Genomic DNA, 115,343 nt, shown 5'->3' with positions numbered 1-115,343 from the left:
GTTCCATTATTAAAGAAAAGCTTGGAGCACGTTCTCTTGTTCATATCACCTGCAGGGACAGAAACCTGATTGGATTGCAATCCCATTTAATGGGACTCCATACACTTGGCCTAACAGATGTTCTTGCCGTAACAGGCGATCCTTCTAAAATCGGTGATTTTCCAGGTGCAACTTCCGTATATGACTTGTCTGCTTTTGATCTGATCAGCCTGATTAAACAATTTAATAAAGGCGTTTCCTATTCAGGAAAGCCTCTTGGAGAAAAAACAAATTTTTCAGTCGGGGCTGCTTTTAACCCGAATGTCCGCCATTTGGATAAGGCTGTTGAAAGACTTGATAAGAAAATTTCTTGCGGAGCCGATTACTTTATTTCGCAGCCTCTCTTTTCTATTGAACAGATTCAGGAGGTATACGAAGCGACAAGAAATCTTAATGCTCCGATTTATATAGGCATCATGCCATTAACAAGCAGCCGGAATGCCGAATTTATTCATCATGAAATTCCAGGTATGAAGCTTTCTGATTCCATCAGGGAAAAAATGCGGCTTGCGGGAAATGACAAAATCCAGGCAAACCAGGAAGGTCTGGCTATAGCCCGTTCTCTGATTGATGCTGCATTCGAGTTATTTAACGGCATTTATTTAATCACACCATTTTTGCAATACAATCTGACAGTTGAACTTAGCAACTACATTGCCGAAAAGGAAAGGCTTCGTTCGGAAAGGAAGTTTTTGAATGTCTAACATCCATGAGCAGTTAAAAAAGAAAATACTCGTTCTTGACGGAGCGATGGGCACGATGATCCAAAATGCAAACCTTACAGCAGTAGATTTTGGCGGAGAAGAATATGAGGGATGCAACGAGTACCTGAATATCACTTCTCCTGACACAATTTTGCGTATCCATGAAACCTATTTGCAGGCGAAAGCGGATATTATAGAAACCAATACCTTCGGTGCCACGAGTATTGTGCTTGATGAATATGATCTTGGTCATTTAGCTTATGAACTGAATGTAAAAGCTGCGGAACTTGCAAGAAAAGCAGCTGATGCCATTTCAACACCTGAATGGCCGCGGTTTGTTGCAGGTTCAATGGGACCGACGACTAAGACGCTTTCTGTTACAGGGGGAGCTACTTTTGATCAGCTAATTGAGTGCTATGAAGAACAAGCAAGAGGCCTCATTGACGGCGGTGCCGATCTTCTCCTTCTAGAAACGAGCCAGGACATGCTGAATGTGAAGGCCGGTTATATCGGAATCAAACAGGCTTTTGAAAATACAAGCAAAGAGCTGCCGCTAATGATTTCAGGAACGATTGAGCCAATGGGAACGACACTTGCCGGACAATCTATCGAGTCATTCTATATTTCACTAGAGCACATGAAGCCTATCTGTGTCGGACTAAACTGTGCGACAGGCCCTGAATTTATGACAGACCATATCCGTTCCTTATCCGATCTTTCCAGTACTGCTGTCAGCTGTTACCCTAACGCTGGCCTGCCCGACGAAGAAGGCAATTACCATGAATCAGCACAGTCACTTGCTTTAAAAATGAGAGGCTTTGCAGAAAAGGGATGGCTCAATGTTGTTGGCGGCTGCTGCGGTACCACACCAGCTCATATAAAGGCGCTCGCTGATGCTGTAGATGGCCTGCCTCCAAGAAAACCTGCTTCTGAACACAAGAATCACACTGTTTCCGGGATCGAACCGCTCTTATACGATGACACGATGAGACCGCTATTTGTCGGGGAAAGAACAAACGTAATCGGTTCAAGAAAGTTCAAGCGCCTGATCGCCGAGAGTAAATTTGAAGAAGCTGCCGAAATCGCCCGTCTTCAAGTAAAAAACGGAGCCCATGTCATTGATATTTGTCTTGCTGATCCCGACAGTGACGAACAGGCTAATATGGAAGCTTTTATCGTTGAAGTGGCGAAAAAGATTAAAGCACCGCTTGTTATTGATTCAACAGATGAAAAAGTAATAGAGAAAGCCTTGAAGCATTCGCAAGGAAAAGCCATTATCAATTCCATTAATCTTGAAGATGGAGAAGAACGATTTGAAGCTGTTGTGCCACTTGCTAAAAAGTACGGAGCTGCGCTTGTCGTAGGTACAATCGATGAAACCGGGATGGCTTTAACAGCGGAAAAAAAGCTCGAAATAGCGATACGTTCACACGATCTGCTTGTAAATAAACACGGCTTCGATCCCTCTGATATCATTTTTGACCCGCTTGTCTTCCCTGTGGGAACAGGCGATCAGCAATATATTGGTTCTGCAAATGAAACAATTAAAGGGATCAAACTGATTAAAAAGCGCCTTCCCCGCTGTTTAACAATTTTAGGCGTCAGCAATGTTTCATTTGGGCTCCCGCCTGTCGGAAGGGAAATTTTAAATGCTGTCTATTTGTATCACTGTACAAAAGCTGGCCTCGATTACGCCATTGTAAATACAGAAAAGCTTGAGCGCTATGCAAGTATTCCTGAGGACGAAATTACCATGGCCGACGATTTGCTTTTTAAAACGGACGATCAAACACTTGCCGATTTTACAAACTTTTACCGGGAAAAGAAAAAAGAAAATAAAATTCCAGTTCAAAATCTGACTCTTGAAGAGAGGCTTGCTCTTTATGTCGTAGAAGGAACAAAGCAAGGGCTGATCGAGGATCTTGATATTGCTTTATCCATCTATTCCGATCCCCTTGAGATAATAAACGGGCCATTAATGGAAGGCATGGCCGAGGTTGGGACCCTTTTTAATGCCAATCAGCTGATTGTGGCAGAGGTGCTTCAAAGTGCAGAAGTGATGAAAACAGCTGTATCCCATCTTGAGCCGCATATGGAAAAGAAGGATGACAGGGGCAAAGGCAAAATTCTGCTCGCTACTGTTAAGGGTGATGTCCATGACATCGGCAAGAATCTGGTCGAAATCATTCTGAGCAATAATGGCTACAATGTTGTGGACCTTGGCATCAAGGTTACACCGCAGGTGATCATCGAAGCTGTCAGACGGGAAAAACCGGATGTTATCGGATTATCTGGCCTGCTTGTCAAATCAGCACAGCAAATGGTGCTGACTGCACAGGATTTAACACAATCTGAAATATCCGTTCCGATCATGGTAGGCGGCGCTGCCCTTTCAAGGAAATTTACGGATAATAAAATTGCTCCTGAGTACAAAGGGTCTGTCCTTTATGCGAAGGATGCAATGGATGGCTTGTCACTGGCCAACCGGCTTCGCCAGGATCCTTCCCAGTTTGTCCGAAAACCTGTCAGGACAGATGAACGAATCATCACCAGCGGATCAGCTGCTGTAGCAGAACTGCTGGAAAGGCGTTCAATAATAAAAGAAGCTCCAGTTTATATACCAGAGGATTGCGATCGTCATCTTATTAAAAATATTGAACTGGATCACATTCTTCCCTATTTAAATCTGCAGATGCTTTTAGGCCATCATCTCGGGCTGAAAGGGAAAATCTACAAAATGATTGAACAAAAAGATGAGAAGGCAACTGCTCTTTATGAACTAATTTTGGAATTGATTAGGGATGGAAAAGAAAACAAATGGTTCCAGCCTGCAGCAGCTTATCAATTTTTCCCGGCCTATAGCGAAGGCGAAAAGCTGCATATTCTTTCCCCAGACAGAGAAAGTATTCTAGAAACATTTGATTTCCCGCGACAAAATAAGATGCCATTCAGATGCATATCTGATTATGTAAGAGAAAAAGGAAAGGCAATAGATCATGTAGCTCTTTTCACTGTAACAGCAGGTAAAGGCGTTCGGGAAAAAGCACAGCAGTATAAAGAAAACGGAGACTATTTAAAAAGCCATGCTATACAGGCATTGGCGCTTGAACTAGCTGAAGGCCTTGCTGAACGGACCCATCAGCTGATTCGTGATAAATGGGGATTTCCTGATTCACCTGACTTTACAATGGATCAGCGTTTCGCTGCAAAATATCAGGGGCAGCGCTATTCATTCGGCTACCCTGCATGCCCTGACCTCGAGGATCAGGCAAAGCTTTTCCGATTGCTTAATCCAGAAGCGATCGGCATCGAATTGACAGAAGGATTTATGATGGAACCTGAGGCATCTGTTTCCGCTATTGTTGTAGCCCACCCTGATGCAAAATACTTTAATGTTATGAACTGAAACGTCATGTTTCAGTTTTTTTTCTTTGGGGAAACCTTTTAACAGAGAGCAATGACATTTCTAACTAATTTTGACAGGAGCGATTACAATGACAAGCAATGATGACTACATGAAAAAACCGCCGCGTCAGCATCAGGACGTACAGCCTGGAAAGGAATCTCAAATGAATCCTAGGCCTGAGTTCAATAGGGCTTCTTATAAAGGCAGCGGAAAGCTTGAAGGAAAGGTAGCCATTGTCACAGGCGGAGACAGCGGAATTGGCCGGGCAGTATCCATTTATTTTGCAAGAGAAGGAGCAGACGTTGTCATTGTCTATTTAAATGAGCATGAAGATGCAATAGAAACAAAGCGATTGATTGAACTGGAAGGCAGACAATGCTTTTTAATGGACGGAGACCTTGGGGAAGAATCTTTTTGCAGGCAAGTCGTTTCCGAAACGATGATTAAGTTCAGTAAAGTGGATATTCTTGTGAATAACGCAGCTGAACAGCATCCTCAGGAAAATATTGAAGATATTACAAAAGAACAGCTTGAACGGACGTTCAAAACGAATATTTTCTCAATGTTTTATCTAACGAAAGCGCTCATGCCGTATTTTAAAGAAGGAGCATCTATCATTAATACAGCTTCCGTTACTGCTTATGCCGGAAACCCGATGTTAATTGATTATTCTTCTACAAAAGGAGCGATCGTTTCCTTCACCCGTTCCCTTTCCCAATCGATTGCTAAGAAAGGAATCCGTGTAAATGCCGTGGCGCCAGGACCGATCTGGACACCGCTGATTCCTTCTACTTTTGATGAGGAACAAGTTGCGAAATTCGGAAATGATACTCCGCTTGGCCGTCCCGGACAGCCGGAAGAGCTTGCTCCAAGCTATGTATACCTAGCGTGTGAGGACTCTTCTTATGTAACTGGACAAGTCCTTCATGTAAATGGCGGGAAAATTGTGAACGGCTGATTGACAGCTAAAATGGGGAGGCTTGCCTGATTTCTAGTGCTTTCAGGCAAGCCTCTTTTAAGTGATTAATCCGCTTTTACTAGTTTGGTTTTTTTGAAGCGAATGCGGTAGACAGCTATCCCCAGCAAGAATGCACCTATTAATATTCCCGCAATATAACCCCCGGTCATTTTGCCGGTTCCAGAATAAAGCTTGAGAGCAAACCAAAACACTCCAAAAATACCGATGAGCACCAGAAAAGGAACATTCCAATGCTTCCATAAAAAGAAATTTCCATTCCTTTCTGCCGGCAGTTTAAGAAAAGAGAAATATCCAACAAGAAGAAAGCAAATCACTATTGCTAAATACAACCCGATTTGGGGATAGGTAAGCTGATCATTGTAGAATAGAAACTGGTTTCCGGAGAAAATATGCCGTATTTCCCAAAGCAGGCCTTCACTAGGCAGAATTGAACCTGTGAAAATTTGAATATGACTCCATACAAGATAAAGCAGAATGGAAGGAAACATAAATATTCCCCATGATAGAAAAGCTTGAGAAAAGGAGGTTCCTGCGAAACATCCTGCTGTGAATACCACTGTAAAAACCAGGAGGAGCATGCTTCCTGTATAGAATAAAAAATGCAATAGGCTGCCATCTATCCTTGCATGAGCGTACTGAAGCAGAATCTGGCTAAGACTAAAAGATAGTAAAAGAGAAATAAGGATGCTTAAAGCGCCAATCAGCCACTTTGTCCAGAATATATGGCTTCTGGAATAGGGCAGTGATAACGTAAAATCCATTACTGAATGGCGTTTTTCCCCTCCAATCAATCGAATCGCAAGAAAAAATGGAAGCAGGACAAGAGGCCCGATAATCATTTTGTCAAACACATGGATGTTTTGTTGATCAAATAAGGCATAATGCTCCCAAATAATATAAGGGAGATGAAGCGCTAATACAGCAATAGTAATAGGAATGATTAAAATCGAGTTTCTGAGTTCCTTGTACACCAGCCCTTTTATTGCCATCTGTAATTTCCTCCCAATGTTCTATTGCATAGTCATTTCAATTCAGGTTTGTATTAAGTGTACTATTTCGTATAATACACTTTTAACAATAAAGAAATAAACTGGTTTTGTCTACTGTTTTTTGGAATTTATATACAAAAACACCTTCCAATTGGAAGGTGCTTACGCTCTTTTTTTCTCCTTACCTCGATTGTTTTCCTGGCAAGTATGCCTTTTGACCAAAGTATGGGGAATGATTACCCTTTTTATTGGTTCAGAAGGATTTTCGATCAGCTGAATCATATTTTTTGCTCCCTCATATCCAAGCTGAAAGATATGTATATCTACAGAGGTTAAAGGAGGTCTTGATAGTTCAGCCATCATCACATTATTAAACGAAACAACAGACACGTCAGCAGGAACCTGCATCCCCATTTCGTCGAGCGTATTCAGGACACCTACAGCCATCAAGTCATCTGCTACAACAAGGGCTGTCGGAGGCTCTTTCAATGAGAAAAGCTCAAGAACCGCTTCTTTTCCGCCCTCTTCCTGAAATTCCGCATGAACAATATACTCATCTCTGTATGGCAGACTGGAAAGGCTGATTGCTTTTTCATAACCGAGCAGCCGATCGATGGTGACGACGAAGTTAAGATTTCCCCCGATGAAGGCAATCCGGTCATGTCCCAGTTCAATTAAGTGCTCTGTCACTTCTTTTGAAGCTCTGTAATTGTCATTATCAATATGGGTAATTTCTTCCACATTTTTAAATGGCTTTCCTATAATGACAAATGGGAAGTCTTTTTCAAGCAAAAACTCTGTCAGCTTATCATCCACGCGCGAGTATAGAAGAATGATTCCATCAACCCTTTTTCCCTCCACCATCTGGACGACTCCTTCAAAGATCTCCTCTTCTGATTCCCCTGTCGACATATGGAGCGCATATTGCTTTTGATGTGCGCCTTTGCTGATCCCCCTTATTACTTCAGGGAAAAAAGGATTTTGAAAGGATTTGTCTGCTGAACTCGGCATAATGATTCCAATTGCCTGTGTTGTTTGATTCGCCAAGCTTCTTGCTATAAAATTCGGGTGGTAGCCTAACTCATTCATTGCTTCCCGGACCCGTTCTTTTGTCCTTTCACTAATCCTTGGATTATTAGCGATTACTCTTGATACAGTGGATGGCGCTACCTTTGCCAATTTTGCCACGTCTTTTATAGTTGCCATAATCCCACTTCCTCTCCTGCCGGCATCTACTATATGTGAACCCCTATTGTTGTCACTTTATACCATTTATTGTATCCTACAGATTAAAAACCTGCCTATGGATGACTGCCTCTCTATCATCTTCTTTTCTATCTTCAGCGTCAAGACAGCCTCAAAAGCATTTTTCTTAAGGCTCTTTTCTTAAACTTTGTTGTTTTTTCATCCATTTAAGTGAACATAGAGCAAGAATACAGTTGCAAATTTTATGAAAAGATGCCACAAGCTAATCTTTATGCGTGGTCTATGACTATACGAATAGCAACAATCTTTGCGAAAACAGCCTTTCTTAAAGAATCGGTTTTAGGATAATCCTTTGTAAACCTTTTCACAAGTAACCTTTTACAAGCAAAATAAAAGAAAAAAGGAGAAACGGATAGATCTGACTGCGTTTATAACTCCTGCTCATCTCCGCTCCTCCCATTTGATGAGGGCAGGTGATAAATGGTCTTTTTTCTGCACTCCCCTTTATTGGAGATCAAAGATTAACCTTTTGTTCCGCCTGCAGTCAATCCAGAAACGAAATAACGCTGGAATGAGAAGAACAGGATAGCGATTGGAACGGCAATTAATGTAGAACCTGCAGCAAAAGTCGTAAACTCATTACCAAACTGCTTTGCTACCATATCAAACAGACCTACAGCTAATGTATATTTCGTTTCAGTACGAAGCAGGACGCTTGCAATGATAAAGTCAGCAAGCGGTGCGATAAAGGAGAACAAAGCGACAACCGCAATAATCGGTTTTGCAAGCGGCATAACAATTTGGAAGAAAATCCTTAAATGTCCTGCCCCATCCATGCGTGCAGATTCATCAAGCTCTTTCGGAATCGTATCAAGATACCCTTTCATTAAATACGTATTCATCGGAATTTGGCCGCCCACATAGACAAGAATCAAACCAAGATGAGAATCAAGCAAATGTGTCATAAATGCCAATACATAGATGGCAATTAACGCTGCAAAGTTCGGAACCATTTGCAGAACAAGCAGTGTCATTAAACCATTTTTACGGCCGATGAAGCGGTATCGTGAAAAGGAATAAGCTGTCAAAGATACTAAAATTACAGTTATGATCATTGTAGAAATACTGATTTTCATTGAGTTCAAGTACCAGAATAAATAGTTGCTTTTTGACGTATCAAAAAGGAACTGATAATGGGCAAATGTTGCATTCTTCGGAATAATGTTTGATCCTGATAAACTTTGGCCAGGATTAAATGAGGAGCCAATGATCCACGCAACCGGATACAGGATGATCGCAAAAGCAATCAATATAATAAAATACGATAGAGTAAGGCGGACAAGTTTGTGTCTTTTAGTATTCATGTTAGATCATATCCTCTTCTTGGAATGATTTTGTACGCTTAAACTGCCATATTGCTATAATGATGATTACTAAAGAGAGCATCATGGTGATAGCAGCGGCTTTTGAATATTGTGCCCTTTTCATCGTTAAACGGTAAATCCATGAAATCAGGATGTCTGTTCCTCCGGCGCTTTGTCCCTCAATTGCAGGTCCCCCGCCGTTAAACAAGTAAATGACATTGAAGTTGTTAAAGTTAAAGGCATATTGTGTAATGATAATTGGTGCAGTAGAGAAAAGAACCAAAGGAAGAGTAATTCTTCTAAACTTTTGCCATATTGAAGCTCCATCAACTGTTGCTGCTTCATAAAGCTCATCAGGAATGGACTGCAGTACACCAGTAGTCATAGCAAAAATAAACGGGAATCCAAGCCATGATTGAATCATTAATAGAGCAATTCTTGTAAAGGTCGGGTTCGTCATCCAGTCCTGAGGAGGGATTCCGAAAGCATGAAGAATTTGCATATTGACTGCACCGAAGGATTCATTGAACATTCCAGCGAAAATCAAAATGGAAACAAAGGATGGAACCGCCCAAGGAAGAATAAATACGGTACGGATAAATGCTTTTCCTTTTAAGTCCTTCTGGTTTACAAGAATAGCAAGGAAAATCCCGATGGCAACCTGCAATGTTGTTGCACCGACTGTCCAAACAATTGTCCAGGCTAATACTCCAAAGAAAGTCTGGCGCCAAATATCAATTTTGAAAATATCCGCGAAGTTTTGAAATCCTACCCAGTCAACCAATCTTGCAGGAGGAGAATGATAAAGGTCATAGTTTGTAAAAGCTAGAGAAATAACGAATATAATCGGGAAAATAACAACAAAAATCAGTAATAAAAATCCTGGAGACATGATGAGATAAGGAAATCCATTATCTATCAGATTGCGGTATTGATCACGGACACTGCTTAAGGCAAGTCCAAGATCCCGCTTCTCTCCGTTTTTATAAGCATCTGTTATATTGAATAGATAAAATGCGATACCGAAAAGAAGTACAATGACAGAAAGAATTCCCTGAATCAGAAGGAAAATCGAATGATCCCTAGGCAATTGTGTTCCAAGGGTAACAATCCCCCATAATCCATTATCAAACATATCCCAGAAAACTCTCAGGAATGCAGCAGAGAAAATGAGAAATAGCACACCTTTTAAAATTTGACGATTGTAAAGCTGCCCCACGCCAGGAATGATGGAAAGAGCAGCAGCGATCTTTCTGTGGTTGGAATGATACTCAAATTGTTTTATTTCTTCCGGTTTAGGGTTGTAAGCAAGGTTACTCATTTCAGTATTCCCCTTTCTTTCTTGTACAGGCAGTGAAGTAATGGAACAGAAGAGCACTTGAGCTCTTATGAAAAAGCAAATCAGTTTATTCACTTTTTCATAAAAGCTCTGCTCTTTAATAAGTCTCTTTTCTTAAATTTTGTTGTTTTTTCATTCATTATTTAAGTGAAACTCAAGAAAAGATGCTACGAATTAAACCTTTTAGCGTGTTCTAACTAATACGAATAGCAGCAATCTTTGCGAAAAGTTAATTTTATAAGGCTCTTTTCTTAAACTCTGTTGTTTCTCACTCTGAAATTTCTCTTACAAGACCCATGATTTTGCAGGTACTTTAAGAAAAGATGCCCCGAAACAAGTCTGAATAGGTGATAAAGGCATTTACGAATAGCAACAATCTTTGCGAAAACAGCCTTTTATAAAGGAAGCAGTACCTCATTTGAGGTACCGCTCCGATCATTCAGCAATATCTTATTTGCTTCCTGATTGTGTAGATGCAATATCAGATTTGATACGTTTTACAGCAGCATCAAGTGCTTCTTTAGGCTGCGCTTTACCTGTTACAAGAGTTTGCAGGTTGTCAGCCATACCTTGCCATACTTGACCCATTTCAGGGATGTTAGGCATTGGAACTGCAACTGCAGATTGTGCAGCAACCGCTTTAGCTTCTGGGTTGTTTGCAATGATTGGATCTTGCATTAGAGATTTTACAGGCGGAATTTCAAATGTTTGCTTGTAGCGTTCTTTTGCTACCTTCGCGCTTGTAATGTACTCGATGAATTTTGTAGCCCATTCTTTGTTTTGAGAGAATGCACTGACGTTCCATCCTTTTACACCAGAGAAAGTTTTCATTGGAGTGCCATCTGCAAATTTAGGCAGCGGAGCAACACCGATATCAACTTTTGCATCTTTGTATGGACCAAAAGCCCATGGACCATTCATAACAAATGCAGCTTTACCTTCAGTAAATAGGCCATCTAGGGTTGAACCGCCGTTCTCGCCAATGATTCCTTTAGGGAAAAGTCCTTCTTTGTACCATTTTTGGATGAACTCTGCACCTTTAACAGCACCAGCATTGTTCAAACCAATATCGCTAGGATCCATTTTGCCGTCTTTCTCACCAAAAACATAACCTCCCATTCCGCCGATTACAGCATGAGCAAAGTAGAAGTTATCGAACAATGCAAGGAAACCGTACTGGCCGCCTTTTGTAAGTTCTTTTGCTTTTGCATAAAGATCCTCCATTGTTGCAGGAACTTCTTTAACTAGCTTTTTGTTGTAGATAAGTACTGGTGTTTCAGTAGATTTCGGAAGCCCGTAAAGCTTTCCATCATATGTTTGAGACTTAATAGAAGATTCAGTGAATGAATCAGTTACTTTTTTATCAACAGTAAGCGGAGCAAGAAGGCCTTCAACAGCCAATTGTCCGATTTGGTCATGAGGAAGAGTTACAATATCAGGACCTGAACCAGCTGGTCCGTCAAGACGAAGCTGTTCACGCTGTTTTGTCGCCATTTCAATATCTTTATACTCAATTTTGATACCGTTTTCTTTTTCAAAGTCAGCAGCTACTTGTTTCAGCCAGCCTGCTTTCTTTTGGTCTTCCCAGACAACTAATTTTTCTGGTTTGGCAGGCATGCTGCTAGCCGCAGTCCCATCTTTCTTTTCTGGTGTTGCAGTAGTAGTTTTCTCTTTAGCATCCGGACCGCAAGCAGCCAGTATGCCGATCAGAAGAAGCACCAATGCAAATAACGAAAAGGCTTTCTTCATTTTGACCCCTCCTAAAATAGTAATCTAGTTATTTAGTACTTGCACAAACGTTTGCACATTTTGTCAAAAAATTATAGCGCTTTCATTAAAGCGCTTCCATTTTGTGAAAACGATTGCACAACTTACCTTTATTATAGCGGCTATTTCACTTTTGACAACCATTTTTTGAAACTTTTTCTAAAATTATCCTTAGGGGGAAATTGACATTAATAGCGCTATCAATTAATCTTTAATTATTATAATCTAACGCAAACGTTTGCGCTGCTGTGAATTTTGAAGGAGGTCTATTATGCTAAAAGAAGCCATTTACCATCGTCCGAAAAATGAATTTGCTTACATCTATAATGATACAACATTACATATTAGGCTGCGCACGAAAAAAAATGATGCAGATCAAGTTACGCTTATTCATGGAGATCCGTATACCTGGAAAAATTCGGTGTGGGTATATGAAAAATCAGAAATGGAAAAGTCAGGATCAGATGATCTTTTTGACTACTGGTTCATCAGTATTCAGCCTCCCCATCGCCGCTTTCGCTATGGTTTTGAAATAAGTGACGGGAGCGAAACACTGATTTATACAGAAAAAGGTTTTTATTCAGACATTCCTGCTGATGATGTTGCATACTACTTTTGTTTCCCTTACCTTCATGCCTCAGACCAGTTCAAAGCACCAGAATGGGTCAAGGATACGGTATGGTATCAGATTTTCCCTGAACGGTTTGCTAACGGGGACCCGGATATCAGCCCGATTGGCGCTTTGCCTTGGGGCAGCGGCGAGCCGACTCGGCAAAATTTTTATGGCGGAGATTTTGAAGGAGTCATCAGTCACCTCGACTACTTATCACAGCTTGGCATTACAGGACTTTATTTCACTCCAATATTTAAAGCCCATTCCAATCATAAATATGACACGATTGATTATATGGAAATTGATCCGCAGTTCGGCGACAAAGAAACGTTCAGACGCCTTGTAAGGGAATGTCATAACCGCGGAATCCGCGTTATGCTTGATGCCGTTTTTAATCACAGCGGGCTTTATTTTGATAAATTTCAGGATGTTCTCGAAAAAGGCGAAAAGTCTCCTTATAAAGATTGGTTCCATCTTCATGATTTTCCGCTAGAGACGGAAGGTCTTCCAAACTATGACACTTTTGCGTTTGAAAGATCTATGCCGAAGCTTAATACCCAGAATCCTGATACGAAAGAATATCTTCTTGAAGCAGGCCGCTACTGGGTAAGAGAATTTGATATTGACGGGTGGAGGCTTGATGTTGCAAATGAGGTAGATCATCAATTCTGGAGAGATCTCCGGAAGGAAGTAAAATCTCTGAAAGAAGACGTTTATATACTGGGAGAAATTTGGCACGATTCCATGCCATGGCTTCAGGGAGACCAGTTTGACGCTGTGATGAACTACCCGTTTACAAACGGTGCGCTACGATTCTTTGCAGAAGATAAAGTAAAAGCTGAAGAGTTTTCTTCCATTATTCAGCATGTGATTCATATGTATCCCGAAAATGTAAACGAGGTGGCATTTAATCTGCTTGGAAGCCACGACACGCCAAGAATTCTAAATATCGCAGGCCACCGCAAAGAAAGAGTTAAGCTACTGTTCGCCTTTCAGCTCAGCTTTCTCGGTGCTCCTTGCATTTATTACGGAGATGAAATCGGCATGGACGGCGGAGCTGATCCGGGCTGCAGAAAGTGCATGGTTTGGGAAGAAGAACATCAGGACAGAGAACTGCATGCATTTGTCCAAAGGCTTCTTGCACTAAGAAAACAGATTCCCCTTCTTGGAAACAGCGGGAAGTTTCGATTCCTGGAAGCGAGTGACTCAACTAATCACATTATGTACAGTAAAGAAAATACGGAAGAATTGTTTGTTGCGGTTTTAAATAATTCAGAGAAGGAGCTTTCTGCAGCACTCCCTGTTTCAGAGAGCAGTAAATGGACAGATCTGCTTTCCGGAAAAGAAGCTGAATGCGGGGAAAATGGCGAAATAACCGTTGAGCCATACGGCATTCAATTTTACCTCACTAAAAAGTAATGGAGGGAAAATTGATGATTTAATCTTTCACAGTCAGGATGGTACCGTTGAACCGTGATCGAAAGGTAGCGGTGTACCTTCCTCCAAACTATAAAACTTCACATGAAAGCTATCCTGTTTTGTATATGCACGACGGGCAAAATGTTTTTAAAGGTGAAGATGCAAGATACGGAACTTCCTGGGGTGTTCCAGATTTTCTGGATCAAAGCGATATAAACCTTATTGTTGTCGGCATTGACTGCAATCATCATCGCTTTGAACGATTTAATGAGTATGGTCCATGGGTCAACAGGACAATCAGCAAGCAGGTCATTGATATAGATGAGCCTCTTGGAGGAGAAGGACCAGCCTATATCGACTATTTGGTCCATGAACTGAAGCCTTTTATTGATGAAAAGTACCGTACGATAACAAATGAAACGTCTATGATGGGCAGCTCTATGGGCGGCCTGATCTCTACTTATGCCGCCTGCAAATATCCGAACATTTTCAAAAGGGCTGCCCCTGTCTCTTCCGCCTACTGGTTTAACCAGAAAGAAATTGAAGAACTAGTTAAATTAAGCGACCTATCCGTCATAGAGAAATTCAATCTTGATATCGGCACAAAGGAAGTCAGTTCAAAGATTGATGCCAAGCAGTAGTTGCATCAAATCTTCCTATATATGATGCCTGAAAACGAAAGTCCCTTCCTGCATGTTTGAAATTGTAGAAGACGCAGAGCACAACGAAGCAGCATGGGCAAAAGAGTTCCAGCTATTTTCAACTATCTCTATAAATCCTACTAGAAAAGCTGCCCAGTGCGGGCAGCTTTTCCAGTTTAAAAGATTCCAAGACTATTTTTCTCCGAATCCCACTCTTCTTTTAATATCCCCATACGAATGGAATCATAATAGACACCATCAAATAAACGGCACTTCCTAAGGCTCCCCTCCGGCTTCATCCTCAATTTGATCAAAATGCAAAAGAACATCTAAATCAAACTATTTGGAGTTGAGAATTTAGCTTGTTAGAATAGGTGGGTACTGCATATTGTTCATAAAGGAGTGACGTTGATCATGAAAGATTATCAAAAACTATTCGAACCTGTTAAAATCGGGGCTTTCGAATTGAGAACCCGTACAGCAATGGCTCCAATGACACGAAGCTTTAGCGATAATGAAACAGGGGTCGTCACTGACGATGTGGTTGAATACTACCGGAAGCGTGCAGCAGGTGGAATTGGTTTAATCATCACGGAAGGTACAGTGATCAGCTCCAGAGCAAAAGGCAATCCTGGCGTTCCGGGAATTTATACACAAGAACAAATTGAGGGCTGGAAAAAGGTAACGGATGCGGTTCATCAAGAAGGCGGCACGATCGCAGCTCAAATATGGCACGTTGGCCGTTTAAGCCATCCTGAGCTCATTAAAGGGCAAACACCTGAAGCACCTTCTGCCATTGCAGCTGAAGGAATGGTTCCCCGTTTCCGCAAACCATATGCTGAGCCTCTTGAGCTTTCTAAAGAAGACATTAATCGCGTTGTCGGAGAATATGCACAAGCGGCAAAGAATGCCATTGAAGCAGGATTTGACGGCGTTGAAATACATGGAGCTCACGGTTATTTGATTGACCAATTTAACAGTGAAGCATCCAATAAAAGAACAGATGAATATGGAGGTGATTTGGCGCAGCGCCTTACCTTCATGAAAGAAGTTATTTCAGCTGTTATTGATGCCATTGGCGCTGACAAAACGATCATCCGTTTCTCAGCTCATAAAGTGGATGCAATGGAATACCGCTGGGAAGATGCCGATCAGGCAATCAAAACATTCACAGATGCATTCCGTGAAGTTGGGGTAAAAATCATTCACCCATCAGCACTCGATGCACAGGAAAATTTCGCACCAGGCCGGACTCTCTATGATCTTGCCCGCAAGTATTGGGACGGTCCTATTATTGGTGTCGGCGATCTGACGGCTGATCAAGCGGAAGCAGCGCTAGAAAAAGGAATTATGGACGTAGCAGCATTTGGGCGTCCGCTTATTTCAAATCCAGACTTCCTTGAAAAAGTAAAAGCTGGCCGTGGGCTAGAAACATATGAACCGAAAACACATTTGGTGACATTGAAATAATCAAGAAAGGAAGCGCCAAAGTGGTGCTTCCTTTTTATTTACCGATCTATCAGCTGCCGGTTTGCGACCTTCCTGTATTAAAGAGGTGTCATCCCTTCAAGCTTTTTAAAAAGCTTTGAAAAATAGGCGGCGTCTCCTATCAGGCATTTTTTCCGCCTTTCTCGATATATTGAGCAAAAACATGATGGGGTTTCAAAATCATCTTCTGAAATTTGAGCATCCAGCCATGGGTCATGCCCTTCCTCTTTTGTTTGAAAAGGAAAATACGTTGTAAAATGCTGCCAGTATATTTCTGTTTCCCCTGGCAACAAAGGTTTACACCCAAAATCTATGATGTTTATTTATCTGTTCAGCCTTGCTTTAAGTCAAGGCCCTTAAATCAGGTTTTTAGAAGCCCGGACAGTAGAATGGTTTGTTTGGACTGTTAGATGGCTCTTTCGGCTTGTTAAATAGAGTGATTGGCTTGTTAGATGAAGGTTTTGGACAATAGGATCCGCATTTCCGCCAATTAGCGCCTCAAAAGGATGCTGTTGAAGCCGGTTTTACTTGCTTACTAACCCTCCAGACTTCTCTTTTTACAAGATTTAATGAAAAAAGGACAGAATTTCAACAATTTCATTTGATTTCTGTCCTTTTTTAATCGTTTTCTCCAAAGACTTGTTCACGGTATAACAGACCTATAAAGCTATTTCTGATCATAATAATGAGACAGCGCCATAATTGCACTTCCCATCCGCTCAATTTCCGGAACAATGACCCGCTTGATCCCTTCTTCCTTGAGCGATTGTGCTGTTACCTTCCCTACTGCAAGAGCAACCACCTTGTCTGAAAAAGCAGTCAGAATCTTATCCTCTATCCCCTTTTCTCTTGCATATTTCATTAAAAACCGTCCTTGTGGTGTGCTCGTAAAGCTTACAGCATCCACTTTGCCCTCTATAATTTCTTCTGTAAGCTGGTTCAGAACGGCTTGATCTGGAGCAATGTGCAAATAGGGCTGGATTTCAATCGTTTCTGCATTTTTTGATGCAAACCATTCTTTAAGCTTTGGAGCCGGCTCTCCGTGAAGCTGAAGTGCAACTCTTTTACCTCGGAAATCGAAGGGTTCAAGTTCTCTGAGAAGCCCGTCGTTGCTGCCATCATCATCTCTTGCATCACTTTTGAGACCAAGCTTGTTCACCATTTGCATTGTTTTATACCCTCTGACACCGATTTTCACTGCAGATAATGCCTGCAGCCATTCCTCCTCAAAGCCGAGGTCTTTCGCTTTATTCCAGAGTGCTTCGGTCCCCATCCCAGTCGTCAGGATGAGCCAATCTACAGGATTATTGATCAGATTTCTTATTTTCTCCTCAAGTCCTTTATCATCTAAAAAAACGGTCCCTTGCGCCGGGCGCGATAAGGCAATGCCGCCTAAATTCTCTACAATTTTGCTTTGTTCTTCAATTTTCCGCTGTCCGGCAAGGACAATCCGTTTTCCTTGGAGCCTGCTCATTTGCTCTCCCCCTTTTTACTCTCACTTTACTATAGAACAGCCAGAAAATGAAGAAATCCTGATCCCGAACATATTCGCTTGTTTCAATCCGCTTTCTATCCCTATAATCAATTCGTGCGGTCAGTTCTGCTCGTGTTTGATATTCTGCCTTCTTTTCATGAATGGGCGAATGTGGTTTTCCTAATTCTCGCAGGTGTTCTCGGAGCTGTTTATTTTATAGAAAAATATTTGAGCTGGGAAAGGCATTTTACTTTCTCTTGTCATCAATTTTCTTTCGATATTCGCCGTGCATCTAGGTACTAAATACGGGATTCTTTTTAGTGATTACTACTATTACCAAGGATTTCGGAATAGCTGAACGAAAAGAAAGGGAAGATTTGGATATGGATATTACACCACAAGAAGAAAACATGATTTAGGCTCTCCGTGAGGTTGCATTGCCTCCTTTATTTGTGCTCATACGAATTAGAAATGATATTTCAAATGACATTGTAAATGTCGAAGAAAGCCGAAGAGATGACGTCGTAAAAACATTAGAAAAATACATCGGACTACTATGGGAAGATTATCATGAAAGGAAAATTTCACAATCCAAAGAAGAATGAACCGCCGCATTTGCGGTTTTTCTTTTGGACAAAAATCAACAATCAAAGATAACAGAGCCTATTAGAAAAGGAATATAAAGGAGCTATAGCGAAATGAGAATGAAAAGAAGGAGGAGGAAAGAAAATGGCACTTTATATTGCGCTGCTAAGAGGAATCAATGTTGGAGGCAAAAATAAAATCAAGATGGCAGAGCTTCGAAAAATTGTAGAGGAAGCCGGCTTATCAAGCGTACAAACGTACATTCAAAGCGGAAATGTTCTTTTCGAATCTACTGATAATGAGCAATCAGTACGGGAAAAGATGCAGCAAGCCATAGAAGCTGCCTTTGGTTTTTCGGTCACCGTCATTTTACGAACTGCAGAAGAAATCCAAAATACATTAGCAAGTTGCCCTTTTTCTGAAAAAGAGATTTTGGAAGCAGAAGCTGCCTCAGCAGCTGAAAGCCTTTATTTAGCCTTTTTGCTTGAGGAGCCTTCTGAGGAAAAAGTCGATCTGCTTACCAAAATAAAAAGCGAAGATCAATACCGCATAGAGGGAAGGGAAATCTATCTTCTCTTTCAAAATAGCATTCGCAATTCGAAGCTTGCCGCAAGTCTAAAAAAACTGAACGTCCCTGCAACAGTCCGAAATTGGAAAACGGTTACGAAACTTGCCGGGATGGCAGAAGCCATGAAGGAATAAATAGCCTAGCCTTTTTTCAGTTTTAAACAACTGTGGAAAATCGTTTTTACAATTCAATCCAGTTTTCCAACCTCTTCCCCTCTCAAGAAAAAAACGCCAGGAACCCTCCCGGCAGCCGCTTTTTAGTCTATAAGGCGCTTCTCTCCATTTGAGAAAGTTTTTTCATCCTGGGAGATGTAGTTTCTTTTAGAAAGGCTCTTTTCTTAAACTTTGTTGCTCATGACCCTATATTTAGTCCTCGAAACCAGTGGGGGAAAAAACTTTAAGAAAAGATGCCCCGATGCTAGTCTAAATGCGTGATAAAAGCATGTACGAAAAACAACAATCTCTGCCAAAACAGCCTTTAGAAAAAACCTGGAAGTTATTTTTTCGGATTTTATCCAGGATGGCCTTGTAAAAGAGCTGCATTAACCAGTTTTCGTGCATGAAGCGGATATTCGTGAATGGTATCCATTGCTTAGTTTCTGCTTCGAATGCGAGATATTCCCAAACCGAAATGAAAGAAGAAGTGAATGCAGTCTTTTAAATCCTGCTCTTGGCAGGATAAATTCTATTCTCAATCATTCCCTTACGGCAATTCAATTATAAGTAAAGCAGCCATATAGGCTGCTAGGCTTCGTTAATATTTATGCGGTAATGCTCAAACCATACATGAATTTGGCCAAGGTGCGCCAGCAGCTGAGGACCATTCATCAGCTGTCCGTACCAAGGTGCTTTAAAACCGCTTCCGTTTGTTTCTACAATATGATCCAGATTTTCTCTGTTTAAGAGGACATGCAGGATCGAATCCTTGTTTTGAAGATGGCCTTCAAGCCATTTTTTTACAGCTTCTGTATAAGCGGGATGATGCGTTTTGGGGTATGGACTTTTTTTCCGGTACAGGACGTCTTCCGGCAGCAATCCTTCTAATGCTTTTCTTAAAATTCCTTTTTCTCTGTTACCGTGCATTTTCATTTCCCACGGTATGTTCCAGACATACTCAACCAGCCTGTGATCGGCAAACGGCACCCTCACCTCAAGACTTGCCCCCATGCTCATGCGGTCTTTACGATCCAGAAGGGTCGTCATGAACCAAATCATATTCAAGTAAAATAGCTGTCTTCTTTTTGCTTCAAGTTCCGTTTCCCCTTCGAGGAGAGGTGTTTCCGTGATGGTTTCTTCATATTTTGATTTCACATATTCCTTGAGGTTCAGCTTCTTCTGCCAATCCGGTTTCAGAAGCTCAATTCTTGCTTCTGTTGATCGCATCCACGGGAAAACGTCTGAATCTCCCGGACTGTGAAACCATGGATAGCCCCCAAAGATCTCATCAGCGCATTCTCCTGAAAGACTGACTGTGAAATCCTGTTTAATTTCCCTGCAAAACCAAAGGAGAGAGCTGTCGATATCTGCCATTCCCGGCAAATCTCTTACTTCTGTGGCTTCTGTTAAATAATCGGCAAGCAGCTGCTGGGAGATAACTGATTGATGATGAGTCGTTTGAAATGTGTCAGTCATCAGCTTGATCCAATAGCCATCTGAATTTGGCTGAAAATCATTTTTCTTAAAGAATTTATCGTTTTCTTCATAGTCGATGGAATAAGTATGAAGCTGCCCTTTTCCTTCTGCTTTATAGACTTCAGCTGCAATTGCTGTAATGGCACTTGAATCAAGGCCGCCTGAGAGAAAGGTGCAAAGCGGCACATCAGATACAAGCTGTCTTGTGATCGCATCTTTTACTAGATAACGCACTTTATCCACAGTCTCATCAAAGGAATCCGAATGGACTTCACTCTTCACATTCCAATAACGCCATACTTTTAGTCCATTGCTGTTAAGCTTCAGCGCATGACCCGGCCGGAGTTCCTCTATCCCTTTGAATACACCGCTTCCTGGAGTCCGTGAAGGACCAAGCCCCATTATTTCAGACAATCCTTCTCTGTCCACAACTGCCTTTACATCAGGATGAGCCAGAATGGCTTTCATTTCCGAAGCAAAAATTAAGGAAGCATTTTTTTGCCGGTAAAAAAGCGGTTTTACCCCAAGCCGGTCTCTTCCAATAAAAAGTTCTTCTTTCTCGCTGTCCCAGACAGCAAAGGCAAAAATACCGTTCAAATGCTCCAAACAGTCTGCCTTCCACTCCATGTAAGCAGTCAGCAATACTTCTGTATCTGAATGCCCCTGGAATGTGTAGCCCCTTTTAAGAAGCTCTTTCCGGATCTCTTCTGTATTGTAGAGCTCTCCGTTATAGCAAATCGTAAATTTCTGAGCATCCTTTTTTCTTGTCATCGGCTGCTTTCCGCCTTCAAGATCGACGACTGAAAGCCGTTTGTGGCCAAATAATGCATGGCCTTCTGAAAAGAAATTGGTATCGTCAGGGCCTCTTTTTGATAAGGTTCCCGTCATTTTTTCTATTGTCCCTGTTTTCTTGGACAGGTTTCGCTGCATATCGATCCAGCCTGCAATCCCGCACATCCTCCATCATCTCCCTGTTCCAGCCTTTATCCTATCCTGGAAGGTTCATTTTGCAATCCACTATCCTAGCATATGAAAGCAGGCTTTGTCCGGATGATCTTAGATTCTGCATAAAGGCTCTTGGATTTGGGTAAAACGGAAATGTAGATGTCCAATTAGGAGTGAACAGCCACTTGAGTGAACAATTGAGAACGGAACTTTTGCGGTACCAGGACCGCTCCTTTATCATCGGCATGATTCAGATGCTTGAGGATGAATGGTTTTTCTTTGAAGAAGAAGGAGACGAAATGGTTCTGCTTGAAACAATGAATATGAATGAGCTTGAAATTTTTTTAAGCGGCGGATGGCAAAAAGGAAAATGGCTGCCAAGCGGAAAAATTAAAGGGCTTTTTGGAACTCATACAGTACATGAGGATGATTGCATTCGAATAAAAAAGCCGCTTCCTTTTGCATTTGATCAAATGCTCCATTCCATATCAGATGAAACGTTTATTGAATTTACAAAACAGCTGAACGGCATGGGATTTTCCGTATATGACTGTATATACAGCTACAATCAGCTTATGTTTATGGGAAAGAAAAAGCTGAAAAAAGGGGTTTCTTTTTTTCAATTTGATAATGAGGACAGAATATGTGCGGTTCAGCATCACTTCGAGCGCGGAAAAAATTCGAGCGACCGGTTTGAATTTACAACCAGCAAGGGAGACCGGGCTATTTTGTATCATGTATAAAAAGCGCAAGACGCCCGCTTATCGGCGGCAAGCACAAAACGAGCTGGCTAGAATGTTGTTCTTTTACCTTCTGACAGTTTGGCTTATGACCTCGAGCCGATGGCGCCTGATGCTGGATTCAGTGCATGAATTGAGTTGAGAAATGATTTAAATTCTGGCATTAAGATAAAAAATCTGCCTTCTGTTCAGGAAGGCAGATTTTTTTATGCAAATGGATGGAAACCCAAAGGCAAACGCAATCCCATGTAAATGACCAGAATTAAAGCAATCACAAAGATGATCCACAGTGTTCTTACAGGCTTTCTTTTTTTTGTTCGGACAAGGATCAATTCCATTAATACGATAATGACAAGTCCTAAAAAAAGCTTACCGAAATACTCTCCCTTGCTTAGGTTATATCCGGCTATAAACAGCTGCACTCCCGTTGCCAATATCAGAAGGTAGAATACCCTTGTAATCATATGTACAATCGTAAACGGCTTCATTTTACCTGAATTGAATAAAGATACTGCTGCAAAAAATAAAATAAGCCCTAAAAGCCAAGTGGTAATGTGCAAATGTGTTGTCAATGCATTTCCTCCTTTCTTTATTAATCAATGAATAAATTAATTTTACCATGAAAAGGATCTAAAAATGAAAGATAGAGATCAAATCTTGTCTATTGTGTTCTTTACTATCCTACGATCCTACGATATTGTATAAATAGAACCCCCAGTTAAAGCAAATGTAAGCCTTTTATTTCTGATTATTAAGGGGAGTACGGAGGGATTTTATGACGAAATCAGCAGATATTATTGAGATTACAGAAAAATACGGGGCGAACAATTATCATCCGCTGCCGATCGTTATCTCTAAGGCAGAAGGGGTATGGGTGGAGGATCCTGAAGGTAATCGCTACATGGATATGCTAAGTGCCTATTCAGCGGTCAATCAAGGTCATCGTCATCCTAAAATTATTCAGGCGCTGAAAGATCAGGCTGACAGGGTAACCCTTACATCCCGTGCATTTCACAGCGATCTGCTTGGACCATGGTATGAAAAGGTTGCAGAATTGACTGGAAAAGATATGGTACTGCCGATGAACACCGGAGCAGAAGCAGTTGAAACAGCGGTGAAGGCCTCAAGAAGATGGGCTTATGATGTAAAAGCTGTGGCATATGATAAAGCAGAAATCATTGTATGTGAGGATAACTTCCACGGAAGAACAATGACAGCTGTCTCCATGTCTTCAAGCGACGAATACAAGCGCGGCTTCGGTCCAATGCTTCCTGGAATTAAAATTATTCCTTACGGAGATCTGGAGGCTTTAAAAGAAGCCATAACACCAAACACAGCTGCCTTTATCATTGAACCGATTCAGGGCGAAGCCGGAATCAACATTCCGAAAGAAGGATTCTTAAAAGAAGCCTATGAATTCTGCAAAGAAAACCATGTTCTTTTTGTTGCTGATGAAATCCAGGCTGGTCTTGGACGCTCCGGCAAAATGTTTGCCTGTGACTGGGAAGAGATCAAACCGGATATGTATATCCTTGGCAAAGCCCTTGGAGGCGGAGTTTTCCCAATTTCCTGCATAGCAGCGGACAAAGATATTCTAGGGGTATTTAATCCTGGATCTCACGGCTCAACCTTTGGAGGGAATCCGCTTGCATGTGCGGTTTCTATCGCAGCACTGGATGTTCTGATTGATGAAAGATTAGCAGAACGCTCTCTTGAACTAGGAAACTATTTTCAGGAAAAGCTGGGCGAAATTGATAACCCAATCATAAAAGAAGTTCGCGGAAAAGGTCTTTTCATTGGCGTGGAGCTTACAGAAGACGCACGTCCATACTGTGAAAAATTAAAAACAGAAGGCCTTCTTTGCAAAGAAACACATGATACAGTTATTCGTTTTGCGCCTCCTCTTATTATTTCAAAAGAGGATCTTGACTGGGCGATTGAACGGGTTAAAAACGTGCTTTCTAAGTAAGAAAATAATGAAAGGGCTGCTTCAAAAGACTAATCTTTTGAAGCAGCCCTTTTTATTCAGATGTTTTTCTCTACTCGGTATAAATCAGAAGAATTAACGATGTTTTAAGTGAGTCAGGTACCCGTTCAGCCTCATACCAAATATAACCCCTGCTCAGAAACGAATCTGTCTGCTTCATTCTCAAACTCTTCTAAAATAATCAATATGCCTTCCTGCCCGCCCCATTCCACATGAGCCCCGATAATCTTGAAAACGAGCATTTTTGACAAATAGTCTTTCTTTTCCAAAACGAAAAAGGACCTGAGATATCAGCTTCTCATTTCTTTATTACTTTATCTTGTTTTTCAATTTTCCGACTGAAGTGATGCTGATTTCCACCTCATCACCTGATTTTAGAAACCTCGGCGGTTTAAAACCGCTTCCCACGCCTGACGGGGTTCCTGTTGCGATAATGTCTCCAGGTTCAAGAGTGGTACCTTGCGAGATAACAGAAATAATGTGTTCAATTGAAAAAATCATATCTCGCGTTTTTCCGGACTGCCGCACTTCCCCGTTTACTTTCGTTTCCACCATCAATGCGTATGGGTCCGCAATAACAGACTTGTGCACAATATAGGGTCCCATGGGACAAGAGGTATCAAGGCTTTTTCCAAGTAAAAATTGTTTATGGTTCCTTTGAAGATTTCTCGCTGTCACGTCATTTAAAACAGTATAGCCAAATACGTAATCCATTGCTTCCTCTTCAGCTATTTGCTTTCCTCTTTTTTCAATGATGACAGCAAGTTCCCCTTCGTAATCAAGCTCTTGTGTTATATGTGTGTGCGGATCAATTAATTCTTCCGGACCGATAATCGCTGTTGGCGCTTTTGAAAAAAGCATTGGGTATTCAGGAATATCCGCTTCGCTCCCCATTTCGATTGCATGATCACGATAATTTTTTCCGACACAGAAAATATTTTTCTTTGGTCTCGGTATAGGCGAGAGCAATTTCACATCTTTCAGCGGATAAATAAATGAGCCGGCTTCTTCCGATTTTTCCAGCCACTGCTGAAGCTGCCTGACATGATTTATAAGCTTTTCCCCTTTTTCTATGCAGCAGATCATATCAGCAGGAATAGTCTCCATTTCAAATAATTTTTTTTCTGCTTTTTGCAGGTCTAAAATTTGGTTTTCTTCCATGATCAATCCGATGAATGTTCTTCCGTTGAGCTGGGCGGTTGCAAAATTCATTGATCCATTCCCCCGTGACTTCGTTTTATGTTCATTTTTGCCTGTTTTACTTTTTTAAAGGCTCTTTTGCTTTTTCATCTAATTTAATGAATTCTGGTATACATCTGCGAATTTTAAGAAAAGATGCCCCGAAGCAAGACAAAATGCGTGATAAAGGCATTTGCGAATAGCAACAATCTATGCGAAAAGCCTTTTTAACAGCCAAAGAAGGAGCTGGCATTAGAAGCCGTTTGCTTCTTCACTTCTTCAAGCTGGATGGAGTAAATATTCGACAAACACTTGCAAATATCCTCCAAAAGAAAAGGGCTTGTTTTTCTGCCTTGAAACGGACCGTAATATTTCCAGGGGCTAGCTTTTTGCAAGAAAACCTCCAAGCTTTCTTCCACTTCTCTATTTCTTTGTCCAGATTAGCGGCGTCATATTGATCAAGATGGATAGGCGCATCTATCATGTTTTCTCAGAAGCCTCCTGAAAAGGGATAAAGCCTTCTTTATTTATTTTGATATTTTCAGCTGGGAACACCTTTTCAAAGTCTTTGACTACTTGATGAATATGTTTTCTGTTAAACCATTCTTCCGCCTCTGCTTCTTGGTGCAGCTCTTCCATCCCAAGCTTGATCGAACGTTTTCCGTTTGCTCCATCCCCCATAAATAAATCATCAAGACATACCCTGTTTGTTATCCCGCTCAGTTTTTTTGGAAACTCATCAGAATAAGGAAGGACTGGGGCTGCTGCAGCCTGTGTCGTTATTCCGTTTTCCGTCAGAAGTTTCAAAGCATTCATTCTTGCTTTTAATGGAGGCGCTCCCGGTGAAAACAGCTTTCTTATTTCTTCCCGATCTGTTTCAATTGTCATGCTGACGAGCAGATTGCCGTTAAATTTCTTGAAAAGATCCAGATCTCTTTTTACAAGAGGACTTCTCGTCTGGACAAATAAAAAATCAGGCTGGATCTCAGTCATTGTTTCAAGCAGCAGTCTCGTGATCTTTTCATTGCTTTCAACTCCCTGATATGGATCTGTGCTTGAGGACATGAATATTCTGACGGGCCCTTTTTCCTTTGCCTTTTTCAGTTCCTTCGCAAATGACTCTTTCGATGCCTGCTTAACATCTACCCAGGTCCCCCATTCTTCCTTCCGAAAAAGAGATACCGGCAGCTTCCTGACATAGCAGTATTTGCAGCCGAATGAACAGCCGATATAGGGATTCAGCGAATACTCATATCCTTCAAGAAATCCGCCTGTTTTGGTTAAAAAAGCTTTTGGATTTCTATAAGAAATCTCCAACTAAACACCCCCTCATCTGTTGAAAGATGTAACATTATTAGTAATTTTAGCGAAAATGAAGACAAATTCATTTTCCGTTGTATAATAGGTTTATTCATTTCCAATTACATACCAATTATCTATTGAAATGGATGGATCATATTGAAAGTTGGAGAAAGCAATGGTCAATGAAATTGAAGCTAAAAGAAAAAGTTTAATAGAAACCGCTAGGCTTTATGGTATGAATGATGCCGCCACTATTCAATGCAGCCAAGAGCTGGATGAGCTTCTTTTAGAACAAATGAAACAGCAATCCAAGCATCCTCTTCCAAAAAATAGCAGACGCATGAGATAACATTTCTAAGCACCATAAATCATCTTGCGCCATACTTTTTCAGCAGGCCCGTAAGAAAATCTCCTAAACCATAACACACTTAAGAATGCCTGCCCAACATAAACGACTATTGCAATCGCTATACTTCTTGCTGAAGAAGCCTCCCCGTATAATCGGAGTCCATAGGAATAAAACACGAAGCAAAGGACAACTGATTGTATTAAATAATTTGACAGAGATGCCCTTCCCATTTCCAGCAGAGGTTTATATGCTTTTTCATTCATTCTTCTTTGCAATAACAGAAGGATGCCGCTTGCGTAGAAAAAAGCGAGTACCGGTCCTCCAATTGAAAGCTGCAGATGCCGTGTCAAAACATTTTCTCCTGTCACATACGGGCATATTTTCAACGGCAGCCCAATTGCCCATGACAAGAAGAAAAGGAGTTTCAGCTCTTTTCTCACATCCGGTTCAAGCTTATTTTGAAACCAGCCGCGCTTTGCCGCATAAGCTCCGAGCATAAAAAGCGGCAGCAGTGAAAGAATCAATAACGGTGCATTATATAGATTGTTTGTATAATACCAGTCTGCCAATCTTCGGCCAAATATTGCAACCCAGGAGCCTTGACTATAGGTTTGCAGTGAGTGCTGAATCTGTTCTTGCCGGCCTGCCAAGATGAGATTTTGAGGCCTTTCTGCCCCTGCAATTGCATATAATAATCCTAAAAGAATATTCGGTATAAACAGAAGGCAAATTCCACATTGCAGCAGAAAGGCTCTGGACATCTTTATCAATGGCATAAAAATGAAGCCGGTAACCGCATAGGTCATTAAAATATCTCCATGCCAAATAAAAAAAGCATGAATGACCCCAAACAAGAAAAGGGCAGCAAGCCTCTTTCCATAAAATTTGCTGAACGATTGATCTCTTTGCCTGAGCCTTTCATAAAAAAGCCACGTCCCAGCTCCAAACAGCAAAGAAAAGAGAGGATAAAAGCTTGCCTGAGCAAATATTGAAACCATTATTTCAATCGTTCTGTCTGTAAAATCATTGCTCTCAACCATTGATTTTTGGTAAAGAAGCGGTCTTGAAAAATCAAAAATATTCACAAGCACAATTCCAAACAATGCAAAACCTCTTAATATATCAAGTGAATAAAGCCTTTCTGCTTTTTCTACAGGAGTGAATTTCTCCATAGCAGCTGCCCTCATTTCTCCGCTAATATCACAACTTTTTATCTATATCATAAACTGCATGTAACAAAGCCCTGTTGTTTTTAATTTCTTCAGAAAGGGTTCATACCCTTTTAAAAGTAAGGCTCTTTTCTTAAACTTTGGCGAAAACAGCCAAAAGTAAAGGATGTTTTTTATGCCTGCTATCGTAGGGATCTTCAAAGTAAACAGTATTGGAACGTCGAGTATTCTCCATATAGGGGATGTCCTGAACATTTCTCCCGTAAGTGAAGTCAAAACCTTTTCCGGAGCCGGCTCCTTTGTTACCGGAGATGATTTAACAATCTACAACCAGAACAGTGTGACAAATACGTATGACAACAATGCTGTCGACCAGCCAATTGTCGGCAATCTCTAGGGGTGAAGATTGTGAACTTTTACATTACCCAATCCATTCATATTAACTATATAAAAATAGGGGGGATCAACAACTCATCCGTTTTTCAGATTGGGAGTGCAGGTTATATTAAACCGCTTTCCAATCTTTATAATACAGGAGGCTTCTTTGAGCCAGCCCCTCCTGCAAGAAGACGCGGCAGTACCATGGCGCAGCCGGCTGTCCCGCTTGCCGCTTTTGGCCGGTAATAGAATTGTCCCAAACAGGCTTAACTGCCTCCTTTTGAGCATATAATGGAGTTATCCATCAGTTTGCGTGCAAAAAGTGAGGTGTTGCGGCATGTATTACGGTTATGACTGGACTAATTATTTTCAGCAGCTGCTTGCTGTACTTAATCGGCAAGAGAGACAAATTCAAGGACTTGAAATGATGCTGCAGCAGCTGACCCGCGAAGTTCAGGAAATAAAAGGCCGTCCAACAACAAATATTGAACGGATTGATTATAATTTTGACCAGCTCAAGGTGCAAACGCTTGAAGGCACACTTAATATAGGGCTAAACCCTACGGATCCTGAGCCTATTGAAAACTTTGAAGTGATCCAAAAAGGTCAGCACGTCGGTGTTTTGCAAAGGGAACACAATGAAGATATTTACGTTCAGGCGCGTGATCAGCTTAATACTTACTTGAGCGAGGAATGCATCAATGTAATGGAGGAACTTGAAAAGCGCTATTCACGAAACCTCGATGAAGGACACCGGAATATGGTCATTGAGGATATACGCAAGCAGCTGGATACTCGAATTCATCATTACTTAAAAAATGTTGATCTGAGCGACAATAGGGAAGTTGACACGAAGCTTGAGCCAATCGTTCAACAGATAAAAAGCGAAATTTTCCAGTCGATTGAAACATTTATTAAATATCTTCCAACTAATATTAAGGGGGATTCATCATGAACTTCAGCGTTGTGAATTGCGAATTGAATGTTTGTTTTATTAAAGTAACAGCTGTTGCTTCTTCTTCCGTCTTTTTAATTGGCGATACGGAAAATATCGCCCTGTCCGCCGTTTATGATACCCCGCCTGAATCACTGATTGTCGGGCCTTTTGTGCCCCTTTCTATTTCGAGATAATGCGGCGTCTTTCGATAGTGAAAGCGGCATATGTTAACGTAATGGGGATTTCTTCTGTTTTTAACATAGGTGATTCGGATGCCATTACACCCCGTACAAAAATTTTTGCAGTGCAAAGAGAAGCAGAAATTTTTTATGACGGTGAAGGTGATTTTAGCCAGTATGAAATTTTCAATACTCCTCTTATCAAACCTGTAAAGAACGAGACCGTTAATACTTCCTTTTGCAATGAAAAGCATGCGATAAATGTTCAATATGTAAAGGTGCTTGCATTATCTTCTTCTGCGGTTTTTCATATCGGCTCTTCAAACCTGGTTGATGCAGTAGCGCGTATAAAGCATACACGGCAGCTCCTCAGTACAGATGAAACTTAAGCTTTCTTATGAATATACTATGATTACGACTGAAGAAGTCAAGGATGTCCCATGAATGAAATTGTGGGACGAATAAAGATGAACCTTAAGCTTTTTTATGAATATACTATGATTACGACTGAAGAAGTAAAGGATGTTTCCCGTGCCTGCAATTGTTGGACCAATAAAGATCAACACTGTATCCACTGGCGGCGTGGTGAATTTCGGCGACACTTTTTATATCTCTCCTAAAACAGCTTCTAAAACGGCTTCAGGTTCTGGTGCTGGAAACGTCGGGGATTTCTGGATTTTGAATAATGGCATCAGTGCCACCAATATGATTGATCCGGATGTATCAGACCAAAATCAAACAGGCAACAGTTAGGATACCTTGCTTTCCTTCGTCTCGAAATAAAACACGTTCCAAGTTTAATCGTTTATCATTCCTTTTTAGTAGTATGAAGGAAAATCAGTAAGTTCAATATAACGAAATATTTTCTTTGCAAAAGGATCTATTAAAATTTTACTGTTGATTTCCGCTTCAGGCACTCTTCTTAAGCGGTCAGTCCGGGAGCCTCCTTGGCGTTTCTTGAGCCTGCAGGATATCCCTTAACCCCTTTTTCTAAGCAGGAGTCTCAGCACCCGCTCCAATCAGCATACTGCCAAAATCAACATATAGCTTTAACTGAGCCTAGCAAAAAAGGCTGCTGATAGATTATCGGCTGCCTTTTTTGCGTTTTCTGTCTTTCGATTTTTTCGTTTTGATCATTTTGGATGACGGCTGCTTTCTGATCCATTTAATATAGCCTGAAATGTTAGCATCCCTGCGCAAATCTTCCAGTGTATTCAGCCGTACAGCAAGTTCCTCGTTCATGTAAAGGGCATGAATTTGTTTATGGCAAGGTATGCAAAGGTAAGCTGTTGAAAGAAACGTCCCTCCCATTTCTTTCGGAACAAGATGGTGAACCGTTAATTTCACTTCTGTTCTTCTGCATAATTCGCATGTGCCAATAAGTGATTTTCCCATACGCCTCATTCCTTTGACTGCCATAGGGTGATTAAAGAGTTTCCAAATAGACGGATGTCCCTTTCCCTGCTGGTTCAGCCGGTTTAACAACCAATTTTTTTGGAAGGCGGGCACGGAGCTCCTGTACATGGCTGATGACGCCAACCGACAAATTTTGAGACTGCAGCTTTTCAAGTGCAGATACAACCGTGTCCAAAAGATCAGCATCAAGTGTGCCAAAACCTTCATCAAGGAAAAAGAACTGCAGCGGGAATTCTCCTCTAAGCTGAATTTGGGATGACAGGGAAAGAGCAAGGGCAAGAGAGGTCATAAAGGTTTCTCCACCAGAAAGGCTGGAAACCGGTCTGCGGACTCCTCCGTTCGCATCATCCCTCATGATGAAGCCGCCCTGCGAATCAACTTCTATTGCATATCGCTGCCTTGTCAGAATGCCAAGACGCTCTGATGCATCCCGGCTTACCTGCTCAAGCTGTTCCTCTGCAATGTATTCCACAAAACTATTTCCTTTAAAGACGGTCTGCAGCTTATCAAGCCTTGAAATCAGCAAGCCTTCTTCTTTTAAGAGCATTTCGATTTCTTTGTATCTTCCATGCTTTTCAGTAAGTAATTGCACTGCTTTGGCAGCAGCTCCTCTTGCCTCAGCTGCTTGATTGACGAACTCTTCCATTTCCTTTTTAACCTTATTGGAGCTATGCCAATCCTCCTCCGTAAGCGTTTGTCCCGCTCTTTTCTCTGAGATACGTATTATGTCTCCCTTTACTTGTTTCACTTTATCCGTGTATTGTTCAATTTCAGCCTTCATTCTCATTTTTTGCTCTGAAGGCAGCAGGTTTAGAGAAACCTTTTCAGCTTCTTTTATAATAGTTTCCGCTGTTTTCTCTGCCCACTTTTGCTTGGCCCTCTCAACCCTTGCCAAAGCGTCAGCTGCAGTTCTTTCTGAAGCCGTTTTCTGGCTTTCCATATGCCGAAGCTGATTGGATTTGTCCTGCCAATCCTTATAGGCTTCTTTTTCTGATACAGTCATTTCTTCCAGAATGCGAATGGTTTTATTAAGCTGCTCTGAAATGGAAAACTCCCCTTCATATTCAGTCAGCAATTTGCTTTTTTCTGTTATCCTTTCTATTTTGGACTGTACTTTTTCATTTAGGCTGATCTGCCTTCTGATTGTCTCTGCTTCCTCTTCCTGAAGTTTCTTTTTGTCAGTTTCCTTCTGCTGAATAAATTGAACACTTGTATCAAGCCGCTTTCTTGTGTCCTCAGCCGTCTCGTCCTTCTGTGTCATTTCCTGAATGAACTTCTCCAGTTCATCCATCGGGAGCTCTTCAAATTCCTTCGTCCACTTCTCTTCCATTACCTTCAGCTGATTCTTATAAGCGGCTTGTTTTTTCTTTAATTCACTCGCTTCTTCCCCTATACGAGCGTGGTTTTGCTCCAGCTGCTCAGGCTTATGAAGGGAAGATTGCAATGCGTTTATAATGCTTCCGGCACTTTCGTTCACTTCAAGGTAATCCTGAGAAAGCCCCTTCAATTCATTTCTAAGAAGATGAATGGCTTTTTCAGGATTTTCAAGCTCCTCAGGCTTCCAAAGCTGTTCAATCTCCTCAAGACCAGAAGCATTTATGCTTGTTTGCAAGAAAGGAAAGCTCTTCACAAGCCGGTCCGATAATCCTTCAAGCTGGACAACCAGGCGTGCGGACGTTTTTTCTTCATTTCTGCATGATTCCTGCAGCTCTTCAAGCAGCAAAATTTCTGCTGATGGATTGCCTTCGCTGCCACTGTTATCCTGAACCGGATTAGGATGATGGATAGAGCCGCAGACTGGGCAAGGCGCTCCTTCTTCCAGCTGATCCTTAAGCTGCAATGCAATGCTTTGGGCCCTTTCCAATTCCAGCTTATTCCGTACTTCCGCAGCTTTTCTTGAAAGGCTGTGCTGAAGACGCTCAATATCTTTTTTTCTTGAAGCAGTTCGATTAAACAGCATTTGAACGGCTTCAAATTTCTCTATTAAACGCGCTTTGTTCCGTTCGTTGTGATCATTTGCCTGCAGCAGCTGGGCCGTAATGTCCTTGAGCTCTTTTTCTTTTTTTAAAAGGGCTGCTTCTGTTTCATTAAGCTGCTCATTAAGCCCTCTCCATTCCCGCTTCCAGTCATTTGCTGTGAATAATCGGTTCCTGTACTGGCTTGAAACGATATTTTCTTCAAGCTGTACCTGCAAAACCTTTTGCCTTTCAGCTGCCTTTTGCAAAAGATCATTCAAATCTTTTTGCTTTTTCGTCTTTTCAGCAAGCTCTGTTTCCACAGCTGAAAGTTCATCTGTGAGCTGTTCGTGCTCTTTTTTATGCTGCAGAACTTCTTCTTCTGCTTGTTTAAGGTAGCCGAGCCTTTCTTTTCTAGCCAGGAGGCCGGGTTCTTCTTTTTCTTTTTTCTCCCTAATATCCGAATACGTTTTTTCTGCAGCTGAATGGGTATTTTTTATTTTTTCGTGCTGCTCCTTTAAAAGCTGCAGCTGCTTTTCCTCTTCCTTCTGGTTTTCAGCCGCAGACTGCAGAGCTTCAGCATATGGGCTAAGTCCCTCTGCTTCCTCAGCGAGAAAAAGCGTATTCTTTTGCTCCTGAATCCCATCCTTTTTTGTTTCAAGACGAGATAGCTGTTCTATGTATGCTTTTTCTTCGATTTGCAGATTCCAAAGTGTTTGCTGCTCTTCAAAAGTGCGTCTGAATTGGCTGTATTCCTCTGCTCTTTTTTTATAAAGCATGGTTGAATCTTTCAGCTCTAATTCAGCTGCGGTTAGGGCTTCCTTTGAAGCGTCTCCAAGCCCCGCCTGTTCAGCCGCAAGTTTCTCATAAGAACTCCTCGTTTCTGTCATGCGGTTTCTCAGTTTTTTAAGAAGAACATCCCCGTACTGTTCAAGGTGAAAAAGCCGCTGCAGCATTTGACGGCGATCTGCCCCTTTCAGCGAGAGAAACTCGGCAAACTTTCCTTGTGGAAGAACAACAGCCCTTGTAAAATCATCAATTGTTAAGCCAAGCAGGCTGTAAATTTTCTCGTTTACTTCATTCGCTTTGTCAGCAAGCACAACAGGTTCATCTGTTTCATCAAGCAGACGGCTGATCGAGGTCTTTACCCTTTGATCATCTGAACGTTTGTACATTCTTTCAACGGTATACCGTTTTCTTGAGCTGCCGTTTTGAAGCTCAAATGTGTAAGAAACAGAAAGCTTATCTTCCGCATGATTCAAAATCCCGATTGTGTTGTTGGCAGCACGTTCTACCTTTCCGTATAAAGCTAGTGTCATAGCATCCAAAATGGATGACTTTCCGCTTCCAGTCGGCCCGAATATACCAAAAACCCCGCCATCACAAAGGGTTTCAAAATCAATAATCTGCTTTTCGCGAAAACTGTGCAGTCCTGCAATTGAAAGCTTGATCGGTCTCATAAAAGCACATCCTCCCCCCGTTCGATTTCCTCTTCATGAACGAGCTCCATAAAAAGCTTCAAAAGCTCTTCATCCGGTTTCGCTCCATTTGTCTGTCTTTCATAAAAGTTAGCAAAGAGCTGATCGATTGGAAGCCTTTCTTTGCGGGGGGCAAGGGCTCTTTCTTTGTCCAGCGCGAAAATCGGCCTGATATGAATTAGGCCTTGATGATTTTTGCGCAGGTTCTGAATTTCTTCAATAGACAGCGTATCTGTCAGCTGAATCTCCAAATCAACCCATGCATTCTGATCTCTGCCGTCATTCAGCCACGAATATACCTGCGAAAGGCCTCCATCTGCCTTCCATTTCACGAGAGGCTTTCCGCTCGAAAGGAAAATTTCGCTCACAGCAGCCTTGCTTCCTGGTTCAACTTCAATAATAGAAACAGATTTGGCATAACCGGCTTCTGAAAAGCTATACGCCAGCGGTGACCCTGAATATCTCGCGATTGTTTTCGCCCTTTTTATCTCCTGCGGTCTGTGAAGATGGCCGAGTGCGGTGTATTGAGCAGCTTCTGGAAGGCTTGTCGCTGCAACCGTATAGGCTCCTCCTACTTCAATCGGTCTTTCTGAATCGGAAGAGCTTCCGCCGGCTACATAAATGTGGCTCATTGCCATGTTCACTGTATCTTTACGGAAATAGCTGCTCATTTTTTCAAACAGTCCCCTGATTCTGAGGTCATATTCATCTCTTAGCAGCAGTTCGTCCATTCCATCTGCCAAAACCTCTGCAAGTCTTGCTTCTGAAGGATAAGCAAGTGCTGCGACCATCATCTTTTCTTGGGCTGAAGGAACGGGAACCTCAAGAACGCTTGAAACAGGATATCCGATTAAATGAATGCCCTGATGGCCTGCAAGCGGAGAGGCTGCAGAAAGCCTGTCAGGGTTATCATGATTTCCTGCAATCACGACCATTGGACGCTTTCCGAAATTCGATAGTCTTGACAGACTTTCATAAAAAAGCTGTTCAGCTTGAGCTGGAGGATTTACTGTATCAAAAGCATCTCCCGCCATCAGGATGGCATCCACTTTTTCTTTTTCAACAATTTCGGCCAGTTCATCCAAAAACTCAGCCTGTTCAGGAAGCCGGCTTCTGCCTTCCAGTGTTTTTCCTAAATGCCAATCAGCTGTATGCAAGATTCTCATGTGCTAGCCTCCTTTTATAAGCATTACTGCCAAAAGGAAGAAGGCATTAAATAGCGGCTTTTTCCAAATTGGCAATTTCTTGTTATCTCTTTATCATTTGGCTTTGTTGACTGTTGATTTCCGCTTCAGGCTCTCATCTTAAGAAAGGGTCCTTTAGAGCCTCCTCGGCGCTACCCTAGCCTGCAGGGTCTCCATTGAACCATTTCTAAGCAGGAGTCTTAGCACCCCTTCAATCAACATGGCGCCAAAATCGACATTTAGCTTAAACTTGTGCCTATCATTTAAAAAATAGCTTTCTTTATATCTTTAGTAAGTGTCTTCCATCAAAAAAGTAAAGATAGCGTTCTTTGAGCGGTTTTTTGTATATTTTTTCAATCGCTTCCCCATATAGGGACAGCTGAAGCTCATAACGTTTGCGGAGCACAGGAGCTGCTTCCTCATAATCTTTAAATCTTCCATAAATCGCATCCGTTTTATAGTCTAACAGAACCAAGCCTTCCTCATCCTCAAATAGACAGTCAATAACCCCTTGTAATAGGACCTTTTCTTCACGGGGTCCGGACTGTCCCATGTATACCTTTGAAGACGGCATAGCATAGCTGAACGGCACTTCCCGTTTTATGTCAGATGCATTCATAAGCCTTTGGCCGATTGCTGTTTCAAAAAAGCCCATAAGGCTTTTGATGCTGATGGAATCCAGCTGTTCTTCCGTCAGCAGCTCCTTGCTTTTCATGATCGCAAGGGTTTCAGCTAATGACTCCTCTGTAACAGGAGAATTCAAGCTGACATGCTGCATCACTGCATGCATGGCCGTTCCGCGCTCAGCAGGAGTAAGTCCTTTTTTCTGCAAGAACTTCGGCCTGTCATAAAGACCTTTTGTTTCAGCTGGTTTCACGATTGCATGATCGCTGTACTCATCCGTATATTGCTGCTGGCGCTTAATTTCAGAGACTGATTGCTTGGAACGCCATGCAGCAGCATTTTTATAAGCGTACTCCCATTCCAGCTGGTTTTTTACCTGATGTGCCAAAAGCCCATCTGCCGGCACTTTTTCGCCGCTTGAAAGCATGTTCATATATTCTTCTCTATACTCTTTTTTCAGCGGCTCCGCAGAGGCGATCTCTTTTTCCGGAACGAGTTCCACTTTCCACCTGGAAGGATGGCTTGAAATCAGGCTTTCAAATGCTTGAGCCTCTGTATGGAGAACTTCCGCATCCCTGTGCCTTACCATGGCAGGCCCGATCCAGTCAAGATAGCTTTTTGCCTGCAGTCTGTTTCCATCAGGCAGCAGCCAGTCTGAATAGGCTTCAGCGGCCTGCCAGGAACTCAAGGTTTTCTCTGCCTGCTTCAGTGTCCCGATCAGGTAAAGCTTTTCCTTTGCCCTTGTAAGAGCCACATAGAGAACTCGGAGCTCTTCAGATAGCAGCTCTGTTTTGATCTTTTTTTTAATAGCCAGATATGGAAGAGTAGGGTAGCTGATTCTAAGGGCTGGATGAATCAGCTTTGTTCCAAATCCAAGCTCCTTATCCAGCTGAAAATTCTTATTGAGATCCATCAAGTTAAATTGACGGGCAGTGCCTCCGACAAAGACAACCGGAAATTCAAGCCCTTTACTGGAGTGGATCGTCATAATCCGGACTACATCTTCCTGTTCTCCAAGCGCCCTTGCTGCCCCGAGGTCATCACCGCGTTCCTGCATCCGGTCTATGAATCTCAAGAAACGGAACAATCCTCTAAAAGAAGTTGCCTCATATTGTCTTGCCCTGTCATATAAAGCTCTCAAATTCGCCTGGCGCTGTTTGCCGCCCGGCATTCCGCCAGCATAATCCAGGAACCGCGTTTCCCTGTAAATCTGCCAGATTAAATCAGAAACGGCTTCTTTCCTTGCGGTATCACGCCACTTGAGCAGCTGTTCATAAAAATGGCTGCTCTTATGGAGCAATGCCTCATAATTTGCAGGACTTTTTTCCAGAAAAGCTTTAAACGCTTCATAATAAGTCCCTTTTGGAGCATGAGTTTTAATGATAGCCATTTCACTTTCTGTCAGTCCGACGATCGGTGAACGGAGTACCGAGGCAAGCGGGATATCTTGATAAGGGTTGTCGATTATTTTTAACAGTGACATCATAATGGCGACTTCTGTCGCTTCAAAATAGCCATTGGAGAGATTAGCATAAACAGGGATTCCCTGCTGTTTAAACTCTTCCATGATCTGCGGCGCCCAAGGCATTGATCTGAGCAGCACCACAATATCCCTGTAAGTAATGTTTCTCGTACCACCGGCTTTGCGGTCTTCAATTTGGAATCTGCCGTCAATCAGCTCGCGAATCTTAGAAGCCATTAGGCGCGCTTCGAGCTGAACGGTATCAATTTCCTCTGCGTCGAATACCGCCTGCTCATCTGCTTCGCCTTTTCCTCGAGATTCACGGTCAACCAAAAGGAGCTCTGTTTCCATTCCGCTGCTTTCACCGTATGATGCACCAAGCTTCAATTCAGCCGCTTCATCATAGTCTACTTCCCCCACCTGCTCGCCCATGAGCTGTTTGAAAAGATAGTTTGTACCGTCAATAACCTCAGTACGGCTGCGGAAGTTTTTGGATAAATCAATCCGAAGGCCTGTTCCATTTCCGTCAGTGTGAAATCTCTTATATTTTTGAAGAAATAGAAACGGCTCAGCAAGGCGGAAGCGGTAAATCGACTGCTTCACATCCCCTACCATAAACAAGTTGCCAAACTCTTCCCCTTCTTTTGTAACGAGCTGCAAAATCGCTTCCTGAACAAGGTTTGTATCCTGATACTCATCCACAAGCACTTCCTGAAACTGCTGCTGATAAAAAAGAGCTGCTTCCGATGCTGCAGGGGTGCTGCCGTGGCTGCTGTTTAAGATTTGCAGACATAAATGCTCCAAATCCTGAAAATCAACTAACCCTTTTTCTTTCTTTTTCTGCTCAAATCGCTCTCCGAAGGTTTTCACAAGGCTGACAAGCGTTTCGATGACCGGAGCCAAATCTTTCATATCTTTTGAGTGGCGGGCGAGATCCCTGCTGAACCATTCTTCCTTCAGCTGCTGAATTTGCTTTTTTGCACCGTCTCTCAAATCAGCTGCTTTTTTAAGGAGTACCGGGTCGTATTCATCTCCCTTGCACGGCTTTGCCCGCTTTGGTTCAACGGTTTGAATTTTTTCCGAAAGCTCCTGGAACGAATGGCGGCTCTCCAAAAGGGACCTCACTTGCTCAAAGTAATCCCCGATATCAGCCGCACGCGGTGCAGGTCCTCCCGGAAGCTTTGTTAGATCAAGCGCTTCTTTCAGCCTTTCACTTGCTGTTTGAAGGACGAGTAAAATGTCCTTCATCATATATTGAAAAAATGGCTGTTTCTCGATCGCCGCCTGGCTTCTATGCTCATATTGTTCTGCCACTTCATCAAGCCATCCGGCAGGGTTTGGGTGCGAACGGGAAAATTCATACAAACTGCGAATCAGATTTTGAAGAGCCAGGTCACTTCTGTCAGACGAATACCTGTCTACAAGGTCAAAGAAGGCCTCATTCCCTTCCGCACCATATTGCTCCTCAAATAAATCATCCAGCACCTCATCAATTAAAAGGGCACCTTCTGTTGAATCAGCAATGCGAAAGCCGGGATCAATGTCGATCATATAATAATATTTCCGGATGACATTCAGGCAGAAGGAATGCAGCGTTGAAATGGAAGCCCTGTTTAAAAGGCTGATCTGGCGCCTCAGATGAAGGGAAGAAGGATTCTTTTTCAGTTCTTTTTCGAGCGCTTCCCCAATCCTGTTTTTCATTTCTGCTGCTGACGCGTTGGTGAATGTCACAACAAGCAGCCGGTCTACGTCGATCGGGTCCTCCCTCGAAATAATCTTCCGGATAATCCGTTCAACGAGCACAGCAGTTTTTCCTGAGCCTGCCGCTGCTGCGACCAGAATATCCTTGCCGCTTGAGACGATTGCTCTCCATTGATCATCAGTCCATTGGCTGTTTTCCGGCTTTACAATTACTTCATTCATGGCCTTTTTCCTCCTCCCTCATCCTGCCCAGCACCTCTTCATTTTTTTCGCTTTTCAGCACTCTGTATTCATTTTCTTCAAGTGACTGGTCAAACTGGCAGACACTTTTGAAAGAGCAGAATGTACATGGGATTTTATCCTTTAATTTATAAGGATTGATGTCAATTGTCCCGTTTGTGATGTCAGTTCCGATTTTTTCGAACTCGTTTCTGACATGGTTCCTGAGCAGGGAAAATTCTTCTTCACTCGCAATCGAAGAATCAGAACGGAAGCCTCCTCCTTTTTTCAGTCCTGCTGAGACAATCTGAGAAGAGCTGCCGTCAAGTGTCAAATCCATCAGCTGAACGGTTTCTTCGTCCCCAAGCAAAAGTCCCTTCATTTTGAACTTTTTAAAAATCTCTTCCTCAATTTTGTCTAATGAGAGGAATGATTTTGACTGAACCATTGGATCATGAACATGGAAGTACAGAACACCTGCCGGAGTGGCTTTCACTCCAAGCCAGTCAGCTGAATGGGTGATGACTATATCCAAATAAGTAAGCATTTGAAGTGCTATTCCGTAATAAACTTCACTTAAGTTGAGCGTCTTTTCACTAGATTTGTAATCGATAATCCTTAATAAAATCCCTCTTGTGCTTTCTGCCCGATCCACTCTGTCAATTCTGCCGGCAAGCTCCATTGTGCAGCCATTCGGCAGCTTAAATTGAAGTGGCGGAAGTGAACCTCCTCTGCCAAATCCAAGTTCCAATCCTATTGGCGTAAATTCACTTGCTTTCGCATGCTCTGAGAGGATCGTTACAGCTCTTGCGATGATTTTTTCAAGCTTGCGTTTTAAGTAAGTATGACGGTTGGAACTGAGAAGAATTTCACGCTGAAGCCTTGGTGCCAATTTTTCCACAGCATCACCTGATAGCTTTTCACACTGTGCTTTTGACAGGCCTCTCCATGAAAGCTTCATGTCTCTTAACTGTTCCGATATCATCTTCAGTGCAGAGTGGAACATTTCTCCGATATCTGGAGCCTCAAGCCGAAACTGCTGTCTCTCTCTTAGCTTCAAACCATGTGAAGCAAAATGGGAAAACGCGCAGCTGCGGAACATCTCCATTCTGGAGACACTGCCCTGAATATGATCTCCGTAAAGCTCTCTTGAGACGTTTTCCTCCAAAGGCTTTGAGGCATTTTGGTAAAAAAGGCTTCCTAAAACCATTCTCGTTCTTGCTTTATAATCGGATTCCATTAGATAGTTGTAAGCATCCCACCATACGTCATCAACCGGGTAGCCTCTTTTCCATGTCTGCAGCTGGGCTGCAAGATAAGTAAGAGTGACTGGCGGATTGATGATAAACGACAGCTGCTCATCCAAAGGAAGCACCTCAGGTTCATTGACATAAAAGACATTTTCTATATTTGGAAAAATTTCCGAGATTCGTTTAACAACTATAGAAGGCAATAATGCTTTCCCCTCTTCATCTGCAAGAGGATAGGAAAGAAACAGCTTTTCTCCGCTGCTTGTCAGCGCCCGGTAAATGAGGAAGTTTTCATCAAGGAGCTGTTCCCTTGCCGTAGGAGCCACTTCCATACCGCTCCTGTTTAAAACCTCTCTGTCCTCTTCTGAAAGGACGCCTTCTTCAACAGGTTTTGCAGGCAAAATCCCATCATTTGCCCCGATAATAAAGCTGCATTTCATTCCGTAAAATCTGGAACGTTCAAGATCAGCAATAAGCACTTGGTCGATCGCTGGCGGAACAATGGAAAATCTCAGCGCTTCAAGCCCGGTATCAAGCATGTCGATAAAAAGGCTGTTGGATACTTTCTGCTCGTCCATCATCTCAACGAATTCATCCAAAAGGCCGATCACTGCGCTCCAAACCTGATCGTGCTCCCTTGCTTCAAGCAGATTACCTTTTTCTTCTGCCTCCTTGCGAAGAATTTCAAGCTTTTGAGGAATTTCCAGCTCCTCCAGATAGCCATAAAGTGCTTCCGCTTTCCCTCTTCCAGTTCTTGCCTTCCCAATTCTTGACTGCATCCTTCTCAGAGGAGGAACGATCAGTTCCTTTAGAGCGTTAAGACTTTCTTCTTTTTCAAGTTCTTCATCTGTTACAACAGCATTTTCTTCCATATTTCGGAATCTTCTGTAGATCCACCGGCTGCCGTCCGTCCATCTGCTGCCCTGTATACCGTATGCCAGCACATGATTCTCCAGCTCGTCCATTTTCTCCCGCATGATTTTTCTGTCTGACTCAAGCGGATAAATCAGCTCTGTTTTGATCGAACGGAACACCGCTTCGTACCGCCAGTTCCCTGTAACAGTTTCGAGAGATGAGCGGATCAATTCAATCAGAGGATGATGAAGCATTGAACGCTTTTGGTCAATGAAAAATGGAATCTCGTAATCTTGAAAAATTTGCGTAAGCAAATCATGATAGGACGGGGCATTTCGGACTAGTATGGCAATATCTTTGTACCGGTATCCCCCTTCTCTTGTCAGGCCTTTTATCTTTCTCGCAATTCCCTCTATTTCAGAGCGGCGGTTTGCCGCCTGTGCGAGCATAATATCCGTTTTATCCAAATATTCTTTAACAGGCCGTGCGTCGTAATTTTGCTCAAGATGATAGAGAGATGGCGATGACTGAAATCTTTTCAGTTCTTCCATGACAATGGTTTCGCTGATTTCCGCATTGTTCAGTTTTGCCATTTCCGAAAGTTTATGGTATGTCATTCCTGTCATTCTGAACAAATGCAGCTCGTGCGGCAAATGCAGATTAAAAGCCTTATCAGCTGCCAGCGCAAAGGTGACGCTCTTTGCTTTATTCATAAGCGCTTCAATCACACGGTATTCCTGCGGAGTGAAGCTATGAAATCCATCCACATATACATCAGCATTTTCAAGATAGACTGATTCTGCAGCCTGACTCGAAAGAAGCCTCAAATAATCCTCTGAGTCAACATATTTACCATCGAGCTGATCTTCCATCTGCCTGTAGACCTGCAGTAAATCATGTATTTTATCCGCAAGTGCCTGTTCACTTCGCACAGGCGATTCAGCAAGCTCCATAAGATGGCTTTCAAGCCCTTCTGGGGTAATGCAATACCGCTTGAACTCTGTCATAATGGACTCCACATGCTGAATAAAGCCGCTTTTTTCGCTCGCTTTCCCATACACATGAAACTGCTGTTTTTCTTCTTCCACAATTTTTCTCAGCAGCATCTGAATGCCTGTAGTACTTATGTGCTGTCTGCTGATTCCCCCTGTTTCCTGAAGAATCCGCCAGGCAAGGCGTGTAAAACTAAATACTTGGGCCCTTATCATCCCGTCAAGTTCAGGTGTTTTAACAAGCTCATATTCCATAGCAAACGTCATTTGTTCTGGTACAAGAAACAAAATCGGGTTTCCGTCAGGCTGGCTTTTCAGGCTTGTCCGTATTTCATTTAAAATCTGTGTGGTCTTGCCGCTGCCGGAACGGCCAAGCAAAAATCGTATTCCCACGTTTAAGCCCCCTATGTATATAAACTTGTTTCTCTTTTAAAGGCGTTTTTCGCCTAAAATTTTTCAGTATTAGAAAGAATCGAGCCTATGAAAAAGACATATCCTTTTGAAATATGTCTTTGGCATATAAATTCAGTTACAAATGAAATCATTTTTCATCTGCAGGATGCGGTTTTTTTGGATGCATTCGCTTTTCAACGATCTTGCCAACAATCCACATTACCGCTAAAACAGCAAGAGCAATAATGAGTTTTTCCGGTTTTGTTACGAGAGACTGAAGATCCTGTCCTGTATAGCTGACAATAAAGATCATCACAAGCTTGCCCATTAGAACGGCCAGGACAAAATTCACAATGCTTATTTTAGAAAGGCCTGCCACAACATTCACTGCTGCTGAAGGTGTAAATGGAAAGCACAAAAGCAGAAAGATAGGTCCAAAGCCGCGATGTTCAAACCACGAAAGCATTTTTTGAATGCTTTTATACTTTCTTAAAAAGTTGAAAACTCTTTTTTGTCCGAACTTCCTGACTATGAGAAAGACTAAAATCGAACCCGCACATGCCCCTATCCAGGAAAGAATAAATCCCAGAAAGAGCCCGAAGGAATTAACATTTGCCACAATAAACAAAACGAGCGGCAGCAGCGGCAAAAAAGATTCCAGCATAGGAAGCCCTATCGCAAGAACGGGGCCCATTGCCTTATATTTATTGAAAATTTCCATGATATTTTCCAAGGTAATTGAATCAAGCAGGCCATGTAAATCCATGTGACACTCCTTATTTACAGGTTATTCTTTTATTCTACAGGTTTTAGGCCAAACTGTGAATATCGAGATACTGGAATCAATTGGGGTTGAAAAAAACAAAAATCTGCACTAAAATGGATGCAGAACAAACGTTCTGTGTATACTATATAAAAAATCAGAAAAAAAAGCAACGCACAGCGGAGACCTCCCTGGGCAAATGCTCCGCTGTGCGTCTTATCCTACATTGAAAGAGGTCAGAAGCATGACAAGAATACCAGAAGATGTGAGGGACATCATCGAAAAATCCATCTACCTTCCCATGACAATGACAGTCCTGAACAAGGACATCTCCGTTATTGAACAAAGCCCATTTAAACTCAAACAGCCCTACCTTCACTTAGTCGAGGAATCACTTAAACTTGTTCAAAAAGATCTGTACCAGATCAAGGTGCAGCTGAAAAAACAAAAAATTCAAGTGAGCAAAGTAAAGAGCGATGAGGCTTTTACCCTTTACTCCTTCTTGTATGAAGGTTTTGAAGAACAGCACAATTACTTCAATCCCCGGATTAGAAACAGAGTAGCCGAGCTTATGGAGGGGTACTTATTCAAAGCAAGCCATACTTCTATTAATAACGGTTAAGCTCCCTGATCAGCTGCTCCTGAAGTAACTTAGAAGACGGGTCCTTTTGGAACATAAAGGCACTCATTTGACGCGGACCATCTTCAATTCTTGAAGATATGACCGTTCTGAGCTGAGCTGTACGGTACATTTGATTCTCAAAAGAATGAACGGAAATGGGGAGAGTTATCGTTCTGCGGTCTGTAAAGGTAACCAGCGTGTTGTCACTCTCTGCTTCTTCATATTGATGGATATAATAATGGGAGATCCAAGAACATTGAGGCCTTGTTGAGGATGTTGTTGGAAAGAGATAAATGGAGTTCGCCGCATCAACAACGATCGGCGGTTTGTGGGTGATGCCCAAAAGATCCTTTGTCCCCGTTTTACGGCCAATATAGCTTGAACCGAAGTATCTGCAGCTTCGTTCTACAATTTCCATCGGCTTCATTTTAACCGTCATTTTTCTGTCTGTCTCAAAGACCGTTGAATACAAGCGACCTTCTTCAGTAGTGGCCAGGATAGCCATTGTCAGTCGATTGGCTTCATAGCTTTCAAGAATAATTGGCTGGATGTTTTCCATAGGTTGTACCACCTTTACTAGTATTAGGTAAAATATACCATGATCAGACTAGCACTTTAGGATGGTTTTTATCTACAAATTTACATAAAATATACAAAAATTGATGTTTTATTAACATAATGGGTTTTTAAGCATCAAATCTGTATTAAATCTGCCTTTCCAAATTAACCTTCACATAAGTCCGGTCATCAAATGAAATATTCCCCTTTTTCAATCCTTTAACAGACCTATAGATACTAAAGCAGAGAGGATCATTTTTCAAAAACAGCTGAAGCTTTTCCTCTGTCGCTTCAAGGGTATTTTCGAGTTCAGGATATCCGTCACTGGCTAGAACAATGGATTTTGCATTCTGAATCTTTACTTTTTTCAGCTGGCTTTCATGAATACTGAAGCCGTCACATACTGCATAAGAAAGGGGTGACTCAAACTGGCTGTTTTGAAAAGAATACTGCCTCAGCATAAATGGCTGAATATCCTTCCAGCTGTGATCCTCTTCCATGAGTTGTTCGATCGTATATTTTTTTAAATAGGATTGAAGGATATCATTACGCATATTAGCCATCAAAGAATCGATGAGCTTTTCATTCGTTATGTGCTGCCCGTCAATCAGACATTGACAGTCTCCAATCATCCATATTTCTTCCAGATCAAGGCTAAGAATAACCAGATTTGCCCCCATTCTTTTATGCGGAAATTCTGTCACCTCGTCTAATATTTCGTTTTGAATGTAATAGTACCTTAGACAATTCGTTAACGTTACAGCTGCTTCCCTGAATGTAAGAAACCTTGGAAATAAGCAGATCCTCCTTAATTAAGCCGGCTGCAATTTGAGCTGGAGATTCTCCGTTATATAGTGTCCGGTCCTTCGGGGTCATTCCATCAATTACAGCAATATAAGAATCCGTTATAACAAAGGAATCCTCGTTATCCTCTTTCATCCCCGTTTTCGCTTCAGTAAAGCTCTCTTCAATGATCATTGCACTTTTCCATTTCCTTTCTATAAAGCACTTTATTTACACAGAAGTCTATCAAACTTCAATTATAAGATTTTCCCAATTTTTCAGCAAGCGTCTCAAGATTTTCTAAAACCCCAGTTCTTTTATTAGGAAAAATATCCTTAGCTTTTCCTTGTTTTTAAAGGGTTCGTCCGAAAAACCCAACCAATTATCTAAAAATTATAAATATTTGGTTGATTTTCATCATCCTTATCCATATAATAAAAAAAAGGCATCAGGAGTGATCTTATGAAAAATAAAAAATCATATGCAGAGATCATGAAAACCCGAAACACAGCCAATAAGGATTACACTGAATCGTCTGTTTTGGATATTTATATCCAGATGATATTGGATGATGCAGCCATTCGGCGAGAACTTGCCGAACTGGAAGGGAAAATCGACGATGCGCTTGCCGAACGAAACGAGTCTTCATTTATGGAATTATCCAAGAGATATGCAGAATTAAAGCAAATGGTTTAATTCATCTCTCATTATTTGTTATTAAGCCGATCAAGAGCCATGGAAATGTTCCGTGGCTCATTTTGTTTTTCTGAATGAATACAGCAGCAAGTCAGGCCTTAGGGCTTGGACAGTAAAATGGCTTGTTCGGACAGTTAAAAGCCCTGTTTGGACAGTAAGAGGCGGTTTGCGCCCGTTAGAACCCTAGTTTCGCCAGTAAAACCTGCTATTTGGACTGTAAACTGCTTTTCCTATTTAATTCCATTTCTAAAACAACTTAAATCAAGTCCCAGTAGCTGATCTTTCACTGGGGACTTTTTTCGTCCTAAGCTTTGGGCCGCTACAGAAAGGACATTCACGAACGAATATCCGCAAATCCAGATCTTATAATCCTAAACGAAAATAGAGCTGCCGGATCGCTCCCGGCAGCTCTATTATTATAGCTTTATAAATTGCTCTGATTCTGTTGAATTCTTCAGAGCTACAGTTGAGGAAGTCCCCCCTGTAATGACCTGAGAAACTTCATCAAAATAGCCTGTTCCAACCTCCCGTTGATGTCTTGTAGCCGTATACCCATATATCTCGCTTTGGAATTCAGCCTGCTGAAGCTCAGAATAAGCAGCCATTCCATGATCACGGTATTTCCTGGCAAGCTCGAACATGCTGTGATTAAGAGCATGGAAGCCTGCAAGCGTAACGAATTGAAATTTATAGCCCATTTTTGCTATTTCTTTTTGGAATGTTGCGATCGTTTCGTCGTCCAGTTTCTTTTTCCAGTTAAAGGATGGCGAGCAGTTATAGGCAAGAAGCTTTCCGGGAAATTTTTCGTGAATGGCATCAGCAAATTTCTTTGCCTGTTCCAGGTTCGGTTCACTTGTTTCACACCAGACAAGGTCGGCATATGGCGCATAAGAAAGACCCCTTGCAATCGCTTGATCAATGCCTGATCTAGTTCGATAGAATCCTTCAGGTGTCCGCTCGCCAGTGATGAATTCCTGATCAGCAGGATCAATGTCGCTTGTAATCAAATCGGCTGCGTCTGCATCCGTCCTCGCAACAATCAGTGTCGGTGTTCCCATCACATCTGCGGCAAGTCTTGCTGCGATCAGATTGCGGATAGCCGTTTGGGTCGGAAGCAAAACTTTTCCGCCAAGATGGCCGCATTTCTTTTCAGAGGAAAGCTGATCCTCAAAGTGAACAGCCGCTGCTCCCGCTTCTATCATTCCCTTCATCAGTTCAAATACATTGAGCTGGCCTCCAAATCCCGCTTCAGCATCCGCTATGATCGGAACAAACCAGTCAATATCCCCCTCGCCCTCCATGTGCTGAATCTGGTCTGCCCTTTGTAGAGCCTGGTTAATTCGTTTCACGACGCTTGGCACGCTGTTGGCAGGATAGAGACTTTGATCCGGATACATATGACCGGATAAATTGGCATCAGCTGCAACCTGCCAGCCGCTTAAATAAATCGCCTTTAATCCTGCTTTCACCTGCTGGACTGCCTGATTTCCAGTCAGCGCTCCCAGAGCATGAATGTATTCTTCTGTCTGGAGCAATTCCCAAAGCTTCTCTGCACCTTTTTTCGCAAGCGTATGTTCAATATCCACCGAGCCTCTTAAACGAAGAACTGCCTCTGCTTCAAATGGACGCGTTACACCCTCCCAACGCTTTTCGTTATTCCAGCTTTCCTTCAGCCTCTGCGCTCTTTCTAATTTCATCATAAATTCCCCTTTCAAAAGTTATTCCACCGATTCATAGCAAGGCAATGTTAAAAAGTCTTCAAACTCTTCCTGCTTTACCAGCCTGTCAAAGACGTTTATCGCTTTTGGAAAACACATAGCAGTAAACATCGGCTTACCATACTCCAGTTCAATCTTCTCTGCCTCTTCATCTCTTAATCTCTCATATAGTTCAAACGTTATTTCCCGCCCATCTTCCAGTACTCCCTTTGGATGCCGGATCCACTGCCATACTTGGGCACGTGAAATTTCTGCAGTAGCCGCATCCTCCATTAGATTGTGTATGGGAGCTGCCCCTTTTCCGCTGAGCCAAAACGCCAGATACCGGATGCCCACATCAATATTCATTCTTAAACCCTGCTCTGTGATCGTGCCATCTGGCACAGCGAGGAGGTCTCCTGCATCAGACGTGACATCTTCTCTTTTTTTCGAAATTTGATTTGGCTCATTTCTCAATAAGTGATCAAAAACTTTTTTCGCAACTGAGACAAGTGCCGGATGAGCTACCCATGTTCCGTCATGCCCGTCTCTTGCTTCACGCGTTTTATCAGCTCTCACTTTTTCAAAAGCTTCAGCGTTTGCTTCCTCATTTCCTTTCACCGGAATTTGGGCGGCCATTCCGCCAATCGCGTGAACATTCCGCTTATGGCATGTCTTAATAACAAGCTGGGAGTACGCGCGCATGAAAGGCACGGTCATCGTAACTTGGGACCTGTCTGGCAGGATCACACTTTCTTGATTTTTCAGCTTTTTTATATAGCTGAAAATATAATCCCACCTGCCGCAGTTTAATCCGGCTGAGTGCTGTTTTAATTCATACAGAATTTCGTCCATTTCGAAGGCTGCTGTTATTGTCTCAATTAGTACAGTTGCTTTGATGGTTCCTCTCGAAAGGGAGAGCTCATCTTCTGCGAAACAAAAGACCTCCTTCCAGAGACGTGCTTCCTTGTGGCTTTCAAGCTTCGGCAAGTAAAAGTAAGGACCGCTCCCATCAGCCATCAGCTGTTTCGCATTATGAAAAAAGTACAACCCGAAATCAAACAGACTGCCTGACATTCGCTTTCCATCAACAAGGACATGCTTTTCTTCCAAGTGCCAGCCTCTCGGACGCACTTTTAAAACAGCTGTCTTTTCTTTTAGTTCATAAACTTTATCATTCTGCTTTAGTGAAATTGTTTTTCTTACAGCATCTTTTAAATTCTTTTGACCATCCAAAAGGTTGGACCATAACGGTGTTGTCGCATCTTCAAAATCGGCCATAAATACGTTAGCCCCTGAATTTAGGGCATTAATGATCATTTTTCTGTCTACCGGACCCGTAATCTCCACTCTTCTGTCCAAAAGATCTTGAGGAAGTTCCGACACAGTCCAGTCACTGTTTCTGATTTCTTCCGTTTCTTTTAAGAAATCAGGAAGTTTTCCTTCATCAATTTCCTGCTGTCTTATTTTTCTCTGCTCAAGGAGATCCCTTCTTCTCTGCCCAAAGGTTCGTTCTAATTTTTCAATAAAAGCTAATGCCTCTGGAGTTAAGATTTCGTTGTAACTTTGGTTCTCATCTGTTATTACCTGAAGCCCCTTCACTTGTATAGCCACTGAATCACCTCTCCTAAATTGTTATAATACAGCTTTACAAAACTTGATATTAATATATAACAGAATTTCTTGTTTGTGAAGAACATTTTTATAATTTTCCGAAAATATTTTATTAGACTGTTTTACAACACAAAAAAGAGAGGGTTATTTCCCCTCTCCTAAATGACTGTTTGTATCTTCAAGGTATAAAATTCTTTCTGACATGGTTGGATGATTGTAGCGCAGTATTTTAACGAGCTCCGGCGGATTTACCTGGCTTAGCCCATTTTTTGAAAGCTCTTGAAAGGTTCTTACGGCAGCGGCGTGATTTCCTGTTTTGCTAATCGCATAAAGATCAGCCGATTTTTCCTGCATGCGCGAAATCATATTGGTTAAAGGACTTGAGGCAAAGGTCAGAAAACCAATAAGCAAAAGAAACAGCGGAAGTGCTGCAATTTCATTGACAGATTGAAGCTTTAAAAGCTTGCCTCTCCTTCTGACAAGCCACATCATAAGCTGCTGTACAAGGTATAGCCCCACAAAGGATAGTGCCAGATACACAGCGATTCCGATGTAAATATGGTGCATCACGTAATGGCCCATTTCATGTGCCATGATAAACAGAATTTCATCTTCTTTCAGTTTTTTCAAGGTGGTGTCCCAGAGAACAATTCGTGAATTTGATCCAATCCCTGTAACATAGGCGTTCATTGAATTCGTTTTTTCGGACATATTGACTTCATAAACATGCTCAGCAGGTATGTTGGCGTTTTTAGCAAGATTCAGGATTTTCGATTCAAGCTGTTTATTGGTCAGCGGATAAAAGTGGTTATAGAGCGGATCAATGATCACAGGCTGAATGAACATCAGAAATAGCGTAAATGGAATGGAAAGCAGCCAGGCATAGAGCCACCAGCGCTTTTCAAATTTCCTGATCAGGAAGAGAAGCACTCCTGCAAGAATAAGCATCATAGCATAATTTACCCAAAAATCAGTGACGTGATCCTTTAGCCAGCCAGTCAGGCTCTGGGTTGAAATATGATAGGTCAAGGATACTTTGTAACCAATATAATCAACCGGAAGGGAGATCACTGTTACGATAAGTGACAGCCCAAAAAGGTAGATGGCTGTCTGTACAACCGAAAATTTGGATGTTCCTTCTGCCCACTTTTGCATTTTCCTTGATAAACCGGTTATGAGTACAACAAAGTAGAGAAACCATTTAAATGGCACAGTGACCAAGAAAAGAAAATCCTTGATTTTAGAATACTCATTTGTGAGCATGAGTTCTCTGCCATTCATAAACGCAGCAGGATCAGCCGGTGTTCCTTCCAGCTGCTTTGGAAGCGATCCGTCAGCTCCCATGAAAATATACCAGTACATAAACAGGCCGTACAAAAAGTAAACGAGCACGGCTCCCGTCAGCCATCTTCGCATAGCTTTGCCCCCTTGAACAAGCTCTCTCTATAGTTTAATTCAAAGCTGGCTTGATTAGAACTTTATGTAATCATTCCATATACAACAAGTGACAGAATAGCAGAAAAGACTACTATGATTACATTTGCTCCTAAGTATGCCGCAATAAAAGCGGTCAGGGCGCCAATTACACCAAACCATATGCCTCCCTGTGTCTGAAAAATACCCGGAATAATCAATGCCCCAAGAATAGCGAATGGAACATTCTTTAAAACATTCTGGATGAATGGCGGAAGAGTAAGCTTGCTAAGGATTACAATCGGCACCATTCTTGGAATATAAGTGACTAAGGCCATGCCAAGTATCAGCAGTATAACCTCATTATTCATCCTGTATCCCCCGCTTTTTTTCCGGCATAAGAAGCTCAATCAGGACAGCAGAAACGAGTGTAGACAAAATAATGGCCCAGCCGCCCGTGAGTAATTTTGAATAAGTCAGCACAGTGCTGGAGAGTGCTGCAGTTCCTGCGAGAATGGCGACTTTTTTCTGACCTTTTATTGACGGGACAAGCAGCCCGATGAACATCGCATACAAGGCAATTGACATGCTGTCCTGCAGATTTTGCGGCAGCAGACTGCCTGCAAAGTGGCCAAGTCCTGAATTAATGACCCAGCTGGAATACGAAATACCCATTAAACCAAATAAATAGCCGCTTGAGACAGTACTATGTTTCAGCGAAGCAACCGAAAAGGTTTCATCTGTAATACCAAAAGAATAAATCACTTTTTTCCACGCTGGGTCCTCATCTGCCTTTTCATTTAAAGATGCAGACATGAGAAAATGGCGAATGTTTACGATAAACGTAGTGAAAATAATTTCGGCAGCCCCTGTGCCAACCGCAATCATGTTAATGGCAATGTATTGAGAAGCGCCCGCAAAAACAAGCAAGCTCATCATCATTGTTTCTCCGGCAGAGAGACCTGAAGCTTTTGCTAATAAACCAAAGGTTAAAGCAACTGGCATATACCCGATAGCGATGCTGATCCCTGCCTGCAGCCCTTCAAGAAATGTCGATTCTCTTATGATGGTGGAACTTTCAGCCAATTTCCTCTCTCCCTTTCTTATGGGTAATAGATTAATAGAAAGCAGCTTGCAGGAGTGTTAAAAGCGTTCTCATAAAGGTGCTCCTGAATAGCCTTAAACTTTACTGCATCTCCTTTTCCGAGCAGTATCGTCTCTTTTCCGATTGTTATTTTTACCTTGCCTTCACTGACCATAATGTATTCTTCCGCTCCGCCATGATGCCTTTCTGAAAGATGGCTGCAACCTGGGAGTAACTCCATTTGATAGATTTCAAACTTTTTGGATTTATCAAATGGAAAATACGAAATCACATGATAAAGGTCATGATGCTCTGTCACAGCAGTCTTTTCTGAACGCCTTACTACTGAAAAATCTGTTCCTTCTTCTTCAACGAGTGAAGAGAAAGAAACCTCGAGCCCATTTGCAATTTTCCATAAAGTAGAGACAGTTGGACTGCTTTCTCCCTTTTCAACTTGAGAAAGCATGCCTTTGCTCACCCCTGTCAAAGCAGAAACTTGATCAAGACTAAGGCTTCTCATTTTCCGGATGCTTTTCAAGTTCTGGCCGATTTGCTTTTGAATGGATTCCATTTAACCTCCTGTATCCTTTCTGTTTTTAATAGTATACATTTGTTTAATATTTTGAACAATAAATATTCTGAATTTTTCACATAAAATAAATAAAACTGCTTCCGCAGCCTTATGGCACTCATGAAATCATTAAAAAAGAACTTTAAACAGTTGCTTCATCCTGATAATAATTCACTGCTTTCATTCAGTGCTTGGACAGTAAAATGGCTTGTTTGGACAGTATCACGTCCATTGTTCAGATCTTACACTTTGAGATTATTTTTCGTCCAAAGCATTGTACCGCCGCAGAAAAGGACAATCACTATCCCCAGATTTTACAATTTTCTAAACGATAAAAAACTCTCTGAAGCTATTCTCTCCAGAGAGTTTGATCGATCATTTCCCTTTAAAAACAGGCTTCCTTTTTTCACTAAAAGCCTGCAGTGCTTCTACCCGGTCTTCCGTTGGGATCGTTATTTCATAGGCTTTCCGCTCAATTTGAAGTCCAGTATGCAAATCAGCATTCAAACCGTTTTTAATAGCAAACTTGGCTTGCTGGACCGCAACAGGTCCATTTTTTGAGATCGCTTCTGCAAGTTCTTTGCATACTTCCAGCACTTGATCACCTGGTACGATTTCAAGAACCAGGCCATATTTCAAAGCATCCTCGGCATTCAGACGCCTTGCTGTTAAAATCAGTTCCATTGCTCTTGCTTCTCCAATGAGCCGAGGAAGACGCTGTGTACCTCCTGCTCCCGGAATAATGCCAAGACTTGTTTCTGTTAGTCCGATCTGGGCGTGATCTCCCATAATGCGAAAATCACATGCTAAAGCGAGTTCCATTCCTCCGCCGAAAGCATAGCCGTTAATCCCGGCAATAACGGGCTGAGGCAGCTGTTCGATTTTAAAGAATACTTCGCCAATCTTATAGAGATTGCGTTTTACCTGCTGTTCGGTAAGTGTTTTTCTCTCCTTTAGATCAGCACCTGCACTGAAGGCTTTTTCGCCTGCACCAGTTATAATGACCGTTCGCACTTCACGATTGCTGCGGATTTCTTCAACGATTTCCTCCAGCTGCTCTAATGTTTCATAGTTAAAGCAATTTAAGGATTCAGGTCTGTTTATTGTAAGAAAAGCTGTATAGTTTTCTACCGTGTAAAGTACATTAGTCATTCTGTTATCCCCCGCTTCTATTTTTGCATCACCTGGTCTTTTAAAGCTCTTCTCAAGATTTTCCCGGTTGTATTTTTCGGAAGTTCATCCAAAAATTCAATGGAATTCGGAACCTTATATTTTGCAAGGATTCCGCTGCAATATTCCAAAATCATTTCTTCTGTCAGATCTTTATTTTTCGTTACGACAAAGCATTTAACTGACTCGCCGTAATTTGGATCAGGGATGCCGAATACGGCCGCTTCCACAATATCCGGATGTTCATATAGCGCTTCTTCAATTTCTCTTGGATAGACGTTAAACCCGCCAACGATGATCATGTCTTTTTTTCTGTCGACAATGTAAAAATAGCCCTCTTCGTCCTGTCTTGCAAGATCTCCCGTGTATAACCATCCATTCCGGATCGTATGGGCTGTTTCTTCAGGCATTTTATAATAGCCCTTCATCACATTATCTCCTCTGACAACAAGCTCGCCTACTTGTCCCGTCGGCACTTCATCGCCAAGTTCGTTAACGACTTTATTCTCGACGTTTTGAATACTCATTCCGATCGAACCCGGCTTTCTTGGCCTGTCGAGAGGGTTAAAGCATGTAACTGGAGAGGCTTCAGACAATCCATATCCTTCAGAAATGACTACTTTAAACTTCTGTTCAAAACCTTTCAGAAGGGCAACAGGCATGGAAGCTCCTCCTGAAATGCAGAGGCGGAAGCTTTGCAGATCTTCTGGCTTTCCATCAGGCGTCTGGAAAAGAAAGTTATACATAGTAGGAACTCCTGCGAAAACGGAAGCTTTGTATTCTCTTGCAAGCCTGAATACTTCCGCCGGGCTAAACTTCGGCATAATCAGCAGTGTTCCGCCGCTCATTAAAGGTGCATTCAGCGACACAGTCATACAGAACACATGGAACATCGGCAGTGCTGTAATTACTTTATCCTCTTCCCCGATTTTCAAATAAGATGCCACGTCGTTCGCATTGCAATAAAGGTTTTTATGTGTCAGCATTGCTCCTTTTGGATTGCCTGTCGTTCCTGACGTATATAAAATGACTGCTACATCATCTTCAAGCAGCTCTGGTGCGGTAAAATTTCCGATGCCTCTTGTGGACAAGCCTGTAAACGATTTCATTTTTGGGTTTATGTTTAATTTGCCAGGATCTAAAGCGGCTTTTTTCTCACTTGGCGGTGTATCGCAAACGATAATATGCTCAAGGACCGGTAAAGTAGCATGCAGCTGCTCGAATATTGGAATAAACAGATCAAGCGACACAACTGCTTTTACATCCCCGTTGTTCAAAATATAAGCGATTTCACTTGGTGTATAAATCGGATTTACCGGAATAACGGAAGCCCCTGCTCTTAATGCACCATAAAATGAAATAACAAAATACGGCGAGTTTCCAAGTAAAAGTGCAACATGATCCCCTTTGCCTATCCCCATGGCTACAAGGCTTGCTGCAAACCGATCTGCCATTTCATTTAATTCTCCATACGTTGTTTGTTCCCCTTCAAAAAAATAAGCAGCTTTATCCCTGTACTTTTCCCCTGTTTCTGCTAAACGTGAACTTAAATTCAATTCTCCCACCCCTAGGAAATGAATGAATGCCCATTCATCTGAAATTTAAAAAAATTCTAAATATATTATATTGAAAGAAAATGGATTCTACAAGGTGTAAGTGCACTAAAAGAACGATAGATGTACTTTCTTTAAGGATAACTGTTTTTTCATTTTTTTGAAACAAAAAGGCTGTTTTAGCAAACGTTAAAAATGCAAACCTGATTTTAAGAGCGTTCACACCTTTTTATGAGCGGCCTCCAGAATTTCAGAGCGCTCTCACCCTTTGTCCAAATCTCCTCCAATCAAAAAAGATGCCCTCAAAGGCATCCTTCCCTATTTAAAAGATCCGTTTAAGACTCTTCTGGATCGGCGGCAGCTCAATGCTTTTTTCTTCAAAAGCTTTTTTAATAAGATACTCGCTGTATTTAACTGCTTGCTGGTAAGTGATTTTACCCGGCAGCGGCGGTTCTTCTCTGACCATGACATCAAGGATGACCGGCTTTTTCTCTTCTGCTGCTTTCCCTAAAGCAGTATGGAATTCTTCTCTTGTTTTCACTTTATAGCCTGTTCCTCCACATGCATCTGCAAATTTGGCAAAGTCAACAGGTGCATTTTCTGTTCCGTAATTAAGATGGCCCATTTCAGCCTGTTCATATTTGATTAAGCCTAGTTGTTCATTATTCAATATGACCACAACCATCTGGAGCCCATTTCGAACAGCTGTGACGAAATCATGCATGACCATTGAGAAGCCTCCATCACCGCATATCGCTATTACCTGTTTGTCCGGATAGGCAACTTTTGCGGCGATTGCACCAGGGAGACCGCAACCCATTGTCGCCATCCAGCTTGAGATCACCATTTTTTGATTGGTGAATTTTAAATAGCGCGAAGACCAGACAGTTACATTCCCGACATCAATGGAAAGAATGGCATCATCGTCTAGCACATTCTGAATTTCAGCCATCACGTGAGGAGGCATGATAATATCTGACTCCTTTTCCATATCTATTTCAAGATCCTTCCGCCATTTCTCCATTCCTTTTTGACATCTTTCCAAAAAGGAACGGTCATCATTAACTGGAACAATATCCAAAAGCTGATCCAGGATATCCTTTGTATCCCCATTAATACCAGCTGTTACAGGGTATCGTTTCCCGATGCGGCTTGTAAGCCGGTCAACCTGGATGGCTTTTGCTTTTTCAGGCAAAAATTCACGGTACGGAAACGAGGTTCCGATCATAAACAATAAATCCGTATCTTTCATCGCCTCATAAGCAGGTTTCGTCCCGATCTGGCCTACATGGCCAAGATTGTAAGGATCTTCATCAGGAATGACACCTTTCGCTGGAAGTGTGGCAATGACCGGAGCACCGATTTTTTCAGCAAACAGCTTTAACTCCCTTTTCGCATGCAGAGCACCTTTTCCGGCGAGAATCACTGGTTTTTTTGCTTCTTGGATGAGCTGTAAAGCAACCTTTAGCTCCCTTGGATCTGTTGCAGGCTCTGTTCTTGAATAAACATCAGAGGTCAGCGGCTGATCCCACTTCCCTTTTTCCGCAAACAAATCATCCGGAACAGTAAGAACGGCTACCCCATTTTCTGCATAAGCAGTTCGGATAGCCTGATTGACCAGATCCGGAAGCTGTTCATGCGACTGAACCTGCTTGTTAAATACAGCTACATCATCAAACATTCTCTCAAGATTCACTTCCTGAAAAGCATCTGTGCCGACTTGAGTGCTTTGTACTTGGCCTGCAAAAACCAATACAGGAGCTCCGTCTGCTTTAGCATCATACAACCCATTCAGAAGATGGATGGCTCCAGGCCCTGCAATAGAAAGACAAACTCCTATTTTTCCTGTTAGCTTTGCATAGGCTGCAGCAGAAAGAGCTGCTACCTCTTCGTGTCTGACTTGGATAAAACGAATTTTTTCCTGATGCTTCCGTAAATCCTCAACTAATTCATTAATGGAATCACCAGGCAGTCCATATATATGGTCAATTTCCCATTGAGCCAAAAGATCGGCTACAACAGCTCCAGCACGTTTATCAAACATCTCGTCATCCCCTTTTTCTATGTGAACACTTATCAAGATCAGCTTCGTGGAATCTTTTCTTAAAGTTCACAGTTGTATTCCTGCTTTAAATTCACTTAAATGAATGAAAAAACAACAAAGTTTAAGAAAAGTGCCTCTATGTAAAACCTTTTCCTTTTAAATATCCTTTCTGAAAAAAATTAAACATCAGAAGGACTTCAAATAAAAAGGCGCCTTCCCTTTATAGGATTGCGCGCTCGTTATTAGTGGCTGTTTTTGCGAAGATTGCGGCTATCCTTATGGTCTAAAGAAATAGCTTAAAGAGCCTTATTAATAAAGCAAATCAATAAATTTGTCTTTGGATATATTTCCGAAATAATGCTTAATATCAACGTTTCGGAACAATTTTTCAAGCTCTGCTTTTTCATACCGTGCACCTGACAGCATTTCCTCAATTTCAGATACATTTCCGACTCCAAAGAAATCTCCGTAAATTTTGCAGTTATGAATGATACCTTTGTTCACTTCAAGCCTGATATCAACTTGTCCTGCAGAAAAGCGATGCGAGTGCTGAAGGTTAAATTTCGGCGATTTCCCGTAATTCCAATCCCAGTTTTGATAACGCTCTTTAGAAATTTCATGAATCTTTTTCCAATCATCGTCAGTGAGGATATATTGAGGGATGTCCCCGTCTGTATCAAAAATGAATTTCAAAATAAGCTCCCTGAACTCCTCAATCGTAATTTTCTCTTTTAAAAACTCACTGATGTTGGCTATACGATTGCGGATGGATTTGATTCCTTTGGATTCAATTTTATCTTTTTTCACATTCAGCGCATTTACGACGTTTTCCATTTCCGTATCAAAAAGGAGGGTTCCGTGGCTAAAAATTCTGCCTTTAGTGGCAAACTGGGCATTTCCTGATATTTTTCTTCCGTCTGCCAAAATATCATTTCTGCCGCTTAGTTCGGCATTAACTCCAAGCCTTTTCAATGCTTTGATTACAGGCTCTGTGAATTTTAAAAAGTTATGAAAACTATCGCCGTCATCTTTAAAAATAAAGCTGAAATTTAAGTTTCCGAGATCGTGATAAACCGCTCCGCCTCCGGAAAGCCTTCTGACTACGGTTATGCCGTTTTCCTCCACGTACTTCGTATTGATTTCCTCAACCGTATTTTGATTTTTCCCGATGATAATAGAAGGTGAATTTATGTAAAAAAGCAAATAGGGCTGTTCAGGATCCAAGTAACGCAAGCAATATTCTTCTATAGCCAAGTTAATTTGCGGATCTGTTATTCCTTTATTGTCAATAAAAAGCACATTGTTTCCTCCTTAAGCACCTGTCCATGTAAACCCGCTTTTGGCTAAGCTTACTTGCCCGACATAGACAGATTCTGCCTGAATTTTTAAATCAGAATGATTGCCGAAATGCGGCAGATGAGATAAAAGCAATTTCTTAACACCCGCTCTTTGTGCAACGGTCCCTGCTTCAATACTAGTTAAGTGCCCTGGACCCGTTCCATCCTGCCCCTCGTAAAAACTGCATTCTGAAATCAGCAGATCCGCTCCCTCAGAAAAAGGAATGAACGCATCCTGATAGCTTGAATCAGCTGTATAAACAAGCTTATGGGTTCCATCTGTAATAGACATCGCGAAGCATTCAACAGGGTGTATGGTTTTCAGAAAACGGATTGTAAAAGGACCGATCAAAAGCTCCTGATTTGGATCATAGGCAATACCCTCTGTCACTTTTTTATAAGTCAGTTTATTAAACTCTTCCTCATCATAAGGATGTCCATAAATCGGCAAAGTCTTACTTTTCTCCTGCAATAGCCCTGTTATAAGATTTGCATACTGCAATGGACCGATATCGGCTGCGTGATCAAAATGATAATGAGACAAAATAACTGCATCCAGATCTTGAATGGAAACATAGTTTTGTATTTGCGATACAACTGCACTTCCGCAGTCGATCAGCAGACGACTTCCAGCTGATTCCAGCAAGTAACCGGACGTTGCTTCATTTGCTGCTGGAAAACCGCTCCAAAAGCCTGCTACAGTAAGCTTCATTTTGCTTTTCACCCTCTTTTCAGTATTCTTACTTCAATATACCCATTTCACCCTGGTTTGTGTATGTTTTTTAACTTTGTTACAAAACAGCCATTGACGTATTCTTATCTGTTATAATACAATATAAACAAATAAAAAACACGGAGGGGATCACATGATTGTAAAATTGACTGAATTTTTCAGAAATTTACCTCGCAAGAAGTGTTTGGAATGCGGCCACGAGATGGAAGAACAGCACGAATGCTATGGAAATACTTGCAATAAGTGTTTAAAAGTCACTCAGCTGTAGGATTAAGACTAATAGAATGAACCTGTTTCATAACAGTTATATTGAGAACTCCCTGATTTCAAATAGGGTGTTCTTTTTTCACTTATAAAAGCAACAAAAACACATGGGCAGCTACTGCATCCCATGTGTGTTGAAAAAAAAGACCATTTATAGAGAAATCAAATTTCTTGAAACCGTTGACTCCCTCACGATCAAATCAATATAAAATTGATGAATTTCTTTTCTGGCGTAATTTTTCGAATGAATTTTTTCCATCATAACACTTAAGGTTTTATTGCCCATCTCTTCAAGAGGCTGATGAACCGTCGTAATCATCGGATCCATAAGCTCTGTGATCTTTTGGTTATCAAAGCCTATAACGGCAAGGTCTTCCGGAATGCTCCAGCCGCTTTTCTTTGCTTCAGCAATAATTCCAGCGGCAAGTTCATCAGAACCGGTGAAAATAGCAGTCGGCTTTTCTTCCATGTACTGAATTTTTTCAAAAACCTGTTTTCCGTCGGAGCATTGAAACGCTGTGCGGAAGGCGTATTCTTCCAAAAAAGGAAGGCGTGCATCCTGCAAGGCCTTTTTGAAGCCCTTCTCTCTTGCTGCTGCCACATTGCTTGCATATCTGCCGCAGCAATAGGCAATTTTCTCATGTCCTTGATCGATAAGATGCTTTGTCGCTAAATAACCTGCTTCATACTGATCAATATAAATCATTGGAACAGTTGCCTGATCCTCGTATTCATTGCAAAGAACAATCGGTCCGTAATCAAGAAACGGCTGAATGATTTCCCATGAATTTGACATGGAGGTCATAATAACTCCATCTACCTGTCTTGTTTTCAGCAGATTTAGATAGGCCAGTTCCTTTGTCTTGGAATATAGAGTCTGGCAAACTATTAATTGATACTCTTTCTCTGAAGCTGCCATTTCCAGAATTTCGATGAGCTGGCTGAAAAAAGGATTCATGACGCGCGGTATAAAGACGGCAATAACACCAGTCCTTTGATTGCGAAGGCTTCTCGCAGCAGAATTAGGAACATACCCAAGCTCTTCCATCGCTTCCAGTACGAGCTTTTTCTTCGTTTTGCTGACATATGGATGGTTGTTAATAACCCTGGAAACCGTTGTTCTAGACAATCCGGCCAGCCTTGCAACATCTTCAATCGTTGTCATGCTTTTCCCCCTCACCTGAAAGTCGCACGCTTAAACGTCTTATCTAAAATTATACGAAACTATGTAAGGGCTTTCAATACTGTTTTTTCAAGTTTTTTTCATGCCATGCAGTTAAATCTTCTATTATGGACAAATAATGGCTTCAAGTCTTTGCCATTTATATCAAACAAGGGCCAGCTGCCATGACACGCCATATTTATCTTGGGTCCAGCCAAATTTTTTGCTGAAGGTGCAGGCTGAAAGCGGCATTAAAATATTGCCATCCTGAGATAACTTTTCAAAAACGTGATCTATTTCCTCTTCTGTTTCACAAGAAACATGAAGTGATAGAGAAGGAGTAAAGGTAAATTCATGCTTAACACTCGAATCCATACACATATATTCATGTCCATTTAATGAAAAGGAGGCAGTCATGACAGAACCCTCTGCCCCAGCTTCATTAGCACCGAATTGTTTCATGCTCTTAATTTCTGAATTACTGAAAATCGCAACATAAAAATTCATCGCTTCTTCAGCTTGGCCGTTAAACATAAGAAATGGTGTAATCTTTGGCATATTCATCAAAGCTCCTTTTTATTAAGTTGGCTTTGTTAAACTTGGCTGTTGATTGCAGCTAGGAGGCAATCAAGCTTTAGCGGGCTTACCTTAGAGCTTCCTCTTCGCTTTGCTCCTTGCGGGGCTCCCTTGACACGCCTTTCTAAGCAGGAGTCTCAGCACCCGCTCCAATCAACAAGGTTTAAAAATCAACTTTAAGCTAGCTTTAACTGAGCCATTAAGTTTAATAGAACATAAAAGCATTCTTAAAAGATGCAAACCGAAAATATGCAATTCATCATTATGCTAAATATTCAGTGAGGCTGTCGAACGTACGTGCAAACCCCTTCCTTATTCCATCTAATGCTGCCTCAAAGGTTTTTCTTTCTTCTTCAGAGGCATTCATTGGACCCCCTCGTAAAATTAGCGTTGTTTTGCTTTCATGCTCTATAAATTCAAGTTTATTCAGAATCTCAAGCGGCCAGGTTTCATTAAAGGGAGCACGGACTGTATTTCCTTCACCATCTGAAAAAGAGTTAACAAAAACGAGCAGATTAGGAGCGGAGATTTCCTTATAGATAAACTTCCCCCACATTTCATGGCCTTCCGGCGATTTCTGAGAATAGTGAAATACTCCTCCTTCTCGGAGGTCCAACGATTTGACGTACACCGTAAAGCCCTTGGGTGCCCACCAATGCCTCAAATCATCCGCATCTGTCCATGCTTTGAAAACATCCTCTCTTGGGGCATTAAAAGTACGGGTAATCACCAGTTCCTTTTTATCTGCACTTCCCGGCATAACGTACTCCTCCTAACGATTGAACTCCTTATCAATTTACTATTCTCTATAAGCTTTATTTTATTCTTAGCATTTGACCGCAGCAGAAAGGACATCAATTCTTAAATTCTTCATTGATTCCAAGTTCCCAAAATGCAAAAAGCAGAGTGCCCGCTTAGCACTCTACTTAAGAAAATTCAGCACCTCTTTTACAGCCTTTTTGCCCTGCTCGATACAATCCGGCAGTCCGAGTCCTTCATAGGAAGCTCCGGCAAGGGACAGACCAGGATATTTTTTCTTCATATCAGCTTTCATTTCAATGATTTTTTTCTTATGTCCAACATTATATTGCGGCATCGCCTGCTTCCAGCGGGTAACAAAAGATAGCTCCGGTTCGCTCTTGATCGTCATGATTTTTCTCAGGTCTTCCAAAACCACTTTAATCATTTCTTCATCCGACTGGTCTACAATAGCTTCCTGTCCAGGCTTTCCGACAAAAGCCCGCAGCACAGCTTTGTCCGGCGGGGCAGCGTGAGGCCATTTTTTGTTAGTCCACGTGCAGGCTGTAATGGAATAATCGCTATTTCTTGAAATAACAAATCCGGTACCTTCTTTATTCATTTCCACTGCATCCTTTGGAAATGCAAGAGCTACTGTTGCAACAGATGTGGCTGGCATTTTTTTTAAGTAGCCAAGTGCCGGCTCATCCTTCATAAGACTTGCTGCTGCTCCATGAGGAACAGCCATGATAACCGCGTCTGCTGTTATGATTTTTCCATTGCTCAGCTCAACGGTGTATTTCCCGTCTTCGCGCTTCTGCAATTTCTGAACCTTATTACCTTTATGAACAACCGTTTGTTCAAACTTCTCTTCAAAAGCATCGACAATGCTTTCAAGGCCGTTATCCAGTGTTTGAAAAATGCCTTTTTTGCGCCCAGGCAAATGCTTCTGGGTGTTTTGAGGGGTAGTTTTCTTCATCCCTAAAATCAGACTTCGGTGGTCCTGTTCTACCTTATAAAACTGAGGAAAAGTGGTCATTAAGCTTAACTGGTCGATGTCCCCTCCATAAATACCAGAAAGAAGCGGCTCAATCAGATTTTCGACCACCTCATTACCTAAACGGCGGCGGAAGAATTCACCGAGTGACTGATCCTCTTTTTTCTTACTGGCAGGCAGAATAAAATCACCGGCAGCACGGATTTTTCCGGCCATTGAAAAAAGACCTGAGGAGATAAAAGGAGATATTTTTGTTGGAATCCCCATTACTGCGCCTTCAGGAATCGGATGAAGCTGATCTTTTACAAGTACGTACGCCCTTCCCACGGCATTATTAACAGCCCTGTCTTCCAGACCAAGATCTTTTATAAGCTGCGGCCCGCTCGCCTTTCTTTCAAGGAAAGAATCAGGACCCTTTTCGATCACATAGCCGTCTTTTTTCACTGTCTGGATTTTGCCCCCAAGCCTCGGACTTGATTCAATTAGATCAATAGACATGGGAATCCCTTGCTCGCGTGCTTCTTTTTCAAGATAAAAAGCGGCTGATAATCCTGTCAGGCCGCCTCCTATTATGACTGTTTTTTTCATCATTGTATCGCCTTCTTTTACTATCAGTCTTTCATTAATTCTTTCAGCACAACTGTTGAAAGAGCGTCGATGAATTCCGGTTTCGCATTCGGCATTTCAGGACGATAGTAGCTTGCCCCGACTTCATCAGTAATGACCTTGCACTCCGTATCGTTGTCATATAGAACTTCCAGATGATCTGCAACAAAGCCTACTGGAACATATACGAAAGCTTTATAGCCTTTTTGGTTAAACAGCTCTCTAGTTAAATCCTGAACATCCGGGCCAAGCCATGGCTCAGGGGTATTGCCAGCACTTTGCCAGCCTGTTGCGTATTCTTTCACTCCAGCTGCTTCGGCAATCATTTTCGCTGTTTCCAGCAGCTGCTCTGGATAAGGATCACCTGCTGCGATAATTTTTTCCGGCAAACTGTGAGCTGAAACAATTAAAATGGCTTTATCTTTTTCCTCCGCAGGCATTGAAGTATACGTTTTTTTCAAGCTGTCAGCCCAATATTGAATAAACTTTGGTTCATCATACCAGCTTTCAACCGACGTAATCTTGAGGTTTCCGAGCTTTTCTGCCTCTTCCTTGGCACGTCCGTTATAGGATTTAATGCTGAAAGTGGAATAGTGCGGTGCTAGAACAATACTGACCGCTTCTGTAATTCCGTCCTCATGCATTTGCTTAACGGCATCCTCTACAAACGGCTCAATATGCTTTAGCCCAAGGTACATTTTAAACTCAATCTCATCCTGCACTTCATTCAGCCGGGCCTCAAGCTTTTCACCCTGTTCTAGCGTTATTCTGGCCAGAGGTGAGATGCCTCCGATTGCTTCATAACGGTCTTTTAAATCCTGAAGCATTTCAGGAGCCGGTTTTCTGCCTCTGCGGATATGGGTGTAGTAGCGTTCAATATCTTCTTCTTTATAGGGTGTTCCATATGCCATTACTAAAAGGCCCATTGTTTTTTTCGCCATGGTGCTGCACCTTCCATCAATAATTGTATAGTTCTTATTTCCGATCTGGTTATAACCTGCAAAGACTATTTTGCCATTATCAGGCTATTACTGCCAAAGAAGATGCTCTGGCAAGTTTTTACTTGAGTCTGCTAGCTGAGTAATCATGGACAAGATCTGCAACTCTTTGAAGTGTTTCAGGCTTCACCTGCGGAAAAACACCATGGCCAAGGTTAAATACATATCCGTCCTGCTCCATTCCCTGTTCGAGTATTTCCTTTACTCTTTCCTCAATCACTTCCCATGGAGCCAGTAAAATCGCAGGATCCAGGTTTCCCTGAAGGGTTTTCGTTAATCCCATCGCTCTTGCTTCACGAATTGGAAGACGCCAGTCAAGACCTACAACATTAACAGAAAGGTCATGCCATTCTTTCGCAAGATGACTTGCTCCTACGCCAAACATAATGAGCGGCACTCCTTCTGATTGAAGCGCAGTGAAAATTCTGCTCATCACCGGCTTTATAAAAGCTCTGTAGTCTGCAACATTAAGAGCTCCGACCCATGAGTCGAATATTTGAAAAGCTTTTGCCCCTGCATTAATCTGTGCTTTTGCATATGTAATCGTCATGCTTGCAAGCTTGTTCATAAGCGCAAACCACGCTTTTGGTTCAGCATACATAAATGCTTTCGTTTTATTGTAATTTTTAGAAGGGCCTCCCTCAATCATGTAGCTGGCCATTGTAAAAGGCGCCCCTGCAAATCCGATTAGGGGAACATTCAGCTGCTCTTGTGTTAAGATCCTGATCGTTTCTAGCACGTAAGCAACATCATCCTCCGGAGAAATTTCCCCAAGTTTTTCCACATCAGCAAGAGAAGTGATAGGATTGTCAATGACAGGCCCTATTCCCGTCTTAATTTCTACGTTCACTCCGAGTGAAGGCAGCGGAGTCATAATATCTTTATATAGGATCGCTGCATCAACGTTATATTGTTCTACAGGAAGCCTTGTTACATAAGCGCACAGCTCTGGCTGATGCGTAATTTCGAATAAACTGTATTTTTCCTTTAATACTCTATATTCCGGCTGCGAACGTCCAGCTTGTCTCATGTACCAAAGCGGAACATGACTGGTACGCTCCCCCCTGCAAGCTTTTAAAAGCGTATCGTTAAAAATTTTCGTTTGAACCATGTAATTTACCACCTTACTTCTCTGTCGAAATCATTATTTCTTACAATATACCTTTTTGCCTTTAGCTTGTATAGACGATAGGTGCAAATGTCAAGAAATCTTCTAAAGTCAACATTATAAAATTGAGAAAAATTCCAATTTCTTTTCGTCTTTCTTTTACAATAGGCAGGATTGAATGAAAAGTTCCTAAACGATAAAAAACACCAAATGAACACATTCATTTTGGTGTTTTTTGATTATGGACTTACATAATCCGATCCTTCGCCTTCCTGTCCTGTTTGTACATTATACGGAACAACCTTAAAGGATCGTTTCGAAAAGACATTGGCGTATGGAATATCAAAGGTGTTCTCCCCTGTGACCGTTCCGATCAGCTTATCTCCATTGTCCTTCTTTTCGTAAATTCTGTACTCAATGCGTTTGTCAGCCTGAGCTGTCCATTCTAGATGGATCGTAAACAGCTGCAGGGCTTTAAATACAAACTTCGCATTCAGTGTATCTACCTTTTCCACATGGATCGGGTTTTCGAGGTCATTGCTTCCCTCTGGCACAGTAAATTTTTTATCGTTCTCATATTTCGTATTTCGCAGTATTCCTTTAAACATTCTTACAGGTGCAGAGCTTCCTTCTAGCAAGTAATGTTTACTATCTGTTTTGTCATACCCCATCCAAAGCGCTCCGGTGACCTCAGGAGTGTACCCTGCAAACCATGCGTCCTTTACAGCTCCTTTTTTTCCAGTATAAGAAGTTGTTCCGGTTTTCCCTGCTAGTGCACCGCTGTATGTGCCATACTTCGCAGTCCCTTCTTTTACAACCCCTTCAAGCATTCTGGTCATATACAAGGCATTCTGAGGTGAATAGACATTCTTCGTCACTGGTTTTCTTTCAGCGACTGTTTGTTGGTGCCTGTCTGTTATCTTTTCAATAAAATAAGGGTCGCTGTAGGTACCGTTCTCAGGAAAAGTCCTGTAAGCATTTGCTAACTGAAGAGGTGAAACACCCTTAGTAAGTCCGCCTAATGCAATCGCAAGTCCGTTATCCTCAACGGGAACGCCTGTTTTCGCCAAGTATTCCTTCCCTTTTTCAACTCCGAGCTGATTAAAGGTCCAGACTGCAGGCGCATTGATAGAATGAACAATGGCTTCGTACATGGTCGTTTCCCCTGAATAGTTACCATTCACATTTTTAGGAAAGTACTTTCCGTACTTGATCGGTTCATCCTTCAGTAATGAATAAGGCTTGAATTTATTTTCCTGCAGAGCAGGTCCGTAAACAGCAAGCGGCTTGAAAGCTGAGCCCGGCTGCCTGGATTTGATAACCCGGTTATATCCCTTTGAAGAATAGTCCCTTCCTCCAATAGCTGTAATAACACCGCCCGTGCGGTTATCCAAAAGAACAAAGGCTCCTTCTGCATGAGTGTCTTTACCTGGAAAATAAGAAGCCTCTTTAAATTTTTCGTAAGCTCTTTTTTGAATATCAGCCTGAAGCGGAACGGTAATCGTGTATCCTCCGCGAAGCAGCTCATCATTAGAGATAGAATACCTCTTTTCTGCCTCACCAAGGACAAGATCCACATAAGAATCCAGCCAAGGATTGTGTTTTTTTTCACTCAGCTTAAGCCCAAGGGTTTTCCCCTGTTCTCTAACCGCCTCTTCACTTGAAATGTAACCCTGCTGCTGCATTAAATTTAATACGAGATCCCGTCTTTTCTTGCTTTTATCAGGGTGATAAATAGGCGAATATCCAGATGGAGCCTTAGGAAGCGAAGCAAGAGTAGCAGCTTGTCCAGGAGTAAGCTGGCTGACATCCTTTGAAAAAAAGTAACGGGAGGCAGACTGGATGCCATAAACGCCATGACCGAAGTAAACCTGGTTTAAATAAATTTCCAGCAGCCTGTTTTTGCTGTATTTGTTTTCAAGACTGATGGCAATGACTGCTTCCTTTGTTTTCCGCATAACGGATTTTTCTCCAGATAAGAAGACGTTCTTTGCTATTTGCTGGGTTATGGTGCTTCCGCCTTCAACCTTGCTTCCCGCAAGCAGGTCCTTAAACAGGGCTCTCGAAAGCGATCTGAAATCCAAGCCATGGTGCTCATAAAACCGCTGGTCCTCAACTGAAATAAAGGCATTTCGGACAGTAGGCGGGATTTTATTGATTGAGACAATTTCTCGATTTTCCTGATAGAGATCTGTAATTTCTTTTCCTGATGGATCTACCAGTTTAGAAGCCGAATTAAAAACAAGCTTCTTTTCATCTATCATCGCATTTCCTGAAATAAGAATGATGGAATATGTCAAAAAAGAAATGAGGATTAGAGCAAATAAAGAAAATACAACAATCCGCCATTGTTTCAACTAAAGTCACCTCACATTTCAAGGTTTAGTATTGTTAAATAAAGGTAAATATATGTGTGCTATCCTTTTAATTTAATTTTTATTACTGCTATAATTCAGGAGAGGTGATGACGATGAATTTTTATATAACTTATGGAACCATTGACTACTTATCAGAACTGAAAGCATCACACGAAAATGAAAAGCTTCTCCTTTTGAAAAAGGATGAAAGTGCAGCTCTTTTCCATGAATCAGAAGGTGAGTCCATCTTTAAAGAACCGAAAAAGTATGAAGTTCTTGACTCTGTTGGAGCCTTTGAAAACGGACAATATGCTGTTTTGAACAACATTCCTGTTACTCAGGAAGGAAAACCGCTTTTTGAACAGCGTTTTAAAGAAAGAGCTAGAATGATTGAAAATGAGCCCGGTTTTACAGCAATTCGTGTGCTGCGCCCTGTTTCTGGCGATACGTATGTCATTCTGACTCTCTGGGACAGTGAAAAATCTTTTCAGGATTGGCAAAACTCTAAAGCCTTCGACCATGCTCATAAAAAACGCGGCACATCTGAGGGCGTGGATCAGAAATCCATTTTCAGAGGACCATCTTACGTTACAACATATCAAGCCCTCCGTCCATAAGGACGGGGGTTTTTTACACGATTTTTCATATTTCAACCCCCTAATTCCCCCATCATATCCCAGGAAATGACAAAATCTGCTGATTCCTTTTCTCTCCCTTTTGTAAATTCCTCTTAAACGAAGGCTGTTTTCGCAGAAATTGTTGCTATTCGTAAAAGCTGTTATCACGCATTTAGTCTAGCTTCAGGGCATCTTTTCTTAAAATTCTGGCCTTATAGATATGGTTTGTTGGACTAAATATAGGGTCATGAGCAACAAAGTTTAAGAAAATAACCTAAACGAATCACACCATTAGGCATTTCACATACCGTGTAATACATCTAACTTATGGGGTGATTCTTTTGGGATAGAGCTAACCTGGCTTCATGCCATTTATATGTTGTTTATGCTCGCGATAATTGGATTTATGGTTTTCAGAAGAGACACAACCCTCGTATGTATAGCGGGGATTTTCGTGATAGGCCTTGTGGCAGCTCATTCGTTGAGTCATTCTATCAGCAGTTTATTTAACAGCTTTACTTATGCCATTTCAGAACTTTTGCCCACTATACTGGTCATTTCCATCATTGTTGCAATGAGCAAAGTACTGACGCTGACAGGCATCAATGAAACGATGATCTTTCCTATAACAAAATTTTTCCGGAACGCTGCACTGGCCTACTGGATTATTGGTCTTGTCATGATGGTGATCTCATGGTTTTTCTGGCCTTCTCCAGCTGTTGCCTTAGTCGGGGCCGTTCTCCTTCCAGCAGCTATTCGCGCCGGATTGCCAGCTCTCGGTGCAGCAATGGCCATGAACCTGTTCGGACACGGCATTGCTCTTTCCGGTGATTTCGTTATTCAGGGAGCACCTAAGCTCACTGCTGATGCGGCTGGCCTCCCTGTACAGGATGTTATTCATGCAAGCATTCCGCTTGTCATTGTAATGGGTGCAGTGACAGTTACTACTGCTTTCATTTTTTTAATGAAAGATATCAAAGCAGGGAAAGAGTTTCCTGCAGCAGCGTACGAACTGGAAAAATCAGCTGCTGACAAAAGTCTGTTAACTTCCTTCCAAAGAAAATTTCTTTCCATTCTTATTCCTTTATTTTTCATCGCTGATGTATTACTGATGTTTCATTTAAAGCTCCAGGGCGGAGATGCAACCGCATTGGTCGGCGGTACTGCCATTACGATCTTAATCATCATCTCTGTACTGGCTCATAAAAACAGCAGTTTTGAAAAAACCACCTCTTATTTAATAGACGGCTTTCAATTCGGTTTCAAAGTGTTCGGGCCTGTTATACCCATTGCCGCCTTTTTTTACTTGGGTGATGCAGGATTCCAAACCATTATTGGTGATTTTCTCCCTAAAACTTCACATGGAATCGTAAACGATCTTGGAGGTTCACTGGCTGCTATTGTTCCGTTAACTCCACAGGCAGGAGCCATAACGCTTACGGTTGTTGGAGCCATCACAGGTCTTGACGGTTCTGGATTTTCAGGGATTTCCCTGGCAGGCTCCATTGCTAAATTGTTTGCAGGGGGGCTTCATACAAATGGCGCTACCCTGACAGCGCTCGGACAAATTGCAGCAATATGGGTTGGAGGCGGCACACTGATCCCGTGGGCACTCATTCCTGCAGCAGCCATTTGCGGAGTGGATCCCTTTAAGCTTGCAAGGCGAAACCTTGTTCCTGTTTTAATAGGACTTTCTGTTACGACAATTGTTGCGATGTTTTTGATGAACTGATAGGAAAGAGCGAAAAAAGCCTATTAGGAAGAAGCGCTAACATGATCAGCGCTTCTTTTCCATTTCTTCATTGTTCAGCATTCTAAGACGAAAAGCATTCATCGCAAATGACCCAAGCCGAGTAATCAAATGATGATTGGCAACTCCTCCAACGATAGTTCCAAAACCCGGAAGCAGCTGAAGCATTTTGACAAAATCAATGTGATCACGATAAGCCTTTTGAAAAGATTTCCAGTCGATTTCATTCATTTGCGCCGGATTTACATCCCAATTTTCAATTTTCTCAAGCAGCATTTTGCGGTCCTTCTCTTCAGCGTAAGCAAGATGGAACACATAGAGAAGAAAAACACGTTCACTTTTTTCCTTTGTTGCATAACCATAGGCTTCTGCTGTTTCGAAAAGATATTTCATCTGAAGGCCAAGCAATAATGGGAAGTCAGCCGCTCCAAGCCAAAAGCCTGCTCCCCCTGTTCCCGCACCTTCCAAGGCAGCCGTTTTTTGAAAAAATGAAATGAGATTTCTGGCAGATTGATCTCTTTCCTGAAGCGGCTTCTTTCCTGGATCCTTTGTTCGGGTAATGGCCATTGAACCAGCCAGCGTCATTTCGACCATCTTTTTGATCCCAATTGTTATTGCATGATCTGCCTTTTCAGGCACAAACACCTGCAATTTATCCTGAAAGTTCTTTGAGGTCCTTTCAAAAATAGAAGAACGCTTTTCAAGCTTCTTTTTCCAGTCCAGCAATTCCTGCCTAACCCTTTCTTCGTATTCCATATAATGGCTCCTTTTTTATCCAGGTACTTGACCCTCCTGCTGTTCAGATAAGAAAAGCCCTGTTCCCGTAAAAAAATTGAATGTGCGGGGACAGGGCTCATTTCCTGGTTAGTTTTTAGGATCTGCTGCTTTTATTTAACCTTGCTCTTACATAGCCTTGAACAAATAAAAGGGTAAACACCACACCCGCTAAAAGTCCAGCTCCGCCTTCTACCCATTTGGCGCTCGCCAGAAGGAAGATCGCTAATATGGCTGATTGGACGAGAAGCACAGTTTGAAGCACTTCATAAAACCCTTTTTTCTTCGATTCTTCTGATACAGGATATAGATCAGGCATCATTAACAAGTCATAATGCTTGTGAAGACCAATCAGCTGTACTCCTGTTAAAAAGACTGCACTCATGACAAGAATCACTGCTCCGATTGTATTAATACCGGCAAAGATCAGGATGAGCCCGCAAATGATAGTGAGACGGATGAAAACGCCAAAATAATCTGTCCCTCTTATAAAGGCCCTTGCAAACATATACTTGTACGCATGCTCTCTTCGATAAGAGATAGCTGATAAAATCCAATCGAGGTACTTTCTTCGTTTCGCCTGTTTTTTCAGTTTCGGGACATCTGTAAATAAATTAGCCAATCGGTAAAAAGATTGCTTTTTCCCGTTTTCCTGTTCGATCAGCTTTTCCCATTTCAGCCCTTTTCCCGCTGCTGTTTTGAGGTAATAGAGCAGCAGCAGCGCCATTATGACATAAAGCGGAAGAACAAATAATAATTGAACAGAGAGCACAAAGTAGGTCACAAGCGTGTTCAAAATAAATTTAATGACTATTTCAGCCGTTTTGGATGAAAAATCCTCCGTAAAAGAAGACAGCCAATTCACCCATAAATTCCAGCCCTTGATAAGCAGCAGCTGAAACACAATCAGCAAATAGCTTTGTGCGCTGGTTTCCTTCACAGCAAAATAGAGCGGGGCAAAAATGACAATTGGAATCAGCAGCATGTAGAGCTGGCTGAAGTAGCTATATGGAATCGCCTTTTTAAAATACAATTTCATTTGTTTTTCAAGCGGGAGCAAAAAAACAATATCCGCTTCCTTTAATAAGGTTCTGACGCTTGTTGAAAGCATGACAAGCGCATAAACTAGGGCCATAATCCAAAATGCTGGAAAGCCAGCAGGCACATGCTTCAGCCAATTGCTGTACCAAACAGCTCCGCCACCAAGCATAAACACAAGCACAATAAGCAAATGGTCATTGAACATATACCGGGTATACGACCGCACTTCTGTAAGGTGCTCTTCAAGCCTCTTATTCCAAATCTCCTCTACACTATTCATCTGAATCTTCCTTTGTCAGCTGAATATAAAGGTCATCTAAGTTAGCGTCTCTCATGCCAAACTGTTCCCTTAGCTCCTCCAGATTCCCTTTTGCTTTAACCCTGCCATGGTGAAGAATGATGAATGAGTCACAATAACGTTCTGCTGTAGCCAATATATGCGTAGACATCAGGATTCCTGCGCCCTGTCTTTTTGCTTTTTCCATAATTTCAAGAAGTGAATTGATGGCAAGCGGATCAAGGCCGACAAATGGCTCATCAATGATATAAAGCCTTGGCTCAACCAAAAAAGCACACATGATCATGACTTTTTGTTTCATACCTTTTGAAAAATGTGCAGGAAACCATTTCAGTCTGTTTCCCATACGGAACTCTTTTAATAAAGGGCCGAGCCTTTCTTCAAATGTATGTTTATCAATCCCGTAAGCCATCGCCGTTAACTCAAGATGCTCATACAGTGTCAGCTCTTCGTAAAGAATAGGTGTCTCAGGAATGTATGTAAATGCTTTTCGGTACTCGATCGGCTTTTCTCTGAAAGTAAAGCCATCTATTGAAATGTTTCCTTTTTGCGGATCCATTAATCCGATGATATGCCGAATGGTTGTACTTTTACCTGCCCCATTCAGGCCGATCAAACCCACAATTTTCCCTGGAGCCACTTCAAAAGTTATGTCTTTTAAAACAGGATTTCTCGTGTACCCGCCAGTTAACTGTTCCACTTTTAAAAGCGTCATATATGCTGAATCCTTTCCAAATGCTTTTTTCTCATTTTATCAAAAATCCCTTTACTTTGTCGTGTTCCGCTCAAAGCAGACTTTTCCCAATATATTCCATTCATGTATTTGCAAAAAACGGTCATCCTAATTAGTGCAGAAGGGTTGTCATTGATTGAGTAACCATTTAATTCATTAAATGAGGTGTTTATCAAAGACAGTCAGCTTTGCTGAAGAAATGTTACCTGAAACAAGAACTCATGATGTCTAAAAAAAGCAGCACAACATGTAAATGAGGTGTTTGTTAAAGACACAAAAAGTATTGTTATTGATGGAACATGAAGACTCTTCATAACTAAATGAGGTGTTTGTCGCAGGCATAAACCGGTAAATACGCAATCTTTTCCTTCTGCAAAGGCAGGACGGACTCTCAGCAGTCCCGTCCTGTTTTTATTTTTGCTTTTGTTATCCCCGCCTATCCCTGCTTTGCTAATTGTCCATGCATCACCCAATTATGGTAAAATACTCAGTATAAATGGTAATGAAAGGGTTGATCATATGAACTGTATTTTTTGCAGCATTGCAAACGGTGAGATCCCAAGTGCAAAGGTTTTTGAAAACGAACATGTCGTTGCCTTTTTAGATATCAGCCAGGTAACAAAAGGCCATACTCTTGTGATTCCTAAAGTACATAAAGAAAATGTCTTTGAACTGACCCCTGAAATTGCCCGAAACTTATTTGAAGTTGTTCCAGAAATTACGAACGCTATTAAGAAGCAATACAATCCGATTGGTCTTAATCTGCTGAATAACAACGGCGAGCATGCAGGCCAGTCTGTTTTCCATTATCACCTTCATATTTTGCCTAGATACGGTGAGGGAGACGGTTTTGGCGCAGTATGGAAAACTCATACAAATCAATACACTCCTGAAAAATTGCAGGAAATGGCTGCTGAAATTAAAGGGACTATGAAATCTTAATAACATGAAAAACGAGCCTAGAAAGTGTTTCGGGGCTCGTTTTTTAAAGGCTCTTTTCTTAAAAACTTTGTTGCTCATGACCCTATATTTAGTCCAACAAACCATATCTATAAGGCAAGAATTTTAAGAAAAGATGCCCCGAAGCTAGACTAAATGCGTGATAACAGCTTTTACGAATAACAACAATCTCTGCGAAAACAGCTTTTTTAAATGAATCTTTATTTGAATTAACAGCAGTTAACACCCAATTTCCCTTGTATTAAACTCACCTAGCAGGCACTCAAGCTTTAGCGGGCTTACCATAGAGCCTCCCCGTCGCTTTGCTCCTGCGGGGTCTCCCTTGACACGCTTTTCCCGTCTCGCGCCTTCCGCTCCAATCAACAAGGTGTAAAAATCAACATAAAGCTTTAACTGAGCCTTTATTTAAATGGAGGTCCATTTGAACGAGAAAATATCTTCCAACAATTCTAAAAAATCTGCTAATATGTTACGATAGAGAAAATTTAATGAGGTAACGCGAAGGAGGACTAAAATGGCTGTTTATAATTTTAATGCAGGGCCTGCCGCTCTCCCTCTTCCTGTTCTGAAAAAAGCTCAGGAAGAATTGGTGAATTTCCGGGGAAGCGGAATGTCGATTATGGAAATGAGTCACAGAAGTAAAGCGTATGATGAAGTACATAATCAAGCAATCCAATTACTGAAGGAAGTTATGGAAATACCTGATACTCATGAAGTTCTGTTTTTACAGGGAGGAGCAAGCCTTCAGTTTGCCATGGTTCCTATGAATTTTCTGCATTCTGGCCAAAAAGCGGGATACGTCTTGACCGGTTCCTGGTCTGAAAAAGCAAAAAAGGAGGCAGACTCCATTGGGCAAACAGAAGTGGCTGGCTCCAGCAAAGAAAATCTTTACCGTCATATTCCTTCTAATGATGAACTGCAGCTCTCTGATGAATTCGCTTATTTGCATGTGACGTCAAACAATACGATTTATGGAACACAGTGGCATGAATTCCCTCATCTCTCAGTTCCTTTAATCGCCGATATGTCGAGTGATATCCTTTCCAGAAAAATAGATGTCAGCCAGTTTTCTCTGGTCTACGCTGGAGCACAGAAAAATTTAGGCCCATCTGGGGTTACTGTCGTTATCGCAGAAAAGAAACTTTTGGAAAACGCAAATAAGGATATTCCAAAAATACTATCCTATCAAACTCATTCCAGCAGCAACTCTCTGTACAATACACCGCCAACCTATTCTATTTACATGCTTTCCCTTGTTTTGGAGTGGTCCAAAGAACACGGCGGGCTTGATGGGCTGCAAAAGCAGAATGAAAAAAAAGCGGACCTCATTTATCAGTGTCTGGATGAGCATTCTGAGTTTTATCTGCCTCATTCAAGAAAGGACAGCCGTTCATTAATGAACGTTACATTTAATCTTCAAAATGAAGATTTGACAAAGGCATTCTTGAAAGAAGCTTCAGAACGGGGTTTTACCGGACTGAACGGCCACCGTTCCATAGGCGGCTGCCGAGCTTCTATTTACAATGCTGTACCAATGGAATCATGCGAGGCTTTAGTAGGATTTATGGAAGAATTCAGAAAAAAACACTGACGAAATTTGTGTTTTTACATTTTGAAGAAGCCCTGTTATAATATTACTAACCTTTCGCAATGGGAGATGAGCTCATCATTGGAGAGGAAAACAATGAGATTAGAAGAGGAGAGTCGAGAAATGAATACGAGAGAACTAGTTACAATGGCATTGTTTGCTGCAATTGGGGTTGCATTGCATGCGATTATACCCCCAATCTTTTTTGGAATGAAACCGGATATGATGCTGACAATGATGTTTTTAGCTATTATTCTATTTCCTAAAGCCAAAAATGTTTTGGTCATGGGGATTGTCACTGGATTGCTTTCCGGTTTAACAACCGCATTCCCTGGAGGCCTTGTTCCAAACTTGATTGACAAGCCTGTAACGGCATTTATCTTTTTCTTCCTGTATATTGCAGTGAGAAAATTTTCTGCCAATACAGTATCCGCTGCCATTTTGACAGCTATTGGCACTATCGTATCAGGGCTGGTCTTTCTTACAGCAGCCTATTTTATTGTCGGTCTGCCAGCAGGAGCAGGTTTTATGGCGCTGTTCTTGACAGTGGTTCTTCCAGCAGTAGCGTTGAATACCATTGCGATGATCTTTGTTCATCCGATCGTCTTGACCATTATGAAAAGAAGCAAAATTGTCAGCTCAAATTAGAGCTGAATAAAATGAACCCGGCCATGTACGGCCGGGTTTTTGTATGATCTTTCCCTTTTCAGACAAACGCTAATGGATCATATACATAAGAATCCCGACCAAGAGGAATAAAGCGAAGCCTCCCCCGAATACAGCAGCTCTTTGCTTCAAAACCCTTTTGGGCGGATAGGAAGCCGTTTGCTGCATCAGCCTAACATAATGAAGAGTACCTGCAAGCAGCAGGAAACAGATCGTAAAAACGAAAAAGATGACGACCGTCACTGTGTCCCCCTCCCTTTTGTACAATGTATGCCCATAACGGCCAGGCTATGTTAAGAAGATTGTTTATACAGAGGCAGAAAGGGTAACTCTTTAGAGAAGGATTTTTTTATTGTTTGTTGAAATGGATAGAGAGTATGGATTATTGGAGTGATCATAATGGGAAAAAGCAAATCAATTTTGACTGGAGCTCTTTTGGGAACAGTGGTCGGAGGACTCGCTATTTTGTTATCAGCTCCTTCTTCTGGCAAAGATCTCAGAATTCAGCTGAAATCAAATCGTGAAAAGCTGATGGATACCCTTAATCATTTGAAAAAAGACAGCATGGCTTTAAAAGATCAGGTCATCCAAACAGCTAAAGACAGTGCAGACGTCATGAAAGAAGTTTCAACAGATTTACAAACCTCCATTAAAGAATGGCAGGATGAAATTGAACCTCACCGCCAGAATCTGCAAAATGAAATTGAGGCAATTGAACAGAAAATCAAACAATTGGAAGATACATTGAAGAAGTAGAATATTCTCATATAAGAAAAATTAGAAAAAAGTGGATGCCGGATTTTACCGATATCTGCTTTTTTTCTTTTTTCAAGTACAAAATAACAACATTTCAGAAATTTATTAAAAATTTCGTAAATTTATACCTTTATTAATCTTTATTTTTTTGGGATAATAGAAAATAATAGTTTAGAGAAAAAGTAGGTGATTTCCTTGAAACATAATGAAAAGGATTACACGATTAAAGAAGCATTGCTTTTTAGTCAAAGAATTGCCCAGCTTAGCAAAGCTCTTTGGAAATCGATTGAGAAGGATTGGCAGCAATGGATTAAGCCGTATGACTTAAACATTAATGAACACCACATTCTTTGGATTGCCTATCATTTAAAAGGGGCTTCCATTTCAGAGATTGCCAAGTTTGGAGTTATGCATGTATCAACAGCTTTCAACTTTTCAAAAAAGCTGGAAGAACGTGGCTATCTGGAGTTCTCGAAAAAATTAAATGACAAACGCAACACTTACATTCAATTAACGCAAAAAGGCGAAGACATCTTTCTAAAACTGCTTGAGGATTACGATCCGTCAAGAAATGCCATCTTAAAGGGTGCCCTTCCCCTTCAGCAGCTTTACGGAAAATTCCCTGAAATTATTGAAATGATGGCGATTATCCGCAATATTTATGGTGACGATTTTATGGAAATCTTTGAACGTTCGTTTACGAATATTGAAGAGGAATTTGAAGAAAAAGAAAACAGGCTCCAAAAGGTTGAAGAAGCAGAACAGCCTAAAGCAGCAGCCAACTGACTTTTGCAGCCTGCAGGTTCCAATTCTGCATCTAATGCATTGTCACTACAAAAAACGCAAGGGGGGTCGATTTGACCGTTCCTTGCGTTTTTTAAAGCCTTTAATGAAGGAAAAGGATTTGAAGCATACAAGCGGGATGTTTTTTCTATCTTTTTCTAAAAAATTTTGGTAATCTAAAATATGTATCAGTAAGGGAAGGGGGATCTCCTTTGTTTGTCATTTACATTTTATTTACCGTCTTCATCCTTTTTTATATTAACAATTTAACGAATCAGCTCTGCGTTGTGAGAGAGATTCCTGCCGATCGCCAGCCCAAAGTTTTTCACACAATCAACATCTTCATTACCATACTTCTTTTTTCTTCCTATATCGAAATCTTTTATACATAAAGTTTGCTTTGCAAAGATTGTGATGATCATATGGGCTTTATACACCCAGAAAATAAGTTTTAAGCATCTTTTCTTCAAATATTGAAGGTATTCCTTGATATAAGAAAAAAGCCTATATAAATAAGCGGCATGACTCCGCTTACTTTATTTAAAAGAGGAATTATCGGGAAGAACACTTATAAAACAGGCATAGCTGACAGGAAACTGTCAGCTATCATTATATTAATACACCCAAGATGCACCAACGATGATTAACAAAATGAACAACACCACGATCAATGCGAAACCGCCAGCGTATGCACCGCCCATTGTGACACCCCCTTTTCATTCCATGCCCTATGGTATGCATCTCTTAAGGAAGATGAATAGGCATTTATCCCGCCGTTTACAGAACAGCTCAAATATTCGTTCATTATTTTAGGCTCTTTCTCAATCATGATGCTTTTATTGGTTGCCTGGCTAACAGAGAGCCATTAACACATTCTTCATTTAGTTTCAAAAGCAATGAAAAGAAGAAAAAGCCAATTATTAAGTAAGCCTATTCTGTTAGTACAGCCAAGATGCACCAACAATGATCAGCAAAATAAATAAAACTACGATTAACGCAAAACCTGAATTGTATCCTCCGCCCAAGTTAAAAACCTCCTTTCATTTCAAACCAGTATATGGTAAATGCCTCAGTATGGATTGGATTAATATCACATATTTGTCTTGTTGCAAAACTTTTCGCTTCATGGCACAATGTGTTATAGGTTCCTATATGAAATTTCAACCAATTATAATGAAGGCAGGAGTTGTATCACGCATGAAAAAGTTTGCAATTGCAGCCATTACTGCAACGAGTCTTCTGACTTTAGGCGCTTGCAGCAACAACGGTGGAGGTTCTGACGACGTCGTCGCTTCAACGAAATACGGCAACGTAACAAAGGACGAGCTCTATCAGGCAATGAAATCCAGAGACGGTAAGGCTGTGCTTACCGAATTGGTACATAAAAAAATACTTAGCAAACAATTTAAGGTTACAGATAAAGAAGTGGATGCAGAATACCAAAAAATCAAAACACAGTATGGTCCTCAGTTTGATATGCTTGTTCAGCAGCAGGGTGAAGCTGCAGTCCGCGATATCGTAAAAACAGATCTTCTTCGCAAGAAAGCTGCTAATAAAGAAGCATCTGTTACAGATGCTGATATAAAAAAATATTATGATACGCTGAAAGGCAAAGTTCATGCTGCTCATATTCTCGTTCAGGATGAAAAAACAGCTAATGAAGTGGAATCCAAATTGAAAAGCGGTTCAAAATTTGAGGATTTGGCTAAAGAATACTCCAAGGACAGCACAGCTCAAAGCGGAGGCGACCTTGGATGGTTCGGAAAAGGCCAGATGGTTAAAGAATTTGAAACAGCTGCCTTTAAGCTGAAGGAAGGCGAAGTCAGCCAGCCGGTTAAATCACAATATGGCTATCATATTATCAAAGTGCTTGAAACAGTAAAACCTTATGATCAAATGAAGGACAAGCTGAAGGCTGAAGTGAAAAAACAAAAAGAGCAGGATCCAGCGACCATTCAGAATGCGCTTGATAAAGCTCTAAAAGAAGCAAAAGTGGAAGTAAAGGATAAAGCTTTAAAAGATACGTTTACAAAGCCTGATCCATCACAGCAAACACCTCAAGCTCCAACAGATCAACAGCCTGCCCAATAATAAGAAAAGCGCAAGCGCCTTGTTAAGCCCTGGAGCTGGACAATTCAATTTATACAACCTGTGATAATTCAGTAAAAATTTATAATTTCTTATCTTTAAAAAAAGCCCGCCGGTTTTCCGGCGGGCTTTTTTTATTACTGTTTTCTATATGCTAGTGTCAGCAGAAATTTTCTCTGCAGATCTTCTTTCCCGTTCTTCTTGCATGCGTTCCATATAAACCTGGCCTTCTTTTTCAATAAACTCCTCATCAACGGCCTGTTCTTCCCTGCTTGTTCTAAAAAACATATATCCGCTGTAAAGAATTCCTGCGATACAAAGATAAATCCACCATGGCAGCAATACCACAACTGCTTCCCCCTTAATAAACCGCTTGTTTTACTAGATTTATATGATAAGGGACAAGACTATATGCTATTTATGAAAGCTCGGTTTATAAAATGACCTATTTTCTAGAGCAAAAATTCTTTCTGAGAATTCGCCAGGCTTAACCCGTTCAAGAGCTCTGTCCAGCATGTTCATTTTCGCATCCAGATTATCAATGTAATGCAAAATTTCGGCTTCTTTGATCATAGGAGGTTTTGGGCTGCCCCATTCTGCCTTCCCATGATGGCTTAGAACCATATGCTGCAGAAGAACGACCTCTTCCCCTTCGATCCTCAGCTCTTCAGCTGCCTTGGCAATTTCATTCACCATAATGGAAATGTGGCCAAGCAAATTGCCTTCGACGGTATAGGTTGTGCTGACAGGTCCTGATAATTCAATTACCTTTCCAAGATCATGCAGGATGACACCTGAGTATAGAAGGTCTGTATCAAGGGACGGATAAAGGCTTGAGATTGACCTAGCCAGATCCAGCATGGAAACCACATGATAGGCAAGACCTGAAACAAATTCATGATGATTTTTGGTTGCTGCAGGATATTCAAGAAAAGCTGTCTGGTGTTTTTTTACAAGCTGTCTTGTGATGCGCTGCAGATTGGGGTTTTTCATCTCAAAAATATATTGAGTGATCTTTTCCATCATTTCATCTTTTTGAATTGGCGCAGTTTCTAAAAATTGGGACACATCCATCGTTTCATTTTGCTGAAGAGGCCGGATGGTTCGGATTTTCAGCTGGTTTCTTCCTCTGTAATGATGGATGTCACCGAGTATTTTTACGATGCCTTGTGCAGCATATGTTGCCTCATCATCCTGGCTTGCATCCCAGAGCTTTGCTTCAATTTCACCGCTCTGGTCTTGCAGGATAAGAGTCAGAAATGGTTTCCCATTGCTTGCAATGCCTTTTGTGGAAGCTTTAATTAATAGAAAAAGATCGATCTGTTCGCCAATCTCGTAATGCATGATTCCTTTGTTTGTCATGGGCTACTCCTCCCGAGTTGTTCAGTATCAACAGTATAGCATAATTACCCGCTCTTCTTCGCTTGATTATGTCAAATGCCTGTGCCTTTCAGCACTTCTTTATAAAGTAATGAGCTTCCTCTATTAGTAAGTGTCAGTATCTCGTTTTTTTCAAAATGTGAAAGCAAGTGTCTGTGGCATGTAAAAAAAATGATTTGCTGATCTGCTGAGATCTTCTTCAATAAAGCAATCATCTGAACGGTCCGTTCTTCGTCAAAATGGACAAATCCATCATCAATCATGATCGGCAGTCCGTGCTTTTCATTAATCGTGACAGCCAAGGCAAACCTAAGAGAAATATACAGCTGCTCAGCCGTAGCCTGACTTAGCTGTCTTGCTTGAAAGCGCGTCCCATCCTTCCGTTCCGCAATAAAGGTTTGTTCTTCTTTTGGAAGGTAGAGAGCCTGATAATTTCCATTTGTTAAATAAGAGAATAGCTCCTCTGCCTTTTTTAGAAGCTTTGGCATTCTCACCGACCTATGATACTCAATTGTTTTTTGCAAATAGTCTCTTGCAATAGATTGGACGAGCCAGTCTCTTGAAAGCTTCCTTACGATGCTTTTCTTCTGCTCGTATTCATGCAAAAGGTCTGAATAGGTGCCGTTCTTCTCAAGCTCCTGAAGGTGATAAATGGTTTGTGACCGTTCTTTTTGCTTTTCTGTTTCTTCCTTTTCAAGCTGTTCGATCCTATCTTTCAGCTCATTTATTTTCAGCTCATAGTCATCCTTCAGAGATAAATTCTGTCTATCATCCCCACTTGTTTGTTCTTCTAGCTGCTTTGTCACCCAGTTCAGCTTCTCCTGCAAGGACAGCCTTCTGGTGTAAACTGCTGCAAGGTTTCTAAAATCTTCTTCTTCCTTTACGGAGGCCTTATTCAACAAGTCTATGATAAGACCTTGCTGATAATCAATTTTTTCTGTAAGATTCTTTATTTCCTCTTCAAGTTCATGTAGACGATCATTCGCCTGAAGCCATTTCAGCTGTTTGTCTCTTTCTATGTTCAACAGTGTGTACCCTTCAAAAATCCGATCCTTTACCTTTAGATTCTCATTTATAGGCAATCCTTTCAGCTGATCCAAAAGAGCGGTAAAGCGGTCTGCTTCTTTCAGCCGTTCTTGATGTTTTTCCTGAAGCTGATTGTATTGGACAATTTTATCCTTCAGTTTCATAATCGCTTCAAGAGCAGCTGATAAATCATTCTGAACACCCGCAGAATCAAGGCCAAGGATAGAAGCAAGATTAGAGCCTTCTTCATTTAACTGAAACAGTTCCTTTTCCCATGCTTCAAATTGTATAAGAATTCTGTCATATGCTCTTTCCTTTTGAAGCAGCTGGGCTTTTTCGGTCTCAAGCAGCTGTCTCATCTGCTCGTCCTTCCACAGTTCCCCCTTGACCTCTTCAAGTTTTGAAAACAAAGCTGATTCCTCTTGTCCCTGTGCCTTCAGAAGCTCATCCTCAAGCTCTCCCTTACGTTTCACTAAATGCTGCATAACCGGGTCTTTCCCCTGCTGCAGATAGAAGGAGGCAATTGCAAGAACACACGCTGCCGTAAGGATTCCTCCAAGAATCCATTGCTGATTTAAAGTGGCCCATCCTGTTCCTGCAAGAAGTATGAGGGAAAGTAATATAACGGTGAGCATCATCCGTGATTTGCCGGCTTTTTTTGCCTCTTCATGAATCCTGATTTGATCTGTCAGCTGCTTAAGCTCGGCTTTTTCAGCTTCTTTCTCATTAGAAGCTGCTTTTTTTGATAAAAGTCCTGCTTGTTTCGCTAAACTCTCTCTCTGTTCAGGCTGAAGAAGGCTTTTTTTATATTGGTTTATCTGTCCTTCACTTTCCTCAAGCGCTTCCCGCGACCTGTCAAATTGTTCATCAAGAAGCCGTTTCCGCTCGGTCAGCTGCCGTTTTTTTTCTGTGCTCTCCCTTAATCTGCTTACCACATCAAAACTTGTTTCTAATGAGAGAATCTCTCTGTTATCAAGATTAATTAAAGATAAATTTCGCTTTTCATTGTTTATTTCATGCTGAAGCAGTGAGAGTTCTGCTCTCCCTTTTTCTAACTTAAACAGGGTTTTCTCATAAGAATCCAGAGAAAGCTTCAGCTGTTCCACTGCTTCTCTCTTCTCCAGGATTGTTTCATCTGGCTTATTGATTCTCTGCTGTTCTGTTAACCGTTCAAACTGAGATAAGAGTGCCTTCCTCTGGCCTTTCATAGGGTTTAGACCCGATTGAAGCTGTTCAAGCCTTGCCAGTCCATCAACAGGAAACCCTTTTGTATCAGGCAGTTTTTCAAGCTCGTTTAGACAATCGCTCTGTTCTTTCAGAAGCGGCAAAACATTTTGTGCTTTTTCAGCCTGCTGAAGCTGTCTGATCATTTGGGTGCGTTCCTTCTGCAACCGTTCGAGAACATTTCCTGTTTCTTCTTTTATTGACTTCAGCTCCTCATATTCCAGGTTCTTTTGCTTGGCCTGCTTTAGCTGTTCATATGTATCTTTTGTTCTGGCTAATTCTTCATTTAATAAAGGCTTTTTTCCATTTGGCTTAAAAAGGCGCTCCCGTTCTTTAGAAAGCTGATTTTCCAGCTGATAGAGGGAATCCGTTCCTACCATGCTTGTAAGATAAAGATATTTGCCAAGTTCTTCTTCCTTCAGCTGATGCACCTCTTGCAAGCCATGAACATCAAAGGAAAAAATGGCTTTGTAGAACTGTTTGTCTATTCCGCCGGTAAGCTCTTTGAGCAGCTCTTCTCCTCCTTTTTCGCCTTCTCCATAGTGGATCGTTACTTCTCCTCCTGCTTTACCGGGGATTCGTTCTATTCGGATTCTTCCAAGCTGTTCGGTTTCAGCAAGGATCGCCCCTCCGTAACCTGCCCCGGTCATCGGCTCATATTTGCTGTCAGCACTTTGCTTTCCCGGAAAGCCAAATAAAATACTATGGATAAAAGACATAACTGTCGATTTTCCAGCTTCATTTTTGCCGAACAGAACCTGTACAGACTCGGAATTCAGCAGAATCTCTTTTTGCTGAAATTGGCCGTAGCCGTATATATGCAGTTCAAGCAGCCTCATCCTCTCACCTTCCCTGCAGCAAGCTTTTCAGCAGCAAATTTTGTGCATCAAGCTGGATTTCGTTCATTTCTTCAGGAGAAAATTCATCTAGATGTTTTCTTATTAACGGATTCTGTGTCAGCTGGCTTAAAGCCTGGTCTGCTTCTTTATAATCATTCATTATTTCAAGCAGATCTTTGAAAAAGACTGAATCGTTTTCTAGCTCCTTAAGATCTGCATAAGGTTTTGTTTGGTTTTCAATTTCTTCAATCCATACAAATGATTCCAGATCCGCTTCCGCTTCATTTAAATTTTCCTTCAGTTCATCAAGCGCCTGCTTTTGCTGCAGTTCATCAGCAAGTCTGCTTACTCCCTTCAAGCTGATAAAAAGGCAAACAGCCTGATGCTCTCTTCTCATTTCGCTGACGATTTTTAAGCACTCCTGAAACAGGTCGTCAAATACGGAAATGCCCTCCATTTCGATCTCTCTTTTTTCCCATATAACATCGCTGAGAGAATGGAACTCAAACTCTGTTCCTCTCTCATCGATTTCAACGATATAACAGCCTTTTTCACCGATTTCTTTCCGGTTTCTCCCCTGAATATTGCCTGGATAAATAACCGGTGTTCCTTCGCTATTCAGCACTTCTCTTTTATGAATATGGCCTAACGCCCAATAATCAAAATCCTTTGCAAGAAGCTCCTTTACTTTAAAGGGGCAATATTGATCATGTTCAGAGCTTCCTTCTACGGCACCATGAAGCATGGCAATGTGATAGGGTTCATTTCCCCTTTTCACAAACTGTCCTGTGATATTTTCAAATACGGCTCTTTGTGAATAGCTGCAGCCGTAAATTGCAGCTAATGGCTTTTCATTTTTTCTATAGGTAATGGATTGAGCCTTATCACCATCAAAAATCGTGACATGCTGCGGCCATTCCATTTCAATCCAGCTTCCGCTCAAATGATCATGATTGCCATGGATAATAAAAACGTCAATATAATGCTCTTTTAAACGAAGAAGCTCTTTTCGAATCCTAAGCTGTGCTTTCAGGCTTCGGTCTTCCCCGTCATACAAATCACCTGCCAGAAGGATAAAATCAACCTTCTCTCTGATGGCCAGTGTAATCAAATTGGTAAATGCAGCAAAGGTGCTTTCTTTAAGCCGGTTAAAAACCGGGCGAGGCAGCTTGTTCAGCCCTGAAAAGGGGCTGTCCAAATGCAAATCTGCTGCATGCAAAAATTTGAGTCCTTGCATGATCATTCCTACCTTCCAGAATACTTTCCTCTATCTTATCACCTTCTGAATACGAATGCACGTTCCCACTAATGAATAAAAACAATTCCTATGGAAAAGCTAACCAAAAGGAGGTTTATCCATGCTTATAAAATGGATTATCGCTTTTTCCCTCTTGCTTCCTTTCCCGTTCATAGCAGGGACGCATGTCTCAGCTGCTGCAGCTGCTCCCTCCGCTGACTGGAAAGCAACCGCAATTAAAGAAGCGAAAAAGAGATACCCTGCTGCTGTCGTCATGTTCACGCAGAACTATTGGACAAGCTTGAAAAAAGATCCTGCTACAAGGCAGTTTCGGATCACTATGACAGACGGATCCCGCCAATTCGCTGTTTTCGTTACAATCCGTTATCATAAAGAAACAAATAAGGTTGTTTCCATGCAGGTTTTAGAAGAGAGATAAAGTTTCTCTGCAAATGAAACGAAAATCCCGGGAGCTCTTCCCGGGATTTTCTTACATCTTAATTATTTTTTGAAATCTCCATTGCTTTCCTTACATCTTTGAATGACGAAGATTTTCCGTACATCAAAACACCGCCCTTATAGACTTTGGCTCCGAAATAAGCAAGCAGCGCGATCAGGGCAATCATTAAGGCGATTGAAATGCCCACCTCCCAGAATGGAATATTCAGCATTCCTACACGGAGAAACATAATCATTGGCGTAAAAAATGGAATATAGGAGGTCACTGTTATAAAAGGTGCTTCTGGCGCTCCAAGACCAAACATCGCAATCATAAAAGCCGCCACAATTATAAAGGTCATTGGTGCAATCATTTGCTGCACATCTTCAATGCGGCTGACAAGCGAACCTAGAAAAGCGGCAAGTGTTGCGTATAAGAAATAACCAAGCAGAAAGAAAATAGCACAATAAATGATGGTAGAAGGCGGAATATCTGAAAAACTGAAGAATCCCCCTCCCATTTCCTTCAATTTTTCAAAATTGGCTTGAACCGAGGTATAGCCCACGATGAGAATCAGTGCAAACTGGGTTATGCTTAAAAGTCCGATCCCCAAAATTTTTGCAAACATCTGCTTAACAGGCGACACACTCGAGATAAGGATTTCCATTACCCGTGAAGATTTTTCTGTCGCTACCTCCATGGCAATCATACTGGCATACATTATCACACTCATGTAAATCACAAACAGCATCACGTAAACAAGCCCGCGCGCCTGGTTAAGCTCCTCTTCGGATTTGGCATCCTTTTTGAGAGCCTCTTTCTCCATTTTTACCGGCTGCATTAATTTTGCCAGCTGAGATTGATCAACACCAAGCTTCTGTGTACCCACTGCAACTCTCGTCTGCTGCAAAGCCTGCTCCACTGTACCTGCTACAGCGGAATCTGCAAGAGAGGCTGCTTTATATGTGCCTGTTGGAAGCTTTTCAGCATCATTTTTAAGGATTAAATATCCGTCATACTTCTCATCAAGTACAAGCTGATTCAATTCTTTTTCAGTTTTTGCGGTGTTTTCAATCTTCAGTTCTTTATCAATCGCTTTCGCACTTTGGGCAAATAGCGGAAACGTTCCTCCGCTCTCGTCCAAAACGGCCACTTTATGAGCTTCATTTTTATTGAAAAAACCGATAATGTTTGTAATATTCGTTACACCGTAGATCAGTAGAAGACTGATAACAGTGGAAACGATGAAGGTACGGGTTTTCAGCTTGCTTAAATACGTATGGAATAAAACAACCCAGAACTTATTCATACGCCGCACCTACTTTCTCAATGAAAATGTCATTCAGTGAAGGCTCTTCAAGCTCAAATTTTCTAACAAACCCTTTATTGTGCAGTTCAGTGAAAATGGATTGGGAAACTTCTTCTCCTGAAATCTGCAGATGTACACCTGATGTTGTTTTTCTTGATTTCGTTACCCCAGGCATATTGGTCAGGAAGCTGAGGTCATAATCAGCATGCACCACAATGTTTTTCTTGCCGAATGAACGCTTGATTTCCTTCAGCGAACCATGAACAACTGGTTTTCCTTTATGCATGATGCAAAGAAAATTGCAAAGCTCCTCTACATGCTCCATTCTGTGACTCGAAAAAACAATCGATGTGCCCTTTTCTTTCAGATCAATAACCGCATCCTTTAGCATTTCTACATTTACCGGATCAAGGCCGCTGAAGGCTTCATCAAGGATAAGCAATTTAGGCTTGTGCAATACGGCTGTGATAAACTGAATCTTTTGCTGATTTCCCTTTGAAAGCTCTTCTACTTTTTTATTGGCAAATTCAGGCACTTTAAAACGATCCAGCCAGTAATTCATCTCTTCTTCTATAGTTTGTTTCTGCATCCCTTTCAGACGTCCAAGATAAAGGAGCTGCTCCTTCACTTTTAGCTTTGGATAAAGACCCCGTTCTTCCGGCAAATAGCCGATCTGGTCGCTTACATCATAATTGATTTCTTTTCCGTTCCATTTAATGCTTCCCTCACTTGGGTTTAAAAGACCAAGAATCATTCGGAAGGTTGTTGTTTTCCCTGCTCCGTTTGCCCCTAAGAAGCCGAATATTTCCTTCTCAGGAATCGCAAGCGTTAAATTGTTCACTGCTGTAAACTGGCCGAACTTTTTTGTTACACCATCTAATTGTAAAGCCACTTGTGCTCCCCCTCTTTAAAATTCTATCTTACTGTCCCTTTTAAAATTACCTTTAGAAAACTTGTAAGGCAATAGATTTTACAAAAAAACCCAAGATATTCTTTTTATCATTGAAACAGCTGATTCTTGTGCCTTGCAGGAAAATGGAAAGAAACAATCGAATATAGCATTATTCTGCAAGAGAAATAACAAAGGAGGATTTCACATGGGAACTTTTTATTTAACCGTATATGACAAATCAGGAGAAAAGCTTTTGGACGAAAGCTTTGAAGCAGCAAGTGAGCAGGAAGCAAAGCAAATTGGGGAAAGCAAGCTGGAAGAAAAAAACTACTTAAAGAAAACCCACCGCTGCGTTAACTCAAGCGGAAAACTGGTTTTATTTGAAAGATAATATACTTTGGGGCTGAGCATTGATCAGCCCCTTCTTATTTATTTACCGGTAAACTTCGGCTGGCGTTTGTCTAAAAAGGCTCTGATTCCTTCTTGATGATCATTCGTCTTCCTCATCTTAAACTGTGCATCATGCTCCTTCTTAAGCATCGCTTCAAGCATTTCCTTATGCTGATGAGCATAAATCAGCTTTGTTTCAATCATTGCTCCAACCGGCTTTTCAAGCCATTCTCCAACTTTGTTGCGTACCTCTGATTTGATGTCCCCTCTTACAAGGCGGTCAACAAGCCCCATATCATAAGCTGATTCAGCTGTCAGCCTTTCTCCGTTCCAAATCAGTCTCTTAGCTTTAATTTCTCCAAGTCTTCTCGATAAAAAGAAATGCCCTCCACCGTCAGGAATGAGGCCAATTCCGATAAAATTCATTGAAAGAGTAGCAGTCTGATGAGCGATAATGTAATCCGTTGCTAGAGCAAGACTAAATCCTAGTCCCGCAGCTGGGCCATGGATGGCACTGATCGTAAGCTTCGGCAGCGTATAAAGGGTCAGCGCAATATCTGATATTACTTTCATAACTGGGGAAAATGCCGCTTCATCCATATTATTCAGCATCGTTTTAATATCGCCGCCAGCTGAGAAACCTTTCCCGCTTCCTGATAAAATAAGCACATCAGCACTGCTTTCCTTCACTTCCTGCAAAGCAGCCAAAAGCTCGCGCAGCATTTCTTCGTTCATGGCATTAATGGATTCAGGCCTGTTCAATTCGAGGTATGCAACTCTATCTTCAAATGAAAGATTGATTGTATTCATATATGGGGCCTCCTTGTTGGTTGTATAGGCGAGTTTTTCCTCTGCTTTATTCTTTCAATTTCGAAATCGCTTTCTCCTGTTCTAGAGGGGTATATTTTTTCAGAAGGCTCTATTCTTAAACTTTGTTGTTTCTTCATTCATTTAAGTGAATTTAAAGCAATAATACACCTAGCTGCACGGACCCATCCATAAGCTTCCCACAATCACTCCATTTTCATCAAAATCCCCTTAAAAAACTTAAAAACCCGCTCAAGACGAACGGGTTTCTGCAATTTTAAACAAATCCTTCAGCATGTCAATTTTAGTATGGGTATAATGCTTGAATCCGTCATTATAGGATTTCGGATCCTTCGGGTTTGCGAAGTGAGTTATTTTTCCCGTTTCAGGATCAATAAATTTGCTCGCTGCGCCGCATCCGAGGCCAATGATGGTTTGGAGTTCTTCCATAATCATAATGTTGTATATGCTGTCCTGTCCTTTAAGGGCATAGCCCACATTCTCCAGATTACCAAGAATGTTTTTTTGACGATACAAATAGTATGGTTCATAGCCATGCTCGTTCGTCCATTGTACAGCTTTGTCCATCATTTTAGTGATTTCTTCTCTGTCTGCAACTCTGTATTTCTGTTTGTTCTTTGTCATTTCTGAGGCACGTTTAAATGACAGAGTATGGACAGTCAATGATTCTGGCATAAGCTTTTCTGTTTCATCAAGAGTGTAATCAAATTCAGCTGTTCCCTCACCAGGAAGACCGATGATTAAATCCATATTAATATTCTTCATGCCATGCTCTCTCGCCAGGTGGTATTTTTCAATCGTTTCTTCTACCGTATGATGGCGCCCGATTGCCTTCAACGTTTCCTGGATATAAGACTGGGGATTTATACTGATTCGGTCTATGCTGTATTTTTTTAATACATCAAGCTTATCCGGTGTAATTGTATCTGGTCTGCCTGCTTCAACAGTGATCTCCCGGATCTCTTTCACATCCGGGAAGGAGTCCATCATTTCTTCATACAGCATGTCCATCTCTTCTGCTGTAATGCTTGTAGGTGTTCCGCCGCCATAATAGATTGTGGTAATCTTAATGCCGCTCTCTCTCAAAAATTTTCCCATTTCCTTCATTTCGTAATGAAGACCTCCAAGGAAGGAATCGACGGAACCTTGTCTGCCATTGATCGCATATGCTGGAAAGGTACAGTAGGCACACTTTGTTGGGCAAAATGGAATGCCTATGTAGAGGCTCACTTCGTTTCGAAGCTCATATAAATCAGGAACCGCTTTTAGCTGACGATCCACAATCGACTGCATCAAGTTAATTTTTTCATCCTTAATCAAATATTCTTCCCGAAGACGCTGATGAGCATCTTCCTTTAACATGCCTTCATGAAGCATTTTGTGCAATAGCTTTGTCGGTCGAATGCCTGTCAGGATCCCCCATTGCTGAATCATTCCCGTATACTCCTGTAGAAGAAGCAAATAGACATAGGAAAGTGTCTGTTTTATTTTTTTAAAACGTTCTTTATCCGTCATGGAAATAAAGAGATCATTTTTGTGCTCCGCTTCAAAGGAATGGCCTTCCCCATCTTGCAAACAGCCTTTCAGCCTTATCGTTCTTTCGTCATCGAAAAATTCAAATGCTGCTATAAGTTCCGTATCAGAGGGCTCAAAGAGAAGCTCTGTTTCTTCAAAAAATAAATTGGAAATATTCTGAAGGGGCCGATGGAAACGTTCATCTTGTATTCCCTTTATTTCAATGCGCAAAATAATCACCTTTATCGTTTATTTCAAAACTTCCTTAAGTGTACTGAAGTAGAAGAGCAAAATCAATAGGATAGGGAGGGCCTGAATAGCTAAAGCCTTTTCTTCCAAAAATAAGATATAACCTTTTAAGGAGATCAACGATGCCCGCTTATTTTGATTACAATGTTAAAGGAGAGCATTTTAGCCTTTTCTCAACTTACCATCTGCTGACTCTGTTCATCGTTTTATGCTTGAGTATTTTTCTCTATTTAATTCGAAACTTTTTAAAGAAGAAACCACGGGATTCTTTTTTTCGGTATGGGCTTGGCATTTTATTGCTCCTATCAGAAGCAAGCTATCAATTCTGGCTTCTTTTTTTTCACAAATGGACACTTAAAGCCGCTCTGCCATTTCAGCTTAGTGATCTGACAGTCTTTCTTGCAGCCTTTATGCTGTTTTCAAAGAACAGGGGATTGTTTTCTTTTCTTTATTTTGCTGGAATCGGAAGCTCCATCCAAGCAATGATTACGCCTGATTTAGGATTGTATTCTTTTCCTCATTATCGTTATTTCGAATTTTATTTGTCCCATGGAGGCGTTGTTCTCTCTTGCCTCTTTATGATCTTTACGGAAAAATACAGGCCGAGTCTTTTTTCACTCTGGATGACCATTATCCTGATTAATCTTTATGGGGTTGTTATGTTTTTGATTAACCGCAAGCTTCAGGCAAACTTTTTGTACATTATGGAAAAACCATCAAATGCTTCTCTTTTAAATTATCTCGGCCCATGGCCATGGTATATCATTTCCCTTGAAGCTGTAATGATTGTCAGTTTTTTCATTCTGTACTTGCCATTTTGGGTCAAACAAAAAACTGCCTAGTGGCAGTTTTTCAATCGACGTTAATTTTATCCAAAAAGCCCAGGCGATGCTGCTTTCTGAAATGTTCCTTTATCACATAGGCGATTCCAGATTCGTCATTTGATCTTGTTACCCAGTCAGCTGCTTTTTTCACTTCAAAAGGAGCATTTCCCATTGCCACACCTAGACCAGCCTCAAGAATCATATTGATATCATCATGAGCATCACCGATTGCGACGATTTCTTCTGCTTTAATTCCTAAATGATTCGAAAGAACGAAGAGGCCTTGTTCTTTTGATACCCCTTTAGAAACTAATTCAAGTTTAACAGGAGAGCTTTGCAGAACGGTTACACCTTCAAAAGCATTTCGTATTGTATGCTCGGCCGCCTGCTGTTCTTCACGGTCCGAGAAAATCACATCCATTTTGGGAGCAGTGACAGGCTCATCCATTAGCGCATCTCCAAGTGATTCTACATATTGAACAGGATAAAACAATGGCTCGCTTGTATGCATTGAAGCACTGCCTGACAGATTTTCGGTTATTTTTTTCCGGTTGCCGAGAGAGTAACGTTCATGAATAATCCGGATGTGACAGTCATAATTTTCAAGCACCTGAACGAGATTAAAGGTTGTATCCTCTGATAACCGGTTCTCATACAGCGGTTTATCAATCGTTGAGGAAACAAATGCCCCTCCATGCGTCACGTAAATGGCATTTAATTTTAATGCTCTTCCTAGCTTTCTTGCGGACTGAAAATGACGATTGGTAACAAGCGTCACGTATATTCCTTTTTTTAAACAATAATCAATGGCTTCTTTTGTTGCCTGATGAAGGCGGCCATTTGAACGCAGCAGCGTTCCATCCACGTTTAGTGCAAGCATACGATATACCACTCGAGGCTCCCCCTTCTCTTGATGAACTTTCTCAATAAGAAGATATGTCCCTTAAGAAAGGGATAGAACAATTCAGGGAAACACATATAAGGGCTGATCCTTTAGGATGCATAGCACCCGCTTTGGATCAGCCCCGTATAAAACCCCTTATTGAACCTGAACATTTTTCTCCCATTTATCGCTCTCTCAAAAGGCAGATCCCCATCTGCCATTTAATTGAAAGCACTTACATCATTATAATCCTTTTTATCGAGCCTGTCACCTTTCAATTTTTCTAATTGTTTATATTGATTGATTTTTCACATAGTTCAGGTGAAAAAACGAGGCATTGTCCCTTCCTTCCAACGTGCTAAAAAGCCCGCTTCATTTAAGAAACGGGCAATCATTCATCATTGTCTATTGAACCGCTAACGTAGCAGCCTGGTAATTAACAGGAAGGAAATCATATTGATCCGCTGCACTGCTTGCAATGGATTCCGTATACCAGCTGTAATCTCCTAAAATGGATGGTGCAGTCCAGTCTGTAAAAGAGAAGGTGACGCTTTGATTCCCTTTTAGGTTAGCCGTATCTAAATAAACGTTATTTCCTGAAAATGTTAATTGGCTTGATACATCGGTTCCATCACTTTTCACTGCTGTAACAGTTGATGCAGATGGATCAGGCCATTTGGGAGGAGCCATGATGCTAGTCTTGCTGATCGGATAAGTAGATGGTGCACGCAATGTCACTTTAATTGTTTGAATGGATGAGGCAGGAGCAGATGCCTGATTAATTGAAACGGTTCCTCGTCCATACTCCCCGCGGATTCTCAAAAATTCATTATAGTATTGTTCTGCCGTTTGATTGTCATGAATAACCATCAGGTTCTCGCTATTGCTGTCATTTGCATTTGCACTTGCATTAAAGGAACCAGTTACAACTGTCCCATTTGTATATCCTTTATCAGCAATCAACACTTTATTGTGCATTTTTCCGCCATAAGGGACATCCGCAATGCTGACTGGAATACCTGCCTGAGCAAGGTATGCAAGCTCGCCGTATGGTCCGTTGCTAGCATATTGACTGTAATCAAACAGGCCTTCTACTTTTACACCGCGATTTTTTGCATTGATCAATGCAGCACGGACATTGTCATCAGTAAAAGAGAAATAATCAAAGTAAACGCTGTACTTTGCGTTATTAATAACATCAATTAGCGCCTGAATCGGATTATCGTCAGGAGCAAAATACACTTCAACCGGTATATTGCGGCTGGCTGTAACAACAGTTGTTTTTTGAAGTTCAGGGGTTGAAGGAGAGGCGGTTTTCGTGAATTGGTTTGACACAAACATTTCTTCAAAATCAGTTTTATATATTTTTGCCAGATCAGCAGATTCCCATAAAATGGTGTTATCGTAGTTATTTGCATTATCTGTATCAGTTGTGTTGGCGGATCCCATCCAAACCTTTTTTCCGTCGATAATGGCATATTTGTCATGCATGATGGCTGAACGATTGTCTCCTTTTACACTTATTCCAGCAGAAATCAGCTGCTGCGTAAAAGTATTGTTAATATAGTCAGTATCCGTTTGAATTCTGATGGCAACGCCTCTGTTCTTTGCTCTGATCAAAGCGTCAACAAAGGGCTGATAACGCACTTCGTAAAAGGCTCCATCGATAGAGGTTTGTGCTTTATCAATTTCTGTTATTAAGGCATCGACCACATTGACAGAAAGTCCGGGTCCAAATGAAACCATTTCGGAATCTGTTCCTGCGGCTTCTGCATTGTGTGCACCTGGGAGGATTCCAAGTGTTAAAACAGCAGCCAGTGACAAGGTGCTAATCGATCTCATCCATTTCATGTTCATCATTTCTTCTTCTTTCCTCTCTAAGTAAGATAAATACTTTTTAAGTTTAATGATGAAATAAGAATTTACTTATAGAGAATAGATAAGAAATAATGAAGATTGATTACAGTAAAGTTAAATTTCTTGACAGGTTAAAAGAATAGTCTTTTTAGCGGTTGTAAATAAAGAAGGTGGCCCAGAATATTCAGGGCCACCCTCTTTATCACATTTTAGCCTTCCATGCTGCCGTATAGTTCTTCAAGCGGCTTCATGATGATTTTGTTCATTTCAGCGATCAGCATGCTCATTCGCTGTTCAGATTCCATTAATCTTGAAATCGTCGGATGCTGCTGCACAAGGGCAACTGATTTTTGGGCCTGATCCACTTCTTGCTGGGATATTTCTTGGCCCTGCATTTGTTTTTGCTGCAGGTTCAGCTGGATGTCTCTGAAGTTGTCGAACATTTTTTTTGCAGTTTCATCTGCATTAACTTCATCGTACAATCTTTTCAAATTTGTGTATTCCTGGCTGTCGCGAATACCTCTTTCCATTTCATATGCCGCATCATGTAAATTAACAGACATGTTATTGCCTCCTGTTCCTGCTTATAAAGTTTATGTGTTCACATACTTCTCCACTATAACAAACTATTCTTCAATTATCATAATTAGGCCAATTTTGCTTTTTCTCTTTCCCCTTTCTCCTTGATGTGCCTCTCTAATGAAGAGCTTATCACAAATTTCTTCCATTTTTCATAACATGCCTTATCAGCATTCGCCCAATTATTAAGGAACATTCGGAGCGGGGTTAGACAGATGGCAAGCATACTTGCACAAATCAGCATGATCGATCATCAAGCGGAATCAGCCGTTGAAATGAGCGATGGGCTAAGGCAAAAACTGAAGCTTCCCTTGTCACTTGAGAACGTGAACATCCGGCTGGGCAGGAATAGTACTTCTTTTCCTATCGTATTTATAAGCGGAGAGGATTTCCTGCTTCGGTTTTCACTTGAGTCAGCAGAAAAACTTTTGCTTTTTGAACAGGCACTGCAGCTGAATATCCGAAAATCAGCAAAAAATCAACTCATCCTAGGACCTGTCATTGCGGTAATGACAGAAGCAAAATGGATTGAAGACCAAATTTCTTTTGGATCCTTGCACGATTTTTGCCGGGAGCTGGCTCAGTATTGCGAAAGAAAAGGATACTGCTTTTACGTCTTTTCACTAAAGGACATTGATCTCACTGCAGCTCCTTTATTAATGAAGGGGTATGCATGGGATGGAACTGGCTGGATCAAGACACAGGTCCCACTTCCTGATGTGATCCACAACAGAATCCATTCGAGGCACAAGGAAACAAAAAACCTGCCCAACCTGACAAGAGCTTTGTCAGCCTATGCTATTCCTATTTTTAATCATCGGTATTTGAATAAATGGGAGGTTCATGAAAAGCTTTGGGAGAATCCGCATTTGCGCCCCTTCTTGCCTGTCACAGAACTGCTTTCTGCAAAAGCGGGACTTGAAGACTTTCTAAATGAGCATGAAGATTTTTTCATCAAGCCGATTACAGGAAGTCAGGGCAAACGGATTTTCAGAATTACTCACAAAGAACCGTTTCTGCATCTTAGCTACACGACATTTTCAGATGATTTCAAGCAAGCTTATCCATCATTTAATGACTTGTTTCAGGCCCTTTATCCGCGCCTTCACAAGGAATCCTTTATTTTGCAAAAAACAATCTGCATCAAGTCATTTCAAAATCGGCCGCTTGATTTCAGGGTGCTTTGCCACAAAGATTCGGCCAATTCCTGGAAAGTTACCTCCATGATTGCAAGGGTTAGCGGTGAAAACCAATTCGTTGCAAATCTTGCTCAAGGGGGAAGGATTCACCCGGTAGGAGAAATTCTTGAACAGCTTTATGGTTATAAAAAAGGGCTTCACTTCCGGAAGCTTTTAAAGGAGCTTTCCCTTGAAATTTGCACGCATTTAGAAAAGCTTGCTGAAGGACTTTATGGAGAATTCGGCATTGATCTTGCAATTGATGAAGAAGAAAGAGTATGGATTATTGAAGCCAATATTAAGCCGTCAAAAAATGCAGAATTTCAGCCAGGAAATACCCAAATCAGGCCTTCTGCAAAAGCTATTATTGATTATGGCTTATATCTTAGCCGTTTACACGAGGAGTGATGGTAATGAGTCAAACATTAGGATACATGACGGTAAATCCGGAGCATGAGCTGGCCTATTCGACTGAGATCGGAAAGCGAAGCAAAGCGTTAGGGTTTACTCTTTTCCGTTTTTGCCCTCTTGATATTGATCCTGCCAGTCTTTTGATCAATGGGCAGAAATTTAATCCTGTGACAGAGTCCTTTGAAGAAGCATCCATGCCGCTTCCTCCCTTTATTTATGACAGATGCTTTTATGGAAAAGGCTCCCGTTCATCCAAATCAAAGCCAATTGTTGAATGGCTGAAGAAAAATCCCCATACAACCTTTCTTGGAAAAGGCCTGCCGACAAAATGGGAGGTTTATGAATTTTTAAGCCGGCATAAAACGCTGTCCTTTTATATGCCTCAAACCGTAAAAATTAACCATTTTGAACAAATATCCCTCTTTCTGTTTAAAGAAAGATCCTGCCTGTTAAAACCAGCTGCAGGTTCACAGGCAAGAGGCATTATGGCTATCCGCATTCAAGGAAGAAAAATTGAACTCGTCTATCATTCAGGAAAAAACAAAAAATCGAAAGAATTCCATACGATGGCGGAGTTTGAAAAGTGGTTCACAGAATACTTAAAACAATCAAAGCTCACTTACTTAATGCAGCCCCTTCTTTCTCTGCAGAACAAACGGGGTTATCCATTTGACATCCGAACTCTATTGCAGAAAGATGAAGCAGGAAATTGGTGTGTGAGAGGCAAAGGGATTCGAAGCGGATACCACGGATCTTTTGTGTCCAATCTTGGCAGCGGGGGAGAAAGCTCAACATTTGAAGAGTGGATCTCGACCTTTTCCAAAAAAGAACGTTTCTTGATAGAGGATGAATTGGCTACGATATTAAAAGCGCTTCCGGAGGCTCTTGAGACCGCTTTTCCATCCCTATTTGAAATAGGGCTCGATATCGGCTTCTCAAGAAACGGGTCTCTATGGATTCTTGATGTGAACTCAAAACCTGGCCATAAACTCATTCTTCAGGCTGTACCGGAGCAAACAGAAATCCTTTATCGTGCCCCGCTTGCCTATTGTGCCTTTTTGCTGAACAAACAGAGCCAAAAGAAAGGAAGTCCAGTTGAATGAATGAGATGGCTGAAATTTATTCCTTTGAGAGCGAGGATGCTGCGATACTACTTTCCTCTTCTTCAAAAGCAGGAACGGATATTCAGGCGGCCGCATTCGGCACAGTGAATGTGCCTTGCGAGGTCCGTTACACTGAGAGCAATGACAACAGAATCGGCCTAAGCACCCATTTGATTCAGAGGCTTAAGCTCCCTTATACCGGTAAAACCAGAGTTCTTTACCATGAAAACACGCTTTATGCAGGACCCCTCGTCGGTATTTTTACAGCAGGTTTTACCGATTCATTGCTCCGGCCCATCGGTGAGCGTTCACTCTTTTTCGCAAAAATGCTTGATTTAAACCAATCAGAAGGAATGTTCAGCTTCGTATTTGGAGCCCATCAGATTAATTGGCAAAAGGGCACCGTTAAAGGGCTGTTTTACAATAATGAAGGCTGGAAAGAAGAAGAAATCCCTCTTCCAAATGTTGTCTATGACAGGCTGCCGAACAGAAAAGCCGAGAATCACCAGGCTTTAAAGAAGGTAAAAACAAGACTTACAAAGGATTATGGTATACCCTGGTTTAATCCGGGCTTTTTCAATAAGTGGCAAATTCATACGATGCTCAAGGATAATCCTGCTGCAAGCACCTACCTGCCGGAAACCTATCTTGCTCCATCAACAGGGAAAATTGAGGATCTTTTAGAAAAGTATAATAGTGTGTATTTAAAACCGGCCAACGGCAGTCTTGGACTTGGTGTTTTTCAGCTCATTCATCAAGCAGAGCAGGATTTTTATTATTCCCGCTATAAGGATCAAAATCATCAGAATAAGCTGCGCAAATATCCGACGCTGGCTCATTTTTTCAAGCATTCTTTTTTGCACCGCAATCTTTCAGACTATCTTGTGCAGCAGGGAATTGATTTAATTACCCTCAATCGGAAGGCAGTCGATTTTCGTGTCCATACGAATAAAGATGAACATGGGGTGTGGAAAGTAACTGCAATGGCAGCAAAGGTTGCAGGCAGAGGCAGCGTCACCACCCATTTAAACAGCGGCGGGATCGTCAAGACACTTGATGAGCTTTATGAGGATCCAAAGGAAAAATCGGATGCTAAAGCTTCGCTCACGGAAGCCTCTATCCTTCTTAGCATGCTGATTGATGAAAAAATTCCAGGATTTATTGGAGAGATCGGTTTTGATTTTGGAATTGATACAACAGGAAAGGTTTGGCTGTTTGAAGCCAATTCAAAGCCGGGCAGGTCTATTTTTTCCCATCCTCAGTTAAAGGAAGAGGATATCATTTCAAGAAAGCACTTTCTTGATTATGCCTATTTTCTGACGAAAAAAGCCATTGAATCGCCAGAGGAAATCATTCAATGAACACTTTAAGGTTTCCAGTCATAGGAATACTGGCAGGCTCCAAAACAGAAAATGGAGAACTTCTTTTCAGCGGTGATGGAAAATATTTTAAACAACTTCAGCAAAGCATCCATAAATCAGGAGGATTGTGCTATGTCATGACACCGGAAAGCTTTAAGGCTTCAACAGGCTTTCTTTATTTCCCTTCCTTGAAAAAATGGGCTCTTGCTGATGTGCCTAAGCCGCAAGCCGTTTATATCAGAATTCCTTCCAGAAAAGAAGAAAAAGGAGAACATTTTCAAGGATGCCTGCAAAAACTCAAATTACAAGGAGTCCCTTGCTTTAATCCTTTTTACTTTCATAAGTGGGAAGTATGGAAAGCGCTGTATAACGATTCCTTCCTGCTCCCTTTTCTGCCCCCGGCAAGTCTCTTAGAAAGTGAACAGCAGCTGTATCATTGGCTGAATATCTACCGTTCTGTTTATCTAAAACCAGCAGAGAAAAGCAAAGGGAAAGGCATCCTCCGTGTTTCTTTAACAAATGGCTTTTATTATACCGAAACCATTTACGAAAAAAAGGGTCCCTTTTCTTTTCAGGATCTGCTGAAAGAAAGTGAGTTTTCAGCTTCTGCTGAAAAACTTATACAGGCAGAGATCCATTCCGATAAAATAGACGGAAGAAAATATGATTTAAGGGTGCTTTCCGTATGGAACGGCATAGATTATGAACTGACAGGAATAGGTGTCAGACAATCAGATAAGCAGGATGTTACGACACACATACCAGCTGGAGGAAAACTGTTTCCGAGTGAAGCAATTATGGACCGGATTGATGTAGGATTATTAAAAAGTCTCGTTCAAAAAACGGGCACTGTTCTTTCAAAGCATTACGGAGAGATCGGAGAATTTTCAATGGATATTGGCAGAAGCCATGACGGACAGTATTGGATTTATGAAGTAAATTCAAGGCCAATGGCTTTTGATGAAAAAGATATACAAACGAAACGGATTCATCATTTAAAGAAACTTTTTACCCATTTAGCAAACAATGCGAAATTATCAGTTGTTCAATGAAGGATTCTCTTATTGAATGCCGTATTAAACTGGTAAAAGAGTTTAAGGGGCGATTCTAGATGATCACGCATTTTCAGTGGAGACCGCTGTATAAGCAGGCCGCATTGCCTGGCTGGCGCATTTCTTTTTATTTTAACGGTTCCCATTATGATGGCATATACCATAAATCAGGCTTGATTGAATGGGGCTCGGCTGCTCCTCCTAAGGATGACGAAGAATTGGTTATCCCGCAAATTCAAGAACTAATGCTGTTTCACGTATATGAGTAATTTTCTTTCCTTGTCGCAAACTAAAGCTATCAGAGCTTTAGGAGGTTATTTAAATGGATAAGGAAAAAAGTCAGGATACCCTTTACGAAGGGAAAGACAAAGCCTATTTGGACATTGACAGAATGATAAATGAAGGCATGTCAGGCGGTTCAGTCCACATGAGACAGGATACAGCGAATATTGAAGAGGCAAGAGATCTTCGGGATGAAGAACCTCCTGCCTCTGTTAAAGAGTGAGCCCGTTCACAGGGCTCGCTTTTTTTCGTTATAATAGGAGTACGAATTGGTTTAAAGGAGGCGCTGCAATGCATAAAAAGCTTTTTCAAAGATACAAACATGCCTATATAGACGGCTTCCATCCTGAAATGGAACATTATCTATGGTTCAAAACAGATGAAGGCGAATATTTTGGTTTACTGCAGAGTGCGCTTAAGCCTGAAGAAATAAAGCTGCTTATAGCGCTTTTTGACAGGCCGAAAATAGATGAAAAAATCCGTCATATGTCTCCTGCAGAATCCGCTTGGCATGCCTATTTATTTCAGGAAGGTTCTCTGCCGCTCAAGGAAAATGATGGCGGTGTCCGGTTCTATTATCTTTATTCCAAAGCTCCGCTTGACGATAAAGCCGCATTTTCAGAGGCTCTAAAAGGGACACTTGAAGACCCGATTATGTTTTGGAGAGGGAATCAAAAAGCTGTCATTGTGGACACAAAAGCAGCTGGAATCGCTGATCCTGAATTAATAAAACAGCTTTCCGATACATTGACAAGCGACTTTTTCATTGAACCGAATTTTCTTCTTGGCCAGCTGCACAAGATTGATCACAGCCTTTCAGGCAAATTTCAAAAGGAATATGCCTTCGCCGATGCCCTGAATGACGTGAGCCGCAGAAAGCTTCTCACCTTTTACGAAGCATTGCCGCTCCTTTTATTTGCGAGACCAGGACTGATTAATAGAGGTCTCTTATCTGAGTTTTTCCTCGAAGTGTTATCCGACCAGGAGCTTGTCGGCACACTCCGCGTTTATATGGACTGCAACCTGAATGCTTCTCTTGCAGCTAAAAAGCTCTACATGCACCGCAACAGCTTTCAATATCGGATTGACCGGTTTATTGAACGGACAGGAATCGATATGAAGCACTTTACAGAAGCATCTGCCGTGCATTTGATTTTATCGAATACGGATTATTTTGATGAAAGATGAAGTTTGATTCGAATCGTGCAGATTGAATCGATTATCTATGGGTTTGCTCCAGATTTCGTTTTTGGAAAGATTTTCGCGGGTGTTTGGATAGATTTCAGCTGCATTTGGATAGATTCTCGTTACCTGGTTACATTATTCAATTTCTCCTCTCCCCCCTATTTCGTGAAAGTGCACGAAAACCCTTACATTTTTTTGTGCACCTTGTCTATTTCTCCTTTTTGGCAAAACCATTACACTAGGAAATATAGAAAGCGCTTTAATATAGAGGAGGAAGTTACAATGGCAGAATTAAAACTTAATTCCATTTATAAAATTTATGATAACAAAGTAACCGCTGTACAAGATTTCAACCTTCACATTCTGGATAAAGAATTCATCGTATTCGTAGGCCCTTCAGGCTGCGGTAAATCAACAACTCTTCGTATGATTGCAGGTCTTGAAGAAATTTCCAAAGGTGATTTTACAATTGACGGCAAAAAAATGAACGATGTTGCTCCTAAAGACCGCGATATTGCGATGGTTTTCCAGAACTATGCACTTTATCCTCACATGAATGTTTATGACAATATGGCATTCGGTTTGAAACTTCGCAAATTCCCTAAAGAAGATATTGACCGCCGCGTAAAAAATGCTGCTAAAATTCTTGGCCTTGAACAATATCTAGACCGTAAGCCTAAAGCCCTTTCAGGCGGTCAGCGCCAGCGTGTAGCCTTAGGTCGCGCAATTGTTCGTGATGCAAAAGTATTCCTTATGGATGAGCCTTTATCTAACTTGGATGCTAAGCTTCGCGTGCAAATGCGTGCTGAAATCTCCAAGCTGCATCAGCGCTTGCAAACGACTACAATCTATGTAACGCATGACCAGACTGAAGCGATGACAATGGCTACACGTCTAGTTGTTATGAAAGACGGCATAATCCAGCAGGTTGGGGCACCGAAAGAAGTATATGAAAAGCCTGAAAACGTATTTGTGGGCGGTTTCATCGGCTCTCCAGCTATGAACTTCATGACAGGTACTTTAGAAGACGGCAGGTTCAATATGGGAAATGTTACGGTAGCTATACCTGAAGGGAAGATGAAATATCTTCGTGAACAAGGCTACTTGAATAAAGAAATTATCATGGGTATTCGTCCCGAAGACATTCATGATGAGCCGGTTTTCATCGATTCTTCAGCAGGTACAAAAATCGATGCTGTGATCGAAGTAGCTGAATTAATGGGTGCTGAAACAATGCTTTATTCTCAAGTAAGCGGCCAGGAATTCATTGCACGCGTAGACTCTAGAACGGATGTAGAACCTGGACAAACGCTCCCTCTTGCATTTGATATGAACAAAGTTCATTTCTTCGATAAAGATAATGAAAACCGCATTCGTCCTGCAAGCGAAGCTGTGGTTGCCATTTAATAGCGACTCAATAAAAGAATCCCGAATTCGGGATTCTTTTTTTATTCTCTTTCGATGGTTAATTCTTCATTTTGGCATCTTCTGCAGAAAAAAAGATGAATACACTGGTGTTTCTCAAGAGAATCTAATACTCCATCATATAATTTCATGCTGTCAATCTCCATATAAGCGCTGTAGTCATCAAGGTAATCTGTCAGCCGCCCGCTATCCTCCATCAAAGTCCCGCAACCCCTGCACTCTACCCATTTCACCTCAAAGCCATTACACAATGGACACATATCCATTCAACCGTTTCTCCTTTTTTCCTTATTTCTTCTTGTTAGATTGTATCCGCTCCATCAAAAGTATGTACTCTCAAAAAATTAAGAAAATTTACCAAAGGGAACGCATGTATATAAATTCGGCTCAAAAACATACTACCTATAACAGGCACACAGGATAGCCTGATCGATGGGTTAGCCAAGAGGCATATGAACTCATTATAGAATTCATCCGCTGGTGCAATCCCAGCAAACCCAGCCAAAAAACCCAATAAAGGAGTTGAAATGAAATGGCTCAAAGACAAAGCGGCTCTAACCAATTATTAGTTCCAGGCGCTTCTCAAGCAATCGACCAAATGAAGTATGAAATCGCTTCTGAGTTCGGTGTAAACCTTGGCGCTGAAACAACATCTCGTGCTAACGGATCTGTTGGTGGAGAAATCACTAAGCGTTTGGTTCAAATGGCTCAACAACAAATGGGCGGTTCTTTCCAACAACAATAAGAACTAAATAATATGACTTAAGGGAGGCATCAATTAGATGTCTCCCTTTTTAATGTTCGTTGCTAAGCGGTTTTTTTGGACAAATCCGAATGGAAAGACTTACAATGAAGGTACTTTAAAGCGGCGGTGAAAAGAATGAGAATTTCGTTATTTGGGAGTACAGGAAGAGCCGGTATGGAATTTTTAAAAAGAAGCCTTGCTGACGGCCATATGGTAAAGGCGTGCCTGATGGCGATTTTACCGGGAACTACCGCTATGAAGCGGACCTGCTCCCTGAACTGAAAACGGAAAAAGCATAACTGTTGCTGATACCGCTCACTTTCTTTATCAGGAACTGCAGCATCACCATTTTTCTAAAAACCGTGTCGGACTGGCTTATTTATAAGCAGGCATACAGCCTGCTTATTTTTTTTTGGCTTTTATAATATGAGTTTCTCCCTATGCATTCTAGCACCCTCTCCCATGAAAAAGGGCTCGTTTCGACATAACTCCTCACATCCAACCAGGATTCTTTACCCAGCAAAATAAAATGACAAAATCATACAAATGTTTCAAGGTTAATTATTTCGAATATTGAATTAATTATATTAGACTCATTAAGGGGGGAATCAAAATGACGAATAAAAGACAATTGAGAAAATGGGTTACCGGGTTTGCGATTGCCGCTTTAACAACAGGGCTTGCTCTCCCTGCACAAGCAAAGCAGGAAGGCTATTCTTCCAGCAAAGCAGCTTACAAATTTACCCAGCCCGTAAAGGTTCAGCAACTCGCTTCTAAAAATCTTGCTAAAAAAGTATCCGTAAATGATGACAAAGTGATGGGGCCTGCAGATCCTTCCTACAAAATGGATGTGAAGTACGACTCCAAAACGCACAAGCTTACAGGAAAGATGAATGTCAGCTTTAAAAACAATGTAAAAGATAATTTGAGTGAGCTCTATTTTAATTTATGGGGAAAAGCCGACTTTTTTAAAGATAATGGGGGCAGCATGGATGTATCAGACATCAGGGTTAATGGAAAAAAAGCAGAATCTGATGTGAAGGATACAGCTTTACATATCAAGAATCTGTCTCTTGTTAAAAACAGAACTGCCACTGTTACAATGAATTTTACTGTCAACTTTCCTGAGCAGCAGGACCGCTTTGGATGGTACGGGGATACAGTTTCAATGGGTAATTGGTTTCCGATCCTTTCTGTTTATGACGAAGAAGGCTGGAATGTGGACCCTTATTACAATGCTGGCGAATCTTTCTACTCCTTAACGGGTAACTTTGATGTGAAAGTTACAACAGACCGGAAACAGGTTATTGCCGCAACCGGAACGGAGGAAGGAAAACCGGCCATGGATGGCGAGCTTGCCACACACCACTACAAGGCAGAAAATGTTCGTGACTTCGCAATGGAAATGAACCCAACGTATAAAATTTTATCTTCAAAGGTAAATGGCGTTAAGGTGAATGTTTATTATGATGACAAATATGCAAAATATGCTGCTTCCCTGCTAGAGTCTGGGAAAGACAGCATTAAACTGTACAGTGAAAAGTTCGGCAAATATCCTTGGCCTGAACTGGATGTTGTTTCCATGGAGGGCTGGTTTGGAGGAATGGAATACCCACAGCTTGTTATGATCAGTTTAAATGAAAAAAGAAGCCAGGAATGGGTAAAATCAGTTAATGCCCATGAAATCGGACACCAGTGGTTTTACGGCATTATCGGAGATAACGAATACGACGAGCCATGGCTGGACGAATCCTTTGCAAGCTATGCGGCAGCTTTGTATGATAATAGTCTTGATGAATTGAATGTCCCGCCGCTTTCTGATACCTATTACCATGTCTCAAGCAAGGTCTCTGACTTCACTGCAAAAGGAGATCCGGGCATCAGCGCCTACTATTATATGATCTACGACTACGGCTCCACAACGTTAAACGACCTTCGCCTTGAATTGGGAGATGAAGCCTTCTACAAAGCGATGAAAGCCTACTTTAAAGAAAAGAAATTCGGCATTTCTACAACAAAAGACTTTATTTCAGCGATGGAAAGATCAACAAAACAAGATTTAAGCCCATTCTTCAGAGATCATCGCGTTTTTCCATCTGATCAAAATTAAACACCGACAGCTATTTACAGAAAATCCCGCAAAGTCCGGTTTTGACTTTGCGGGATTTTTTCGAATTGAGCTGGTTTTTTCGTTATTCCAATCCGTTTTTATCATGATTATAATAGAAAGATCCTGATTTGGAAAAGGATCGCTGCATAATCAGTCCTGAAAATGCTTCATGATCGTTTTGTACGCTTTTTCTGCAGTCAGCTCTTTCTCAGCATACATTCTACCATTTTCCCCCAAGCATTCCCTCATACCATCATCTGAAAGAAGCCTATTCAGATTTCTTTGAAAATGCTTCAGATTTCCTGTATAGCAAACAAGCCCGCATGCAGCTTCTTTGATAATAAAGGAGAAGTGAGTGAACGGATTTTCACAAGCAATGATAGGAAGGCCAGCGTTCATAAAGCTGCCGATGTGGGAAGGGACAACAGGAACTGACAATTGCCGGTTGAGCAAAATAAGGCCGATATCTGCATCACCCAGGAGTTTTTCCCTCTCAGTCTTCATGTTTGAAGATAGAAAAATGACATTTTTTAATCCTCTTGAATCAATAAGGCTCCTGTCTTCTTTTACGGTTTTCCCTGTTATGATAAAAAACAAATTTTCATTATCTCTGTTTTCCTCTGCAATATCCAATAAGAACGCCAATTCCTCTTCAGGTGCATGCTCAAATACTACGAGCTGAGTTTCTTTTTGAAGTTTTAGTTTTTCTCTGATGTGAGACAGATTTTGAAGAGGTTTCGTACTCCAATCTGCCAGATAATCCAGTTTTTTTCTAAAAGATAGTGGATATTGAGCAGCCAGGTATTTCATTGTTTCCGGAGAAATGCATCCTATCCAATTCGAATGATCATAAAGCCGTTTTTCTTTTCTTTTTAAAGAATAAAGAAGGATTGGATTATGGATTAACTCAAGATCCCTGTTCACATGCGGAAACAACCCTCTTAAAAGCAAATAGGATGAACATTGGTAATACTTTTTCAATATAAGGATCGTTTTAGAGGAAATGAGAGATGGTGTTGCAGAAACAATCAGATCAAAACCAATGCCTTTCAAATAATACCTTACTTGCCGCAAGAAAAATTTTGGCAGAAAAACATCCTTTAGATATGGATTATGGTGAAGAAAGTGTTTTCTCATTCGCAAAACAGTGACGGATGCTTCTACTGTCAGCATGGTTCCTTTTTCAATGGAATGATCCTGGCAGGAAACAATATAGACGTTATGCCCGTTTCGGGAGAACTCTTCAGCAAGCAGGGCATATTTATTTTCGAATTGGGAGTCAGCAGGGTATGAATCCAAAATCAGTAAAACATTCATCTTTCCTTCACTTCCATTTGGGGATTTCACAAAAAGATACTGTCAGCTACTATTTAATTTTATATGAAAAATGGAAGGAGCTTGTTCCACCAAATAGATAAGAATGTGTAAGATTTTTATAACATGGATCTTTAGTGGAAGAATCCTTTGAATTTTAAGGAGATGCGTTGTTATCTTAATCATTAGGTATAACACAGGCACATCACAAATCAGACATATTCACCTTCCAAATCATGTGGTCATTGCCTTGTCCCCAGTAATTCTTTAACAAATAATCCGGTTCTCCAAATTTCTTTTTCCAAATTTTTTGGGCGGTCATGTATCCGCTATCTAAACAAAAATCGTCCTTTCTTTTGAAGTGTTTCATACATTTCATGTAATAAAGAATTACCGAGCCCTTTCCGCTGATAGTCAGGGTGTACAAAAACGGTTCCTATTTCAACCAGGTCTTTTAAAGCTTCATTTGTATACTGAATTATAAGATCGCTCGCTGGACCATATTCGATCGATCCGATGATTCTATTTCCATCTAATGCAATCAAAAAGAATCTATTCTTTCCATTACTATCAAAATCACTTTTCAAATATTTTTTCTTTTCTTCCATTTCCGCTATGATATCGCTGTGTTTATCTCCTATACCTTCTTTAATGAAGGTATCTAAAATGACCCTTTCAAAAAATGGAGTAAGCTTATTGATGTCCTCATGTTTTGGTCTTCTAATTTCCAAGGCCGATCCCCTCCGGCACAATAAATTAACTCCAGAAAAAACCGCCTTCTGAATGGAACACTTGGCCAGTTATCCATTTTTCATCATCACTGGCCAGGAAAGCGATCGTACTGGCTGCATCTTCCAGAAGCCCGATGCGCCCCTTAAAAAAAGAGGATGCAGCTTTTTACAGGCTGCATCCTGATATTATCCTGCAAGCGTCTTTTGTTTCCCCTGCTGCAGTTTATACATTTGAAAGTACTTTCCTTCTTTTTTCATCAATTCGTCGTGGCTTCCGCGCTCAACGATTTCTCCTTTTTCAAGGACAAGAATTTGATCTGCATTTTTAATAGTAGATAATCGATGAGCAATGATAAATGTCGTTCTGCCTTTTTTCAGAACTTCAAGGGCGTCCTGAATGATGGATTCTGTTTCTGTATCAATGCTTGCGGTTGCTTCATCCAAAATTAAAATAGCAGGATCATAAGCAAGAGCCCTGGCAAAGGAGATTAGCTGACGCTGGCCGGAGGAAAGAGTGCTTCCCTTCTCCACCACAGGTTCGTTAAAGCCTTCTGGAAGATGCTTCAAAAGCTCTTCTGCCCCAACATCTCTCAGCGCCTTTTCAATTTTCTCTCTTGGTATTTCTTCATTTTCAAGACTGACATTGGAAGCAACTGTACCAGTGAACAAGAATGGATCCTGAAGAACGATTCCCATATGCTTTCGGACTTCCTGGCGCGACATTTTAGAAATGTCTTTTCCGTCTATCGTGATAGTACCTTTTTGAAAATCATAGAACCGGAAAAGGAGGTTCATTATTGAGCTTTTTCCTGAACCGGTATGACCGACTAGGGCAACTGTTTCTCCTTGCATTGCTTCAAAGCTGATATTCTTCAAAACATAATTGTTATGGCTATAGGCAAATGAGACATCATCAAAGGCAACATTTCCTTTATAACGGGTACTTCCCGGGTCATCCACATCTGTTCCCTTTTTATTTAACAGCTGAAAAACACGCTCAGATGCAACACGCGCCTGTTCAAGCTGAGCAAACTGATTGACGATTCCTGTAATAGGCTGGAATAGCCGATTTAAATAATCAACGAATGCGTATAGGACGCCCAGTGAAACGGCTGAAGCTGCATGCAGAGATGCTCCTCCGAAATACCAGATGAGAGCCACGAAAGCGACATTTCTTATAAACCCGACCATATTGTGAGAAAGAAGGGAATTCAGGCTGAGAAGCTTTCTTTGGTACTCAAAATGAGTTTCATTCAATTCTTCAAATTCCTTATTCATTTCCTTTTGTCGCCGGAACGCCTGGATAATGGTCATCCCTTGAATGGACTCATTGACCATTGCGTTTATATCGCTCACCAGCGACCGGATTTTATGGTTGTATTTAGAGGCAAATTTCCGGTATATAATTGCCCATACGACCAACAGCGGTACAATGACAAGACAAATCAGGGCAAGTTTTGGCTCAAGGAGAAATAGGGCAATGAATATTCCCGTAATATAAATTCCGCTTGTAAAGAAGGTTGCGAGTACTGCCACATAAAGCTCCCGGATAGCTTCCGTATCGTTTGTAACACGCGCTACAATTTTCCCTGCAGGAAGATTGTCAAAGTAGTTGATTGGCAGACGCTGAATATGTTCAAAAATGTCCTCCCGCATTCTTTGAATAATCCGATTTGACGTTATTTGAAGGAAATAGCGCTGTCCATAATTGAAAAACGCAGCCAGAACAAGGAGTCCAAGATAAATAGCCATCAGCTTGATAACGCCATTTACTTCAGGCTTATAAAATGCAAGAAGATCATCATTTGAAAGCTTTGCAGCAGAATAAACTGCTTTTTTGCCGTTTCTTTCAAACGTTAGTTTATTTCCTTCTGCGATTCTTTTCCCATCGAAGCTAATAGCAGATGGAATAAAGTAATAATCCCGTTTCACCTGGATGATTCGAATTTGTTTTCCCTTTGCTTCCCAAGGAGCAAACCGGTCACTCCGTTTGTATGTTGCCCCTTTGTATCTGACGCTTTCACTTGAGGGCGTTTTCGTTTCATACCATGGTTTTTCAATCCCAAGAATATGCTGATCAATCATGTTTTTCGCAATAAAAGGCCCAGTCAGTTCAGCAAACACGGCTACTGAAAGCATGATAAGTGCCAGTATTAACGTTTTTTTATAAATGAGCGCGTATCGAAAGAGTTTTTTTCCAGTGTTCATGCGCTCACCCCGCTTTCATTTTCAGCTTCGATCTGCTGACGTTCATATTGTTCTTGGTACCAGCCATCTCTTTTCATTAATTCAGCATGAGTTCCTTCATCTATGACGGAACCGTTATCCATGACAAGGATGCGGTCTGCATGCTCAACTGCTGATAAACGGTGTGTTGTGATAAAGGTTGTTTTATCAGCCCGTTCACGGCGGATGTTTTCAATAATGGCGGTTTCTGTTTTCGCGTCAACAGCAGATAAGGAATCGTCCAGTATGAGAATTTCCGGATCAATCAAAAGTGCTCTAGCAATTGAAATCCGCTGTTTTTGTCCTCCAGATAATGCAACCCCTTTTTCTCCCACAAGCGTTTCGAGACCCTTTGGCAGCATCTCAAGGTCTTTTCGGAAAAATGCAGAATCAATGGATTTTTGGAGTTCTTCCTCTGTACCATACTTTTTCCCAAACAGTATATTTTCTCTTACCGTTCTGGAAAAAAGGACATGATCCTGAGGAACATAGCCAATCCATTTTTGAAGTGTTTCCATTGGCAGCTTTTCAATTGGAACACCGGAAAGGGTTAGTTCTCCATTACCAGTTGGATACTGGCGAAGAAGCTGTTTAATAATGGTTGTTTTTCCGCTGCCCGTCTTGCCCACGAGACCAATCGTTTCACCGCGTTTTACTGTGAATGAAATATTTTGTAAATTCTCAACCTGTGAAGTTGGATATTGAAATGTTACATTTTTGAACTGGATGCTTGTCGGAAGGTCTTTTTCTATCAGTTCATTGGCATTTTTCACATCCGGCTCATAGGCTAACGTTTCGTTCACCCGATCCAGAGAGGCATTTCCCCGCTGCATGATGTTAATTAATTCACCGATCGCAAACATCGGCCAGATCATCATGCCAAGATAAACGTTAAAAGAAACGAGTTCACCGAGTGTGAGTTCTCTGTTAAATACCATATACGCTCCGAATCCAAGCCCGATCATGTAACTGATCCCAACAAGCAGCTTTACTGTCGGATCAAACAAAGCATCAATTTTCGCAACCTTCACGTTTTTTTGATAAACATCATCTGTCATTTTGCTGAACCGCTTCACATCTTCTTTTTCCTGAACAAATGCCCTGATGACTCTCACTCCTGCCACGGATTCGAGTACTTTGTCGTTCAAGTCTCCAAACGAATCCTGAGCGGCCATGAACCGTTCATGAATATGCTTGCCGAACCGGCTGATAATAAAAGCCATAATAGGCAGAGGAATGATTGCTGCAATTGTAAGCTTCCAGCTGATAATAAAACCCATTGTAAGCAGGATCGTCAGCATATACATGCTGGAGTCAACAAGTGTTAGAATACCAAATCCAGTTGTCAGCGAAATCGCCTTTAGATCGTTCGTCGCCCTTGCCATTAAATCTCCAGTACGGTTCTTCTCATAAAAGGTTGGTGTCATTCGGAGCAGCTGTCCCATAAACTTGGTCCTGAGAATTTTTTCAATCAGATTGGCGCCGCCAAACAAGTTATACATCCAGAAATAAGTGCATGTATAAGTTGTCAGCCCAAGTCCGAGGAAAAAGAAAATATATTTAACCAGCAGGCTTCCTGAGAAAGAACCCTGATCAATCTGATCGATAACGGACCCTAAAATTTTTGGTGGTATGACCTCAAGAATATTGACTATTAACAGCAAAACAATCGCAACAGTATATCGCTTCCAATACGCTTTAAAAAACCATTTTAATTTTTTTAATACAGAAAACATCGCGTCATCTCCTTTTTCATATTTACTAACCGCTCTCTGGATCTCCTTTTTCCACTGCTCGCTTCATTAATCTTGTTCTCATAGCTTTTTCCTCCCAAATTTCAAATTAGTTTATTAATAGAAAAAAAGGCATACTGCGATGCAATATGCCTTCTTCTATTACAAATGAAAAAGGCATAGGCTGCGAGATGAAAAATCGCTGCCCATGCCTTAGAAAAAACTTTTTTAAACGACTGCTCATATTTGCAGTTATTTAAAAAGGCAGGGCTGCGCTAAAAACGGAAGTTCTTTTTCTCACTGAAATCGCAACATTGATCCGTTTCATGGCACAGCCCTCCTTTCATATGGTTTCGGTTGGTTTCTTTTGTAAAGATACCATTTATTAGATAATTTTGTCAATTACCCATTTTTAAATTGTAACTTAAGCCACAATTTCCTGCTGATCTTTATGTTTAGCTTTTTTCTTCTTTTTGCGGTTAAGCAGTTCATACATGACAGGCACAACAATCAATGTTAAAGCAGTGGATACAGAGAGGCCTCCTATAACAACAACTGCAAGGCTTTTTGAAACAAGGCTTCCTGCTTCTTGTTCCCCAAATAACAACGGCGCCATAGCCACGATCGTCGTTACGGCTGTCATAATGATAGGACGCAAACGGATGCTGCCCGCTTCAAGCAGAGCTTCACGTACTTCCATTCCTTTTATGCGGTTTTGCTGAACTCTTTCGATTAATACAATGGCATTTGTTACAACGATGCCGATCAGCATTAAAGCCCCGATTAATGAACTGATATCAACAGTTGTTCTGGAAACGATCAGTCCAAGAATTGCTCCAACTGCTGCAAGCGGAAGTGAGAACAAAATGGCAAATGGCGCACGAGCCTGGCCGAATGTAATGACCATGATTAAATAAACAACCAGAATGGCAATTCCCATTATTTTAAAGAGATCCATAAAGTTTTTCTGCATGGATTCCGTAGCTCCGGCCATTTGAATTTTAGCTCCTGCAGGAAGTTCCGTCTTTTTAATTAATTCATCAATTTTGGTCCCTACAGCTCTTAAATCTTTTCCTGTAATATCTGCGGTCACCTGAACCGTTTCTTTTCCATCTTTATGATATACCATTGTTTTGATATCTTGTTTTTCCACATTTGCTATTTTCTTTAGAGGGATCGGACCAGCCTGAGAATAAATGAATGAATTCAGCAACTCATTCTCATTTTCCGGTTTCTTGCTCGGTGTTAATTGTACTTGAAGCTTCTCATCTCCGACTTTCATTTCACCCGCAGGTACCTTTCCGAGAGATGCACTGATATCTCCGCTGATAAGAGGATAATTTAACCCTAAAGGGAGAGCTTTATTTTGGTTTACATTTACGACCCATTCTTTTTGAAGATCTTCAAAATTATTTTTGATTTTATCAAGTCCTGAAATATTTTTTAATTTTTCTGTTACAATTTTAGCGGATTTCTTTAAGTCCTCTTGGTTTGCAGCTGTAATATTGAGTTCCAGTCCGCTGCCACCGCCGAAAGATCCAAAGCTTGCCTTTGCCGCTTCAATGGAAGCAGGCTTGTAGTCACCAGCGAGCTTTTTCACATCGCTGATAAATTTTTCAGTATCTTTCCCTTTTTTGAACAGCAGCTGAAAAGTAGCGACGTTATCAGTTGAAAGCTGGGAATATTTCGCATCCTCTTTTGATGCCCCCATTCGGAAGAACAGGTCTTTCAGCTTATCTTCTTTTAAAAGTTTGGTTTCTAGATTTTTCGCTTTAGCTTTAGCAAGGAATTGGTCATAATCAGCAGGAAACTTCATCGTTACGGTCATCATAGATTGATCTTCCGTATTGATGTTCGATTGAGGGATCGTGGCATAAGCCGTAATAGACCCAGCAAAAATCAGAATGGATAAAAGGATGACGATCCATTTATGATTTAATGACCAGTTTAGAATATTTGTATAAGATTTTAGAGGTTTTGTTTCTTTATGTTTAATATTTTTTAATAGTCCAAAGCTCATTAATGGAACGACAGTAAACGCTACTAGAAGAGAAGCTAAGATGGAATACACAACGGCAAGGATCAAAGAGTAAGAGAGATCTCCGATACCTCCTCCTGCAAAAATCATCGGCAAAAAGACTGCGATTGTCGTAAGGGTAGAAGACGTGATAGCGACGGCAACTTCTTTTGTTCCTCCATAAATGACTTCGAAAGAACGGCCTTCCTGCTGTATTTTCCGGTAGATGTTTTCGATCACTACGATGCTGTCATCTACTAGGCGTCCAACCGCCACGGCTATTCCGCCAAGAGTAAGAATATTTAATGTTACATGTGACTGATCAAGCAAGAAAAGAGTAATCAACAGGGAAAGAGGAATGCTGACAACCGTAATCAATGTCGTTCTTACATTACGCAGAAACAAGAAGATGACAATAGTCGCTGCAAGAGCCCCGAAAAGAACTTCTCTCGCCATTCCAAATACTGCATTTTCTACTGTCTCTCCATTTGAGGAGATGATTCGCATGTCGAAAAGACTCTTGTAATCTTTCTTTAACTCTTCCACTTTTGCCTCAACTTTTTTACTAACCTCGACAGCGTTTGCACTTGCTTCC

Annotated in this window: 102 protein-coding genes and 4 pseudogenes (2 of these 106 only partly in view); 42 read left to right on the top strand and 64 right to left on the bottom strand. The window is 41.4% G+C overall.

Going from position 1 to position 115,343, the window contains the following annotated elements:
• The 3 genes from ACOT8F_RS04190 to ACOT8F_RS04180 all read left to right on the top strand — a co-directional run.
• On the top strand, nt 1-743 hold the final stretch of the coding sequence (locus ACOT8F_RS04190) for a bifunctional homocysteine S-methyltransferase/methylenetetrahydrofolate reductase (protein WP_421650302.1). It extends 1,108 nt beyond the left edge of the window; only the last 743 of its 1,851 coding nucleotides appear in the window; its start codon lies off the left edge, out of view; it ends in the stop codon at nt 741-743.
• The gene (metH, locus tag ACOT8F_RS04185) at nt 736-4,149 is read left to right on the top strand and encodes a methionine synthase (RefSeq protein ID WP_421650301.1); all 3,414 of its coding nucleotides are present in this window, start codon (nt 736-738) and stop codon (nt 4,147-4,149) included. The genes ACOT8F_RS04190 and metH overlap by 8 nt, the downstream gene beginning before the upstream one ends.
• A gap of 88 nt (nt 4,150-4,237) precedes the next feature.
• On the top strand, nt 4,238-5,107 hold the full coding sequence (locus ACOT8F_RS04180) for an SDR family oxidoreductase (protein ID WP_421650300.1): 870 nt from the start codon (nt 4,238-4,240) through the stop codon (nt 5,105-5,107).
• A 65-nt stretch (nt 5,108-5,172) separates the two neighbouring features.
• Here ACOT8F_RS04180 and ACOT8F_RS04175 read toward each other — a convergent pair whose 3' ends face one another.
• From ACOT8F_RS04175 to ACOT8F_RS04155, 5 genes are all read right to left on the bottom strand, one after another.
• Nucleotides 5,173-6,117, bottom strand: coding sequence for a hypothetical protein (locus ACOT8F_RS04175; RefSeq protein ID WP_421650299.1), 945 nt, complete (start codon nt 6,115-6,117; stop codon nt 5,173-5,175).
• Nucleotides 6,118-6,279: 162 nt separating this feature from the next.
• Nucleotides 6,280-7,326 (bottom strand): LacI family DNA-binding transcriptional regulator, encoded by a 1,047-nt coding sequence (locus tag ACOT8F_RS04170; protein WP_421650484.1) that lies wholly within the window; start codon nt 7,324-7,326, stop codon nt 6,280-6,282.
• 518 nt (nt 7,327-7,844) lie between these two features.
• On the bottom strand, nt 7,845-8,687 hold the full coding sequence (locus tag ACOT8F_RS04165; protein WP_421650298.1) for a sugar ABC transporter permease: 843 nt from the start codon (nt 8,685-8,687) through the stop codon (nt 7,845-7,847).
• A 1-nt stretch (nt 8,688) separates the two neighbouring features.
• A complete protein-coding gene (locus tag ACOT8F_RS04160) occupies nt 8,689-10,008 on the bottom strand; it encodes a carbohydrate ABC transporter permease (RefSeq protein WP_421650297.1) in 1,320 nt (439 codons plus the stop codon).
• A 468-nt stretch (nt 10,009-10,476) separates the two neighbouring features.
• Nucleotides 10,477-11,775 carry an extracellular solute-binding protein gene (locus ACOT8F_RS04155; RefSeq protein ID WP_421650296.1) on the bottom strand — a complete coding sequence of 433 codons (1,299 nt, stop codon included), beginning with the start codon at nt 11,773-11,775 and terminating at the stop codon, nt 10,477-10,479.
• A 289-nt stretch (nt 11,776-12,064) separates the two neighbouring features.
• Here ACOT8F_RS04155 and ACOT8F_RS04150 point away from each other — a divergent pair, with 289 nt between their 5' ends.
• The 3 genes from ACOT8F_RS04150 to ACOT8F_RS04140 all read left to right on the top strand — a co-directional run bounded on the left by ACOT8F_RS04150 (nt 12,065) and on the right by ACOT8F_RS04140 (nt 15,936).
• Nucleotides 12,065-13,825, top strand: coding sequence for an alpha-glycosidase (locus ACOT8F_RS04150; RefSeq protein ID WP_421650295.1), 1,761 nt, complete (start codon nt 12,065-12,067; stop codon nt 13,823-13,825).
• 47 nt (nt 13,826-13,872) lie between these two features.
• Entirely contained in the window at nt 13,873-14,466 is a 594-nt protein-coding gene (locus ACOT8F_RS04145) for an alpha/beta hydrolase (RefSeq protein ID WP_421650294.1), read from the top strand.
• A 414-nt stretch (nt 14,467-14,880) separates the two neighbouring features.
• A complete protein-coding gene (locus ACOT8F_RS04140; RefSeq protein ID WP_421650293.1) occupies nt 14,881-15,936 on the top strand; it encodes an alkene reductase in 1,056 nt (351 codons plus the stop codon).
• Nucleotides 15,937-16,621: 685 nt separating this feature from the next.
• Here ACOT8F_RS04140 and ACOT8F_RS04135 read toward each other — a convergent pair.
• Nucleotides 16,622-17,428, bottom strand: a complete 807-nt coding sequence (locus ACOT8F_RS04135; RefSeq protein ID WP_421650292.1) for a uroporphyrinogen-III synthase — start codon at nt 17,426-17,428, stop codon at nt 16,622-16,624.
• Between the two features lie 729 nt (nt 17,429-18,157).
• Here ACOT8F_RS04135 and ACOT8F_RS04130 point away from each other — a divergent pair.
• Entirely contained in the window at nt 18,158-18,715 is a 558-nt protein-coding gene (locus ACOT8F_RS04130; RefSeq protein WP_421650291.1) for a DUF1697 domain-containing protein, read from the top strand.
• Nucleotides 18,716-19,324: 609 nt separating this feature from the next.
• On the opposite strand, the gene asnB is transcribed toward ACOT8F_RS04130, so the two are convergent.
• Nucleotides 19,325-21,169, bottom strand: coding sequence for an asparagine synthase (glutamine-hydrolyzing) (gene asnB, locus ACOT8F_RS04125; protein WP_421650290.1), 1,845 nt, complete (start codon nt 21,167-21,169; stop codon nt 19,325-19,327).
• 173 nt (nt 21,170-21,342) lie between these two features.
• On the opposite strand from asnB, the gene ACOT8F_RS04120 reads away from it, so the two are divergent.
• Complete coding sequence (locus tag ACOT8F_RS04120; RefSeq protein ID WP_421650289.1) at nt 21,343-21,900, top strand: DUF2777 family protein; 558 nt, start codon at nt 21,343-21,345, stop codon at nt 21,898-21,900.
• 203 nt (nt 21,901-22,103) lie between these two features.
• Here the strand turns inward: ACOT8F_RS04120 and ACOT8F_RS04115 are convergent, their stop codons facing one another.
• Nucleotides 22,104-22,469, bottom strand: coding sequence for a YisL family protein (locus tag ACOT8F_RS04115; RefSeq protein WP_421650288.1), 366 nt, complete (start codon nt 22,467-22,469; stop codon nt 22,104-22,106).
• Between the two features lie 203 nt (nt 22,470-22,672).
• Between ACOT8F_RS04115 and ACOT8F_RS04110 the strand changes: the two genes are divergently transcribed.
• Nucleotides 22,673-23,866 carry an ornithine--oxo-acid transaminase gene (locus tag ACOT8F_RS04110; protein WP_421650287.1) on the top strand — a complete coding sequence of 398 codons (1,194 nt, stop codon included), beginning with the start codon at nt 22,673-22,675 and terminating at the stop codon, nt 23,864-23,866.
• Nucleotides 23,867-23,997: 131 nt separating this feature from the next.
• On the opposite strand, the gene ACOT8F_RS04105 is transcribed toward ACOT8F_RS04110, so the two are convergent.
• The 3 genes from ACOT8F_RS04105 to ACOT8F_RS04095 form a co-directional block, all read right to left on the bottom strand.
• A complete protein-coding gene (locus tag ACOT8F_RS04105) occupies nt 23,998-24,153 on the bottom strand; it encodes a hypothetical protein (protein ID WP_421650285.1) in 156 nt (51 codons plus the stop codon).
• Nucleotides 24,154-24,193: 40 nt separating this feature from the next.
• Entirely contained in the window at nt 24,194-25,096 is a 903-nt protein-coding gene (locus ACOT8F_RS04100) for a fumarylacetoacetate hydrolase family protein (protein WP_421650284.1), read from the bottom strand.
• A 447-nt stretch (nt 25,097-25,543) separates the two neighbouring features.
• Nucleotides 25,544-26,380: an SPL family radical SAM protein gene (locus ACOT8F_RS04095; protein ID WP_421650282.1), complete on the bottom strand. Its 837-nt coding sequence runs from the start codon at nt 26,378-26,380 to the stop codon at nt 25,544-25,546.
• A gap of 160 nt (nt 26,381-26,540) precedes the next feature.
• Between ACOT8F_RS04095 and ACOT8F_RS04090 the strand changes: the two genes are divergently transcribed.
• The gene (locus ACOT8F_RS04090) at nt 26,541-26,714 is read left to right on the top strand and encodes an aspartyl-phosphate phosphatase Spo0E family protein (protein WP_421650281.1); all 174 of its coding nucleotides are present in this window, start codon (nt 26,541-26,543) and stop codon (nt 26,712-26,714) included.
• Nucleotides 26,715-26,719: 5 nt separating this feature from the next.
• On the opposite strand, the gene ACOT8F_RS04085 is transcribed toward ACOT8F_RS04090, so the two are convergent.
• A complete protein-coding gene (locus ACOT8F_RS04085; RefSeq protein ID WP_421650280.1) occupies nt 26,720-27,886 on the bottom strand; it encodes a DUF418 domain-containing protein in 1,167 nt (388 codons plus the stop codon).
• 172 nt (nt 27,887-28,058) lie between these two features.
• Between ACOT8F_RS04085 and ACOT8F_RS04080 the strand changes: the two genes are divergently transcribed.
• From ACOT8F_RS04080 to ACOT8F_RS04055, 6 genes are all read left to right on the top strand, one after another.
• Nucleotides 28,059-28,280, top strand: coding sequence for a spore germination protein (locus ACOT8F_RS04080; RefSeq protein WP_421650279.1), 222 nt, complete (start codon nt 28,059-28,061; stop codon nt 28,278-28,280).
• A gap of 11 nt (nt 28,281-28,291) precedes the next feature.
• Nucleotides 28,292-28,507 carry a spore germination protein GerPB gene (locus ACOT8F_RS04075; RefSeq protein WP_421650278.1) on the top strand — a complete coding sequence of 72 codons (216 nt, stop codon included), beginning with the start codon at nt 28,292-28,294 and terminating at the stop codon, nt 28,505-28,507.
• 91 nt (nt 28,508-28,598) lie between these two features.
• On the top strand, nt 28,599-29,216 hold the full coding sequence (gene gerPC / locus ACOT8F_RS04070; protein WP_421650277.1) for a spore germination protein GerPC: 618 nt from the start codon (nt 28,599-28,601) through the stop codon (nt 29,214-29,216).
• The gene (locus ACOT8F_RS04065) at nt 29,213-29,392 is read left to right on the top strand and encodes a spore gernimation protein GerPD (protein ID WP_421650275.1); all 180 of its coding nucleotides are present in this window, start codon (nt 29,213-29,215) and stop codon (nt 29,390-29,392) included. Before gerPC ends, ACOT8F_RS04065 begins: the two co-directional genes overlap by 4 nt.
• 17 nt (nt 29,393-29,409) lie before the next feature.
• Nucleotides 29,410-29,766 (top strand): spore germination protein GerPE, encoded by a 357-nt coding sequence (locus tag ACOT8F_RS04060; RefSeq protein ID WP_421650273.1) that lies wholly within the window; start codon nt 29,410-29,412, stop codon nt 29,764-29,766.
• Nucleotides 29,767-29,908: 142 nt separating this feature from the next.
• Complete coding sequence (locus ACOT8F_RS04055; RefSeq protein ID WP_421650272.1) at nt 29,909-30,130, top strand: spore germination protein; 222 nt, start codon at nt 29,909-29,911, stop codon at nt 30,128-30,130.
• Between the two features lie 330 nt (nt 30,131-30,460).
• Here ACOT8F_RS04055 and hlpB read toward each other — a convergent pair whose 3' ends face one another.
• The 7 genes and pseudogenes from hlpB to ACOT8F_RS04025 form a co-directional block, all read right to left on the bottom strand.
• Nucleotides 30,461-30,772, bottom strand: a complete 312-nt coding sequence (gene hlpB / locus ACOT8F_RS04050) for an HNH nuclease-like protein HlpB (protein WP_421650271.1) — start codon at nt 30,770-30,772, stop codon at nt 30,461-30,463.
• A 31-nt stretch (nt 30,773-30,803) separates the two neighbouring features.
• Nucleotides 30,804-31,496, bottom strand: a pseudogene (locus ACOT8F_RS20945) (SbcC/MukB-like Walker B domain-containing protein); the annotation flags it as partial.
• 2,034 nt (nt 31,497-33,530) lie between these two features.
• Nucleotides 33,531-34,208 (bottom strand): annotated as a pseudogene (locus ACOT8F_RS20940) (AAA family ATPase); the annotation flags it as partial.
• The gene (gene sbcD, locus ACOT8F_RS04040; RefSeq protein WP_421650269.1) at nt 34,205-35,392 is read right to left on the bottom strand and encodes an exonuclease subunit SbcD; all 1,188 of its coding nucleotides are present in this window, start codon (nt 35,390-35,392) and stop codon (nt 34,205-34,207) included. The pseudogene ACOT8F_RS20940 and the gene sbcD, both read right to left, overlap by 4 nt.
• 298 nt (nt 35,393-35,690) lie before the next feature.
• Nucleotides 35,691-39,419, bottom strand: coding sequence for a helicase-exonuclease AddAB subunit AddA (addA, locus tag ACOT8F_RS04035; protein WP_421650268.1), 3,729 nt, complete (start codon nt 39,417-39,419; stop codon nt 35,691-35,693).
• Nucleotides 39,412-42,906 carry a helicase-exonuclease AddAB subunit AddB gene (gene addB / locus ACOT8F_RS04030; protein WP_421650267.1) on the bottom strand — a complete coding sequence of 1,165 codons (3,495 nt, stop codon included), beginning with the start codon at nt 42,904-42,906 and terminating at the stop codon, nt 39,412-39,414. The genes addA and addB overlap by 8 nt, the downstream gene beginning before the upstream one ends.
• Before the next feature lie 148 nt (nt 42,907-43,054).
• A complete protein-coding gene (locus ACOT8F_RS04025; protein ID WP_421650266.1) occupies nt 43,055-43,672 on the bottom strand; it encodes a TVP38/TMEM64 family protein in 618 nt (205 codons plus the stop codon).
• Between the two features lie 241 nt (nt 43,673-43,913).
• Here ACOT8F_RS04025 and ACOT8F_RS04020 point away from each other — a divergent pair, with 241 nt between their 5' ends.
• Nucleotides 43,914-44,291 (top strand): YhjD family protein, encoded by a 378-nt coding sequence (locus ACOT8F_RS04020; RefSeq protein ID WP_421650265.1) that lies wholly within the window; start codon nt 43,914-43,916, stop codon nt 44,289-44,291.
• On the opposite strand, the gene ACOT8F_RS04015 is transcribed toward ACOT8F_RS04020, so the two are convergent.
• From ACOT8F_RS04015 to ACOT8F_RS04005, 3 genes are all read right to left on the bottom strand, one after another.
• Nucleotides 44,278-44,850, bottom strand: coding sequence for a competence protein ComK (locus ACOT8F_RS04015; RefSeq protein ID WP_421650264.1), 573 nt, complete (start codon nt 44,848-44,850; stop codon nt 44,278-44,280). The genes ACOT8F_RS04020 and ACOT8F_RS04015 overlap by 14 nt on opposite strands.
• Before the next feature lie 145 nt (nt 44,851-44,995).
• Nucleotides 44,996-45,481 carry a hypothetical protein gene (locus ACOT8F_RS04010; protein ID WP_421650263.1) on the bottom strand — a complete coding sequence of 162 codons (486 nt, stop codon included), beginning with the start codon at nt 45,479-45,481 and terminating at the stop codon, nt 44,996-44,998.
• Nucleotides 45,482-45,533: 52 nt separating this feature from the next.
• On the bottom strand, nt 45,534-45,827 hold the full coding sequence (locus ACOT8F_RS04005; RefSeq protein WP_421650262.1) for a hypothetical protein: 294 nt from the start codon (nt 45,825-45,827) through the stop codon (nt 45,534-45,536).
• 267 nt (nt 45,828-46,094) lie between these two features.
• On the opposite strand from ACOT8F_RS04005, the gene ACOT8F_RS04000 reads away from it, so the two are divergent.
• On the top strand, nt 46,095-46,328 hold the full coding sequence (locus tag ACOT8F_RS04000; protein ID WP_421650260.1) for an IDEAL domain-containing protein: 234 nt from the start codon (nt 46,095-46,097) through the stop codon (nt 46,326-46,328).
• A 416-nt stretch (nt 46,329-46,744) separates the two neighbouring features.
• Here the strand turns inward: ACOT8F_RS04000 and aceA are convergent, their stop codons facing one another.
• The 11 genes from aceA to ACOT8F_RS03945 all read right to left on the bottom strand — a co-directional run bounded on the left by aceA (nt 46,745) and on the right by ACOT8F_RS03945 (nt 59,523).
• Complete coding sequence (gene aceA / locus ACOT8F_RS03995; protein ID WP_421650483.1) at nt 46,745-48,025, bottom strand: isocitrate lyase; 1,281 nt, start codon at nt 48,023-48,025, stop codon at nt 46,745-46,747.
• Between the two features lie 21 nt (nt 48,026-48,046).
• The gene (aceB, locus tag ACOT8F_RS03990; RefSeq protein WP_421650259.1) at nt 48,047-49,639 is read right to left on the bottom strand and encodes a malate synthase A; all 1,593 of its coding nucleotides are present in this window, start codon (nt 49,637-49,639) and stop codon (nt 48,047-48,049) included.
• A gap of 144 nt (nt 49,640-49,783) precedes the next feature.
• On the bottom strand, nt 49,784-51,055 hold the full coding sequence (locus tag ACOT8F_RS03985; RefSeq protein WP_421650258.1) for a M48 family metallopeptidase: 1,272 nt from the start codon (nt 51,053-51,055) through the stop codon (nt 49,784-49,786).
• 62 nt (nt 51,056-51,117) lie between these two features.
• A complete protein-coding gene (locus ACOT8F_RS03980) occupies nt 51,118-51,423 on the bottom strand; it encodes an AzlD domain-containing protein (RefSeq protein ID WP_421650257.1) in 306 nt (101 codons plus the stop codon).
• Nucleotides 51,416-52,138, bottom strand: a complete 723-nt coding sequence (locus ACOT8F_RS03975; protein WP_421650256.1) for an AzlC family ABC transporter permease — start codon at nt 52,136-52,138, stop codon at nt 51,416-51,418. The genes ACOT8F_RS03980 and ACOT8F_RS03975 overlap by 8 nt, the downstream gene beginning before the upstream one ends.
• 17 nt (nt 52,139-52,155) lie before the next feature.
• A complete protein-coding gene (locus ACOT8F_RS03970; RefSeq protein ID WP_421650254.1) occupies nt 52,156-52,707 on the bottom strand; it encodes a helix-turn-helix domain-containing protein in 552 nt (183 codons plus the stop codon).
• A gap of 375 nt (nt 52,708-53,082) precedes the next feature.
• Nucleotides 53,083-53,859, bottom strand: a complete 777-nt coding sequence (locus tag ACOT8F_RS03965; RefSeq protein ID WP_421650253.1) for an enoyl-CoA hydratase-related protein — start codon at nt 53,857-53,859, stop codon at nt 53,083-53,085.
• Nucleotides 53,860-53,876: 17 nt separating this feature from the next.
• Nucleotides 53,877-55,433, bottom strand: a complete 1,557-nt coding sequence (locus tag ACOT8F_RS03960) for a fatty acid--CoA ligase family protein (protein WP_421650252.1) — start codon at nt 55,431-55,433, stop codon at nt 53,877-53,879.
• Nucleotides 55,434-55,752: 319 nt separating this feature from the next.
• The gene (locus ACOT8F_RS03955; protein ID WP_421650251.1) at nt 55,753-57,474 is read right to left on the bottom strand and encodes a pyruvate oxidase; all 1,722 of its coding nucleotides are present in this window, start codon (nt 57,472-57,474) and stop codon (nt 55,753-55,755) included.
• Between the two features lie 309 nt (nt 57,475-57,783).
• Nucleotides 57,784-58,773 (bottom strand): lipoate--protein ligase, encoded by a 990-nt coding sequence (gene lplA / locus ACOT8F_RS03950; RefSeq protein WP_421650250.1) that lies wholly within the window; start codon nt 58,771-58,773, stop codon nt 57,784-57,786.
• Nucleotides 58,774-58,785: 12 nt separating this feature from the next.
• Nucleotides 58,786-59,523 carry an MBL fold metallo-hydrolase gene (locus ACOT8F_RS03945; RefSeq protein WP_421650249.1) on the bottom strand — a complete coding sequence of 246 codons (738 nt, stop codon included), beginning with the start codon at nt 59,521-59,523 and terminating at the stop codon, nt 58,786-58,788.
• Nucleotides 59,524-59,677: 154 nt separating this feature from the next.
• Here ACOT8F_RS03945 and yhfH point away from each other — a divergent pair, with 154 nt between their 5' ends.
• Complete coding sequence (yhfH, locus tag ACOT8F_RS03940; RefSeq protein ID WP_421650248.1) at nt 59,678-59,812, top strand: protein YhfH; 135 nt, start codon at nt 59,678-59,680, stop codon at nt 59,810-59,812.
• Nucleotides 59,813-59,959: 147 nt separating this feature from the next.
• Here the strand turns inward: yhfH and ACOT8F_RS03935 are convergent, their stop codons facing one another.
• From ACOT8F_RS03935 to ACOT8F_RS03905, 7 genes are all read right to left on the bottom strand, one after another.
• Nucleotides 59,960-60,973, bottom strand: coding sequence for a LacI family DNA-binding transcriptional regulator (locus ACOT8F_RS03935; protein WP_421650246.1), 1,014 nt, complete (start codon nt 60,971-60,973; stop codon nt 59,960-59,962).
• A gap of 162 nt (nt 60,974-61,135) precedes the next feature.
• Complete coding sequence (locus ACOT8F_RS03930) at nt 61,136-61,534, bottom strand: VOC family protein (protein WP_421650245.1); 399 nt, start codon at nt 61,532-61,534, stop codon at nt 61,136-61,138.
• Between the two features lie 274 nt (nt 61,535-61,808).
• Nucleotides 61,809-62,306, bottom strand: coding sequence for an SRPBCC family protein (locus ACOT8F_RS03925; RefSeq protein ID WP_421650243.1), 498 nt, complete (start codon nt 62,304-62,306; stop codon nt 61,809-61,811).
• 162 nt (nt 62,307-62,468) lie between these two features.
• A complete protein-coding gene (gene hemY / locus ACOT8F_RS03920; RefSeq protein WP_421650242.1) occupies nt 62,469-63,872 on the bottom strand; it encodes a protoporphyrinogen oxidase in 1,404 nt (467 codons plus the stop codon).
• Between the two features lie 20 nt (nt 63,873-63,892).
• The gene (gene hemH, locus ACOT8F_RS03915) at nt 63,893-64,828 is read right to left on the bottom strand and encodes a ferrochelatase (RefSeq protein ID WP_421650241.1); all 936 of its coding nucleotides are present in this window, start codon (nt 64,826-64,828) and stop codon (nt 63,893-63,895) included.
• 118 nt (nt 64,829-64,946) lie between these two features.
• Entirely contained in the window at nt 64,947-65,996 is a 1,050-nt protein-coding gene (gene hemE / locus ACOT8F_RS03910; protein ID WP_421650240.1) for a uroporphyrinogen decarboxylase, read from the bottom strand.
• A gap of 236 nt (nt 65,997-66,232) precedes the next feature.
• Nucleotides 66,233-68,350: a transglycosylase domain-containing protein gene (locus ACOT8F_RS03905; RefSeq protein ID WP_421650239.1), complete on the bottom strand. Its 2,118-nt coding sequence runs from the start codon at nt 68,348-68,350 to the stop codon at nt 66,233-66,235.
• Nucleotides 68,351-68,463: 113 nt separating this feature from the next.
• Here ACOT8F_RS03905 and ACOT8F_RS03900 point away from each other — a divergent pair, with 113 nt between their 5' ends.
• Together ACOT8F_RS03900 and ACOT8F_RS03895 are read left to right on the top strand one after the other, a co-directional pair.
• Complete coding sequence (locus ACOT8F_RS03900) at nt 68,464-68,967, top strand: antibiotic biosynthesis monooxygenase family protein (RefSeq protein ID WP_421650238.1); 504 nt, start codon at nt 68,464-68,466, stop codon at nt 68,965-68,967.
• 376 nt (nt 68,968-69,343) lie between these two features.
• Nucleotides 69,344-70,699, top strand: a complete 1,356-nt coding sequence (locus ACOT8F_RS03895) for a hypothetical protein (RefSeq protein WP_421650236.1) — start codon at nt 69,344-69,346, stop codon at nt 70,697-70,699.
• A 45-nt stretch (nt 70,700-70,744) separates the two neighbouring features.
• Here ACOT8F_RS03895 and ACOT8F_RS03890 read toward each other — a convergent pair whose 3' ends face one another.
• From ACOT8F_RS03890 to ACOT8F_RS03880, 3 genes are all read right to left on the bottom strand, one after another.
• Nucleotides 70,745-71,473 carry an EcsC family protein gene (locus ACOT8F_RS03890; protein WP_421650235.1) on the bottom strand — a complete coding sequence of 243 codons (729 nt, stop codon included), beginning with the start codon at nt 71,471-71,473 and terminating at the stop codon, nt 70,745-70,747.
• 115 nt (nt 71,474-71,588) lie between these two features.
• Entirely contained in the window at nt 71,589-72,812 is a 1,224-nt protein-coding gene (locus ACOT8F_RS03885) for an ABC transporter permease (RefSeq protein ID WP_421650234.1), read from the bottom strand.
• Nucleotides 72,805-73,545: an ABC transporter ATP-binding protein gene (locus ACOT8F_RS03880; protein ID WP_421650232.1), complete on the bottom strand. Its 741-nt coding sequence runs from the start codon at nt 73,543-73,545 to the stop codon at nt 72,805-72,807. Before ACOT8F_RS03880 ends, ACOT8F_RS03885 begins: the two co-directional genes overlap by 8 nt.
• A 537-nt stretch (nt 73,546-74,082) precedes the next feature.
• Between ACOT8F_RS03880 and ACOT8F_RS03875 the strand changes: the two genes are divergently transcribed.
• The 3 genes from ACOT8F_RS03875 (at nt 74,083) to ACOT8F_RS03865 (ending at nt 76,759) form a co-directional block, all read left to right on the top strand.
• A complete protein-coding gene (locus ACOT8F_RS03875; RefSeq protein WP_421650230.1) occupies nt 74,083-74,505 on the top strand; it encodes an HIT family protein in 423 nt (140 codons plus the stop codon).
• A 532-nt stretch (nt 74,506-75,037) separates the two neighbouring features.
• A complete protein-coding gene (serC, locus tag ACOT8F_RS03870) occupies nt 75,038-76,114 on the top strand; it encodes a 3-phosphoserine/phosphohydroxythreonine transaminase (protein WP_421650229.1) in 1,077 nt (358 codons plus the stop codon).
• Between the two features lie 120 nt (nt 76,115-76,234).
• Nucleotides 76,235-76,759, top strand: coding sequence for a tryptophan transporter (locus ACOT8F_RS03865; protein WP_421650228.1), 525 nt, complete (start codon nt 76,235-76,237; stop codon nt 76,757-76,759).
• Nucleotides 76,760-76,828: 69 nt separating this feature from the next.
• Here ACOT8F_RS03865 and yhzF read toward each other — a convergent pair whose 3' ends face one another.
• Nucleotides 76,829-77,020 carry a membrane protein YhzF gene (yhzF, locus tag ACOT8F_RS03860; protein WP_421650226.1) on the bottom strand — a complete coding sequence of 64 codons (192 nt, stop codon included), beginning with the start codon at nt 77,018-77,020 and terminating at the stop codon, nt 76,829-76,831.
• A 156-nt stretch (nt 77,021-77,176) separates the two neighbouring features.
• Here yhzF and ACOT8F_RS03855 point away from each other — a divergent pair, with 156 nt between their 5' ends.
• The 3 genes from ACOT8F_RS03855 to ACOT8F_RS03845 all read left to right on the top strand — a co-directional run bounded on the left by ACOT8F_RS03855 (nt 77,177) and on the right by ACOT8F_RS03845 (nt 78,708).
• On the top strand, nt 77,177-77,533 hold the full coding sequence (locus tag ACOT8F_RS03855) for a YtxH domain-containing protein (RefSeq protein ID WP_421650225.1): 357 nt from the start codon (nt 77,177-77,179) through the stop codon (nt 77,531-77,533).
• A 195-nt stretch (nt 77,534-77,728) separates the two neighbouring features.
• Nucleotides 77,729-78,319, top strand: a complete 591-nt coding sequence (locus tag ACOT8F_RS03850) for an HTH-type transcriptional regulator Hpr (RefSeq protein WP_421650224.1) — start codon at nt 77,729-77,731, stop codon at nt 78,317-78,319.
• A gap of 209 nt (nt 78,320-78,528) precedes the next feature.
• Nucleotides 78,529-78,708 carry a hypothetical protein gene (locus tag ACOT8F_RS03845; protein WP_421650223.1) on the top strand — a complete coding sequence of 60 codons (180 nt, stop codon included), beginning with the start codon at nt 78,529-78,531 and terminating at the stop codon, nt 78,706-78,708.
• A 222-nt stretch (nt 78,709-78,930) separates the two neighbouring features.
• Here the strand turns inward: ACOT8F_RS03845 and ACOT8F_RS03840 are convergent, their stop codons facing one another.
• Complete coding sequence (locus ACOT8F_RS03840) at nt 78,931-79,017, bottom strand: YjcZ family sporulation protein (RefSeq protein ID WP_421650482.1); 87 nt, start codon at nt 79,015-79,017, stop codon at nt 78,931-78,933.
• Between the two features lie 237 nt (nt 79,018-79,254).
• A complete protein-coding gene (locus tag ACOT8F_RS03835) occupies nt 79,255-79,341 on the bottom strand; it encodes a YjcZ family sporulation protein (RefSeq protein ID WP_421650481.1) in 87 nt (28 codons plus the stop codon).
• Between the two features lie 172 nt (nt 79,342-79,513).
• Here ACOT8F_RS03835 and ACOT8F_RS03830 point away from each other — a divergent pair, with 172 nt between their 5' ends.
• On the top strand, nt 79,514-80,407 hold the full coding sequence (locus tag ACOT8F_RS03830) for a peptidylprolyl isomerase (protein ID WP_421650221.1): 894 nt from the start codon (nt 79,514-79,516) through the stop codon (nt 80,405-80,407).
• A 144-nt stretch (nt 80,408-80,551) separates the two neighbouring features.
• On the opposite strand, the gene ACOT8F_RS03825 is transcribed toward ACOT8F_RS03830, so the two are convergent.
• The 4 genes from ACOT8F_RS03825 to ACOT8F_RS03810 all read right to left on the bottom strand — a co-directional run bounded on the left by ACOT8F_RS03825 (nt 80,552) and on the right by ACOT8F_RS03810 (nt 86,110).
• Nucleotides 80,552-80,752, bottom strand: a complete 201-nt coding sequence (locus ACOT8F_RS03825; protein WP_421650220.1) for a sporulation YhaL family protein — start codon at nt 80,750-80,752, stop codon at nt 80,552-80,554.
• A gap of 66 nt (nt 80,753-80,818) precedes the next feature.
• Nucleotides 80,819-81,766, bottom strand: a complete 948-nt coding sequence (yhaM, locus tag ACOT8F_RS03820) for a 3'-5' exoribonuclease YhaM (RefSeq protein WP_421650219.1) — start codon at nt 81,764-81,766, stop codon at nt 80,819-80,821.
• A 71-nt stretch (nt 81,767-81,837) separates the two neighbouring features.
• On the bottom strand, nt 81,838-84,873 hold the full coding sequence (locus ACOT8F_RS03815; RefSeq protein ID WP_421650218.1) for an ATP-binding protein: 3,036 nt from the start codon (nt 84,871-84,873) through the stop codon (nt 81,838-81,840).
• Nucleotides 84,874-84,877: 4 nt separating this feature from the next.
• Entirely contained in the window at nt 84,878-86,110 is a 1,233-nt protein-coding gene (locus ACOT8F_RS03810; RefSeq protein WP_421650217.1) for a metallophosphoesterase family protein, read from the bottom strand.
• A 121-nt stretch (nt 86,111-86,231) separates the two neighbouring features.
• Between ACOT8F_RS03810 and ACOT8F_RS03805 the strand changes: the two genes are divergently transcribed.
• The gene (locus tag ACOT8F_RS03805) at nt 86,232-86,549 is read left to right on the top strand and encodes a DUF3889 domain-containing protein (RefSeq protein ID WP_421650216.1); all 318 of its coding nucleotides are present in this window, start codon (nt 86,232-86,234) and stop codon (nt 86,547-86,549) included.
• A 58-nt stretch (nt 86,550-86,607) separates the two neighbouring features.
• On the opposite strand, the gene ACOT8F_RS03800 is transcribed toward ACOT8F_RS03805, so the two are convergent.
• Together ACOT8F_RS03800 and ACOT8F_RS03795 are read right to left on the bottom strand one after the other, a co-directional pair.
• Nucleotides 86,608-87,858 carry an ABC transporter permease gene (locus ACOT8F_RS03800; protein ID WP_421650215.1) on the bottom strand — a complete coding sequence of 417 codons (1,251 nt, stop codon included), beginning with the start codon at nt 87,856-87,858 and terminating at the stop codon, nt 86,608-86,610.
• A complete protein-coding gene (locus ACOT8F_RS03795) occupies nt 87,851-88,750 on the bottom strand; it encodes an ABC transporter ATP-binding protein (RefSeq protein WP_421650214.1) in 900 nt (299 codons plus the stop codon). Before ACOT8F_RS03795 ends, ACOT8F_RS03800 begins: the two co-directional genes overlap by 8 nt.
• 205 nt (nt 88,751-88,955) lie before the next feature.
• Between ACOT8F_RS03795 and ACOT8F_RS03790 the strand changes: the two genes are divergently transcribed.
• On the top strand, nt 88,956-89,141 hold the full coding sequence (locus tag ACOT8F_RS03790; protein WP_421650212.1) for a YhzD family protein: 186 nt from the start codon (nt 88,956-88,958) through the stop codon (nt 89,139-89,141).
• Between the two features lie 38 nt (nt 89,142-89,179).
• On the opposite strand, the gene ACOT8F_RS03785 is transcribed toward ACOT8F_RS03790, so the two are convergent.
• Together ACOT8F_RS03785 and ACOT8F_RS03780 are read right to left on the bottom strand one after the other, a co-directional pair.
• Nucleotides 89,180-89,950, bottom strand: a complete 771-nt coding sequence (locus tag ACOT8F_RS03785; RefSeq protein ID WP_421650211.1) for an enoyl-CoA hydratase — start codon at nt 89,948-89,950, stop codon at nt 89,180-89,182.
• Between the two features lie 249 nt (nt 89,951-90,199).
• Nucleotides 90,200-91,714 (bottom strand): coproporphyrinogen III oxidase, encoded by a 1,515-nt coding sequence (locus ACOT8F_RS03780; protein ID WP_421650210.1) that lies wholly within the window; start codon nt 91,712-91,714, stop codon nt 90,200-90,202.
• Between the two features lie 140 nt (nt 91,715-91,854).
• On the opposite strand from ACOT8F_RS03780, the gene ACOT8F_RS03775 reads away from it, so the two are divergent.
• The gene (locus ACOT8F_RS03775) at nt 91,855-92,574 is read left to right on the top strand and encodes a YwaF family protein (protein WP_421650209.1); all 720 of its coding nucleotides are present in this window, start codon (nt 91,855-91,857) and stop codon (nt 92,572-92,574) included.
• 10 nt (nt 92,575-92,584) lie between these two features.
• Here ACOT8F_RS03775 and ACOT8F_RS03770 read toward each other — a convergent pair whose 3' ends face one another.
• The 3 genes from ACOT8F_RS03770 to ACOT8F_RS03760 all read right to left on the bottom strand — a co-directional run bounded on the left by ACOT8F_RS03770 (nt 92,585) and on the right by ACOT8F_RS03760 (nt 95,859).
• Nucleotides 92,585-93,448 carry a Cof-type HAD-IIB family hydrolase gene (locus ACOT8F_RS03770; protein WP_421650208.1) on the bottom strand — a complete coding sequence of 288 codons (864 nt, stop codon included), beginning with the start codon at nt 93,446-93,448 and terminating at the stop codon, nt 92,585-92,587.
• Nucleotides 93,449-93,844: 396 nt separating this feature from the next.
• The gene (locus ACOT8F_RS03765) at nt 93,845-95,299 is read right to left on the bottom strand and encodes a phospholipase D-like domain-containing protein (RefSeq protein WP_421650207.1); all 1,455 of its coding nucleotides are present in this window, start codon (nt 95,297-95,299) and stop codon (nt 93,845-93,847) included.
• 206 nt (nt 95,300-95,505) lie between these two features.
• Nucleotides 95,506-95,859, bottom strand: coding sequence for a YlbF/YmcA family competence regulator (locus ACOT8F_RS03760; protein ID WP_421650206.1), 354 nt, complete (start codon nt 95,857-95,859; stop codon nt 95,506-95,508).
• 231 nt (nt 95,860-96,090) lie between these two features.
• Between ACOT8F_RS03760 and ACOT8F_RS03755 the strand changes: the two genes are divergently transcribed.
• The 8 genes from ACOT8F_RS03755 (at nt 96,091) to ACOT8F_RS03720 (ending at nt 103,854) form a co-directional block, all read left to right on the top strand.
• Entirely contained in the window at nt 96,091-97,461 is a 1,371-nt protein-coding gene (locus ACOT8F_RS03755; RefSeq protein WP_421650205.1) for a YheC/YheD family endospore coat-associated protein, read from the top strand.
• Between the two features lie 5 nt (nt 97,462-97,466).
• On the top strand, nt 97,467-98,567 hold the full coding sequence (locus ACOT8F_RS03750) for a YheC/YheD family endospore coat-associated protein (protein WP_421650204.1): 1,101 nt from the start codon (nt 97,467-97,469) through the stop codon (nt 98,565-98,567).
• Entirely contained in the window at nt 98,564-99,928 is a 1,365-nt protein-coding gene (locus tag ACOT8F_RS03745) for a YheC/YheD family endospore coat-associated protein (protein WP_421650203.1), read from the top strand. The genes ACOT8F_RS03750 and ACOT8F_RS03745 overlap by 4 nt, the downstream gene beginning before the upstream one ends.
• Nucleotides 99,925-100,980 carry a YheC/YheD family endospore coat-associated protein gene (locus tag ACOT8F_RS03740; RefSeq protein WP_421650202.1) on the top strand — a complete coding sequence of 352 codons (1,056 nt, stop codon included), beginning with the start codon at nt 99,925-99,927 and terminating at the stop codon, nt 100,978-100,980. The genes ACOT8F_RS03745 and ACOT8F_RS03740 overlap by 4 nt, the downstream gene beginning before the upstream one ends.
• A gap of 59 nt (nt 100,981-101,039) precedes the next feature.
• Nucleotides 101,040-101,249: a YheE family protein gene (locus ACOT8F_RS03735; protein ID WP_421650201.1), complete on the top strand. Its 210-nt coding sequence runs from the start codon at nt 101,040-101,042 to the stop codon at nt 101,247-101,249.
• A gap of 53 nt (nt 101,250-101,302) precedes the next feature.
• Complete coding sequence (locus ACOT8F_RS03730; RefSeq protein ID WP_421650200.1) at nt 101,303-101,485, top strand: hypothetical protein; 183 nt, start codon at nt 101,303-101,305, stop codon at nt 101,483-101,485.
• A 68-nt stretch (nt 101,486-101,553) separates the two neighbouring features.
• Nucleotides 101,554-102,450 (top strand): PucR family transcriptional regulator, encoded by an 897-nt coding sequence (locus ACOT8F_RS03725; RefSeq protein WP_421650199.1) that lies wholly within the window; start codon nt 101,554-101,556, stop codon nt 102,448-102,450.
• Between the two features lie 279 nt (nt 102,451-102,729).
• Nucleotides 102,730-103,854, top strand: a complete 1,125-nt coding sequence (locus ACOT8F_RS03720) for an ABC transporter ATP-binding protein (protein ID WP_421650198.1) — start codon at nt 102,730-102,732, stop codon at nt 103,852-103,854.
• A gap of 41 nt (nt 103,855-103,895) precedes the next feature.
• On the opposite strand, the gene ACOT8F_RS03715 is transcribed toward ACOT8F_RS03720, so the two are convergent.
• The gene (locus ACOT8F_RS03715; RefSeq protein ID WP_421650197.1) at nt 103,896-104,138 is read right to left on the bottom strand and encodes a hypothetical protein; all 243 of its coding nucleotides are present in this window, start codon (nt 104,136-104,138) and stop codon (nt 103,896-103,898) included.
• Nucleotides 104,139-104,404: 266 nt separating this feature from the next.
• On the opposite strand from ACOT8F_RS03715, the gene ACOT8F_RS03710 reads away from it, so the two are divergent.
• The 3 genes from ACOT8F_RS03710 to ACOT8F_RS03700 all read left to right on the top strand — a co-directional run bounded on the left by ACOT8F_RS03710 (nt 104,405) and on the right by ACOT8F_RS03700 (nt 106,727).
• On the top strand, nt 104,405-104,617 hold the full coding sequence (locus ACOT8F_RS03710; RefSeq protein WP_421650196.1) for an alpha/beta-type small acid-soluble spore protein: 213 nt from the start codon (nt 104,405-104,407) through the stop codon (nt 104,615-104,617).
• Between the two features lie 135 nt (nt 104,618-104,752).
• Nucleotides 104,753-104,899 (top strand): hypothetical protein, encoded by a 147-nt coding sequence (locus tag ACOT8F_RS03705; protein WP_421650195.1) that lies wholly within the window; start codon nt 104,753-104,755, stop codon nt 104,897-104,899.
• A gap of 331 nt (nt 104,900-105,230) precedes the next feature.
• Nucleotides 105,231-106,727, top strand: a complete 1,497-nt coding sequence (locus ACOT8F_RS03700) for a M1 family metallopeptidase (RefSeq protein ID WP_421650194.1) — start codon at nt 105,231-105,233, stop codon at nt 106,725-106,727.
• Between the two features lie 150 nt (nt 106,728-106,877).
• On the opposite strand, the gene ACOT8F_RS03695 is transcribed toward ACOT8F_RS03700, so the two are convergent.
• The 6 genes and pseudogenes from ACOT8F_RS03695 to ACOT8F_RS03670 form a co-directional block, all read right to left on the bottom strand.
• Nucleotides 106,878-108,044, bottom strand: a complete 1,167-nt coding sequence (locus ACOT8F_RS03695) for a glycosyltransferase family 4 protein (protein ID WP_421650193.1) — start codon at nt 108,042-108,044, stop codon at nt 106,878-106,880.
• A gap of 202 nt (nt 108,045-108,246) precedes the next feature.
• Nucleotides 108,247-108,772: pseudogene (locus ACOT8F_RS03690) on the bottom strand (GNAT family N-acetyltransferase).
• Nucleotides 108,773-108,797: 25 nt separating this feature from the next.
• Nucleotides 108,798-108,923, bottom strand: a pseudogene (locus ACOT8F_RS03685) (SDR family oxidoreductase); the annotation flags it as partial.
• Between the two features lie 35 nt (nt 108,924-108,958).
• Nucleotides 108,959-110,980 (bottom strand): ABC transporter ATP-binding protein, encoded by a 2,022-nt coding sequence (locus ACOT8F_RS03680; protein WP_421650192.1) that lies wholly within the window; start codon nt 110,978-110,980, stop codon nt 108,959-108,961.
• Entirely contained in the window at nt 110,977-112,734 is a 1,758-nt protein-coding gene (locus ACOT8F_RS03675) for an ABC transporter ATP-binding protein (RefSeq protein WP_421650191.1), read from the bottom strand. Before ACOT8F_RS03675 ends, ACOT8F_RS03680 begins: the two co-directional genes overlap by 4 nt.
• 421 nt (nt 112,735-113,155) lie before the next feature.
• Nucleotides 113,156-115,343 carry the 3' portion of an efflux RND transporter permease subunit gene (locus ACOT8F_RS03670; RefSeq protein WP_421650190.1) on the bottom strand. Its footprint extends 839 nt past the window's final position, so the window shows 2,188 of its 3,027 coding nt (coding positions 840-3,027); its start codon lies off the right edge, out of view; its stop codon occupies nt 113,156-113,158.

The sequence above is a fragment of the Chryseobacillus diguaensis genome, from assembly GCF_049220665.1.
Taxonomy (GTDB): Bacteria; Bacillota; Bacilli; order Bacillales; family Bacillaceae; genus Metabacillus_B.
Note: the sequence above shows the minus strand (reverse complement) of the source record. Positions and strands in the feature narration are given on the sequence as shown.

Excerpts from the sequence above, each read along its gene's own strand:
- metH (WP_421650301.1), top strand. The coding sequence starts at position 736 with ATGTCTAACATCCATGAGCAGTTAAAAAAGAAAATACTCGTTCTTGAC.
- ACOT8F_RS04180 (WP_421650300.1), top strand. The coding sequence starts at position 4,238 with ATGACAAGCAATGATGACTACATGAAAAAACCGCCGCGTCAGCATCAG.
- ACOT8F_RS04175 (WP_421650299.1), bottom strand. The coding sequence starts at position 6,117 with ATGGCAATAAAAGGGCTGGTGTACAAGGAACTCAGAAACTCGATTTTA.
- ACOT8F_RS04165 (WP_421650298.1), bottom strand. The coding sequence starts at position 8,687 with ATGAATACTAAAAGACACAAACTTGTCCGCCTTACTCTATCGTATTTT.
- ACOT8F_RS04160 (WP_421650297.1), bottom strand. The coding sequence starts at position 10,008 with ATGAGTAACCTTGCTTACAACCCTAAACCGGAAGAAATAAAACAATTT.
- ACOT8F_RS04155 (WP_421650296.1), bottom strand. The coding sequence starts at position 11,775 with ATGAAGAAAGCCTTTTCGTTATTTGCATTGGTGCTTCTTCTGATCGGC.
- ACOT8F_RS04150 (WP_421650295.1), top strand. The coding sequence starts at position 12,065 with ATGCTAAAAGAAGCCATTTACCATCGTCCGAAAAATGAATTTGCTTAC.
- ACOT8F_RS04140 (WP_421650293.1), top strand. The coding sequence starts at position 14,881 with ATGAAAGATTATCAAAAACTATTCGAACCTGTTAAAATCGGGGCTTTC.
- ACOT8F_RS04135 (WP_421650292.1), bottom strand. The coding sequence starts at position 17,428 with ATGAGCAGGCTCCAAGGAAAACGGATTGTCCTTGCCGGACAGCGGAAA.
- ACOT8F_RS04130 (WP_421650291.1), top strand. The coding sequence starts at position 18,158 with ATGGCACTTTATATTGCGCTGCTAAGAGGAATCAATGTTGGAGGCAAA.
- asnB (WP_421650290.1), bottom strand. The coding sequence starts at position 21,169 with ATGTGCGGGATTGCAGGCTGGATCGATATGCAGCGAAACCTGTCCAAG.
- ACOT8F_RS04110 (WP_421650287.1), top strand. The coding sequence starts at position 22,673 with ATGACGAAATCAGCAGATATTATTGAGATTACAGAAAAATACGGGGCG.
- ACOT8F_RS04100 (WP_421650284.1), bottom strand. The coding sequence starts at position 25,096 with ATGAATTTTGCAACCGCCCAGCTCAACGGAAGAACATTCATCGGATTG.
- ACOT8F_RS04090 (WP_421650281.1), top strand. The coding sequence starts at position 26,541 with ATGGTCAATGAAATTGAAGCTAAAAGAAAAAGTTTAATAGAAACCGCT.
- ACOT8F_RS04085 (WP_421650280.1), bottom strand. The coding sequence starts at position 27,886 with ATGGAGAAATTCACTCCTGTAGAAAAAGCAGAAAGGCTTTATTCACTT.
- ACOT8F_RS04080 (WP_421650279.1), top strand. The coding sequence starts at position 28,059 with ATGCCTGCTATCGTAGGGATCTTCAAAGTAAACAGTATTGGAACGTCG.
- gerPC (WP_421650277.1), top strand. The coding sequence starts at position 28,599 with ATGTATTACGGTTATGACTGGACTAATTATTTTCAGCAGCTGCTTGCT.
- ACOT8F_RS04065 (WP_421650275.1), top strand. The coding sequence starts at position 29,213 with ATGAACTTCAGCGTTGTGAATTGCGAATTGAATGTTTGTTTTATTAAA.
- hlpB (WP_421650271.1), bottom strand. The coding sequence starts at position 30,772 with ATGGGAAAATCACTTATTGGCACATGCGAATTATGCAGAAGAACAGAA.
- sbcD (WP_421650269.1), bottom strand. The coding sequence starts at position 35,392 with ATGAGAATCTTGCATACAGCTGATTGGCATTTAGGAAAAACACTGGAA.
- addA (WP_421650268.1), bottom strand. The coding sequence starts at position 39,419 with ATGAATGAAGTAATTGTAAAGCCGGAAAACAGCCAATGGACTGATGAT.
- ACOT8F_RS04025 (WP_421650266.1), bottom strand. The coding sequence starts at position 43,672 with ATGGATTTACATGGCCTGCTTGATTCAATTACCTTGGAAAATATCATG.
- ACOT8F_RS04020 (WP_421650265.1), top strand. The coding sequence starts at position 43,914 with ATGACAAGAATACCAGAAGATGTGAGGGACATCATCGAAAAATCCATC.
- ACOT8F_RS04015 (WP_421650264.1), bottom strand. The coding sequence starts at position 44,850 with ATGGAAAACATCCAGCCAATTATTCTTGAAAGCTATGAAGCCAATCGA.
- ACOT8F_RS04010 (WP_421650263.1), bottom strand. The coding sequence starts at position 45,481 with ATGATTGGAGACTGTCAATGTCTGATTGACGGGCAGCACATAACGAAT.
- ACOT8F_RS04005 (WP_421650262.1), bottom strand. The coding sequence starts at position 45,827 with ATGATCATTGAAGAGAGCTTTACTGAAGCGAAAACGGGGATGAAAGAG.
- ACOT8F_RS04000 (WP_421650260.1), top strand. The coding sequence starts at position 46,095 with ATGAAAAATAAAAAATCATATGCAGAGATCATGAAAACCCGAAACACA.
- aceA (WP_421650483.1), bottom strand. The coding sequence starts at position 48,025 with ATGAAATTAGAAAGAGCGCAGAGGCTGAAGGAAAGCTGGAATAACGAA.
- ACOT8F_RS03985 (WP_421650258.1), bottom strand. The coding sequence starts at position 51,055 with ATGCGAAGATGGCTGACGGGAGCCGTGCTCGTTTACTTTTTGTACGGC.
- ACOT8F_RS03980 (WP_421650257.1), bottom strand. The coding sequence starts at position 51,423 with ATGAATAATGAGGTTATACTGCTGATACTTGGCATGGCCTTAGTCACT.
- ACOT8F_RS03970 (WP_421650254.1), bottom strand. The coding sequence starts at position 52,707 with ATGGAATCCATTCAAAAGCAAATCGGCCAGAACTTGAAAAGCATCCGG.
- ACOT8F_RS03965 (WP_421650253.1), bottom strand. The coding sequence starts at position 53,859 with ATGACTAATGTACTTTACACGGTAGAAAACTATACAGCTTTTCTTACA.
- ACOT8F_RS03955 (WP_421650251.1), bottom strand. The coding sequence starts at position 57,474 with ATGTTTGATAAACGTGCTGGAGCTGTTGTAGCCGATCTTTTGGCTCAA.
- ACOT8F_RS03945 (WP_421650249.1), bottom strand. The coding sequence starts at position 59,523 with ATGAAGCTTACTGTAGCAGGCTTTTGGAGCGGTTTTCCAGCAGCAAAT.
- yhfH (WP_421650248.1), top strand. The coding sequence starts at position 59,678 with ATGATTGTAAAATTGACTGAATTTTTCAGAAATTTACCTCGCAAGAAG.
- ACOT8F_RS03935 (WP_421650246.1), bottom strand. The coding sequence starts at position 60,973 with ATGACAACGATTGAAGATGTTGCAAGGCTGGCCGGATTGTCTAGAACA.
- ACOT8F_RS03930 (WP_421650245.1), bottom strand. The coding sequence starts at position 61,534 with ATGAATATGCCAAAGATTACACCATTTCTTATGTTTAACGGCCAAGCT.
- ACOT8F_RS03925 (WP_421650243.1), bottom strand. The coding sequence starts at position 62,306 with ATGCCGGGAAGTGCAGATAAAAAGGAACTGGTGATTACCCGTACTTTT.
- hemY (WP_421650242.1), bottom strand. The coding sequence starts at position 63,872 with ATGATGAAAAAAACAGTCATAATAGGAGGCGGCCTGACAGGATTATCA.
- hemH (WP_421650241.1), bottom strand. The coding sequence starts at position 64,828 with ATGGCGAAAAAAACAATGGGCCTTTTAGTAATGGCATATGGAACACCC.
- hemE (WP_421650240.1), bottom strand. The coding sequence starts at position 65,996 with ATGGTTCAAACGAAAATTTTTAACGATACGCTTTTAAAAGCTTGCAGG.
- ACOT8F_RS03900 (WP_421650238.1), top strand. The coding sequence starts at position 68,464 with ATGAATTTTTATATAACTTATGGAACCATTGACTACTTATCAGAACTG.
- ACOT8F_RS03895 (WP_421650236.1), top strand. The coding sequence starts at position 69,344 with ATGTTGTTTATGCTCGCGATAATTGGATTTATGGTTTTCAGAAGAGAC.
- ACOT8F_RS03890 (WP_421650235.1), bottom strand. The coding sequence starts at position 71,473 with ATGGAATACGAAGAAAGGGTTAGGCAGGAATTGCTGGACTGGAAAAAG.
- ACOT8F_RS03885 (WP_421650234.1), bottom strand. The coding sequence starts at position 72,812 with ATGAATAGTGTAGAGGAGATTTGGAATAAGAGGCTTGAAGAGCACCTT.
- ACOT8F_RS03880 (WP_421650232.1), bottom strand. The coding sequence starts at position 73,545 with ATGACGCTTTTAAAAGTGGAACAGTTAACTGGCGGGTACACGAGAAAT.
- ACOT8F_RS03875 (WP_421650230.1), top strand. The coding sequence starts at position 74,083 with ATGAACTGTATTTTTTGCAGCATTGCAAACGGTGAGATCCCAAGTGCA.
- serC (WP_421650229.1), top strand. The coding sequence starts at position 75,038 with ATGGCTGTTTATAATTTTAATGCAGGGCCTGCCGCTCTCCCTCTTCCT.
- ACOT8F_RS03865 (WP_421650228.1), top strand. The coding sequence starts at position 76,235 with ATGAATACGAGAGAACTAGTTACAATGGCATTGTTTGCTGCAATTGGG.
- ACOT8F_RS03855 (WP_421650225.1), top strand. The coding sequence starts at position 77,177 with ATGGGAAAAAGCAAATCAATTTTGACTGGAGCTCTTTTGGGAACAGTG.
- ACOT8F_RS03840 (WP_421650482.1), bottom strand. The coding sequence starts at position 79,017 with ATGGGCGGTGCATACGCTGGCGGTTTCGCATTGATCGTGGTGTTGTTC.
- ACOT8F_RS03830 (WP_421650221.1), top strand. The coding sequence starts at position 79,514 with ATGAAAAAGTTTGCAATTGCAGCCATTACTGCAACGAGTCTTCTGACT.
- yhaM (WP_421650219.1), bottom strand. The coding sequence starts at position 81,766 with ATGACAAACAAAGGAATCATGCATTACGAGATTGGCGAACAGATCGAT.
- ACOT8F_RS03815 (WP_421650218.1), bottom strand. The coding sequence starts at position 84,873 with ATGAGGCTGCTTGAACTGCATATATACGGCTACGGCCAATTTCAGCAA.
- ACOT8F_RS03810 (WP_421650217.1), bottom strand. The coding sequence starts at position 86,110 with ATGCAAGGACTCAAATTTTTGCATGCAGCAGATTTGCATTTGGACAGC.
- ACOT8F_RS03805 (WP_421650216.1), top strand. The coding sequence starts at position 86,232 with ATGCTTATAAAATGGATTATCGCTTTTTCCCTCTTGCTTCCTTTCCCG.
- ACOT8F_RS03800 (WP_421650215.1), bottom strand. The coding sequence starts at position 87,858 with ATGAATAAGTTCTGGGTTGTTTTATTCCATACGTATTTAAGCAAGCTG.
- ACOT8F_RS03790 (WP_421650212.1), top strand. The coding sequence starts at position 88,956 with ATGGGAACTTTTTATTTAACCGTATATGACAAATCAGGAGAAAAGCTT.
- ACOT8F_RS03785 (WP_421650211.1), bottom strand. The coding sequence starts at position 89,950 with ATGAATACAATCAATCTTTCATTTGAAGATAGAGTTGCATACCTCGAA.
- ACOT8F_RS03775 (WP_421650209.1), top strand. The coding sequence starts at position 91,855 with ATGCCCGCTTATTTTGATTACAATGTTAAAGGAGAGCATTTTAGCCTT.
- ACOT8F_RS03765 (WP_421650207.1), bottom strand. The coding sequence starts at position 95,299 with ATGATGAACATGAAATGGATGAGATCGATTAGCACCTTGTCACTGGCT.
- ACOT8F_RS03760 (WP_421650206.1), bottom strand. The coding sequence starts at position 95,859 with ATGTCTGTTAATTTACATGATGCGGCATATGAAATGGAAAGAGGTATT.
- ACOT8F_RS03755 (WP_421650205.1), top strand. The coding sequence starts at position 96,091 with ATGGCAAGCATACTTGCACAAATCAGCATGATCGATCATCAAGCGGAA.
- ACOT8F_RS03750 (WP_421650204.1), top strand. The coding sequence starts at position 97,467 with ATGAGTCAAACATTAGGATACATGACGGTAAATCCGGAGCATGAGCTG.
- ACOT8F_RS03745 (WP_421650203.1), top strand. The coding sequence starts at position 98,564 with ATGAATGAGATGGCTGAAATTTATTCCTTTGAGAGCGAGGATGCTGCG.
- ACOT8F_RS03740 (WP_421650202.1), top strand. The coding sequence starts at position 99,925 with ATGAACACTTTAAGGTTTCCAGTCATAGGAATACTGGCAGGCTCCAAA.
- ACOT8F_RS03735 (WP_421650201.1), top strand. The coding sequence starts at position 101,040 with ATGATCACGCATTTTCAGTGGAGACCGCTGTATAAGCAGGCCGCATTG.
- ACOT8F_RS03730 (WP_421650200.1), top strand. The coding sequence starts at position 101,303 with ATGGATAAGGAAAAAAGTCAGGATACCCTTTACGAAGGGAAAGACAAA.
- ACOT8F_RS03725 (WP_421650199.1), top strand. The coding sequence starts at position 101,554 with ATGCATAAAAAGCTTTTTCAAAGATACAAACATGCCTATATAGACGGC.
- ACOT8F_RS03720 (WP_421650198.1), top strand. The coding sequence starts at position 102,730 with ATGGCAGAATTAAAACTTAATTCCATTTATAAAATTTATGATAACAAA.
- ACOT8F_RS03715 (WP_421650197.1), bottom strand. The coding sequence starts at position 104,138 with ATGGATATGTGTCCATTGTGTAATGGCTTTGAGGTGAAATGGGTAGAG.
- ACOT8F_RS03710 (WP_421650196.1), top strand. The coding sequence starts at position 104,405 with ATGGCTCAAAGACAAAGCGGCTCTAACCAATTATTAGTTCCAGGCGCT.
- ACOT8F_RS03705 (WP_421650195.1), top strand. The coding sequence starts at position 104,753 with ATGAGAATTTCGTTATTTGGGAGTACAGGAAGAGCCGGTATGGAATTT.
- ACOT8F_RS03700 (WP_421650194.1), top strand. The coding sequence starts at position 105,231 with ATGACGAATAAAAGACAATTGAGAAAATGGGTTACCGGGTTTGCGATT.
- ACOT8F_RS03695 (WP_421650193.1), bottom strand. The coding sequence starts at position 108,044 with ATGAATGTTTTACTGATTTTGGATTCATACCCTGCTGACTCCCAATTC.
- ACOT8F_RS03680 (WP_421650192.1), bottom strand. The coding sequence starts at position 110,980 with ATGAACACTGGAAAAAAACTCTTTCGATACGCGCTCATTTATAAAAAA.
- ACOT8F_RS03675 (WP_421650191.1), bottom strand. The coding sequence starts at position 112,734 with ATGTTTTCTGTATTAAAAAAATTAAAATGGTTTTTTAAAGCGTATTGG.